We start from the raw sequence: 114,513 nt of genomic DNA on the forward strand, positions 1-114,513 counted from the left end.
CGGCCGTCTTCACCAGGGCCGCTGGCGATCGGGTTGCCGTTGGAGAGCAGCACCGGGTAGCTGTGCTGCTCAGCGATGACCGTGGTGGTGAACCTGCTCATCACATCCGGGCGGTCAAGGTAGTAAGTGATCTTGCGAAAGCCCTCGGCTTCGCACTGGGTGCAGAACATACCGCCGGATTTGTACAGGCCTTCCAGCGCGGTGTTGGTTTCCGGGTGGATGCGCACGCTGGTGTCGACGGTGAACGTTTCACGGGTCGGCTGCAGGGTCAAGTGGCTGTCCGTCAGCTGATAGTCGGCCTCGGTCAGTTCCTTGTCACCCAGATTGACGCTCAACAGCTCCAGTTGCTGGCCATCCAGCACCAGCGGCGGCAGGCCGGCGCCACGCTCGGGGTTGCGGCGCATCACCAGCTGCGCGTGGACCAGACTGTGGTCCTCGAACAACTCGAAGGTCAGGTGCGTCTCGTCGATCAGGTAGTCCGGCGCCTGATAGTCCTTCAGGTAAATCATCTTCGGTTGTTCGGTGCGCATGGTGAGCATCCTTCTACTGATGCACGGCGAGCTGGTAGGCCGTGTACTTGCGAATATTGATAACGCCGGTGTCGAAGATCAGGTATTGGCCTTTGATCCCCAACAGCGTGCCTTCGGCAATCGGGTTCTTGTCCAGGTTGAAGCTGACGATCTTGGCCGGGTACTGCTCGACCGGATAGCGAATTTCGATCGGTTCGACGTCGGCAATGGTTTGGATGGCCTGCAGGCCAAAGCGTTCCTGCAAACCCAGCAGGCCCTCGGCGCAGGTGGCGAATAGATCGTCACGCACTTGCTTGAGGTTCACGCTGGCGGCGTCGCCCTTGAGCAATGCCCGCCAATTGGTCTTATCGGCCACCTGACTGCGAAACAAGTCTTCGACAAAACCGGACTGCTGGCGCGTGGCCACGCGCATGATCGGTAACGCTTGGCTGGCGCCCTGATCCAGCCAACGCGTCGGCAACTGGGTGGCGCGAGTGATGCCGACCTTGATCCCGGAGGAATTGGCCAGGTACACCACGTGGTCGGTCATGCAGAACTGCTCGCCCCAGCCCGGATCGCGGCAGGTGCCGGCGTCGTAATGGCAGCGCTCGGGGCTCATGATGCACAGGTCGCATTGGGCCAGTTTGGTCATGCACGGGTAGCAATAGCCCTGGCTGAAACTGGTCTTGGTCCTGCGTCCGCAATGGCTGCAATGAATGGCACCGAGGTATTCCAGGCGCACGTGGGTGCCGATCAACGGGTTGACCGGCACCTCGGTATCGCCCAGGCGAAACGCATATTGAACGGTCGGTTCACCGAGTTTCGCCGACATTTTACTGACTGCACCGCGCCCAATTTCAATCAATGGATCGCGTCCGACTTGAACAGGATGTTCGGCACGGTGGTGGACTTCGACTGGCATTCCTGCGGCCCCATGTAACCGGTGCGCTGGTCTTCCGGCAGGTTCTGGATTTCCCAGGCGATCATCGCCTGCAACGACAGCTCGCGCTGCTCGGCGGTGAGCTTGCGGCCGTCGGACCACTTGCCGATCTCCACGGCGAGCTTGAGGCTCTGGTAGATGTCCGGGGTGATGTTTTCGATCATTTCAGCAAAAGAGGACATGAAGGCTCTTCCTTTAATTAAGAGGCGTTTTACGGCGGCTGTAGAGCCCGCCCAGCAAGCCGGTAAAGCAGCCGACCACAAGCCCGCCCACATGGGCCGCGTTGGCGATTTCACCGAAGCCGATCATCGATACCAGCCCCGACAGGCACAGCACCAGCCATATCAGCATCATCGCCAGCACCCCACGGGGCAGACGATAGGTCGGGTTGGGCGACAACAGCTGATAGATCCAGCAATGCCCCAGCAGGCCATACAACACGCCGGACAACCCGCCAAACAGGCCGGGCCCGCCGTAGGCGTATTGCGCGTAGTTGGAGACCAGGCTGAATAACAGGGTCAGGCCGAGCAGGTTGATACTGCCCTGGCGCGCTTCGATGCGCCGACCGAGTTCCCAGTACCACATGCCGTTCATGGCCAGGTGCAGGATGCCGAAGTGCAGCAGCATCGGCGTGACCAGCCGCCACCACTGCCCCGACGCCAGGCTGTCGGCGAGCGGGGTGAACTGGATATATTCGCCCAGCACCCGAAATGGCAGGAAGCTCAGCCAGCTCATCGCCTGCAGGTTGTCGCCCAGCAGGGTCAACGCCCCCACCACCAGGCTGGCCAGCAGCACCAGCGCGGTCACCGGACTGCGTCGCACTTGCTGGGCAAAGCCAGGGCGCGCCACGGGCGCCTGCTCCGGAATGTCCAATTGCCGGTCCGGGTCGCCCGCCGGGAAACGTTGATACAACACGCGCACATCGTCGCTGATGCTTTCCGGCACCCACAAGACCTGCTCGCCGGCCTCTTCGCTGACGCGATGGGGCACCTGCATGCGTTGCAGCAGCTTGACGAAACCGCCGAGGTCGACGCTCAGGGGCAAGCGCAATACCGCCACGCTGCTCATTTCATCACCTGCGGCCGCTCAACATCGACCCATACGAACTTGCTCGGATCCAGGCGTGTTTCCTGGTCCAGTCGATAGGCCACCAACTTGCCGTACAGCACTGCGCTGTAGTCCAGGCAGGCCAGGTTGGGGCGAATCGGCGCCGGCTTGCCGCTGCGCCAGTAGTGGCCGACAAACAGCAACGGCTCGTCGACGCCATAGCGCAGCAGGGAATTTTTTTCATGGGGCGACAACGGCGTGCGCGCCACCGGCTCGGGCAGCGCGTCGGGCTGGAACACGATGTCGCCGTAGGTCTTGGGATCGTCTTCCCAGAACTTGGTGCGAAAGAACGAACGCGTCAGGCCGTCGCCGCCGGTCAGCGTCAGACCGCCGGGCAGGCGCATATCGGTGCCGCGCAGCAGGCGGTCGAAGGCATTGCAGGCAAAGCTGCCGGGGACGGCGGCGGCCTGCAGGAAGTGCGGATCGATGCAGCCATCCGGGAACGTGGCACGCAAAGGTTCGATGAAACTCTGATCCCAGCAGGCATGCACCACGCGAAAACGCCCGGCATCGACGAACAACGGCATGTCGTAGAACCAGCCCAGGAAGTCCTGCCAGTCGGCCGGATGCTGCTCGAACTGGGTCAGGGTTTCCTGGATCAGCCGCGCGTGCCGTGGGGTGTGCTCGCGCACGAACTGCTTGCCGCTGCCCGGCGGCGCCGGCGTGGTCCAGCCCAGGGCGTTGAACTCGTGGTTGCCCATGATGCACAGCGCCTGGCCGGCCTCGGCCATGTCGTGGACGATATGCAACGCTTCGCGGATGCGTGGGCCACGGTCGATGATATCGCCGAGGAACACCGCCATGCGCGACGGATGTCGCCAGGTGCCGGCCTGCTTGTGGTACCCCAACTGGTCGAGCAAGTGCTCAAGGGTATGAGCGCATCCGTGCACGTCTCCAATCAGGTCGTAGCTACGCGCGGGATCGAGCATCAGTCGCCTCCACCCCCCAAGCGGCTGCCCCAGCCCAACTTGGTGCGGCACACTTCGTAGTAGTTGTGATCCAGCGGGTGGATCAGGCGCAACTTCTGTGCCTTTTTGCTCACGGTGATGGTGTCACCGGGGGCGCAGGTGAAATGGTTCTGCCCGTCGCAGGAGACTTGCGGGTAGATCTGCATGTCTTTGGACACCACGATTTTCAGCTCACTGTTGCCATCGACCACAATCGGTCGGCTGGACAACATATGGGGATACATCGGCACGATCACAATGGCATCGAGCTTGGGGTGCATGATCGGGCCGCCGGCGGACAGTGCATAGGCAGTGGAGCCGGTGGGCGTGGCGACAATCAGGCCATCGGCCTTCTGGCTGCACACGAACTGACCATCGATATACAGCTCGAACTCGATCATGCGCGTGGATTTACCAGGATGCAGCACCACATCATTCAGCGCGTCGCCCTGGCCGATGGCTTCCCCGTGGCGACGCACTTCGGCTTGCAGCAGGAAGCGGTTTTCCACCAGGTAGTGGCCGTCGAGTACCTTGGCCACTTCGACTTCCAGCTCATCGGGGCGGATATCGGTGAGAAACCCCAGGCTGCCCCGGTTGATCCCCAGCACCGGCACGTTATGCCGCGCCAGCGCACGGGCCGCGCCGAGCAGGCTACCGTCGCCGCCGACCACGATCACCATGTCACAGACTTCGCCGAGCATCTTGCGTGACGAAGTCTGCAGGCCGTGGCCGGGAAGGATTTCGGCGATGGTGTCTTCGAGGATCACATGCAGGTGGCGCTCGAGCAGAAACTTCTTAAGCCGGCGGACGGTGTCCAGCACCTGGGTACTGCCCAGGCGACCGATAATGCCGATATTGCGAAATTGCTCCATGGGGCTCCTGCGGGCGTTGGGGTGTGGCAAAAAAGAAACGATTATGGGCGAAAGGTCGCGCCAGGCAAAATCCTTTGTCGCCACGGAGCCTTGATGACAACGGTTCTCAGCCCCCTTCAACGCAGTGAAAAGGCTATGCTCGGACCATGACTGTGTTCCCCGATCTGCTCAACCTGCCCCGCCTGCTGCGCCACCCCGAGGTGCGCGACCTGGCGTGGGTGATCCTCGCCCCGCCGATGCTGGCGCGCGCGCCCTGGCCGCAGCGCCACCCGCTGGCGGGCAGTGACTGGGTGCAAGCGCCGGATCGGCTCGAACACTGGCTGCACAGCCTCGACCAGGACAGCGGCGCCCTGCGGCACTGGTTGAGCCTGTCACGCACCCGACGCCTGGGGCTGTACTACGAGCGTTTGTGGCAATTCGCCGTGCAGCATGCGCCGGGCGTGGAACTGCTGGCCGCCAACCTGCCGATCCGCCGCGCCGGGCATACCCTCGGCGAGCTGGACATGCTGCTGCGCGACCGCGACGGCGTGCATCACTTGGAACTGGCGATCAAACTCTACCTCGGCCCGCAGGATGGCAACGGCCAGGACAGTGCGCAGTGGCTGGGCCCCGGCTGTCACGACCGGCTGGACCGCAAACTGGCGCACCTGGCCCAGCACCAACTGCCGATTTCGGCACGCCCGGAAAGCCGTGAAGCCTTGGCGGCGCTGGGTATTCAGGCGTTCGATGCGCATTTGTGGCTGGGCGGGTATTTGCTCTATCCCTGGCCCGGCCTGGCCGAACCACCGGCTGGCGCTCACCCTCAGCACCTGCGCGGGCGTTGGTTGCATCAGCGCGATTGGCGGGATTTTGTCGCGGTCAGCGCGCCCGGACGCTGGCAACCCCTGCCCCGCCATGCTTGGCTGGCGCCGGCGCACTACCCGGCGGACGAGGTGTGGAGCGAGGAACAGATGCAGGCCTGGCTGGCCGACCTTGATCCGATGGCGCCCGCGCAGCTGCTGGTGCGCATGGTGCAGAACGGTGAAGGTTGGGAGGAAGCCGAGCGCTTGTTTCTGGTGGCGGACCTTTGGCCGAATGTGCCGGGGGCTGGTTGATGGAGGGGGTGGTGTAGGTGAGTGCCTCATCGGGGGCAAGCCCCCTCCCACATTTGACCGAGTACACCCTTTGGAATGCTGTCGAGTGTGGGAGGGGGCTCGCCCCCGATAGCGGCGACACCGGCACTACAACTTATCGATATGCCGATAATCCAACTGCAACCCAGCCGCCAACTCCCGGGCCCGCCCCAGCCTGATCGGCCCGCGCTCGATATCCACCAGCAACCCCGCACACGCCAATAACGGCAACCCGCCGATGTCCTTGAGCCGCCCATCCGTAATCACCAACACACGCTGCTGCTCAGCCGGATACTGCTTGCGTCGCGCCATCAACCAATGCTGCGCCTCGGTCAGCGCCGCCAGCAACGGCGTTCCACCGCCGGCGCCCAACTGATCCAGCCAGCCGGTCAGGCCTTTCGCAGCTTTCAACCCCTGAACCTGCCATTTCGGCACCTGACCACTGGCGGTCAACAACGCCATGCGCGCGCGTTGCCGGTAGGCGTCGTCAAACAGCTGGGCGAGCAAGCCCTTCGCGTCGGTTAACGCACGATGCCGCCGGGTAGACGCCGACGCATCGACAATCACCAGCCACAACTCATGGGCCGAACGGCTGCGCAGATGGTAGCGCAGGTCTTCACGGGAATGCGGCCGGCCGCCGAGTAAGGTTCCGGGCCAGTTGATTGCGCCCTGCCGCGCGCTGCGCGCCTTACCCTGCCTGCCGTTGTCCAGTCGCCCTGCCTTGGGGCGGGCATCCGTCCCCGCGTCAGGTCGGGGACGGATGCCTAGGGCTTTTTTGGCCAGGCGGGCACGTCTCGGCGAGCGCCGGTGGGCAGCGCCGGTGCGGGCATATCGCCCCACTGACCTTGGGCGGGCGAGGTGTCCGAGGGTGTCGGCGACTGCCCCTGATTAGGCGGGCTGGTCGGTGCGGACGGCGCCTGGCGACGGTGGCGCAAGGCAAATTCCGCGACGGCTTCGATATCTTCCTCGGCGATCTCATCCGCGCCCCGCCACGCTGCGTGCGCCCGGGCGCCGCGCAGCCAGACCAGGTCAGCGCGCAAGCCGTCGACCCCCGCGACAAAGCAGCGCTCGGCAATCTGCGCCAGGGCGCGGTCATCCAGCGCGATACTGTCCAGCCGCGCGCGCGCCTGAGTGCAGCGCTCGCGCAACGCCGTCTGCTGTTCGGCCCACTCGGCGCAGAAGACGGCGGGGTCGTTGTCGAAATCCAGACGGCGCCGGATGATCTGCCCGCGCTCGGCAGGCAGGGTCTGCCCGCTCAACGCCACATTGAAGCCGAAGCGATCCAGCAGTTGAGGGCGCAACTCGCCCTCCTCCGGGTTCATGGTGCCGATCAGCACGAACCGCGCCGAATGGCGGTGGGAAATGCCGTCGCGCTCAATCACGTTGGTGCCGCTGGCGGCCACGTCCAGCAGCAGGTCAACCAAGTGATCGGGTAGCAAGTTGACTTCATCGACATACAGCACGCCGCCATCGGCCTTGGCCAGCACGCCCGGGGAAAACTGCGCACGGCCCTCGCCCAGCGCGGCGTCCAGGTCCAGGGTGCCCACCAGGCGCTCCTCGGTGGCCCCCAGCGGCAATGTCACGAATTGACCGCTGGCCAGCAGATCGGCCAGGCCACGGGCCAGGGTGGACTTGGCCATGCCTCGCGGGCCTTCGATCAGTACGCCGCCTATCCTGGGGTCGATGGCCGCCAGGCACAGCGCCAGTTTCAGGTCATCGGCGCCGACCACGGCGGACAGTGGAAAATGGGGAATATCGGTCATTGGCTGTCTTCTTCTATATCCAGCAACAGGTTTTCCAACGCTTCACGGTAGGCACCCGGCGCCTGCCACAGACCGCGCTGCTGGGCTTCGAGCATGCGCTCGGTCATGTCGCGCAATGCGGCGGGGTTGTGCTGCTGCACGAACGCCCGGGTGTCGGGGTCGAGCAGGTAGGCATCGGCGAGCAAGGCGTATTGATGATCGTCGATCAGCGCGGTGGTGGCGTCGAAGGCGAACAGGTTCTCCACGGTGGCCGCCATCTCGAACGCGCCTTTATAGCCGTGGCGCTTCACCCCATCGATCCACTTGGGGTTGGCGGCGCGGGCGCGGATCACCCGGTTCAGCTCTTCCTTCAGGGTGCGGATCTTCGGCAGGTCCGGCTGGCTGTGGTCGCCATGGTAGCTGGCGGCTTTGTCGCCGCTCAGGGTTTCCACGGCGGCGAGCATGCCGCCCTGGAATTGGTAATAGTCATTGGAGTCGAGCAGGTCGTGTTCGCGATTGTCCTGGTTTTGCAGCACTGCCTGCACCTGGCTCAGGCGCTGGGCAAACTGCTCACGGGCCACGGTGCCCTCGTCGGACCCGCCATACGCGTAGCCACCCCAGTTCAGGTAGACCTCGGCAAGGTCCGCGCGGCTTTGCCACAGGCGCCCGTCGATCGCGCCCTGCACACCGGCGCCGTAGGCCCCAGGCTTGGCGCCGAAGATCCGCCAGCCGGCCTGTTTCGCTGCCGCTTCGGCGTCCAGCCCGGATTGGCGCAACGCCTCGCGCTCGCTGCGCACCTTGGCGGCGAGTGGGTTCAGATCGTCCGGTTCGTCCAGGGCCGCAACGGCCTGCACCGCCGCGTCGAACAGGCGGATCAGGTTGGCGAAGGCATCGCGGAAGAACCCCGACACGCGCAAGGTCACGTCGACGCGCGGGCGGTCGAGCAGGCTGATCGGCAGGATCTCGAAGTCGTCCACCCGCTGGCTGCCGGTGGCCCAGACCGGCCGCACGCCCATCAGCGCCATGGCCTGGGCGATATCGTCACCGCCGGTGCGCATGGTCGCGGTGCCCCACACCGACAGACCGAGTTGGCGCAGGTGGTCGCCGTGATCCTGCAAATGCCGCTCCAGAATCAGGTTGGCCGACTGGAAGCCGATGCGCCAGGCCGTGGTGGTGGGCAAATTGCGCACGTCCACGCTGAAGAAATTGCGCCCGGTGGGCAACACATCCAGGCGCCCGCGACTCGGCGCGCCGCTGGGCCCGGCCGGCACGAAACGGCCGCTCAGCGCATCCAGCAAGCCGCGCATTTCCGCCGGGCCGCAGGCGTCCAGGCGTGGCGCGACGATGCTGCGCAAGTGCTCGATCACCGCGTTCACCTCTTCCCAGCCCGGTGCCTGCAGTACCTCCAGGGGCCCTTGCAGAGCCTGTTCGATCAGCCGCGCCGCATACAGCTCCAGGCGCTCGCGGGTATCGCCAGCGGTGCGCCACGGCTGCGCATCAATGCCTTGCAACAGCTCGGGACGCCGACCGGTCCACGGTTCGGCCAGGGCGCAGTCCAGTGGGTCGAAGCCCAGCGCGAATGCCTTGGCCAGTACGCGCAGCAGGCTCGATTGCGCGCCACGGCCAGCGCCGCGCGGGATGCGCAGCAAGGCCAGTAAGGTATCGATGCGCAGACGGCCCTGGGGCGATTCGCCAAAGATGTGCAAGCCGTCGCGGATCTGCGACTCCTTGAGGTCGCACAGGTAAGTGTCCAGGCGCGGCAGCCAAATCGCGGCATCGGCGTCGCCATCCAATTGCAGTTCCTGGTCGATGCGGGTTTCGCGCACCAGCTTGAGAATGTCTTTCTGCAACTCGCGGGCGCGGCGCGGGTCGAGCAGTTGCGCGTCGTAATACTCGTCCGCCAGCAGCTCCAGGTCGCGCAGCGGGCCGTAGGTTTCGGCGCGGGTCAGCGGTGGCATCAGGTGGTCGATGATCACCGCCTGGGTACGACGCTTGGCCTGGGCGCCCTCGCCCGGATCGTTGACGATAAACGGGTAGATGTTCGGCAGCGGGCCGAGCAGTGCATCCGGCCAGCAGTGTTCCGAAAGCCCCACACCCTTGCCCGGCAGCCACTCCAGGTTGCCGTGCTTACCGACATGGATCACGCCGTGGGCACCATAGGTGTGGCGCAACCAGAAATAGAACGCCAGGTAGCCATGGGGCGGCACCAGGTCCGGGTCGTGGTACACAGCGCTTGCGTCCACCTGGTAACCGCGCGCCGGCTGGATGCCGACAAAGGTCAGGCCCAGGCGCAGGCCCGCGATCATCAGGCGGCCATCGCGGCACATCGGGTCTTGCTGCGGCGCACCCCAGCGCTGCAACACGGCCTGGCGGTTGGCCTCGGGCAGGCGCAGGAACATCGCCTGGTACTCGTCCAGGCCCAGGCTCTGATGGCAAGGGCGCAGGTCCAGGCTGTCGAGGTCATTGGTGACGCCGCCGAGCAGCTCGTGAATCAGCGCGGTGCCGCTGTCGGGAAGCGCATCCGGCAGCGGATAGCCCTCGGCGTGCAGCGCCCGCAGGATATTCAGCGCCGCCGCCGGGGTGTCCAGCCCGACGCCGTTGCCGATGCGACCGTCGCGGGTCGGGTAGTTGGCCAGCACCAGGGCGATGCGTTTGTCCGCATTCGGCACCCGCGCCAGTTCGACCCAGCGCCGTGCCAGTTCGGCGACGAAATCCATGCGCTCGGGCGCGGCGCGGTAGCACACCACGTCGGACTGGCTGCGCTCGCTGCGCCAGGCCAGATCCTTGAAGCTGATCGGCCGGCTGATGATGCGCCCGTCCAGTTCCGGCAAGGCAATGTGCATGGCCAGGTCCCGCGGGCCCAGGCCTTGCTCGCTGGCCTCCCAGCCGGGCTGGTTGTCCTGGGCGCAGATGGCCTGGATCACTGGGATATTGCGGCGAAACGGGCGCAGATGCGGCGCTTCCGGGCTGGATTGGGCGAAACCGGTGGTATTGAGGATCACCGCCGCGCCGACTTCATCCAGCAAGTCCTCGACCACCGCCAGGCAGCCCGGCTCTTTCAAACTCGCCACCGCCATTGGCAACGGGTTCAGCCCCGCCGCCTGCAGGCGCTGGCAGAACACATCGATAAAGCCGGTATTGGCCGCCTGCAAATGCGAGCGATAGAACAGCACCGCCGCCACCGGCCACTCGGCGCGCCAATCCGCTTGCCAATCGCTCAACCGCGGGCTGGCGTGGCGCGGGTGATAAATCGCCGTGCGCGGCAAGGTGTGCGGCTCGGCCCAGGCATAGTCGCGGCCCAGGTAAGCACTGGCCAGGCAGCGATAGAAATCCAGCGCATTGCCCAACCCACCCTGGCGCAGGAACTGCCACAAGCGGTCGCGCTGTTCGGCGTTAACCGTGCTCAGGCCGCTGAGTTCCGGGTCCGGGCGATCATCCCCCGGCACCAGGATCAACCTCACGCCGCGCTCGGCCAGCTCCACCAGGCGCTCGACGCCGTAGCGCCAATAACCGATACCGCCGTGCAGCGAAATCAGAATCACCTTGGCGTGGCGCAGCACCTCGTCGACATACAGGTCCACCGAGGCATGGTTCTGCACCTGCATGGGGTTGGCCAGGCGCAGGCTCGGGTAATCGTCGGGCAGCTGCCGGGCCGCTTCGGCCAGCAGCGCCAGGCTGGAATCGCCGCTGCACAGGACCACCAGCTCGGCGGGCGTTTGGCCAAGGTCGGCGATATTGTCGTCCGCGACGAAACCACCGGGCTGAGTCCTGAGCAGGTGCATGGGTTAAACGCTGAGCGCGGCGCGCAGGTGCGCTTCAAGGCCCGCCGCGTCCAGGTCCTGACCGATCAGCACCAGGCGCGTGATGCGCGGTTCGTCGGCTGTCCAGGCGCGATCGAAATGCTTGTCGAAACGCGTACCCACGCCTTGGATCAACAGGCGCATCGGTTTGTTGGGAATGGCGGCAAAGCCTTTGACGCGCAGGATGCCGTGTTGCACCACCAGTTGCGTCAAGGCATCGAGCAGCAGCGCTTCGTCGGCCTGGGGCAGATCGATGGAGATGGAGTCGAACGCGTCGTGATCATGATCGTCTTCACCGTCGTGGTGGTGATCGTGATGGCTGTGACGGGCGTCGATGTGTTCCTCGGAGCCTGCGCCCAGACCGATCAGCACCTCCAAAGGCAGGCGACCGCTGCTGGCTTCGACAATCTTCACCGCCGGCGGCAGTTCTTCGGCGACTTCCAGGCGCACACGGGCCAGGTCATCGGGACTGATCAGGTCACATTTATTGAGGATCACCAGGTCGGCGCTGGCCAGTTGGTCGGCGAACAGTTCGTGCAGCGGCGATTCGTGGTCCAGGTTCGGGTCGAGCTTGCGCTGGGCGTCGACCTGATCCGGGAACGCGGCAAAAGTGCCGGCGGCCACGGCCGGGCTGTCGACCACGGTGATGACCGCATCCACCGTGCAGGCGCTGCGGATTTCCGGCCACTGGAAGGCTTGTACCAGGGGTTTTGGCAGGGCCAGGCCCGAGGTTTCGATCAGGATATGGTCGAGGTCGCCGCGACGGGCAACCAGTTCGCGCATCACCGGGAAGAATTCTTCCTGCACCGTGCAGCACAGGCAGCCGTTGGCCAGCTCGTACACGCGGCCGTTGGCTTCTTCTTCGGTGCAACCGATGGAGCACTGTTTGAGGATCTCGCCGTCGATGCCCAGCTCGCCGAACTCGTTGACGATCACCGCAATGCGACGGCCCTGGGCGTTCTCGAGCATATGGCGCAGCAAGGTCGTTTTGCCCGAGCCGAGAAAGCCGGTAACGATGGTGACGGGGAGTTTGGCCAGTGTTTTCATCGGATGCCCTTGGGGGCGGGCAGACGGGACGATGGCCCTGCGCAGGCGCGCAGCAGCAGATTTCGTCACCGGATCACCCCGCCCGGTTGAATTGAAAATCGGTGCCGAGGCAGGTCTCCTGGCTGGGGGCGTGCAGGTCTTGCGACCGGCGCCGACTGCGCCTTCCCGCCTGATGGCAGTGGCATGGCAGTCAACTGAACCCTTCACAGTTGCGGGGGCAGCCGCGGCTTTGACCGCGTTCCCTTCTTAGCTTCGGCCTGGGCCGAAGAACCTCGAGGGTGCAAGGCTACAGGGGCTGGTCGCATTTGACTACCGTCCGCCACCCATGCTCTCCTACACATCTTGTTTCGGGTGCCCTTCACAGGGTGAAACGGGAAACCGGTGATTCGCCAGGTTGATGCCTGCGTGAAAAGTCCGGTGCTGCCCCCGCAACGGTAAGCGAGCGAAGCGTCACGGCCACTGTGCTTGAGCATGGGAAGGCGACGCTTTAAGGGTTCCTGGCAGAGCCCCCTCGCAAGCCCGGAGACCGGCCCGAAAAAATCAGATAACAAACCCGCGGTGGGCGGGCGCTGTTTAAACCTTGCGAGCCCGGCTCGCGGGGTTTTCATGCGCACGTCTCCACCCCAGACACTTGAAAGGGACGCGCCATGTCGATCATCAGCAGCACCTCGCCCGCCGTCAGCGGCACCACTACCCTGAGCCAACGCCTGACCGCCGCCATCGGTGCGTCGATCCTTGGTGCATGCCTGGTGTATTTCGCCGGTTTCTCGCACATCGAGGCGGTGCACAACGCCGCCCACGATACCCGCCACAGCGCCGCGTTCCCGTGCCACTGAGGCCTGCCGAGATGATCAAGCGTATTGCGCAAACCGCGGGGTTCACCGGCCTGCTGGCCGCCTTGCTGCTGACCCTGCTGCAAAGCTTCTGGGTGGCACCGCTGATTTTGCAGGCCGAGACTTTCGAGCAGGCACCGGCAGCCCATGAACACGCCGCCGGCACCGCCGCGCACACCCACGACGCCGAAGCCTGGGAGCCGGAAGACGGCTGGCAGCGCGTGCTGTCGACCACCGCCGGCAACTTGGTGGTGGCCGTCGGTTTTGCCTTGATGCTGGCCGGTCTCTACACCCTGCGGGCCCCGACGCGCACCGCCCAGGGCCTGCTGTGGGGCCTGGCCGGTTACGCAACCTTCGTGCTGGCGCCGACCCTGGGCCTGCCGCCGGAACTGCCGGGCACCGCAGCGGCTGACCTGGCGCTGCGCCAGACCTGGTGGATCGGCACCGCCGCGTCCACCGCGGTCGGCATCGCCTTGCTGGTGTTCGGTCGCAATGTGCTGCTCAAAGTCCTGGGCGTGGCGATCCTGGCGGTGCCCCATGTGATTGGCGCGCCACAGCCGGCCGTGCATTCGATGCTGGCGCCGCAGGCGCTGGAAGCGCAGTTCAAGATCGCCTCGCAGCTGACCAACATGGTGTTCTGGCTGGCCCTGGGCCTGATCAGCGCGTGGTGGTTCCGTCGCCATGGCGACAGTCATTACGCGGCATGACCCTCGTCGCCGGCCTGGGCTGCCAGCGAGGTTGCGAGGTGCACACTCTGTTGGCGTTGCTGGATGCGGCATTGGTCGAAGCAGGCGTCGAGCGCCGCCAGCTCGCTGCACTGGCGAGTATCGATCTGAAACAGGCCGAACCAGGGCTGCTGGCGTTGGCCGCAGCCTTGAACCTGCCCTTGTTGGACTTTAACGCCCGACATCTGGCGGCGTATGAAGGGCGCCTGAGCCACAAATCTATTGTGGCTTTTGCCCATACCGGCTGTTACGGCATTGCCGAAAGCGCCGCGCTGGCGGCGGCCGAACAGATCAGCGGCGCCCCTGCCAGGCTGCTGATCACCCGCCGCAAAAATGCCCACGCCACCGTGGCATTGGCCTGCACGGGTTAAAAACCCGATAATCGCACTCCCCGATCATGAGTAATCTTCATGCTCGCCCGTTTTTTCACAGGAACGCTCCATGACCGTCTACTTTATCGGCGCCGGCCCCGGCGATCCGGAATTGATCACCGTCAAGGGCCAGCGATTGATCCGCAGTTGCCCGGTGATCATCTATGCCGGCTCGCTGGTGCCGGCCGCGGTGCTGGAGGGGCATCAGGCCTCACAGGTGGTCAACAGCGCTGAGCTGCACTTGGAACAGATCGTCGAACTGATCAAGACCGCCCACGCCAAAGGCTTCGATGTGGCGCGGGTACATTCCGGCGACCCCAGCCTGTATGGGGCAATTGGCGAGCAGATTCGCTGCTTGCGTGAGCTGGGCATCCCGTTCCAGATCGTCCCCGGTGTCACCGCCGTTGCCGCTTGCGCGGCCTTGCTGGAAGCCGAACTGACCCTGCCGGATATCGCCCAGAGCGTGATTCTGACGCGCTATGCCGACAAGACCCGCATGCCTGCCGGCGAGGAGTTCGCCAGCCTGGCGCAACATGGCACCACCATGGCGATTCATCTGGGGGTCAACCATCTGGAAAAGATCGTCGCCGAACTGCTGCCGCATTACGGCGCGGATTGCCCGATCGCCGTGGTGCATCGCGCGACCTGGCCGGATCAGGATTGGGCGGTGGGCACGCTGGGGGATATCACCGAGAAAGTCGCCGCCAAAGGTTTTCGGCGCACGGCGTTGATTGTGGTGGGCCGGGTGCTGGCCAGTGGCAGTTTCAGTGAATCCTCGTTGTATCGGGCGGGGCATGCGCACCTTTATCGACCTTGATAAATAACTTTATCAATTTGATATAAGCTTTTGATTTAATTTATTTTTATAGGGGTTTATCAGTGGGCGGCCGGGTTGCTGATCCGGCGCTATCGGGGGCAAGCCCCCTCCCACAGTTGACCGCGTTCACTGGACGCTGTGAGGTTGCTTCATGTGGGAGGGGGCTCGCCCCCGATAAGGACCTTCAGTAAACGAATATCGACGCTGACTCACCAGAATCCCAGGCAAACCTTCGCACTACCTGATCCAACTTATGAGATATATAGCGTAACCACCTGAATTTAAACCATAAAAAAACGGCGCTCACGGGGCGCCGTTTTTTTGTTTGCAGTGAACACCTTACTCAGTAGTAGGCGTTTTCTTTCTGCGTGTGGTCAGTCACGTCACGTACGCCCTTGAGCTCCGGAATGCGCTCAAGCAAGGTGCGCTCGATGCCTTCCTTCAAGGTCACGTCGGCCTGGCCGCAGCCCTGGCAGCCGCCGCCGAACTTCAACACGGCGATGCCATCCTCGACTACGTCGATCAGGCTGACCTGGCCGCCGTGGCTCGCCAGCCCTGGGTTGATTTCGGTTTGCAGGTAATAGTTGATGCGCTCGTTGACCGGGCTGTCGGCGTTGACGTTCGGCACCTTGGCGTTCGGCGCCTTGATGGTCAGCTGGCCGCCCATACGGTCGGTGGCGTAATCAACCACTGCATCGTCGAGAAACGCTTCGCTGAAGCTATCGATATACGCAGTGAAGCTTTTGAGCCCCAGGGCGGTGTCTTCAGGTTTCTCTTCGCCAGGCTTGCAGTAGGCAATGCAGGTCTCGGCGTATTGGGTGCCGGGCTGGGTGATAAAGACGCGGATGCCGATACCCGGGGTGTTCTGCTTGGACAGCAGGTCGGCCAGATAATCGTGGGCGGCGTCGGTAATGGTTATGGCAGTCATGGAAACTCCTCACAGGCTTGCCGGCAGTTTACGCCAAATCATTACAGAGTTACAAAGTCCTAGTGTTTTTGTCGGAAAAGCCCAACCGCACACGTCAGAGGTTTTGATAACGGTTCATGTCCAACACGCCCTCTTCCAATGGACTGGTCTCGTGCAGGTAGCGCGACAGGTCGTGGAAGTACTTCCAGAACTGCGGATGGCTGCGGCGCACGCCCCAGCGATCGACAATTTTCTCGAAGCTTTCGGCATCCTGGGCCTGCTCCATGCGGGAGACGAACTCCGGCACCTCCCCGGCGGGGAGATTGAATATGAAGTTCGGGTAGCTGCTCAGCACCCCAGGGTAGACCGTCAGCGTGTCCAGCCCTGGTTGATAGCGATACGCCTCGCCCAACAGGAACGCCACGTTACTGTGCGCACGGTTGCGCAACAGGCTGTAGACCTCACGTTTGCCGCCCGGTGTTTCGACGCGCAGCATCGTGGCTTCGGGCAATTGATTGATCACCTTGAGCCCTGCCGCCGGGCGTGAGGCGAGACGGCTGAGGGCCTGATCGACGTCCTGCAGCGCCGGGTCGATGCCTTCACGCGAGCAATAGGCACCGGTACACCGGTTGATCGGGTCGGGGCTGGCGTTCAAGTCACCGTAGCGGGCGAGCAGTTGTTGGGCGAAATCGCGCTTCGGATCTTTTTTATCCAGGTGCAGGCCGGTGGGTGTGTCGTCGTCGATCGCTTCGTAGTCCAGCCACAGCTTGAGCTTGCCGCTGTTCTGGTACCAATCGTCGAGGTAGTCCTCACGGGCGTCGGCCGGCATCAGACGCAGGAAGTTCTGCTCGGCGCCATTGCGGATCAGGTCGAAGTACAGACGGGTCTGGGCCTGGTGCGATACGTTGCCGAATACATCGAAATTGACTACCAGCTGGTAATAGGTGCGCTCCAGCAGCGGGTAATCGAACAGCCACATTGTCTGCGGCACCTCTCCAATCAGGCCTTTATTGACCGAGGCACTGTCGAAGTGACGAAAGATGCTCAACAACGCATTGTCATTGCCGGCCCACAGGGTCGACCAGCTGGGCGCCGGCAGGTCTGCGTAGCTGTCGCGGCGCAGCGCTTCGTATTGATTGCGCTTGTCGCGGTACTTGAGCCACAGGCTGAGCACACTGCCGACGTCATCGTTCTGCCCCGGCATGGCCAGCAACGGCGTGGCCTGGCCGCGATAACGTGCATCGGTGACGTACAGGTCATGGTCCGGGTCCTGGAACAACGCCCAGAAGTTGTCGCGGATCACGTCCGTGGCGATCTGCCCACGGCATACCGGCCCGCGAATAAACGTGCGCACGAAGTACTCGGCGTTATCCAGCATGAACTGGTAACGCGCCTTGGCCGGGATCGCCTCGAACGTTTCGAACGGGTTGGCGCGGCGACCGGGTCCGTAGCCCGGCATCGCACTGACTTGCCAATCGCTGCCGTAAAACAGCGCTTTGATTCGCGCCATTTTGGCTGCGCTGAGTGGGTAAGTGATGTGGGTCTTGTGCACGATCACGCCCTGCACCGGCCAGAGACGGTAGTAGATCCGCGTGCCCGGATCATCGTTGGGGCGACGGGTGTTGATCAGGTCAATCGGCTGGCCGCTGGGGGTACGCGAGCGCACCCATTGGAAAAAGTGCCTCGGCTCGCCACCGTCGAAATACAAATGGGCAATAAACAGGTGCTCGAACAACCAGCGCGCCACCAGGCTCTCGCGAGCGCCTGGGGCGTTAAGCAGGTTTTCCCATTGCAACACCTGCGCGGCTTCGCTGGCGCTTGGCGCCACGCCTTGCTCATCGATGCTGGCCCCGGACGCCAGCCAGCGTTGCAGTGTCTGGTATTGCGCGTCGGTCAGCCCGGTGACCGCCAGCGGCATGCCTTCGTTGGGATGCGCGCCGGCATAGGCGTCGAACTCCCCCGGCAAGGGGCACATGTTTTCGCGATTGAGGCCCAGCACTATGTCGTCCGGCAGTTTGCCGTTGGGCGTCAGCGGACTACGGCGATGACCCAGTTCCAGCATGCGCGCCATCAAGGCAGCCTGGCTGCCCTGGGCATCCAGTACCGAGCTGAACCCCTCGCGTTGCCAGGCGGCTTTACCGAAGGCGTCGTAGAACAGACGCGTCGGTTTGGTTGCCTGGCTGCGTTCGCCATCGTAGACCGGTACTTTGCTCGCACCCCGTGCCGCGCCTTCGCCGCTGCCCAGGTTCAACTGGCAGGCGGAGTCGTAACACGCATGGCAGGCCACGCACTTCTCGGTGAAAATCGGCTGGATATCGCGGGTGTAGGAGATCGCCGGTACGGGACCCTGCGCCTGGACAGTGCTGGCGAGCAAGGCCAGCACGGCCCCGACGAGTAAACGAAGTGACATGGATCGGTCCCGAATCAAGGGGTGCGCAGAAAAATTGGCGGTGATTCTACCGGGCCATGCAGCGGGGCAACATGAACGATATTCATGCAAATCCAGGCATGCTCAAAATCGGCACAGGTTTGCTATGATCCCTACCCTCCGTAATGCCTGACCAGAGTAGTCCCATGTCCGATCGTAGCGCGCGTCTGCAAGCCCTTCACCACGCCCTCAAGGAACGCATCCTGATCCTCGACGGCGGCATGGGCACGATGATTCAGAGCTATAAACTGGAAGAACACGACTACCGGGGCAAACGCTTTGCCGACTGGCCCAGCGACGTCAAGGGCAACAACGACCTGCTGGTGATCACCCGTCCGGACGTGATCGGCGGGATCGAAAAGGCTTATCTGGATGCCGGTGCCGACATCCTCGAAACCAACACCTTCAACGCCACGCGCATTTCCATGGCCGACTACGGCATGGAAGAACTGGCCTATGAACTGAACGTCGAAGGCGCGCGCCTGGCACGCAGGATTGCCGACGCCAAGACCGCCGAAAACCCGGCCAAGCCGCGTTTCGTCGCCGGCGTACTCGGCCCCACCAGCCGCACGTGCTCGCTGTCGCCCGACGTCAATAACCCCGGCTATCGCAACGTGACCTTCGATGAACTGGTGGAAAACTACACCGAGGCCACCAAGGGCCTGATCGAAGGCGGCGCCGACCTGATCCTGATCGAAACCATTTTCGACACCCTCAACGCCAAAGCCGCGATCTTCGCCGTGCAAGGCGTGTTCGAGGAGCTGAACCTTGAGCTGCCGATCATGATCTCCGGCACCATCACCGACGCCTCCGGCCGCACCCTGTCGGGGCAGACGACCGAAGCGTTCTGGAACTCGGTGGCCCATGCCAAGCCGATTTCCGTGGGCCTGAACTGCGCCCTTGGCGCCAGCGAACTGCGCCCGTACCTGGAAGAGCTGTCCAACAAGGCCAATACCCATGTGTCGGCGCACCCCAACGCCGGCCTGCCTAACGAATTCGGCGAATACGACGAGTTGCCCGCACAAACCGCCAAGGTCATCGAAGAATTCGCCCAGAGCGGCTTTCTCAATATCGTCGGCGGTTGCTGCGGCACCACGCCGGGGCATATCGAGGCCATCGCCAAGGCCGTGGCCGGTTACGCGCCGCGCGTGATCCCGGACATTCCCAAGGCCTGCCGCCTGTCCGGGCTGGAGCCGTTCACCATCGACCGCAGCTCGTTGTTCGTCAACGTCGGCGAACGCACCAACATCACCGGTTCCGCCAAGTTCGCCCGGCTGATCCGCGAGGACAACTACACCGAAGCCCTGGAAGTCGCCCTGCAGCAGGTGGAAGCCGGCGCCCAGGTGATCGACATCAACATGGACGAGGGCATGCTCGATTCGAAGAAGGCCATGGTGACCTTCCTCAATCTGATTGCCGGCGAGCCGGACATCTCCCGCGTACCGATCATGATCGACTCCTCCAAGTGGGAGGTGATCGAGGCCGGGCTCAAGTGCATCCAGGGCAAGGGCATCGTCAACTCCATCAGCATGAAGGAAGGCGTCGAGCAGTTCATTCACCACGCCAGGCTGTGCAAACGCTACGGCGCGGCGGTGGTGGTAATGGCGTTCGACGAAGCCGGCCAGGCCGACACCGAAGCGCGCAAGAAAGAAATCTGCAAACGCTCCTATGACATTCTGGTCAATGAAGTGGGTTTTCCGCCGGAAGACATCATCTTCGACCCGAACATCTTCGCGGTCGCCACCGGCATCGAGGAACACAACAACTACGCGGTCGACTTTATTAATGCCTGCGCATATATCCGCGATGAGCTGCCCTACGCGCTGACATCCGGCGGCGTGTCCAACGTATCGTTCTCGTTCCGTGGCAACAACCCGGTGCGCGAAGCGATCCATTCGGTGTTCCTGCTGCACGCGATCCGTGCGGGGCTGACCATGGGTATCGTCAACGCCGGCCAGTTGGAGATCTACGACCAGATCCCGGCCGAGCTGCGTGATGCCGTGGAAGACGTGGTGCTCAACCGCACGCCGGAGGGCACCGACGCCCTGCTCGCCATCGCCGACAAGTTCAAGGGCGACGGCAGCGTCAAGGAAGCCGAAACCGAAGAGTGGCGCGGCTGGGACGTCAACAAGCGTCTGGAGCATGCGCTGGTCAAGGGCATCACCACCCATATCGTCGAAGACACCGAGGAGTCGCGACAGTCATTCGCGCGCCCGATCGAAGTGATCGAAGGCCCGCTGATGTCGGGGATGAACATCGTTGGCGACCTGTTCGGCGCCGGCAAAATGTTCCTGCCCCAGGTGGTGAAATCCGCCCGCGTGATGAAACAGGCCGTGGCCCACTTGATCCCGTTCATCGAGCTGGAAAAAGGCGACAAGCCGGAAGCCAAAGGCAAGATCCTGATGGCTACGGTGAAGGGCGATGTGCACGATATCGGCAAGAACATCGTGGGCGTGGTGCTGGGGTGCAACGGTTATGACATCGTCGACCTCGGCGTGATGGTACCGGCGGAGAAAATCCTGCAGGTGGCCAAGGAGCAGAAATGCGACATCATCGGGCTGTCCGGCCTGATCACGCCGTCCCTGGACGAGATGGTGCACGTGGCGCGCGAGATGCAGCGCCAGGACTTCCACCTGCCGCTGATGATTGGTGGCGCCACCACCTCCAAGGCGCATACGGCGGTGAAGATCGAGCCCAAATACAGCAACGACGCGGTGATCTACGTGACCGACGCCTCGCGCGCAGTGGGCGTGGCCACGCAACTGCTGTCCAAGGAATTGAAAGCCGGCTTTGTCGAGAAGACTCGCCAGGACTACATCGAAGTGCGCGAACGCACTTCCAACCGCAGCGCGCGCACCGAGCGCCTGAGCTACGCGGCGGCCATCGCCAAGAAGCCGCAGTTCGACTGGGCCGGCTACACCCCGGTAACGCCGACCTTCACCGGCGCCAAGGTGCTGGACAATATCGACCTGAAGGTGCTGGCCGAATACATCGACTGGACGCCGTTCTTTATTTCCTGGGACCTGGCCGGCAAATTCCCGCGCATTCTCACCGATGAAGTGGTGGGCGAAGCGGCGACCGCGCTGTACGCCGATGCCCAGGCCATGCTCAACAAGCTGATCGACGAAAAACTCATCAGCGCTCGTGCAGTGTTCGGTTTCTGGCCAGCCAACCAGGTCGACGAGGATGACCTGGAAGTCTACGGCGACGATGGCCAGACGCTTGCCAAGCTGCATCACCTGCGCCAGCAAATCATCAAGACCGATGGCAAGCCGAACTTCTCCCTGGCCGACTTCGTCGCGCCCAAGAGCAGTGGCGTCACCGACTACATCGGCGGTTTTATCACCACTGCCGGCATCGGCGCCGAAGAAGTGGCCAAGGCGTACCAGGACGCGGGCGACGACTACAACTCGATCATGGTCAAGGCCCTGGCCGACCGCCTGGCCGAAGCGTGCGCCGAATGGCTGCACCAGCAGGTGCGCAAGGAACATTGGGGTTACGCCAAGGACGAACAGCTGGATAACGAAGCGCTGATCAAGGAGCAGTACAGCGGCATCCGCCCTGCCCCCGGCTACCCGGCGTGCCCGGATCACACCGAGAAGGCGCAACTGTTCCAACTGCTCGACCCCCAAGCCCGCGAAATGCAGGCCGGGCGCAGCGGCGTGTTCCTTACCGAGCACTACGCCATGTTCCCGGCGGCGGCGGTCAGCGGCTGGTACTTCGCCCACCCACAGGCGCAATACTTTGCCGTGGGCAAGATCGACAAGGATCAGGTCACCCGCTACGCCGCGCGCAAAGGCCAGGACCTGGCCGTGACCGAACGCTGGCTGGCGCCGAACCTGGGCTACGACAACTGATCCCTGGGCGTCGCGCCGGCACGTGACGGATTGTCTATGCTGTCCCTCATACACCGAGTGTGGAGGGACCTATGGACGAGCACAAACCGCCGACCTTCTGGCAGATGCTGCACAGCGTGGTGGCCGCCGCCTTCGGCGTGCAAAGCGGCAAGAATCGAGCCCGTGACTTCACCCACGGCAAGCCCAGCCATTTTGTGGTCCTGGGCATCCTGTTTACGCTGGTGTTTGCACTGACCCTGTTCGGCATCGTCAAGCTGGTGCTGCACGTGGCCGGAGTTTAACGCAGCAACGCGTCCACTCGGCTGCCGATCCGCTCGACACCGGCCTGTTACTGATGGCTGACCCAGAAAACGGCGGTGCCCACGACCAGGATAATCAGGAACAGAATGGCCCATGCATCCACGGTACTGTCGGGTTTACGGGCTTTTGTAGGATTGCTCATCGCATCGCCTCTTGTCGGTTTTATAGGTGATCGCACTAAGACTCGATGACAGTAAAGTCGATGATTGCCCGCATGACAAATAAGGGTATCGAGAGAATCCTTCGCATTAGACATTTTGGTTATTTGCATATACTCAAACATCACTTTTGCGCATAAACGCAAACTGGTATCGTGCGCCGGCTCCGTTGGGAGTGCGCGGCCGTGCGCGCAGATTTGCCGAGAACAGGACCTATATGTACGTATACGACGAATACGATCAGCGCATCATCGAGGACCGCGTCAAGCAGTTCCGTGATCAGACCCGACGCTATCTGGCAGGTGAACTGAGCGAAGAAGAGTTCCGCCCTCTGCGCCTGCAAAATGGCCTGTATGTTCAGCGCTTTGCGCCGATGCTGCGCGTGGCCGTGCCTTACGGCCAGCTGACGTCGCGCCAGACACGCATGATGGCCAGGATTGCCCGCGACTACGACAAAGGCTATGCCCACATCAGCACCCGTCAGAACGTGCAGTTCAACTGGCCGGCGCTTGAAGATGTGCCGGACATTCTGGCTGAACTGGCCACCGTGCAGATGCACGCGATCCAGACCAGCGGCAACTGCCTGCGCAACGTCACCACCGACCAATTCGCCGGGGTAGCCGCCGATGAGCTGATCGACCCGCGCCCCTGGTGTGAAATCATTCGCCAGTGGACCACCTTTCACCCCGAATTCGCCTACCTGCCGCGCAAGTTCAAGATCGCCGTCAATGGCTCGACCTCGGACCGCGCCGCTATCGAAGTTCACGATATCGGCCTGGAGCCGGTGTACAACGTCGCTGGCGAGCTGGGCTTCCGTGTCCTGGTCGGTGGCGGCCTGGGCCGTACCCCGGTGGTCGGCGCGTTTATCAACGAGTTCCTGCCGTGGCGGGATCTGTTGAGCTACCTCGACGCTATCCTGCGGGTCTACAACCGCTACGGCCGTCGCGACAACAAGTACAAAGCCCGGATCAAGATCCTGGTCAAGGCGCTGACCCCTGAGGTGTTCGCCCAGAAGGTCGAGGCCGAGATGGAACACCTGCGCGGTGGCCAGACCACCCTGACCGACGCCGAAGTGCACCGCGTCGCCAAGCATTTCGTCGACCCCGAGTACAAGGCCCTGAGCAATCAGGACGCCGAACTCGCCGCCCTCGACCAACAACACCCAGGCTTCGCCCGTTGGCGTACGCGCAACACCCTGGCGCACAAGAAGCCGGGGTATGTGGCCGTGACCCTGTCGCTCAAGCCCACCGGCGTCGCCCCGGGCGACATCACCGATAAACAGCTGGACGCGGTTGCCGACCTGGCCGAGCGCTACAGCTTCGGCCAGCTGCGCACGTCCCACGAACAGAACATCATCCTGGCGGACGTGGAGCAGAGCCAACTGTTCACCCTGTGGGGAGAGCTGCGCGAGAACGGTTTCGCCACGCCGAACATCGGCCTGTTGACCGACATCATCTGCTGCCCGGGCGGCGACTTCTGCTCCCTGGCCAACGCCAAGTCGATCCCGATCGCCGAATCGATCCAGCGCCGTTTCGACGACCTGGACTACCTGTTCGACATCGGTGAGCTGGACCTGAACATCTCCGGGTGCATGAACGCCTGCGGTCACCACCACGTCGGCCACATCGGCATTCTGGGCGTGGACAAAAAAGGCGAAGAATTCTACCAAGTGTCCCTGGGTGGCAGCGCCAGCCGCGATGCGAGCCTGGGCAAGATCCTCGGCCCGTCCTTCGCCCAGGAAGCCATGCCTGACGTGATCGGTAAACTGATCGATGTGTACATCGAACAGCGCACCGAAGATGAGCGCTTCATCGACACCTACCAGCGCATCGGCATCGACCTGTTCAAGGAGCGCGTCTATGCAGCGAATCATTAAGAACAACGAAGTCGTCGACGAAACCTGGCACCTGCTGCCCAAGGACGCGAGCTTCGACGGCATTTCCAACTGCGACGACCTGATCGTGCCGCTGGCGCTGTGGCGCGAACACGGGCATGCCCTCAAGGCCCGCGACGGCGGCCTGGGGGTGTGGCTGGACGCCGATGAAGAAGCCGAAGAGATCGGCGCGGACGTGGAGCACTTCCAGGTCATCGCCCTGAATTTCCCGGCCTTCACCGACGGGCGCAACTACTCCAACGCCCGACTGCTGCGTGATCGCTACGGTTACAAGGGCGAACTGCGGGCGATCGGCGACGTATTGCGCGACCAGTTGTTCTACCTGCACCGCTGCGGCTTCGATGCCTTCGCCTTGCGCGCCGACAAAGACCCGTACGAAGCGCTGGAAAGCCTGAAGGATTTCTCGGTGACCTACCAGGCCGCCACTGACGAGCCGCTTCCGCTGTTCCGTCGCCGCTGAGTTGGCGCACATGAAAAAGCCCTGGCATGCCAGGGCTTTTTTATCGGTTGAGTTTGATCGACGCCAGCACCTGCTTCTGCCCCATCGAGCACGGCACGCCTTCCGGCTGTGCCCGTACCGCCTCGATCACGCCCAGCAACTGCGCTTTGCTGTGCGCCAAATGCGCCTGCATTTCTTCGATCTGCTGCACCTTGCGCTGCAGCGCCTCAATCAACTCCTCGCGCTTGTACTCCCCCGGCGCCGGCATGAGCGCCTTGAGTTCCTGCAAGGTAAACCCCGCCTGTTGCGCGCTCTGTATCAACTGCAAGGTCTGCAACGCTTCCGGTGCATAGCGCCGATAGCCATTGGCCTGACGCCCCACCTGGCTGATCAGTCCTTCGGCCTCGTAAAAACGAATGCGCGAGGCGGCCAGTCCACTCTGTTTTGCCAGCTCTCCGATATTCATTGCGATACCTGCTTGACATTAAAGTTAACTTTAAGCTTAGCCTGAGGCCTCCCCCGCTCAGGAGTCAACCCATGTCACCGTTCGAACCCTTGCAACTGCCCAATGGCCAGATCATCGCCAACCGCATTGCCAAAGCCGCGATGGAAGAAAACATGGCCGACCTCAACCAAGCGCCCTCCCACGCACTCAAGCAACTGTACAAGGCCTGGGCTGACGGCGAGCCGGGCCTGTTGCTGACCGGCAACGTAATGATCGACCGCCGCGCCATGACCGGCCCCGGCGGCGTCGCGCTGGAAAACGAAGAGCACCTGGACAGCTTCCGCGAATGGGCCGAGGTGGCACGGGCCAAAGGTGTGCATTTCTGGGTTCAACTCAGCCATCCAGGCCGCCAGACCATGGCCAACCTCGGCCAGCAAGCCCTGGCGCCGTCGGCCATCGCGCTGGACCTGGGCAGTTTCTCAAAGATGTTCGCCACCCCTCGGGCCATGACCGAGGACGATATCCAGGACGTGATCCAACGCTTCGCCACCAGCGCGCGCCTGGCCGAAAAGGCCGGGTTCAGCGGCGTACAGATCCACGGCGCGCATGGCTACTTGATCAGCCAGTTTCTCTCGCCACTGAGCAACCACCGCACCGACCGCTGGGGTGGCTCCCTGGAAAACCGCGCACGCCTGCTGCTGGAAGTGATCCACGCCGTGCGCGCCAGTGTCAGCCCGTCGTTCTGCGTGGCAGTCAAGCTCAACTCGGCGGACTTCCAGCGCGGCGGCTTCGATGCGGCGGACGCACGCGCCGTGGTCGAGATGCTCAACCCGCTGCCCATCGATCTGCTCGAATTGTCCGGCGGCAGCTATGAAGCACCCGCCATGCAGGGCGACGCGCGGGACGGGCGGACCCTGGCGCGCGAAGCGTACTTTCTGGAATTTGCCAAGGAGCTGGCAAGCATCGCCACCATGCCGTTGATGGTGACGGGCGGTATTCGTCGCCTGCCCATCGTGCAGCAAGTGCTGGACAGCGGCATCGCCATGGCCGGCATCGCCACCGCGCTGACCCTGGAACCGCAATTGCTCAAGCACTGGCGCGAAGGCCGCGACCCCAACCCGCAACTCAAACCGATCCAATGGCGGCGCAAGCCGCTTGCCGCCCTCGCCACCCTGGCCGTGGTACGCGACCAGATGCGCCGCCTGAGCCGTGGTCGCCTGCCCAGGCCCAAGGTTGCGCCGTGCATGGCGCTGGTGCGCGATCAGTGGTTTATCGCTCGGCGTACCCGCCAGTACCGCGCCAGCATGACGCAATCTTCACATTAAAGGCGGAGCATTCGCCGTGATCGAACTGTCCCCTATTGATCAGCAGCTTTTAACCTCACTGACGATTGGAGTTCTTCATGGCGAAAATCAACCTGGCCCAGCAATTGGCGAGCACCCTGGAACAGGCGGGCATCAAGCGCATCTGGGGTTTGACCGGTGACAGCCTCAACGGGCTGACCGACGCGCTGCGCAGCATGGACAGCATTGAGTGGATGCATGTGCGCCACGAAGAAGTGGCCGCCTTCGCCGCCGGTGCCGAAGCGGCCGCCACCGGTGAGCTGACCGTGTGCGCCGGCAGTTGCGGGCCGGGCAACCTGCACTTGATCAATGGCTTGTTCGACTGCCATCGCAACCATGTGCCGGTACTGGCAATTGCCGCGCAGATTCCGTCGTCCGAGATCGGCCTGAATTACTTCCAGGAAACCCATCCCCAGGAGTTGTTCAAGGAATGCAGCCACTTTATCGAACTGGTCAGCAACCCTGCGCAAATGCCCCAGGTGCTGCACCGCGCCATGCGCTCGGCGATTCTCAATCGCGGCGTGGCCGTGGTGGTGATTCCGGGTGATGTGTCGCTGCTGGAAGTCGAAGACAAGCTTAAACCCTGGCCCGCCCTGCACGCGCCGCGCACCTTACCGGCGGAGCAGGACCTGCAACGCTTGGTCGAGATCCTGCAAAGCAGCCAGAAAGTCACCCTGCTGTGCGGCAGCGGCTGCGCCGGTGCCCATAACCAAGTCGTCGCCCTGGCCGACACCCTCGGCGCGCCGGTGGTGCACGCGTTGCGCGGCAAAGAGCATGTGGAGTGGGACAATCCGTTCGACGTGGGCATGACGGGCCTGATCGGCTTCAGCTCCGGTTACCACGCCATGCTCGACTGCGACACGCTGATCATGCTCGGCACCGACTTCCCGTATCGCCAGTTCTACCCCACCGACGCCACAATCATCCAGATCGACCGCGACCCCCAGGCACTCGGCCGACGCGCCACCCTTGACCTGGGCATCGCCGCCGACGTCAGTGAAACCCTGGACGCTCTGCTGCCGCGCCTGACCCGCAAGACCGACCGCAGCTTTCTCGATACGTCGCTCAAGCACTATGAAAAAGCCCGCCAGGGCCTGGACGACCTCGCGCAGCCGTCGAAAGCCAATCGGCCGATTCACCCGCAGTACGTCGCACGCCTGCTCAGCGAGCTGGCGGACGAGGATGCGATCTTCACCGCCGATGTCGGTTCGCCCACCGTGTGGGGCGCGCGCTACTTGAAGATGAATGGCAAGCGCCGCCTGATCGGCTCGTTCAACCATGGCTCCATGGCCAATGCGATGCCGCAGGCGATCGGCGCACAGGCAGCGTTCCCTGGGCGCCAGGTGATCTCGATGTCCGGCGACGGTGGCTTTGCCATGCTGATGGGGGATTTCATCTCACTGGCGCAATTGAACCTGCCGGTCAAAGTCATCGTGTTCGATAACGCGTCGCTGGGGTTTGTCGCCATGGAGATGAAGGCGGCCGGTTACCTGGAGGCCGGGACCGAACTGAAAAACCCGGATTTCGCCGCCATGTCCAATGCCATGGGCATTCTCGGCATTCGCGTGGAGCAATCCGAAGACCTGGAGCCGGCCTTGCGCCGCGCCCTGGCCCATGATGGCCCGGTGCTGGTGGATGTGGTCACCGCGACCCAGGAACTGGTGATGCCGCCAAGCATCAAGCTGGAGCAGGCCAAAGGGTTCAGCCTGTACATGCTCAAGGCGGTGATGAGTGGCCGTGGCGATGAGGTGATCGAGTTGGCGAGGACTAACTGGTTGCGCTGATCCAATACTGTGGGAGAGGGCTTACCCCTCCCACATTGGATAACGAGTACCGATTCAGGCGCTCTGTTTTTCCACCCATTTGGCGTAGGCATCAATGAATGCCTGCAAAAACGGCCTGGTTTTCTCCGACACCTTCCCCGCCTCATCGAACACACTGCCCGCGCCGCCCAGATAGGCTTCCGGCTGCTGCATGCACCATACATCAAGGAATACCAGGGACTGGCGCAGGTGGTGGTTGGCGCCGAAGCCGCCAATCGCACCCGGCGACACGCTGATGATCGCCCCCGGCTTGGCGCTCCAGGCACTTTTGCCATAAGGGCGCGAGCCAACGTCAATCGCGTTTTTCAATGGGGCCGGTACGGAACGGTTGTATTCCGGGGTCACGAACAGCACCGCGTCGGATGAACTCACCTGCTGACGGAAAGTGCTGTAGGCTGCCGGCGGTGATGCACCGTCGATGTCCTCGTTGTAGAGCGGCAGATCGCCGATTTCCACGATGTTCAACTTCAGGTTGGCGGGGGCCAGGTCGGCCAGTGCCAGCGCGACTTTGCGGTTGATGGAGTCTTTTCTCAAGCTGCCCACCAGGACGGCGATCGTGTAGACCTTGCTCATTGAAGTTTCCCGACGTTGGACTAAGGAAGTTGTAGTTATAAAGTCTTCGCCGCCTGTTCACCAGCAGCATCTGAAGTTGCCCACGGGTTTGCCTTGCGCCTTCCCGCGTAGGAAACGTCTCAAAACGCCCTACGAATAGTATTTTTTTTCGGTAGGCAAACTACCCCGCTCAATGACGGTCTACACAACCGAAAATCGAGTGTTTATCTCCAGAGGTTCTAAACAGATGGCAGCAGTACTTGTCGGACAATTCCATGCCAGAGACGCAGAAGGACGCGTGTATTCGGTGCATGAATTCCAGGAATCCACCCCGGCGCACGGCGACCTGGCTGGCTCGGCCCCTACCACCACCTACAAGCTGGCCATTGGCGATCGTGTAGAAAAACTGGAAGGCGATGAATTCAAACTGATCCAGTCGGGAACGATTCTGGTCCGCGAGTCGCAGTCCACGCCCGCCTCCTGATATCTCGCCCGTTTCTGCCTGCTCAGTCCCGGCCATTGATGGCGTTGACTGGGCTGGGCGATCAGGGCCGGCGAATCTCCGTCACTTCGGCGCCCGCCTCCCCTTCGACCTGCTTAAGGGTCACCATCAGCCGCCCTCGCTCCCCTTCGACCGTGTACGTCGAACGCTTGTAGCCCGGCGCGCCATTGGCCGGATACGCCTGTATCTGCCGCACCAAGGCAATGCCCAGCACCGCCCCCACCTGTTCGCCCACCTGCTCCTGGTCCCGAATGAAGGTTTCAAGGGCGAGGTTTTCCGGCAGGGTTTCGTCGTGGTTATTGAAGAGATAGGCAGCCACGCACCCCACGGTAACCAACACCAGGAGCTGCTTGGCCGTTATCCCGAAAAAGCGCGAGGGAATTGGCATGTGAGACCCGACCTGTTTTTGTTGTAAGTGCCGTGGGCGGCTTTGGTCATCGATGTTCAGACGCGCCATTCTAGTGGGGCCATGGCCGAACGCCATAGGTGTGAGCGACCCGCGCAGTCTTTTTTGCGCATCGAGGTCGGTGCCATTGAAACCCCACCGCGCTGCACATAGACTCCGGCGATGCGTTTACGTCATATCGAAGTGATTCAGGCCATTTTGCAGACCGGACACCTCGGCACGGCCGCCGAGTGGTTGCAACTTCCCGTGGGCGACGTGGACGCGACGCTCAAGGATGCCGAGCAGCAACTGGGCTTCATGCTGTTCGCCAGTGTGCGCGGGCGTCTGCAGGCCACGCGCGAAACCCTGGAGCTGCAGGCGCAGATCGCGCCTGTCTACGAAGCACTCGAACCGCTGCAACGCCTGGCCGGCCGCCTCAAACATCACCATGCCCCGACACTGCGCGCGCTGTGCACCCCGCCTCTGGCCAACCACCTGCTGCCGCAGAGCATCGCCCTGCTGCGCCGTCGCTTTCAAGACACGCCGTGCAACCTGTCAAGCCAGCCGACCCGCGACATTGTCAGAAGCCTGCTGTTGCACGAAGCCGACGTAGGCCTGAGCCTGCACGACCCGGAACACCCGCAGATTCTCAGTACCGTGCTGGCCCAAGGCAAGCTGCAGCTGCTGGCGCCCCATGGCTGGCTCAAGCCGAAGCAGAAATACATCGCCCTGCAAGACCTGGCCGGCCAGTCCATGATCGGCCTGGAGGGTCATGACCCGCTGAGCCGCCTGCTGGATGCCAAGCTGCAGGCGTTACGCCCGTTACCGGTGGTGCAGACACGGGTGCAGACCTACCAGATGATGCGCAGCATGGTCGAGGCGGGAGAAGGGCTGGCGATTGTCGACCCGTTCACCGCCCTTGGCGTGCGCGAGTCCGGCCTGGACGCGTGCCCGGTGTCGCCGCCGATGCCCGTCATCCTTTACTCGCTGACCCTGAAAGACGCCGCACCCTCGCCGGCATTGAACGCTTTGCTGGAAATCATCACCCACAAAGCCCAGGCACTGCTGAGCGGTACGCCCGCAGCGTAATCCCCCGCCCGCCACCGCTGTTTTCGACACACCCCCTGACAGTCAGGCGGGAACCTGATCCCCGGCTTTTCGCACACAGTCGTTGACCTCGCCGCGCTTGCTTGCAGGCGACATTCGACTACCCAGGGACGGTTTCTCGTGAACGCCATTCAACCTGCCACTCTCCCTCTTTCTCAATTGGCCCTGCCCCACCCTGAGCATCGTCCAGGCCCCCGTCCGCAAGCGCTCGGGAGTGCGACGGACACGTCGCCTGCTGACGAACTGGACAATCCGGCCGCGCTGAAAAAAGCCTTTGCCGAACGCTGCAACTGGCAGGCACTGGCGACGGTGCTGCGCGGGCTGTTGAAGGAAGCCGTCGACACCGGCCAGGGAGATCGACACCGCGATGTCGAGCAGTTGCTGAGCGGCCGTACCCTGTCGGTGTGTGAAGACTCGGATTACTACCAACAACACCCTCTGCCCCCCGCCCGCAGCGTCGTCGACCTTCGCACCTACCTCAACGGCAGCGGTTTACCCGTCCCGACCCGCATGGACGACCTGCTCGCGCTGTATCAGCTCGCGACCCGACACGCGCAGACCCATCCCCTGGGCAACTTCAGCGGCGCGCTGTCATGGCCGTTGCCCCTGAACACGCACGATCGGCAAACCATCATCGACCTGCTCGATGAACCCGGCTCAACCCTGCCCGGATTGCCATTGGCCGCGCGCAATAAAGGGGTGCTGGGTTATCTGCTGGCAGACAGCGACCTGGCGAACATTGACTTGAAGAAAACCAGCAACGCAACCGAGGCGCTGCTGGGCTCGGCGAGGGCGCAGGCGCTGGGCAAGGTCATTCAATCCAGGTTGGGTGGCATTGCGACGCCTGCCAGCGTCAACGATTACCTGCTGGCGGCCATCCAACTGAGCCTGGACCCCGAATCCCTCGGCACCCCGGCGCGCAACAGCGTCGCCGGTTTTGACCTTGGGCAACGCCAGCATTGGGGCAAACCCGCCGTCGAGGTGATCGAACGCTTGAGCCGGCACCTGGTGGTGCACGGGCGCACGACGGCGGCAGCGGCCGACCTGGCGGCCCGCGTATTGCTGGCCCGCGTCGCCCCACAGCACCTGGTCAAGGACATCCCGCCGAGCGTGACTTACGGCAGTATCCCCTGGACCCAACTGACAATCGCGGCGGCCAGGCTGGAAGCGCAGTCGCCAGGGCGCGTGCTCACGATGAGTTACAGCGAAGTGCTGGCCGCCGCCGAGTCCGTCGATGTCGATGCGGCGCTCATCCAACGCATTCAACGCGACGCGCTGAATGATTGGGCGGCGGTCAACGGCCTGTTGAATACCGACCCGCCGCCCACGGACGCGCAAATCCGACAACGCTTTATCACCAGGCAGGAGCATCTGCAGGCCACGGCCATCGCCCTTGCAACGCCTGTTCCAGAGCGCGAAGCGATGGCGCTGGAGCTGCTCAGGGCGCAGTTTCCCGGGGTCGCCGACAGCGTTTTCAAGGCCCAAAGCCTCGTCAAGGCCAGCTTGCGCGAAGGCCGGCCAGCTCGCTTCCCCGGCGAGCACTCGATGCTGGACATCGTGATGCAGGGCGACACGGTCGTGCACGACAAGGCAGAACACTGGGTCACCAACGACCCGCGGATTCCCATCCAGGCGTTCTGCGACAAGTCCGCCAGCGGCAAGCTGACCGTAGCCGATGCGTTCACCGAGCGTTACAGGCAGGCCATCGCCACCCTGGAACAAGGCCACGCGGGCCTGACCCGATACCTGATCTCGACACTGCCGCCGCAGGATCGACAAAACCTCGAGTACGGCGCACTCGAGTTCTTTCATACCCACGAATACAAGATAGGCCTGGACTTCTCGACCAAGACCCTGAGCAAACGAGGGCATACCCTCGATGTAAAAACCACGCGCAATGGCCAGGTCAATGTGTATCGCATTGACACGCGCGCCGGCACGATTACCCAACATAATTACCTGGCGACAAGGTACTCGCCGCCCTACGCCGGGCTGGAAACCAGACACGCCAGCACTTTGTATAAAACCGTGGCCTTCAAGCCGTTCGAGGATGAACACACCGAACACGCCAGAGAGGCGATCGCCGCTTCGGACACGCCACAGGTATTTGACTCGGCGCGCACCGACTACATCGCCAAGGTGTTCGCACGTTCCCTGGACCTGCATAACGACGACCTGCTCCACCATGCCAGAGGCATGAACTCCTACGACCTGAGCGCCGCCGGCGATGACGCCGTCGGCGAATTCCTACTTAACCTGATCCCACTCAGGTCGGCCACGGTCAATTTCATGCACGGCCATGTTGCCGATGGCCTGCTTGACCTTGGCCTGGATGCGATCGGCCTGGTCACCCTGGGAATCGGCAAGGCCGGCCAAGCGGGCAAGGCGTTTGCCAAAGGTGTGACAAGCGTGGCCGGCGCGACAAAAGCGGCGCGCTTCCTGGGCACGGTCGCGGCCGAGGCGCTCAACCCGTTGAGTGGCACGGGCGACCTGCTCAGGCGTACGGGGGCGCTGGTGCGCAGCGGCGCCAGCGTCGGACGGCAGGCTATCCATGCACTCAGGGGTGCCAGCGGCAGCTACGACATGCTCAAGGCGGCCGGCACGCAGCATGGCCTGGCGGCCGTAGGCAGCTACCGGGCGGGCGATCTGCACCTGGGAGGCGCAGCGGTGTTCCGCAAGGGTCAGTGGCATGCCTACGACGCAGTCAAGGGGTTGCCCTATGGCGCGCCGCTGGAGCGCTTTCAACCCGCTGTCGCGGCGACTGGCGCAGACGTCAGAGTCCTTCAATCGCCGTCACTGTTGGACTACGAGGTCAGGGTCGAGCCCGCGGGGCTGCGGGTCAAGGGCCTGCAGGCCAACGTCTACGCCGGCCCCGGCAATAAAGAGTACGTAAAAATCGACGGCAGGCTCTATCAATCCAGGCTCGAGGACGGCCAGCGCGTGATCCTGCATCCCACCGCAGGCAGCGCCTCGATTGCCGTCCGGGATTTGGGCGGCGCGGGCTGGGAACCCTCGGTCACCGCCCAGCGCCTACTCGGCGGGCAGCCGGACACGTTGCCCAAATGGAAGCTTGACCAGAACACCTAAATCGTCCCGATAGACGACATAAAAATACGCACCAATTCTGCCAATCCGTACACCCTCAACTACAACGGCATCAATCATATCGTCAGCTTCGACGGCCAGGTCGGCGCCTGGCGCGGAGGCGTCGATACGGACGGCAAAACACCCTTGTATTTCTGGCGAAGCGCAAAGAACAAGTGGCAACTGGGAACGCTCGCCAAAATGAAACAGGCCAGGCAGCTGGATGCCCATAGTTTCAGGTTTATCGACGCGCCGTCGCCGGCGGTATTGGAGGCGCCGAAAAACGTCAGAGCCATTCCCCGACAGATCCACTATTTCTGGGCCGGTGGCGATATACCTGCGGCAATGGTGAGCAACATGGCCAAAAACGCCGAGAAGATGCCTGGCTTCAGCAGCCTTGTGCACGTCGATGCCGACACCCCGGCGCAGTTTCAGGCGATCAAGCGCCGGTTGGCTGCGGATGCGCCGGGGCTCACCGTGGTAAACCTGCAGGAAGAGGGCTTTTTTCAATCTCTGCAAAACACCGACATGTATGCGTATTTCCGTCGCGGCCAAGGCAAGAACCTCGCCGCCGCGTCCGACGTAGCGCGCTATCCGATGATGAATACCTACGGTGGAATCTACCTGGACACCGATGACCTGATCCAGGGTGCGGTGGGCCTACCGGGCCTGACTGCCGGAGACTCGGACGTGATGGTCAGCCGGCCGGTGACCCATAAGCTGAGCCACTACCGACCGTTCTTCAATACCAGCAACTTCGCCACCCAAGCGGACAACCCGGTCATCGCTGAAATGATCGCCGAGATGAATCGCCGCTTTACCCTGAACAAAACCTACTTCGAGACCAGCCGCCCGACCACCACCCGGAACGCCAGCGGTACCGTCGACTACACCCCGGAGTTTCTGGCATATGAAGGCAGGATTTTTGAAACTGTCGGCCCCACGCTGTTTGACGACGTACTGAAGTCCCGACGTCCCGACATTTATGACATTGGTTTCGATGGCGTGAACAAGGAGACCCAGCAGATCAATGGCCGGCTTCAACCGGGCAAGGTGTTCGACCTGGAAAACCACATCCTTGAGTACTACGCGAGCAAAGGCATCAGCGCGCCTGAAGGGCTTCCACAGCGCATACAAGCGGCCAGGCAACACTACCTGACGTTCCGTGAGCAGCTGCAGATCAAGGTCGGTGGAGCGCATTCATGGATCGATTCGTGACTGCTCCGGGGCTTGAAGACGAGAGCGGGCTCAGCTCGCGTCCCGTTCGGTCTTGAACAACCGGTACCAGAAAATCGCCACTTCGCGGGTCTGCGGATCGATGCCGCGATAGCGCAGGTGGTCGATTCCACCCATGACATAACCGCAGCGTTCATACAGGCGGCAGGCGCCGAGGTTGTTGTTCTGGGTTTCGAGCATCATGCCTGGCAGGCTTTTCTTGCGGCTCCAGAACTGCGCGACATCCAGCAGCGCCTTGGCCACCCCGTGTCGACGCGCATGCAAGGCCACCGCCAGCTCGTCGACATGGGCAAAGCCGTTCCAATTGGTGCTCACTACAATGTGCCCTACCGGCTCGTCGTCCAGATAGGCCATGAAAATTGCACTGTCGGGAGCATCGCGGAAACTGGCGAACTCTTCCGGGTCGATGCCGTAGCACTTGCGATACGGCAGGATGCGCTCCACCGACCATTGGTCCACGCGTTTGCCCATCTCCGGTATGCCGTAGGCGCTGACCTCGAAACTGAAGTCATTGCCCCACACATACGCATCAAAACCTGCGTCGGCGACCCGCACACTGAGCCCTGGGTACTTCGGGTTCATTACAGCTTGCATAACCATCCTTAACCCTTGATGCAATCGACGGTGTAACAACGACCACTGCCGTCGTCTTCGTGTTGTAACCCGTGAACATCCGCGACAAAACCTGGGAAGCTGCTATCGAATGTTCGAGCAAAAGCCAGGTAGTCGATGATAGAACGCGTCGACTCGGTGAAACGCTCGCCCGGCATGATCAACGGAATGCCCGGCGGATAAGGCACCAGCATCACGGCTGCAACGCGCCCTGGCAAGGCATCGATGGAAACGGCCTCGACTTCGCCCCGTACCAATTGGTCGTAGGCGTCGGCCGGTTTCATGGCGATTTCCGGCAACACCGTGTACATGCGCTTGAGGTGCCTGGCCGTGGCGTTGCTGCGGTAGCAACTGTGCAGTTGATTGCAGAGGTCGCGCAACCCCAGGCCCTGATAACGCACCGGCCCCTGGGCAAATACCGAGGGCAGGCAACTGGCCAGGCTGACATTGGCGTCGTAGTTGCGCTTGAACTCCAAAAGCTCGGTGAGCAAGGTACTCCATTTGCCTTTGGTGATGCCCATGGAAAACAGCACAAGAAAGGAATACAGCCCGGTCTTCTCCACCACCAGCCCACGCTCCCAAAGGAACTTGCTGACCACCGCGGCGGGAATCCCGCAGTCGCTCAACGCACCACCGGCCGAGAGGCCGGGCATGACCAGGGTGACTTTGATCGGGTCAAGCAGTACGTAGTCTTCGGCCACGTCGCCAAACCCATGCCAGTCATCCTGCGGGTGCAGCAGCCAATCCGCCGTGGCAACACGGTCGATGCCGGCCACCGACGGCGGCTGCCAGATGGAAAACCACCAGTCTTCTGCAGGCAGATGCTGGCGCAGGTTGGCCAGGGCGCGACGAAAGCTCAGGGCTTCGTCGAACATTTCCTGCAGCAGCGAGCGACCGGCAGGGCCTTCCATCATGGCCGAGGCGACGTCCAGCGAGGCGATAATGCTGTATTGCGGCGAGGTGGAGATATGCATCATGAACGCTTCATTGAAACGGTCACGGTCCAGTTGCCGGGCACCACCGTCCTGCACGTGGATCATCGATGCCTGGCTGAACGCCGCCAGCAGCTTGTGGGTTGAATGGGTACTGAACACCAGGGGGCTGTCTTTGGTGCGAGAGGTGCCCATGCCATAACGCCCGGCGAAAAACTCGTGAAACGCCGCATAGGCGTACCAGGCTTCGTCAAAATGCAGCACCTCGACGCTGCTGCCCAGTTGTTGTTTGATCAGCTCAGCGTTGTAGCACAGGCCGTCGTAGGTGGAATTGGTGACCACCGCCAGCTTCACCTTGGCGGGTCTGCCACGGGTCAACGGGCTGGCATCGATCTTGGCGCGGATCGACTCGGGGCTGAACTCGCTGAGTGGAATCGGGCCGATGATCCCCAGCTCATTGCGTTCCGGGCACAGGTACAACGGGATGGCGCCGGTCATGATGATCGAATGCAACACTGACTTGTGGCAGTTGCGATCCACCAGGACCAGGTCATCGCGACCGACCATGGAATGCCAGACGATCTTGTTGGCGGTGGAGGTGCCGCTGATCACAAAAAAGGTATGGTCGGCGCCAAAATTGCGCGCGGCGCGGGCCTCGGCTTCGGCCAGCGGGCCGGTATGGTCGAGCAGCGAGCCCAGTTCGGGTACCGAGACCGACAGGTCCGAGCGCAGGGTGTTTTCCCCGAAAAATTGATGGAACGCTTGCCCGACCGGGCTTTTACGATAAGCCACGCCGCCGCCATGACCAGGGGTGTGCCAGGAATAGTTGGAATCGGCGGTGTGTTGTACCAGGGCCTTGAAGAACGGCGGCAACAGGCCATCCAGGTACGTGCGCGCCGCGCGGGCCACCTGGCGGGCCAGGAACGGCACGGTGTCTTCGAACAGGTAAAGAATGCCGCGCAGTTGGTTGAGTTCGCTCATGGCATCGGCCGGGGCGTTCTCCAGGGTGACCTGCTCGCCCAGGGCGAAGATCGGCAGGTTCGGCGCGCGCAGCCGTGCCAGGCGGATCAGTTCCACCATATTTTGCAGCAGGTGAGTGTTTTCTCCGGCACCCTCGGCGGCGATCAGCATGCACGCCAGGCCGTGATGGGTAGACGCCACCAGCCGGCCTTCGGCGTAGTCCACGGCGGAGAAAATACTGAAGCCCTCCTGTTCCAACTCCTGGGCGATTCCCCTGACCCGGTCACCGGCAACGGTGTCGGCCTTGATGTCGCGGTGCACGATAAGGATGGGGAACTTCAGGTCTTTGTACATGAGGGCTTGTAGTCCTGAGGGCTATGCACTCAAGGGTAGAAGCTGGGAGCGGATGTGGCGAATGAAGATTTTGGCGGCCAGGGCGATCAACAGTGGAAGGGAGCGAGCCCCTCCCGCATTACTGTTGGGTCAGCTGGGTCCACAACGCGGGCGCACCCGCCGACTTGGCAATCGCTTCCAGCCGTGCCGCATGCTCGGCCAGGTCCTGCTCGCTGGCGCGGATAATGGTCGTGGGTCTGCGGTCGGCCGGCAGGCGGCGGATTTCCGAAGCGCGATTGCCCGAGCCTTCGGCCGAGCCGGCGCCATCGGACGCATTACCGGCCAGGGACAGGCTGGTCTGCCCGCCGGTCATGGTCAGGTAAACGTCGGCGAGAATCTCGGAGTCAAGCAAGGCACCGTGGAGTTCACGGCCGGAGTTGTCGACGCCATAGCGTTTGCACAAGGCATCGAGGCTGTTGCGCTGGCCCGGGTGACGCTCGCGCGCCATCATCAGGGTGTCGAGGATCGAGCAGTGCCTGGAGATATCAGCGCGGTCGGTCTGCCCCATCAGGGCGAATTCGTTGTTGATGAAGCCGACGTCGAACGCCGCGTTGTGGATGATCAGTTGGGCGCCGTTGATGAACTCGAAGAACTCATCGGCCACTTCGGCGAAACGCGGCTTGCCCTTGAGAAATTCGTCGGTAATACCGTGAACGGCAATTGCGCCTTCATCGCTGTCACGGTCCGGTTGCAGGTACACGTGGAAGTGACGGCCGGTGAGGCGGCGACCCATGAGTTCGACGCAGCCGATTTCAATGATCCGGTGACCATCGGTCACCGGCATGCCGGTGGTTTCGGTATCGAGTACAACGGATCGGATGGCCATCAGGGTTCAGCTCTCAACGGTGTGGTGTAGTTCAAAGCGCGCGATCTTAACACGTCGCCCGGCATCAGCCCTGCTTGTAGCCGCGCACTTCGTCGACGCCACGGTTGGCCAATTGATCGGCGCGTTCGTTGCCAGGGTGGCCGATGTGACCGCGCACCCACTTCCAAGTGATGTCATGGCGATTGCATTGCTCATCGAGCAATTGCCACAGGTCGGCGTTTTTAACCGGTTCCTTGGCCGCCGTTTTCCAGCCGCGCTTCTTCCAGTTGACCATCCACTCGTTGATGCCCTTCATCACGTATTGCGAGTCGGTCACCAGCAGTACGTTGCAACGGCGCTTGAGCTCTTCCAGGCCGCGTATTGCGCCCATCAGCTCCATGCGATTGTTGGTGGTGTTGGCTTCGCCGCCCCACAATTCCTTCTCGACGCCCTTGCACACCAGCAAGGCGCCCCAGCCGCCAGGCCCCGGGTTGCCTTTGCAGGCGCCATCGGTGAAGAGTTCTACGCTATCGGTCATCGGTTGCTCGGTCTGAAATCAAAAGAAGTTTTACGCTTGGCTTTGCTTGCGGTTGACCTTGGCCATCGGCATCGGCACCAGCTTGCCGATGGGTTCGCGGCGCGCCTGGCGTACCGGTCGCAACCCGACGGCGATCTTGCGCGCCACCAATAGATAGAAGCCGCCGCCCGACAGTTGCCAGGCACCCGCCCTGCGCTCCCAACCCGCCAGGCGCGTCTGCCACTTGGCCGAGGCAAGCGGCGGACGATAGCACCCGAAGCGGCGTTTCTCCAGCGCAAAGCCCAGCAGGTTCAGCCAGTCCCCCACTCGCGACGGCGCGATGCAGCGCGCCTGGCGCAGGCCGTCGTGGGCGAATACATGGCGCAGGCCCCAACTGCTCCAGGGGTTGATCCCGACAATCAGCAAATGGCCACCCGGGCGCACGCTGCTGGCCGCTTCACGCAGCAGACCATGGGGCGACAGGCAGAAATCCAGGCCGTGCTGCAGCACCACCACATCGGCAGCGTGCTCGCTCAACGGCCACGCCTGCTCCTCGCACACGATCTCCACCCCGGGCAACGGTGCGCCCAGGCGCACATTGCACTGCACTTGCGGCGCGGCGGGCGGCGTCTGGGCCGACGGCCCGTAATGCACCAGGTAACCACCGAAGAACCGGCCCAGCTCGTCTTCGAGCATGCGCCGCTCTTCGTCCAGCAGAAATTGCCCGATCGGCCCGGACAACCATTCGCGGGCCGCACCGATCAAGGCCAGCCACTCGGGATCGGCCTGGGCGAACGCTTTATCAGTCATTGCATTCTCCAACTCGCCTGGACGTTCTAAGATGCACCAATGTGTTCAGCTTGGCGAATCGAAGAATGATACAGATCAGTGCCCTGCCCGCCTTCACCGATAACTACATCTGGTTGTTACAAGACCCGGATACCCAGCGTTGCGCCGTGGTCGATCCCGGCGATGCCGCGCCGGTGCTGGCTTGGCTCAGGCAAAACCCGGAATGGAGCCTCAGCGACATTCTCATCACGCATCACCACCACGACCATGTCGGCGGTGTCGAGCAGTTGAAAAGTGCAACGAACGCCAAGGTCTACGGGCCGGCGGACGAAACCATCCCAGGCCGGGACGTCGCCCTCAAGGACAATACCCGCATCACCGCGCTGGGCCTGGATTTCGATGTATACACCTTACCCGGCCACACGCTCGGCCATATCGCCTACTACCATCGGGGTATGCTGTTCTGCGGCGATACCCTGTTTGCCGCCGGCTGCGGCCGCCTGTTCGAAGGCACGCCCGAGCAGATGCACGCCTCGCTGCAACGCCTGGCCGCCCTGCCCGATGACACGCAGGTGTATTGCACCCACGAATACACCCAAAGCAATCTCACATTCGCCCAGGCGGTAGAGCCGCACAACGCCGACATTGCCGAACGGGTGGAAGAGGTCCGCCAACGGCGCGCCCGCGGCGAGATGACGCTGCCGTCCAACCTGGCCCTGGAAAAGCGCACCAATCCGTTTCTGCGCACCGCTGAAACATCCGTTAAACAAAAAGCGGACGAACGGAACGGACGCGACAACCGCTCTGGGGCCGAGGTATTTGCCAGCCTGAGGGCATGGAAAGATAAGTTCTAAGTCGATGCAATCTGATACGCAATTTCTGAATGGTTGACCGCAACCCAAGTGCTTTCTAGAATCGCCCGACATTTTTGCCCGGAACTTACTTCCAGCCAATGTCGTCATCTATTCGTAAATCCAACCATTCAGACGCATTGACCCGCCTGGCTCAAGCTGTGGCGGTGGCTGTGTCCGCCACATTGGCGGGCTGCCAATCGACGAATTACGCCGCACAATCCACCGTGCAACCCAAACCCAACCTTGCCGCCAAGATCAAGCAAAAACCGATCTGGCTCTCCGAGAAACCCAGCCCCGAAGTGCCCCAGGACGTGTGGGAACGCATGCGCCGGGGCTTTCAATTGCAGGAAGGCCTGGGCGTCAACCCGCGCATCGAGCAACAGCGCCTGTGGTTCGCCAGCAACCCCTCCTTTCTCGAAAACGCCGGCGAACGCGGCAGCCTCTACATTCATTACATCGTCGAACGTCTTGAAGAACGCAACATGCCGCTGGAGCTGGCGCTGCTGCCGGTGATCGAAAGTGCCTACAACCCGATGGCCTACTCGCGCAGCGATGCGGTCGGCCTGTGGCAGTTCATCCCCTCCACCGGGCGCTACTTCAACCTGCGCCAGACCCGCGCCTACGATGGACGCCGGGACATCACCGCCTCCACCACCGCTGCCCTGGACTACCTGACCCGCCTGCACGACATGTTCAACGGCGACTGGCTGCTGGCCCTGGCCGCCTACAACGCCGGCGAAGGCACCGTCAGCCGGGCCATCGAGCGCAACGAGAAGCTCGGCCTGCCTACGGACTACTGGAACCTGCCCCTGCCCCAGGAAACCAAGGACTACGTGCCCAAGTTCCTGGCACTGTCCCAAGTGGTACTGGCGCCCGAGGCGTATGGCGTCAACCTGAACCCGATTGCCAACACACCGTATTTCGAAGTGGTGGAAGTCAAGCAGAGCATGGACCTGTCCCGGGTCGCCGCCCTGGCTGAAATCGACGAAGACGAACTGTTCCAGCTCAACCCGGCACTCAAGCAACGCACCACCCTCGACGGCCCGCAGCATCTGTTGGTGCCAAGTTCCAAGGCACAACTGCTCACCAGCACCCTGTCGACGATGAAGCCTGAAGAATTGCTGGCGATGCGCCCGAAAAAGCAGGTATTCGACGAAGTTGAAACCGCACGTGTGGCCGGGCGTACCCGCAGCTACAAGGTCCGCAGCGGCGACAACCTGACGCTGATCGCCAAGGCCAACAAGGTCGACGTGCATGACCTGCAGCGCTGGAACCAGCTCAACGGTCAGGCGCTCAAAGTCGGCCAGACCCTGGTGATGCAGGACACGCGCAAGGTGGTGGCCAAGGCCGACAGCAAAAAGCCGGTGCAGTACAAGGTCAAGAAAGGCGACTCTCTGTACATCGTCGCCAAGCGCTTCAACGTCGAGATGCAACATCTCAAGCGCTGGAACCCACGCACCGGCCAGGCGCTGAAGCCAGGCCAGATGCTGGTCGTTTCCGGGCCCCGCTAACGCCTGAAGAACGCCGCAGAACCCATGTGGGAGGGGGCTTGCCCCCGATGGCAGTGTGCCAGTCACCGGATTCACTGGCTGACACACCAACATCGGGGGCAAGCCCCCTCCCACATTGCTCTCCAGTGTTTGCGACTGTCTTTTTCCAACCGGAACAAGCTGTTACTGTACCGATCATAAAGCCCAAGCCGCCTGGATCGGATCTCTGACTTGAAGCGTCCCCTCCTTCTACTAATAAGTCTGGCCTTGAGCTTTGCTGCCAACGCGACGATTACCGAAAGCCACGGTTACGCGCAGTTCGGCACGCTCAAGTACCCGGCCAAATTCACCCACTTCGACTGGGTAAACCCTGCGGCGCCCAAAGGCGGCACCCTGCGGGTGATGGGGTTTGGCACCTTCGATACGCTCAATCCCTACACGTTCAAGGGCTCAAGCCCGGTTTCCACGCCCAATTTCTCGCAATACGGTATCAATGAGCTCAACGAGCCGTTGATGGTCGGCACCGGCCAATACGCGCCGTCCGGCGATGAACCCACCTCCAGCTATGGCCTGATTGCGCAATCGGTGGAGTACAGCGAGGACCGCAGCTGGGTGGTGTTCAATCTGCGCCCGGAAGCACGTTTCCATGACGGCAAGCCGATCACCGCCGATGACGTGGCGTTTTCCTATCGCACCCTGCTCACCGAGGGCCATCCGCAATACCGCACTAATCTGCAGGAAGTTGCGCGGGTGGATGTGCTCAACCCTCACCGAATCCGCTTTGTGTTCAAGCGCGCGGGCAACCCGCTGCTGATCCTGCGCCTGGGCGAGCTGCCGGTGTTGCCGCAGCATTACTGGAAGAACCGCGACTTCAAGGCCACCACCTTCGAACCCCCGCTGGGCAGCGGACCGTACCGTATCAGCAAGGTTACGCCGGGCCGGCAACTGGTGTTCGAACGGGTCAAGGATTACTGGGGCAAGGACCTGCCGGTTAACCGGGGCTTCTACAACTATGACAAGGTCGACGTGGAGTTCTACCGCGACAGCGATGTCGCCTTCGAAGCGTTCAAGGCCGGCGAGTTCGACATCTATATCGAGCACCAGGCCAAGAACTGGTCCAATGGCTACACCTTCCCGGCGGTCAACCGCGGCGATGTGATCAAGGCGCAGATCGCCCACCAGATCCCGACCCAGAGCCAGGGTCTGTTCATGAACACACGACGCCCGACCTTCAGCCAGGTCAAGGTACGTGAAGCCCTGGGGATGATGTTCGACTTCGAGTGGACCAACCGCACCCTGTTCAGCGGCGCCTACAAACGCACCTTGAGCTACTACCCCAACAGCGAGTTCGCAGCGACTGGCGTGCCGGTGGGTCATGAATGGCTGATGCTCTCGCCCTACCGCGAACAGTTGCCAGCCAGTCTGTTTACTCAGCCCTTCAGCCTGCCCCAGACCGACGGGCGCGGCATCCCCCGCGAGACCTTGCGGCGTGCCCTGGCGTTGCTGGGCGAGGCCGGCTGGAAACTGTCCGGCCAACGCCTGCTCAACAAGGAGGGGCAGCCGCTGCGTTTCGAGATTCTGCTGGTCAACCCGAACCTGGAACGGATTCTGCAACCTTATATCGAGAACCTGATCAGCATCGGCGTCGATGCGCACCTGCGTACCGTCGACCGCGCCCAGTATAAGCAGCGCCTGGATCAGTTCGACTTCGACATGATCCTCATCACCCTCAACCAGACCTTGAGCCCCGGCCTGGAACAGTGGCAGTACTTCCACTCCAGCCAGGCCGCGATCAAGGGCAGCAAGAACTACGCCGGCATCGCCAACCCTGTGGTCGACCACCTGCTGGAACAACTGCTGGCGGCGCAGACCCGCGACGAACAATTGGCCGCCGGCCGCGCCCTGGACCGGGTGCTGCTGTGGCAGCACTACAGCATTCCCAACTGGTACCTCAACTATCATCGCCTGGCCTACCGCAACCGGTTCGCCTTTGTCACCACGCCGCCCTACAGCCTGGGCCTGAGCGCGTGGTGGCTGAAAGCTTCGGAGAAAGCCCAATGATGTACTTGCGTACTGCACTCGCCAGCCTGTTGCTGTGCACCGCAGCCCATGCCGCGCCGCAACATGCGCTGACTCTGTACAACGAGCCGCCAAAATACCCGGCGGACTTCAAGCACACCGATTACGTCAACCCCGACGCCCCCAAGGGCGGCACGTTCCGCGAATCGAGCCTGTCCGGTTTTGACAGTTTCAACCCGTTTATCAGCAAAGGCGTGCCCGCCGACAATATCGGGCTGATCTACGACACCCTGGCTACCCAGAGCCTGGACGAGCCCTTCACTGAGTACGGCCTGGTGGCCGGCAAAATCGAAAAGGCCCCGGACAACAGCTGGGTGCGCTTCTACCTGCGCCCCGAGGCACGTTTCCACGACGGCCACCCCATGCGCGCCGACGACGTGGTGTTCAGTTTCCAGACCTTGATCAAGGACGGCACCCCGCTCTACCGCACTTACTATGCCGATGTCGACGAAGTGATCGCCGAGGACCCGCTGCGGGTACTGTTCAAGTTCAAGCGCACCAATAACCGCGAACTGCCACTGATCCTCGGCCAGTTGCCGGTATTGCCCAAGCACTGGTGGGCCACGCGGGACTTCAACAAAGGCAACCTGGAGTTCCCCCTCGGCAGCGGCCCCTACAAAGTGGCGGAGGTCAACGCCGGACGCTCGGTACGCTATGAGCGCGTCAAGGACTACTGGGGTAAAGACCTGCCGATCAACAAAGGCCTGTACAACTTCGACCAACGCGTCACCGACTATTACCGCGATGCGACGGTGGCCCTGGAGGCGCTCAAGGCCGGGCAATTCGACTATTGGTCGGAGTTCAGCGCGAAGAACTGGGCCAACGCCTACAACGTGCCCGCCGTGGCGCAAGGCCGCCTGATCAAGGAAGAAATCCCCAACGGCAACCCCACCGGCATGCAGGGCTTCGTGTTCAACACGCGCAAGCCGATGTTCCAGGATGTGCGAGTGCGCAAGGCCATCAGCCTGCTGCTGGACTTTGAATGGAGCAACAAGCAGCTGTTCAACGGCGCCTACACGCGCACCCGCAGCTATTTCGAAAACTCCGACATGGCTGCCACCGGCCTGCCCGGCCCCGACGAATTGAAAATTCTCGAACCGCTGCGCGATAAAATCCCGCCGCAGGTGTTTACCGAAGCGTTCGAACCGGCCAGAACCGACGGCAGCGGGATGATTCGCGCCCAGCAGCGCGAGGCCTACCAACTCTTGCAGGAGGCCGGCTGGAAAATCGTCGACGACAAGATGGTCGACACCACCGGCAAACCGGTGACCATCGAATTCCTGTTGGCCCAGACCGAGTTCGAACGCATCCTGCTGCCGTTCAAGCGCAACCTGGCCGACCTGGGTATCGACCTGGTGATTCGCCGAGTGGACGTGTCGCAGTTCGTCACCCGCCTGCGTTCGCGGGACTTCGACATGCTGGTGGGCAGTTTTCCGCAATCCTCGTCGCCAGGTAACGAGCAGCGCGAGTTCTGGAAATCCACCAGTGCCGACAAGCCGGGCAGCCGCAATTACATGGGCCTCAAAGACCCGGCGGTCGACGAATTGGTGGAGGCGCTGATCGATTCCGACTCCCGCGACAGCCTGATCGCTCACGCCAGGGCACTGGACCGAGTGCTGCAATTTGGCTACTACGTGATTCCAAACTGGCACATCAAGACGTTCCGCGTGGCCTATTGGAACCACCTCGGTCATCCCAAAGTGTCGCCGCTGTACGATGTTGGCGTGTCCACCTGGTGGAGCAAGCCCAACGTACCCCCCGCCGTGCCATCGGCCCCCCAGACGAACGCCGAAGCGGCGAGCGGAGGCAATTGAATGCTGGCCTATATCATTCGCCGCCTGTTGTTGATTATCCCGACGCTGTTCGGGATCCTGCTGATCAACTTCGTCATCATCCAGGCCGCCCCCGGAGGCCCGGTGGAGCAGATGATCGCCAAGCTCGAAGGCTTTGAGGGCGCCACCAGCCGGATCGCCGGCGGCGGCGCCGAGGTTGCGGTAGCCGGCTCCAGTTACCGTGGCGCCCAGGGTCTGGACCCGGCGCTGATCAAGGAAATCGAGAAGATGTACGGTTTCGACAAGTCGGCGCCGGAACGCTTGTGGATCATGATCAAGAACTACGCGCGCCTGGATTTCGGCGACAGCTTCTTCCGGGACGCCAAGGTCATCGACCTGATCAAGGAAAAAATGCCGGTGTCCATCTCCCTCGGGCTATGGAGCACGCTGATCATGTACCTGGTATCGATCCCACTGGGGATCGCCAAGGCCACGCGGCACGGCAGCCATTTCGACGTGTGGACCAGCTCGGCGATCATCGTCGGCTATGCGATCCCGGCGTTCCTGTTTGCGATCCTGCTGATCGTGGTGTTCGCCGGCGGCAGCTATTTCGACTGGTTCCCGCTGCGTGGCCTTACCTCCAACAACTTCGACGAGTTGAGCTGGGGCGGCAAGATCCTCGATTATTTCTGGCACCTTGCATTGCCGATCACGGCGCTGGTGATCGGTAACTTTGCCACCATGACCCTGCTCACCAAAAACAGCTTTCTCGACGAGATCAACAAGCAGTACGTGATCACCGCCAAGGCCAAGGGCCTGACCAACCACCGCGTGCTGTATGGCCATGTGTTTCGTAACGCGATGCTGCTGGTGATCGCCGGTTTCCCCTCGGCGTTCATCGGGATTTTCTTCACCGGCTCGTTGCTGGTGGAAGTGATTTTCTCCCTGGACGGCCTGGGCCTGATGAGTTTCGAAGCGGCGATCAACCGCGATTACCCGGTGGTATTCGGCACGCTGTTTATTTTCACCCTGCTGGGGCTGATCGTGAAACTGATCGGTGACCTCACCTACACCCTGGTCGATCCGCGCATCGACTTTGCCAGCCGGGAGCATTGAGATGAACCTGTCCCCCCTCAATCGCCGCCGGTTCGAGCGGTTCAAGGCCAACAAGCGTGGCTGGTGGTCGCTGTGGCTGTTCCTGACGCTGTTCGTGCTCAGCCTGGGCGCGGAGCTGATCGCCAACGACAAACCGCTGGCGGTGCACTACGACGGCGGCTGGTATTTCCCCGCGCTCAAGCGCTACCCCGAGACCACGTTCGGCGGCGAATTCCCGCTGGAGGCCAACTACAAGAGCCCGTATATCCAGGAACTGCTCAAGGCCAAGGACGCCTGGACCCTGTGGGCGCCGATTCCGTTCAGCTACCAGAGCATCAACTACGATCTCAAGGTGCCTGCTCCCGCGCCGCCGTCGTCGGTCAACCTGCTGGGCACCGATGACCAGGGCCGCGACGTGCTGGCGCGGGTCATCTACGGCTTTCGGGTGTCGGTGCTGTTTGCCCTCACCTTGACCGTGCTCAGCTCGATTATCGGCGTGATCGCAGGGGCGTTGCAGGGTTTCTACGGCGGCTGGGTCGATCTGGCCGGGCAGCGCTTCCTGGAGATCTGGTCCGGGTTGCCGGTGCTGTACCTGCTGATCATCCTCGCCAGTTTCGTGCAACCCAACTTCTGGTGGTTGCTGGGGATCATGCTGCTGTTTTCGTGGATGAGCCTGGTGGACGTGGTGCGCGCCGAGTTCCTGCGCGGGCGCAATCTGGAATACGTGCGCGCGGCAAGGGCGCTTGGCATGCAGAACGGCGCGATCATGTTCCGCCACATCCTGCCCAATGCCATGGTTTCGACCATGACCTTTATGCCGTTCATTCTTACCGGCGCTATCGGCACCCTCACCGCCCTGGACTTCCTTGGCTTTGGCCTGCCCGCCGGCTCACCGTCGCTGGGCGAATTGGTGGCCCAGGGCAAATCCAACCTGCAGGCGCCGTGGCTGGGCATGAGCGCCTTTGCCGTGCTGGCGATCATGTTGAGTCTGCTGGTGTTTATCGGCGAGTCCGCTCGCGATGCCTTCGACCCGAGGAAATGAGATGAATCAGGACAATCTGATCGAAATCCGCGACCTCAGCGTCGAGTTTGTCACCGGCGAACATCATCACCGCGTGGTGAACAACGTCAGTTTCGATATCAGGCGCGGGGAAACCCTGGCTCTCGTGGGCGAAAGCGGATCGGGCAAATCGGTGACGGCCCACTCGATCCTGCGCCTGCTGCCCTACCCGTTGGCGCGGCATCCGTCCGGCACCATCGAGTACGCCGGGCAGGACCTGCTGACGCTCAAGGAAAAAACCCTGCGGCATATTCGCGGTAACCGCATCGCGATGATCTTTCAGGAACCGATGACCTCGTTGAATCCGCTGCACTCCATTGAGAAGCAGATCAACGAAGTGCTCGGCCTGCACAAGGGGCTCACCGGCAAGGTCGCCACCCGGCGCACCCTGGAACTCTTGGAACTGGTGGGCATCCCAGAGCCGCACAAACGCCTCAAGGCCCTGCCCCATGAGCTTTCGGGGGGCCAGCGCCAGCGGGTGATGATCGCCATGGCGTTGGCCAACGAGCCGGAGCTGTTGATCGCCGACGAACCGACCACCGCCCTGGACGTCACCGTACAGCTGAAGATTCTGGAACTGCTCAAGGAGCTGCAGGCACGGCTGGGCATGGCGTTGTTATTGATCAGCCATGACCTGAACCTGGTGCGGCGGATTGCCCATCGAGTGTGCGTGATGCAACAGGGCTGCATCGTTGAGCAGGCCGACTGCGAGACCTTGTTTCAGACGCCGCAGCACCCTTACACCCAGGAACTGTTGGCGGCCGAGCCCAGCGGCGGCCCGGCCGATAATGCGGTCGGGCCGCCGGTGCTGGAGGTCGATGACCTGAAAGTCTGGTTTCCGATCAAGAAGGGCTTTTTGCGCAACACCGTCGATTACGTCAAGGCGGTGGACGGCATCAATTTCAGCCTGCCCCAGGGCCAGACCCTGGGTATCGTCGGCGAAAGCGGCTCGGGCAAATCCACCCTGGGCCTGGCGATATTGCGTTTGATCGCCAGCAAGGGCGGCATTCGTTTCGAGGGCCAGCAACTCGACGCCCTCAGCCAGCAGCAGGTGCGACCGCTGCGCCGGGAAATGCAGGTGGTGTTTCAGGACCCGTTCGGCAGCCTGAGCCCGCGCATGTGCGTCAGCGAGATCGTCGGCGAAGGCTTGCGCATCCACAAGATGGGCACCCCGGCCGAACAGGAAACCGCGATTATCGCCGCGCTCAAGGAAGTCGGACTGGACCCTGAGTCCCGCCATCGTTACCCACACGAATTCTCCGGTGGCCAGCGCCAGCGCATCGCCATCGCCCGCGCCCTGGTGCTCAAGCCGCGCCTGATCCTGCTGGACGAACCGACCTCGGCGCTGGATCGCACCGTGCAACGGCAAGTGGTGGAATTGCTGCGCAACCTGCAGGCCAAGTACAACCTCACCTACCTGTTCATCAGCCACGACCTCGCGGTGGTGAAAGCGCTGAGCCATCAGTTGATGGTGGTCAAGCAGGGGCAAGTGGTGGAACAGGGCGACGCGCAGGCCATTTTTGCCGCTCCGCAGCATGCCTATACCCGGCAATTGCTGGAAGCCGCGTTCCTGGTCCCGGCCTGACGGAATGCGGTCCACTGTTTTCGATGTGCGCCCGCAGGAGTACTGCTTATGACAGCTGCAACCGCTCCATTTTTCTGGCGAGACCCCGCACTGGCGTTCATCGAGGCTCGTGCCATTGCCGACGGGCGCAAAGTCACCTACGCGCGGCACGCCCACGAGCATTTTTCCATCGGCGCGATCACCGCCGGGCGCAGCTATTACCATTACGGCGCCGAGACCTTTGAGATCAGCGCCGGCACCGTGGTGTTAATGAACCCAGGCGATGTGCACGCCTGCAATCCTATCGCCAACGAGCCGTGGTCCTACCGGATGCTGTACATCGACACGCCCTGGCTCACCGACCTGCAATACCAATTGGGTTTCAGCACCGACCAGGGTTATCGGCCGTTCAATACGCCTTATACCCGCGACCCGCTGCTGTATCGTGGCCTGCTGGCGCTGTACCGCACCCTAGTGGATGAACAGGCCGAACACCTGCAAAAGCAGAGTGCGCTGGTGAGCTACTTCAGCGATGTGCAGCAACGCCTGAACCCGTCGCCGACGCCGATGCGCGAGGTCAACCACAAGCTGGAGCGTGCGGCCGAGTACATTCGCGCGCACTGCACCCAGGCGTTGAAACTGGAAGACATCTGCCTGGCGGCGCAGCTGTCGCCGTCGTACCTGATCCGCGCATTCAAGCAGTATTACGGGCTGACGCCTCACGCGTTCCTGGTCAACCAACGTATCCAGTTTGCGCGCAACCAACTGCGCCAGGGCGAGCTGATCGCCGACGTGGCGCTTGCCGCCGGCTTCGCCGACCAGGCCCACTTCCAGCGCGCCTTCAAACAACATTTCGCCGCCACGCCAGGCCAATACCGCGACCGGCTCATGCCATCAGCAAATAACCCACACTGGCCACCAGCAACGCGGCCATTGAACGGTTAAACACCCGCACGCCGCGGGGGTTGCCCAGGTAACGGCGCAGAAAAGTGCCGGCATAAGCCCAGCACGCCACCGACAGATAGCAGATCACCAGGTAAAGCGCGGCGAATATCCAGACCTGGGCCGCATCGCCGTCTGCTACGAACAAGCCCATGCCCGCCACACACGCCAGCCAGGCCTTGGGGTTGAGCCATTGCATGATCGCGCCATAGAGCATCGATGGCGCCGTCGCACTGCCCTGGGCATCCAGGCGCCCCTCGTCCACCGCCAGTTTCCAGGCCATGTACAGCAGGAACACTACGCCGCCCCACTGGATCAGCTGGGTCAGGACCGGCCAGCGCTGCAGCACTTCGTGCAGGCCCAGGCCGATCAGCACCAGCAGCAACGTGAACCCGACCGCGGCGCCGAACACGTGCTTCTGGCTGGCGACAAACCCGAACCGTGCGCCGGAACTGAGCGCCACCACATTGACCGGGCCAGGCGTGATGGAGGTGGCGAGCGCGAAGGCGGCCATGGAAATGATCAGGCTCATGGTGGTTCCCTTTTCATGAAGGTACATAAACAGGGCATCACGATAAAAGGTGCGCGCGCGGCAGTATTGAACAAAATCACCCTTGGCCCTGGCTTCAACCGTTGATCAACGAAACATGCGCGCCCACCCCGGCGCGCACGCCCTCGCCCACCGCCAATGCCACCGAACCGGCGGCCAGGGACAGGTCACCACAGGCGAACACCCCGGTCACGGAGGTCTGGCGGGTTTCACCGGTCAACAGATAAGGACCGGAGGGACCGTCGATACGTTCACACCCCAACTGCTCGGCCAATGGGCTGATCCGGGTGCGGGACTGGGTAAAGATGCCGTCCATCTGGATCACCCGACCGTCAACCAACTCAAGGTCCGCGTGTTCACCGCTGATGCGACTCACCCTCGTGGGTTCCACACGCACGCCACGGCGCTCCAACTGCGCCTGCTGCTCGGCATCGGGTGTGAACACCCCATTGGTAAACAGGGTGGTGGTGCCCCAATCCGGCAGCATCAACGCGTGGTGCATCGCCAGGGCAGACGTTGCCAATACGCCGATGCGGCCTTGGTCCAGCTCATAACCGTGACAGTACGGGCAATGGAACACCCGCTTGCCCCAACGCTGCGCCAGGCCGTCGATGGCGGGCAATTCGTCGACCACGCCGGTGGCGAGGATCACCCGCAGCGCGCTGAACTCGCCGTTCGACTGAGTGCGCAAGCGCAAACCGCCCGCGTGAGCGTCGGCCTGGATCACACTGTCCTGCACCCAGCTGACGGTCGGATACGCCATTAACTGGCTGCGGCCGGCATTGGCGATAACGTCGGGCGCCTGGCCGTCCTGCCCCAGAAAACCGTGAGAAGTGGCGGCAAATCGGTTGCGCCGCTGACCCGCATCAATCACCAGTACAGTGCGCCGCGCCCGCGCCAGTTGCAGGCCTGCGGACAAGCCGGCATAGCTGCCGCCAACGATAATGACGTCGTAGATCATGAGTATGGCCTCGTGTCAGATGCACTCGGGTATCCGGGCGCTTTCATGACACACCATAAGTTACATGAAAATAGAGCGTCAAGCATCTCGCAACTTTTCAGGTTACGAAGGATACTTTCGACCCATTCCACCTTGGGGCTGATCAATGAGAAACGACACGCGGCTATCGCGCATGCTGCATGTGCTGATCCACATGGGTCGCCACGACGAGCGCGCCACCTCGGAGACCATCGCACAGATGCTCGGCACCAATCCGGTGGTGGTGCGTCGCACGTTGGGGCTGCTCAAGGACAAGGGCTATGTGCGTTCGGAGAAGGGCCATCAGGGCGGCTGGACCCTGGGCAGGCCTTTAAATGAGATCACCTTGCTGGACATTCATAACGCCCTCGGCACGCCGTCGATATTTGCCATCGGGCTGTCTACCGACCACCCTGAATGCCTGGTGGAACAAGCGGTGAACGCGGCACTGACGGATGCCTTCGAACAGGCCCAGGCGCTGCTGCTGCAGCGCCTGGGCCAGGTGAGCCTGGCGCAATTGGCCGAAGACTTCGATGAGCGCTTTCGTGTGGCGATGCAGCCCTAACGCTGCGCAGGGATGCGAATCTCGCCCTGGCGGCATTGGGTCTTGACGCTACGGGGGCAACCGGCAAAAGCCAGGTCCTTGGTCAGGCATACCCGCACTTCCGACAGCACCTTGCCTTTGCAGATCACTGCCAGCCCATGGTCCCCCATGCGTGGGTTGCTCTGGCGGAACAGCGTCTCGATCTCGCGGGCCGACAGCGATGCCGGCGTGTGGAACGGCTGAAGTTGCTCGGGAATGGACACCACGCCCAGGGCCGTGTCGGTTTTTTCCAGATACGCCAGTGGTTCAAGGCCGCTGCAGGTGCCGTGCCGGGCCCATTCATGCTTGAGCAGCGCCGCCGTGGGGAACAGCGCGGCGCCCTTGGGCAGGGCTTCACGGCTCAGTGGTTGTTGCGGTGCACAGGAGGCCGGCCAACCGCCCCGGGCAAATTGCGGCCACAGGCCGTGCAGCACGAAGCCATAGCCCTTGCCGGAGCACTGTTCGTTGTCAGGGTGCGTGAGGCAAAACGTCGGCGACCACGACAACGACAGCACATAGAAATCAAATTGCCCCGGCGTCCCTGGGTCACGCGGCGCCGCCAAGGCGCCGGTGGTCAGCGCCAGCCACATCACCATCCAGTATTTCATGCGTGTATTCCTTTGGAAAAAACCGGTGTACCGCAGTTAGCCAGGATGATTGGGGTTACGTTGCAACACCTTGTCCAGAATCCGATCGGTCTTCAGCGCCTCGATGGCCAAGGACGGATGCTCGGCTTCGCCGCGAATATGCGCGTTCATGGCCAGCACGTGATGCCATTGGATATGCGCATGGCACGGCACCTCCAGCACTTGATCGCACTCCCCTTGCAGGCGCAGCGGCTGGTCTTCGAACACCGAAAACTGAATGCGCCCGCGGCTGCCGATGAGCTCGACGCTGTCTTCGCGACGGTCGGCGACAAAGTTCCAGCAGCCCATGCCCAGCGCGCCCGAACTGAAGGTCCAGCAGGCCGTCACTGCATCTTCGGCCGCGTAGCGCCCGGCCTGGCGCGCAGTGAAGCCCGACACTTCGACGATGTCCCCGGCCAGGTACTGAAATAAATCGAAGCCATGGCTGGCCAGGTCGGCGAAGTAGCCACCGCCGGCAATCGCCGGATCGGTACGCCAGTTGGCGGCACTGCCATCCTCGACGCCCGGCGGTTTGCACAGGGTCCAGGTCAAGTGGCGCAGTTCCCCAATGCGCCCCTCGCGCAGCCACTCGCGCACTTGCTGGAAACGCGGCAGCGAACGCCGGTAGTAGGAGACGAACAGGTGCAGGCCGGCACGCTCGAACGTGCGCTGCATCAGCGCACTCTGTTCGGCGTTCAGCGCCATGGGCTTTTCGACGCAGCAATGCTTGCCGGCCGCGGCCACCATCAGGCTGTATTCGAGATGGCTGTCGGGCGGTGTGGCGATGTACACCGCGTCCACTTCAGGGTCGTCGATCAGTGCCTGGGCGTCGGTATAGAAACGGGCGATGCCGTGGCGTGCCGCATAATCGCGCACCGCCTCCTCGCGACGCCCCATCACCGCCACCAGGGCCGAACCTGGCGCTTTATAGAATGCGGGTCCACTCTTTACTTCAGTGACACTGCCACAGCCGATCATGCCCCAGCGTACGGTACTCATCTGTTTACCTCGTGCTTTTGGATCAATCGGGCAGTATCCACATACCCGCGGCCACGCGCCATAACCACTTAGCATGACAATTGCATTACACTTTTGTGACAGTCATCACCTGAAGGGCATAGACGATGAAAATCAGGGCTACGGTCATTTGCGAACATGAGGGGCATATCCTCTTTGTGCGCAAGGCCCGATCGAAATGGGCGTTGCCCGGTGGCAAGGTCGAACGCGACGAACGTCCAGTGGGCGCGGCTGCACGTGAGCTGGAAGAAGAAACCGGATTGAGCGTGGACGGTTTGCTGTACCTGCAGGAACTCAAGGCCCGCGACACCGTGCATCACGTGTTCGAAGCCTCCGTGGTGAACATCGAAGAGGCCCGTCCACGCAATGAGATCGTCGATTGCCATTGGCATGCCTATACCGCCATGGATCAGCTGGACACCACCGACGCCACTCGCCACATCGTCAAATCCTTTGTGCGCCGCCTGTAAATCAGAGCTGGGTCAGCGTGGTTGACTGGGTACAGCGCGCGGAGTTTGCCGAAGATCAAGTTTGACGCCAAGGTTAAATCCCAGGCAAAAAAAATCCCAAGTAGCTGATGGAAACTTGGGATTTAAAAATGCATAAACCGTGGGAGGTGAACGCGAGGCTATTTTAACCGCAGTAAAAAGCTGTAACAAGATTACCGGAGTCCTTTCGTCGGAATAAAAGCGCTGTAAGTCCTTCAATAACCACATCTTTTTTAGGGCATCAGGACATTCAGATGCCACTTTTTGGTGCAACTAACAGTATTAGCCCTTAAATAACCAAGGGTTATTACTTATAACTGCGGCGTACTTTTCTGCGATTGTTCGCTTAATTGCTCACATGTATCGCGCACATCCAGGCTGCCGTTCGCAGTCACACTGGCGACCCGCGCCACTTGCTGGCACAGCGCCAGACGCTCGGCAGCCATCGCTCGCTCGCGATCAGCCTGGGCATTGATATGCATGAAATAGGCGCCAAGCATCAGTGCAATGCCGACCACGGCGGCTATGAGGTAGCGCAGGCTGTTTGATGAAGGGTGATGTGGCTGCTGCATGACCGCTGGCGCCCTGCTCAATTGGCAATTACGGGCGCAATTGTATGCAAATGCAAACACAGGGTTTGTGGGGGATTTGTAAACCCGCGCGCGCAGCGCCGCTCGGTTACTTGCGCGCCACCTTATAACGCACACAGTCCTGATAAAAACTCTGGCGAATGGCCTCAGGTTTGAGCCGTGACCGGCTGTCATACGTCTGTTCGGTAATCCCCATGGCCATCATGCGCATCCAGGACTTGCTGAACTTGATGGTCTGGATCTTCTGCCGGGCGGCATACAACGACACACCCGACAGCTTCAACTCTTGAGCCCTGGCGGCCGTGCCCGCACCCCAGCTGCACATGTACTTGTCCCCTTCGCGCAACTCCCGCGCCTGCACCGCAGCCGCACCGCCCGCCAGGGAGCAAGCGATCAGCATGATTCCAACATTGCGCATTTGCATCCCCGCCTAACCACCTGAAAATAAACGCGATTCTGGCGAGGATTTTGTTACAAAGGGGCCATTAAAATGCCTTATTGCGTTATGCGGTCACGGCCTCAATTCACATCGAATTACAAGGGAGCAAGCGCTCTGATCACGGCCTCAGCGCCGTCCCAGCGCTGTAAAGACGTCTGTGTGCTTCACACCCACGCCACCACCAGCAACCCTACCCCCAGCGCCAGGCACAGCGGCGAGTAAAGGTATGTATCCCATCGAGCAAACGTCGATCCACTGACTTTCTTGAAAAAACCCACCAGTTCCGAATCGCCAATCGCCCTGGCAAACATCAGTACGGCAATGACACTGATACCCCATTGCAGCGCACGGTGGGAAACCGGGGGAAAGTACAGGCCGGCGCGCAGGCAGACGAGCAAGGCAATCGCCACCAACCCCATTGCGACCAGAAAGGTGCCCAGGGCCGAAGGCTTGAATGCCGGGCGCGGACCGCTGGCGAATTCGCCGGGCAGCTGAGGGATGGCGGCGAGGCTGCCAAGCTTGCCGCCGGCGGCCCAATACAAATGCACCACGCTGATACCGGTGAATATGCCGACGATCCACCGTGCAATCACAAAGCTCATGACGGGCTCTCCATGAAAAGATGCGCAAGAGAATAGCCGCCCTGGCTTTTTTTGCCGGTATTTCGTCGCACAGCAACCCGTTGCCTACTTCAGGCTGGCCTCGACCTTCTGCGCCACATCCTCGGTCAGCCAGGCTTTCCATACCTCGGGATGGTCCTTGAGAAACGCCTGGGCAACCTCCCTTGGCGGGGTGTGATTTTCGCTCATGGTCGCCAAGGCTTTGTTCAGCGGCTCAATGGGAAATTCGACCTTCTGAAAAAAACCGGCGATCTGCGGGTGGTCTTTCTGGAACGGCGTCGACACGCCGATACTCAACTTCGACGCCAGCGAGCGGGTCGGTTTCGGATTGGGGTTATCCGCATCCGTCAGCGTCTTCCAGGCCTCGGCATCGAACGGTGGTTCTTCCAGCTGAATCAGTTTGTAGCGCCCCATCAAGGGCGTCGGCGACCAGTAGTAGAACAGCACTGGCTTGCCGCGGCGGATCGATGAAGCAATTTCCGCATCCAGCGCCGCGCCCGAGCCGCTGCGGAAGTTCACATAGCTGTCGTCCAGGCCATAAGCTTTGAGTTTCTGCTTGTTGACCACTTCCGAGGTCCAGCCGATGGGGCTGTTGAGAAAGCGCCCCTTGCCGGGCGATTCCGGGTCTTTGAACACGTCTTTGTAGCGCGCCAGGTCATTGACGCTCTTGAGGTCCGGCGCCAGCGGCTTGATGCCTTTGGAGGGGTCGCCCTTGACCACGTACTCCGGCACCCACCAGCCTTCGGTCGCGCCCTTGACGGTATCGCCCAGCCCCGCCACCTTGCCTTCGGCCTCGGCTTTGACCCACACGGGGCTGCGGCCGGCCCACTCTTCGCCGATCACCTGGATGTCATTCTTCGCCAGTGCGGTTTCCAGGGTAATGGTCGTGCCTGGCAGGGTGTCGGTGGGCAAGTCGTAGCCCTTCTCGACGATAAACCGCAGCACTTCGGTAATCAGGCTGCCGCTTTCCCAATTCAGGTCGGCAAAATGCACCGGGGCCTGCGCGGCGCAAACCGGCAAGGAGGCCATCGACAGACTCAGGCTCGTCAGTGACGCCGCCAACAGGGTTCTCAAACCTTTCATGCCTTACCTCGCGTTGCTGCAGCCATAGCGGATGGCTTTGCTGCGAACGCGCGAAGCCCCTGAATAGTTAAGTCAACTCAACTGTAGTAGAGGTTCCGAAAGACACCGCAAGGGGGTGTTATAAATGCGTTACTCACTGGCCTTGAACGTCACCAGCTCACCCTTGCGCCACTTGGCGGCCTTGGCGGTCACGGCCTTGAGGGTCTTGGTCAGGCCTTCCTGCAATTGTTCATGGGCGGCGAACACCAGCATGACGCTATGGCCTTCCTTGAATAGGATGCCCTCGCCTTCGGCCGAAGAAACAAAGGCGTAATCGCCCAGGCCATATACCGTTAACTTGATATCGCGAAACTTCAATTCAAACTTGCCACCTTCACGACTGGGCAATACAGCCGCTCGAAAATGGTCGCCTACCTTAAGTTCCAGATGCTGCTTGTCATCCACCACCATCGCCGTTTCAGTATCGATTTCGGCGATGTAGATACCTTCAGGCGTCTGCTCGGTGACGTAAACAAAACGGGACTGGAACTGTTTGACCAACTTTGCGCGTAAATCACCCAGCACGAACAGTGCGTGCATATCCAGATTACTGACTGCCAAGGAAAAGCCCCCACATCAAAAAAAGTGCTGTCCGCAAAAACGGGCAGCACACAAAACGGCCGTAACGGCTCGATGACACAACCTATTCGTTGAAAACCCGAAGAAACATCCTGCCGCGCCGTCGGTGCAGGCGCACATCGATCGACCTGATGCCAGGTCAACGGCGTTCACAGGAAATCACAGGTTCAGTGACCGGAGAATACCGGTCGCGCCTCTTCAGAGAAAAACCCGATGGAAAACGTCGTTTTCCGACACTCAACACTTAACAAAATACCTCGGCATGGAACCGAGTGTCGACCGACAACAACAATCATACTAAAGCAGCCACATAGGGCCAAACCACTCTGCAACGCTGCCGTTCAATTCATAAGACTGATCGAAAGGAGCTGACCATGCAACGCAGTCATGACCCCGCTACGTCTTTCAATACGCGTTCAGCATGTACCGACGCGCGCCAATATTACTGTGTGCAGAGCCTGAATGGGTACTCCAATTCCGTTCTTTACCAAGTGGTGCCGGCCGGAAGAGATTTCTTTCATATCATGGAAGTCACCAGTGGCCGGATTCGAGGCTTTCGCAGCGGCCACGGCAAGGCCTGCGAACTGGCCAAGCAACTGGAAGCCATGCTGTATGACGGGATCGTTTCGTCACCTGGCTGACTTTACCGCGCCGTTGCCCTCCAACTACTGCCATACTGGCCCGTCCATTGAAGTTTGCCCCCCTGTGCGGGTCAGGTTTCATCAGTGCAGTTGAATACCTCGAAGGGAAGGCTATACGTGACGGAATTTGATATCGGCGAATTTTTTATTCGCGGCGAAGCCAGGGAAGTAGACGGGGAATTTCAAGCAGTGATCGTGATGCGCGCCAAACCACCTTCAAGTGCGATGAGCACCCACCAGGTAGAAAAAGACCGCTGGTTCAAGACCGAGGAAGCGGCCGCCCATGCTGCCAGAGAGTCGGCCCAGGCCCTCAAGACCGCCGTGGATGCAGGCGCGCTGACCTCCTGACAAACTAATTCGAACTCTGCATTGCCAGAAGTCTCCCATGCATAACGCCCCTCAGCCCGCATGGAGATATTCGATGGACACCACGACCCCAACCCTGGAAACCCTGTTCGATCAACTCGGCCTGGACTCGTCCCAGGAAGCGATCGAGCAGTTCACCGCCGCTCACCGTCTGCCGGACGACGTGAAATTGATCGATGCGCCGTTCTGGAGCGAGCAACAAGCGAGCTTTCTCAAGGAGCAATTACACGTCGACGCCGAATGGGCGCCGGCGGTGGATGACCTGAACGCTCTGTTGCATGAGCCCGCCAAGGCGTGATGCGAGCGACAGTCGCGTCTAACCTCAGCGCTTGGCACTTTCCGGTTTATAACCCAGGCGCAAACCGCCCCAATGCCGGCCGTTGACCATGATCGGTACCGACAGATCATGCATCAGCTCGCCGGTATCGCGGGTGTAGGTCTGCAGTAACACCGCCTGCTGATGACTGCCGCAGCGAATCCCCGTGCGGTCGTCGAATTTGCGCTTGGTGCGGTTCTGTACCGCATCCACTTGCGCATCCCCGGTCAACGGCTGGGAAAACGCCGCGTTATGGGTGGGCACATAGCCCTGCGGCGTGCAGGCAATGGCAAACACCAACCCTTCGTGACGCGGCAACAGTGCCTCCTGGATCGGTGGCAGCACTTTGTCGGTATAGCCGTCGAAGCGGGTGTGGTACTTGCTCGGGCTGGTGTTGGGAATCGGGGTGTAAGTACGGTCGAACAGGTCATCCAGGCTGATACGGTTCTGCTGCACGTCCGCTTCGAACTGCGCGCCTATGCGGCTCGCGCCTTCACGCGCCAGGTCATAGACCCGCTGGTGATAATCATCAAGCCCCACCGCCGCGAGACGTTCGCTGATGATTTCGGCCTGCCCCTCCATCTGCACGGCGGCTTCGGCCAACTGGCGGGTCTGCGCATCGCTGACGCTTAAATCGCTGCGCATCTGTTCGACGGCATGGAACAGGCTGTCAAGCTGGGCCTGGTTGGTGTCGGTGCCCTGGGCGATCTGGTTGACCTGGCCTTCCACATCCGCCGCCAGGCTGGCAATGTTGTCCAATTGTTCGCCCGCGTGTTCCACCTGCTCGACACCGGTGTGCAGATCTGCCGACAATTGGCGGATCTGCTCCACCACCTGGGCCGTGCGCTGCTGGATATCCGCCACCATCACCCCGACCTCATCGGTGGCCGTGGCTGTACGCCCGGCCAGGCCGCGCACTTCGTCGGCCACCACCGCAAACCCGCGCCCATGTTCACCGGCCCGCGCCGCCTCGATGGCGGCATTGAGCGCCAACAGGTTGGTCTGGCTGGCGATGGACTGGATCACCAGGGTCACCCGTTGGATTTCCTCACTGCGCTGGCTCAAGGCTTCGATCAGCTCGCGGCTGGCATTGGCGCGCTGGCTGAGCTGACGCATGCGGGTGATCGATTGCACCAGCACTTCCCGGCCTTCGGTACTGCGTTGATGGGCCTGGCTGGCGGCGCCCAGGGCCTGTCGGCTGAGTTGGGACGTGACCTGCTCGGTGCTGATCATGACTTCAGCATTGCCGACAATCTGCTTGGCCGCCGTCAATTGGGATTGCAGGCGCGCCGCCAGTTGCTTGACCGAATAGGCCACGCCGGCCGCGGACAGCGCGTTATGGCTGGTGGTATAGGACAGGTCGCGGGTGAGTTCGCCAATCGCATCGGCGTTAGAGGCAGCGACAGTGTCCGGCGCGCGCGCCTTCAAACGGGGCAGCCAGACCACCAGCAGCGCCAGCGTCAGGCACAGGTAGATCGGCAGATTGGCGAACGCCAGGCCCAGCAGCACCAGCACCAGAGCGGTGCTCTGCAACAGCGGCGCCAACCAGCCGGGCAAGCGGCGCGCCACCGCGTGTGGCGGCACTGCTGCGCCCATCAGAGATCCGTCCCCAGCCATTTCGTCACCCCACTGTTTGTCTTTATTGTCACGGCATTAAACGCCACTATCGGGCCATTATCCATGGGCCTTTAGTGGGGTGCCGTGCAGTAGATCAATAGTAGACGGGGTGTAGCGGGTCTTCCTCCAGGGAACCGTAGGAACGGTTCCCCGGCTTCACCGCATCAGGCTTGGCGCTGATGCTTGTCGATCTGCTCGTGGCGCTCTTGCGCTTCGATGCAGTACTTGGTGGTCGGGCTGATCAGCAGGCGCTTGAGGCCGATAGGCTCGCCGCTGTCATCGCACCAGCCGAAGGAATCTTCCTTGATGCGTTCCAGGGCACGCTCAAGCTGCGGCAGCATGCGCTGGTCGCGGTCGATGGCGTTGACCAGCCAGGTGCGCTCTTCTTCCACGGAAGCAGCGTCGGCCGGGTCAGCCGGGGTGTCCAGGCTTTCAATGGCGATACGGTTCTGTTCAATGCGCTCGTGGTGTTCCACTTTCATGTCTTGCAGCAACTTCTCGAAAAAAGCGTGCTGTTCGGCATTCATGTAGTCATCCGCCGGCATGGCCAGCAACTTTTCCTTTGTCATTGATTTCTCTATAAAAAATACGTGCATTAAGGCGAATAAGGGAGCGTTCCGGCCGACCTGTGCAGGTCTCGGAAGGGCGCCGTCCATTCCAAGCGCCACCCGGCACTCAATTTACGAGGGGCGGCAGTCTAAGGCCGACTTGAGGGCGCAGCAACTGAAAAGACAGGCATTTTTACCGATATAACCCCCAAAGACACCAGGACGGGCTTGGCGAATGGTTATCGGAGTGCGTTTATAGCAGGAAAGTTCGTAGAGCAGCTATAAGCCGCAAGCTGCAAGCGACAAGCTGTAGAGCCAATCGGACTTGCAGCTTGCAGCTTGTGCCTTGTGCCTTGTGCCTTACAGCTCAGCGTTTAAGCTTGCGCTTATTGCGATATTGATCGATCACCACCGCCACCACGATGATCAGGCCCTTGATGATGTCCTGGATATACGCATCCACCCCCACAAACGTAAACCCGCTGGCCATCACGCCCAGGATCAGTGCGCCAATCACCGTGCCGGTAATGCGCCCTACCCCGCCCGCCAGGCTGGTGCCGCCGATCACGGCGGCGGCAATCGCATCCAGCTCGTAAGACATGCCCATGCCGGCCTGGCCTGTCGCCGCGCGCGCCGACGCCACCACACCCGCCAGGCCCGCCAGCAGACCGGCGATGCTGTAGACAATGATCAGGTGGCGCTTGACGTTGATCCCCGACGTACGCGCCGCCTGCATATTGCCGCCGATGGCGTAGGTGTACTTGCCGTATTTGGTGTAGCGCAGGGCGATGTGGAAGATGACCGCCACCACCAGAAAGATGATCACCGGCATCGCGCCGTGGCCGATCGCGGTGTAGGAATCGGACAGCATGCTCACCGGCTGCCCTTCGGTGTAATAACGCGCCAGGCCACGTGCCGAAACCATCATGCCCAGTGTGGCGATAAACGGCGGAATACCGGTGACGGCGATGATACTGCCGTTGATCGCCCCCGCCAGCAGCCCTACTCCCAGGCCCATGGCTACCGGGATCCACACCGGCAGGTCGGTCAGGCTGGGAAACACCGCCCGCGAGAAGTCCGAGGTCTGCGCCAGGCTGGCGGCAATCATCGCCGACAATGCCAGCACCGAGCCCGAGGACAAGTCGATCCCCGTGGTAATAATCACCTGGGTCACGCCGATGGCCAGCAGACCGATGATCGACACCTGCAGGATCATCAACACCAGGCGCTGGGAGTTCATCAGGAAGCTCTGGTCACGCACGATCCAGCCGAACACCTCAAACACCAGGCCGATGCCAATCAGCACCAGGAAGATGCTCAGCTCGGTGGGTATTCGCCGCCGGTGATTGACCGGGGCCATGGCAGGCTTGTTGTCTGTTATTGCGTTCATAACCCTTCACCTTCTTATTCTTGGGCGCGGGCCAGACACCGGCCCGTGCAGCTGTTTGTCAGTGGACCGCGGTCATACCGGAGGCCAGCTGCATGACTTTTTCCTGGGTCGCCTCACTGCGGTCGAGGGTGCCCATGAGTTCGCCTTCGTGCATCACCATCACCCGGTCGCTCATGCCCAGCACTTCGGGCAATTCCGAAGAAATCATGATCACCGCCATGCCTTCGCTGGCAAGGAAAGCAATCAACCGGTAGATCTCGGCCTTGGCACCGACGTCGATGCCCCGTGTCGGCTCGTCGAGGATCAGCAGGCGTGGGTTGGTCATCAGCCAGCGCGCCAGCAACGCCTTCTGCTGGTTGCCGCCGGACAACGTATCGATGCACTGCTCCAGCGACGGCGTTTTCACCCGCAGCTTCCTGCACATGTCTTCGCACAGCGCACGCAGGGCTTTTTGCTGGATAAAACCGTTACCTGAATAGTGCGGCAGCACGGCCATCTCCATGTTTTCCAATACCGACAGACAGGGGAACAGCCCACTGAGCTTGCGATCCTCGGTCAGCAGCGCGAAGCCTTTGTCGATGGCCATGTGCGGGTCGCTGATGCGCACCGGCTCGCCATCGAGGGTGATCCGGCCGCCGTCCGCCGGGGTAATGCCGAACAGGGTTTCGGCCACATTGGTACGGCCCGAGCCCATCAGCCCGGCGATCCCGAGGATCTCGCCGGCGTGCAGGTCGAACGACACCCCCTTGAACACCCCGTCCAGGCGCAGGTCGCGCACCGACATCAGCCGCTCGCCGATCGGGGTTTCGCGCACCGGGAACAGTTGGCTCAGTTCGCGGCCCACCATCATCGAAATCAGGCTGTCGCTGTCCATGCTGTCAGCGCGCTGCAGGCCGATGTAGCGGCCGTCGCGAAATACCGCCACCTCGTCGGCGATGGCGAACACTTCGTTCATTTTATGCGTGATGTAGACGATGCCTTTGCCTTGTGACTTGAGGTCGGCAATGATCGAAAACAGGTGGGCCACTTCCTTCTCGGTAATGGCCGATGTCGGTTCATCCATGATCAGGATGTCGGAGTCATAGGACACCGCCTTGGCAATCTCGACCATCTGTCGCTCGGCGATGCTCAGGTTGCCTACCTGCTCCTCAGGGTCCAGGTTGATACGCAGGCGCGCCAGCAACTCGGCGGTGCAGCGGTGCATTTCACGGTGATTGACCATATGCAGGCCGTTGAGCTGCTCGCGGCCGATCCAGATGTTCTCGGCGATGGTCATGTGCGGCATCAGGTTGAGTTCCTGATGGATCATCGCGATCCCGGCTTTCTGGGCGGCCAGAGGCGTGTCGAACACGATCGGCTTGCCGCGCAGGCGAATTTCGCCGCTGTCGGGCTGGTAGATTCCGGCGATGATTTTCATCAGCGTCGATTTGCCCGCTCCGTTCTCGCCCATCAGCGCCAACACGGAGCCAGGGCGCACGCGCAGCTGCACATCATCCAGGGCCACGACACCGGGGAAGCCTTTGCTGATGTTGACGATTTCCAGCAGGTAGGGCTCCTCCAGCGTAAGCGGCTGGATACCCGGGTGCTGCGGGACGGTGGCTTGAGCGAGCATAGGCAGGTACTCCATCGGCGGAGCGGGCATAACCGCCCCGCCGGCTTATTATTGTGGTGTCAGGGCTACTTGAAGTCTTTGACGTTATCCGGGGTGATCAGCTTGAACGGGATGACAATGTTCTGCTCGATCGTCTCGTTCCTGGCCAGCTTGCGCGCCGCTTCCACTGAACCGACAGCCTGGCCCTTGGCGTCCTGGAACACCGACACGGCCATTTCGCCCTTGGTAATCGCATTCAAACCGTCCGGCGTGCCGTCGACGCCCGCGATCAATACACTGCCCTTTTCCTTGCCGGCCGACTTGAGCGCCATGGCTGCGCCGATTGCCATCTCATCGTTATTGGCCAGTACCGCCTGGAAATCGCGACCTTGGGTCAGCCAGTTGTTCACCAGATCCATGCCGGTCTGGCGCAGCCACGTCCCCGTCTGCTCCTGCTCGATTTCGATGCCTGGGTATTTAGCCAGAATCTCTTTCACGCCCTTTGTGCGGTTTTGAGTGGAGTTGTTCGCCAGGTCGCCCAACAGAATGACAATCTTGCCCTTGCCGCCCAGTTTGTCGGCGATGTACTGCATTTGCAGCTTGCCGGCTTCTTCATCGTCGGAAGTCACGGCAGCGACGCCTTTGGGCAAGTCTTTCTGGTCGGGGCGACGGTTGACGTAGACCAAGGGAATTCCGGCCTCAATGGCGGCCTTGCTGATTCGCGCCGTGGAGGCGGTATCCACCGGGTTCACGATGATCGCATCAACTTTCTGGCCGATAAAATTCTCGACCTGGCTCAGTTGCTTGACCACATCGGCACGGGCGTCTTCGAACTGCAGTTGTACGCCATCTCCCTTGGGGTAGGACTTGGCTTGTTGGTCCATGTACTTGCGCACATTGGTCAGGTAGTTGTCATCGAATGAGGACATGCTCACGCCAATCTTCAGATCGGCGGCCATGGCAACACTACTCAGCAACAAGGACAACGCCAGCGCGGTAAAACGGATCGGGGTCTTCATGAACGGTCTGTCTCCACTTTCTTGTTGGTTTTGTTTGGACGTTCTCAGAGCGTGGCGGGCAATCGCACGATCGGCGCGCCGGGGATGCAGCACACCAGCGCGTCGTTGTTTTCGACGCACAGCACATTAAGGAAGGAGAAGTAGAACGGCCGGGCGCGTGGCGCAGAGAGGGGGCGTAAAACTCGCAGTACAGCGTTGAAGATTTTCATCTGACGGTACCTGGTTGTTTTTGATCTTGTTTTTGTTGAGCCGTGCGGATCGAGCCCGCGACGTACTTTTTGCAACCTGGAAAAGACTTTATTGGAAAATAATTTCCATATCAACCTGTTTTAGAATTTTATTCTATTTTTGTTGAAACCACTTGCTGGCGCTCGGCGCTCAGGCGTGCAGCGTCCAATATGCGGGTGGTTTCCAGCGCGTCATAAACGTCCACGGGCAGCGGCCCTTGCCCTTGTACCGCCGCTTGAAACTGGCGATAGAACTGAGTCCAACAGCCTTTTTCCGATGGCACGCGCTCACGTTCCGGCCCTTGCTCGAACCAGCCCCAGCGCCGGTGTTCCTCGGCGCCCCAATGCTCGCCTTCGGTTTTCGGCGTTTTGCCGGCCATCAGCGCTTCTTCCTGACCGTCCAGCCCCTCGACGGTGTAGCAACCCAACGTGCCGCTCACCCGAAACCGCGGCGCCGGGCTGTTCTGCAGGGCGTTGCCCCACAGATGGGAAATCACGCCGTTGGCGTGAGTCAGGGAAACGAAGAAGCCATGATCGACCGTAGGATGCTCGGTGCTGTAGTGCAGTTGCGCAAATACTCGGTCCACCGCACCGAATAGTTGCAGGGCCTGGTCCACCAGGTGGCTACCGAGGTCACGCAGCCAGCCGCCTCCACTGGCATTGCCCAGCGCCTGCGGGCTGTAGCGTTCCACACGGGATTCAAACCGGGTGATGCGGCCCAGGGCGCCGGCGTCGATCAGTTTGCGCAGGGTCAGATAGTCCGAGTCCCAGCGTCGGTTCTGGTAGACGCTGAGCAACGTGCCCTGGCGTTCAGCCGCCGTAATCAACGCCTGGGCCTGTTCGGCGTTGGCCGCAAAGGGTTTGTCGCTGACCACCGCCACCCCGTGTTCGATGGCTTCCAGCACCAGTGCCGGGCGACCTTTCAGCGTGGTGGAAATCACCAGCGCATCGACACCGGCTTCGACGATCTGGCCGATGCTGTCAAAGGCCTTCACCCCTGGAAGATCCATGCTCAATTGCTGGCGGCGTTCGGCCGAACGGGTCACCACGCCGACAAACGTGGCACCCGGCAGGGTGGCAATCAGCGGCGCATGAAAGAAGCGCCCTCCATGGCCATAGCCGACTAGTCCGATTCGCATATCGACACTCCTTACTTGAAGTGAAAACCCAATCCATTTTTTTCAGCGTGCCTCCAGAAGTTCAGCCGTAGAAGCGTGGGCGTTCCGGCAGGCTGACCTTGACGATCTGCCCACTGCCCTGCGCCTCGATGCACGCATCCGCCGCCACCGCGGCGGCAAAGCCATCCCACGCCGACGGCCCGCCCACCTTGCCGGCGCGCACGCTATCGATGAACGCTTGCAACTCCACGTCATAGGCGCCGATAAAGCGATCCTTCCAATCCATCAGGATCGCATTCGACAGCTTGGCCTCACTGCGCAGCTGCACCTGGGACGGCTCCGGCAATTTGGCGATACCGGTCTCCCCCACCACTTCGCACTGGATGTCGTAGCCGTACTGGCAGTTCACGAACACTTCCACGTCGATACGCGTGCCCTTGGCGGTTTCCAGCAGCACGATCTGCGGGTCACGCAGGTGAGCCAGGGCCTTGCTGGTCTTGCGTGGAAACACCACCTGCACCGACACGTAGTCGTCGTCGAGCAACCAGCGCAGTACATCCAGCTCGTGGATCAAGGTGTCGGTGATCGCCATGTCGGTCTTGTAGTTTTCACCCACCCTGGGATTGCGGTGTGCACAGTGCAGCATCAGGGGTTCGCCGATCCGGCCGCTGTCGATCACGGCTTTAAGGGCGCGATAGCCCTCATCGTACGGGCGCATAAAGCCCACCTGCACCAGGCGCTTGCCATGGGCCACTTCGGCTTCGACGATCTTGCGGCAGCCTTCGGCGGTCACCGCCAGCGGCTTTTCGCAGAACACCGGTTTGCCGGCGGCAATCGCCGCGAGCACGAATTCTTCGTGACTCGGCCCCCAGGAGGTCACCAGGATCGCTTCAACCTCGGCCGAGTTGATCAGCGCATGGCCGTCGGGGTACACCTCGGCGGCCAACTGCAAGTCGGCAACTACCTTGGCGGCCTGGTCCAGATTGATGTCGGTCACCGCCACCACCTGGCTATTGAGCAAGGTCTGGCTGCAACGACGGATATGGTCGCGGCCGATGGCGCCGGTCCCGATAACACCTAGCTTCAAAGACATACACACACTCCTCTTGTTATTAGTACTGCCGGGCCTTGGCCAGGTGCTCGTTGAGTTTCTTCGCTGCCGCGTTCGTGCGTTCGCTGGTGGACACCTGCGCCACTCCCACCCGCCACCAGGACAGGTAGCCGTGAACCATGGTCTTGGGCAGTACCTTGATATCGATCAGGGTCGAGACGGCTTGCGTGCGCGCATCGGCCAGGGCCGCTTCAAGCTGCTCCACAGTGCTGACCTTGTAGGTCTTGCAGCCATAGGCCGCCGCGCTCATGGCGAAATCCACCGGTACCAGGCTGCCGTCAAGCTTGCCGCTCTCGGGGTTGCGGTAGCGGAACTCGGTGCCGAAGCTGTCCATGCCGTTGCCGATCTGCAGGTTGTTGATGCAACCGAAGGCCATGTTGTCCAGCAACACCACGTTGATCTTGCGCCGCTCCTGAATCGAGGTGGCCAGCTCGGAATGCAGCATCATGTAGGAGCCATCGCCGACCAATGCGTAGACCTCCTTGCTCGGCTCGGCGAGCTTCACTCCGAGGGCGGCGTTGATCTCATAGCCCATGCATGAGTAGCCGTATTCAACGTGGTAGGTATTCACGCCCTTGCTGCGCCAGGCGCGCTGCAGATCGCCAGGCAGGCTGCCGGCGGCGGCGACGATGATCGCGTCGTCGGCCAGGCTTGCATTGAGCACGCCGAGCACACGGCTCTGGGTCAGGCACGAGCCGGTCAGCTCGATAAATTCGCGCAGTACGGCGCGGTCCAGACGGTCATCGACCTCGGGCACAAAGCCATCGCCGTGGTACTCCACCTGATGCACGCGCTCGACTTCGGCGTCCAGTTGCGCCTTGGCGGCGGCAATCTGTTCGCCCCAACCTGCGCGGTAGTCACCGAGGGCATCGGCCAGCGCCTCGAGGGCGACCTTGGCGTCGGCCACGACTTGCACGCCGTCGAGTTTCAACGCATCGCAGGGGCTGATATTCAGGTTCAGAAATTGCACCTCGGCATGCTTGAACAGCGATTTGGACGAGGTGGTGAAGTCAGTGTAGCGGGTGCCGATACCGATGATCAGGTCCGCTTCAGGCGCCAGCAGGTTGGCCGCCAGGCAACCGGTTTCGCCGATGCCACCGACGTTAAGCCGGTGCCCGGACACGATTGCGCTCTTGCCCGCCTGGGTCTCGGCGAAGGGAATGTCGAAGCGCTCGGCAAAGGCTTGCAGCGCGGCATTCGCGCCGGCGTACTTGACCCCGCCGCCGCAGATGATCAGCGGTTTGCGCTTGCCCCGCATAACCTCCAACGCATCGCCGAGCATCGCGGCGGTGGCCGGACGGCGGTCGATACGGTGCACGCGCTTTTGCAGGAAGTAGTCGGGATAATCCCAGGCCTCGGCCTGCACATCCTGGGGCAGCGCCAGGGTCACCGCGCCGGTTTCGGCGGGGTCGGTGAGCACGCGCATGGCATGAATTGCCGCCGTCATCAATTGCTCGGGGCGGTTGATGCGATCCCAGTACTTGCTCACGGAGCGGAACGCATCGTTGGTGCTGATGCTCAGGTCGTGGAACTGCTCGATCTGTTGCAGCACCGGGTCGGGCTGGCGACTGGCGTACACATCGCCCGGCAACAGCAGCAACGGAATACGGTTGGCCGTGGCAGTCGCTGCAGCGGTGAGCATGTTCGCCGCGCCGGGCCCGACCGATGCGGTGCACGCGTAGATTTTGCGGCGCAGGTGCTGCTTGGCAAAACCGATGGCGGCATGGGCCATGCCCTGCTCGTTACGGCCCTGATGCACCACCAAATCACCGCTGTCCTGCTCCAGCGCCTGCCCCAGGCCGAGCACATTGCCGTGGCCGAAAATCGTGAACACGCCGGCGACGAACTTGCTCTGCACGCCGTCGACTTCGATGTACTGGTTGTCCAAAAACTTCACCAGGGCCTGGGCCATGGTCAATCTTGTTGTGGTCATGTTCGCACCTTGTAGGAATGCAAATCCGTCGGTATCCAATGTGGCACGCGCTCGCTCGCGCCAACCCGTCTAAAGATCCAGCAGCCAGCTGTGCTGCGGGTCGTTATGGAAATGCCAGGCGCGCTTGGGGCCCGCCATTACGTTCAGGTAATACGACTCGTAGCCATAGGGCACGCTGACCGGGTGATACCCCTTGGGCACCACCACCAGGTCGCTGTGTTCCACGGCCATGGCCTGGTCGATGCTGCGATCGTCGGTGTACACCCGCTGGAACACAAAGCCTTGGGGCGGGTTGATCTGGTGGTAATAGGTTTCTTCCAGGAAGCTCTGGTGCGGCAGGTCGTCGGTGTCGTGCTTGTGCGGCGGGTAGCTCGATGAATGCCCCGACGGCGTGCGCACTTCCACCACCAGCAGCGAATGGGCCGGTGCGCTGTCGGGCAGGATGTCGCACACATAACGGGTGTTGGCGCCTTTGCCGCGCACGCTGCGCTTGCAGTCTTCGGGACGGATCAGGCGCGGTTCATAGCCTGGCGCGCCGGGTGCGGCGCACACGGCAATCTGCACGTCGGTCAAGGCCGTGACCTGGGCGTCGGTGCCCGGTGGAAGGTACGCGGCGAACGGCGATTTTTCCTCAAACACCGACTGGCGATCACCGAGGTTCTGCCAGTTGAAGCCTTCGCCTTCGATAGTGACTCGGCCACTGAGCAGCACCAGGCACAGCTCTTTATCAGCGGCACTGACCGGCAGGGTTTCGCCCAGGCTCAGGCGGTAGGCCGAGAAGCCTACGTACTCCAACCGCCCTGCTTCCAGGGCAACCATGGTGTGTCCGCGTTTGCTGCTTTTGACCAACAAGCTCATCACTCAAGTCCTCTCGTCGAGCAGCGCACGCAAGGTGTCGTAGCCCTTTTTCGCATAGATATAGCTTGGCGCCACGGCTGGGTCCTGCTCGGCCTCAACCACCAGCCAGCCCTCATATTTCGCGGCCATCAATGCATCCAGCAACTCGGCAAAATCGATATCGCCGTCACCGGGCACGGTGAACGTGCCGTTGACGATGCAGTCGGGGAAGCTCCACATCTGGTTGCGCGCCAGCTGCACCACCGGCTTGCGCACATCTTTGAAATGCACATGGCAAATCCGCGCGATGTGTTTGCGCAGCACTTCGATAGGTTCGCCACCGCCCATATAGCAGTGGCCGGAGTCGAACAGCAGACCGACCTCCGGGCCGGTGCGCTGCATCAGTTGATCGATGTCTTCAGGGGATTCGACATAAGCGCCCATATGGTGGTGGTACGCCAGGCGCACGCCCTGGGACAGGGTGAAGCGCGCCAGCTCGGTAAGTTTGTCGGCGTACTCCTGCCAGGCCTGCTCGCTGTGGAATCGCGGGCGTTCGATCAGACGAATGCGCGAGCCCTGGATCGAATCGGCCACCTCGCCGTACACCAGCACCTTGGCGCCGTTTTGTTTGAGCAACTCGACATGGCCGGCGATGGCCTCGATTTCCTCGGCCACCGAGCGCCGGGCCAGGCGGCTGGAATACCAGCCCGACACCAGCGCCAGGTCATAGGGCCGAAGCACATCGCCGACGCCTTTGGCGTCCTTGGGGAACTTGCCGTTGAGTTCGAAGCCTTCGTAGCCGATGTCCTTGCCTTCGCTCAGCGCGGTGCTCAGCGGCGTTTCACCGCCCAGGGCCGGCAGATCGTCGTTGCTCCAGGAGATCGGGTTGATGCCAATTCGGATTGCGGGCATGGCTGCACCTTTATTATTTTCGGGTATCACTGAGTTCTGCTTTTTGTGGGAGGGAGCTGGCCCCTCCCACATTGGAATTGCAGCGCACATTCAAAGCTGTGGTCAGGTTCGCGCGCTGCGCCAGGCGTTGATCAGTTGTTCGAAGGTCGCCTGCACTTGCTGAATCAGAGTCTCATCATCGATCTCCCCCGCCATCCACAACCGGCTCGGTTCCTGGAAGATCGTGCGGCCCACTGCAAATCCTCGGCACGTCGTGCTCTGACTGGCCTGCTGGAACCCGCTGGCCAAACATTCCGCCGAGGCATTCAAGCCCAGCAGCACCACGCCACGGCAGTACGGGTCGCGCGCCTGGATCAGCTCGTCGAGCTTCTTCCAGTCTTCGGCCGACTGTGCCTCGATCTTCCACCACGCCGGGTAGATGCCCAGGTTGTACAGGCGCTTAAGGCTACGGTAGAGCACATCCGGGTAGGTCGATGGGTGTTCCTTGGGCGGGATGACTTCCAGCAGCAGCTCGTGGCCGCTGACCAGGGACGCGTCGTACACCGCCTTGAGTTGGGCTTCCTGCTCCAGGCGCAGCATGGGTTCATCGTCGGGATGGTATTGCACCAGGCACTTGATGATCTGCTCCTGGGGCCAGGCGATCAGGTTGCTGCCGATGGACCGTCCATGCTCGAAGGTCAGCGGCCGCGAGTTCTGCACTTCCACCGGGCGCGCGATCCACCAGCCGCGCCCGCTGGCCGCATTGAGTGCGTCCTGGCCGAAGCGCTGGTCGGCGAGCAGGCCCACATCGGCCTCCACGCCTTGCTCGGCGAGCTTGCGTTCCACGCGCTCGACGGCCTGGATAAACAACTGCTTGATGTCGCTGATGCGCGCCGGGGCCTGGCCGCCGCGCTGGGCCAGGTCCACCAACTGCCAGCGGTGATCGAAGGCGAAGATAAACAATTGCTTCCATGCCTTACGCGGCACGGTCACGCGGTGCAGGCGTTGCAGGGTCTCGTCCTGATCGGGCCGGGTGATCGGCACCGGGCTGCTGAACAGGTAATCCAACTCGGCAGGCGTGGGCATGGCCGGCGCACAGGCATGGCGCGACACCACCAGACCGCCGCAGGCATTGGCCAACTGACTGCAACGCTCGTCGCTGGCGTCATTCAGCCAACCGCTGAGAAAGCCCGACATAAAAGCATCGCCGGCCCCCAGTACGTTGAGCACTTCTACCCGTACGCCGGGGTAGATCGCACCGTCTTCCAAGCGTGCCGGGATCGCGCCGTGGATCACCGTGCACCCTTGCGGGCCGAGCTTGACCACCAGCGTCGCCGGCGTCAGCCCGCGCACCGTGCGCAGGGCCGTGAGCAAATCCGCACTGCCGCCGGCGATCAAAAACTCTTCTTCGGTGCCGACGATCAGGTCGAAGCGGGGCAGGATGCTTTGCACGTGCTGGCTCACCTTCTGGTCGGCGACAAACCGGGTTTCGCCATCGGCCTTGCCCGCCAGCCCCCACAGCACCGGCCGGTAGTCGATGTCGAGTACGCGCTGGACGTTATGTTTGGCCGCATAGTCCAAGGCCTGGATGCTGGCCTTGTACACGCCGTCGGTGGAGAAATGCGTGCCGGTGATCAACAGCGCCTTGCTGGAAGCGATAAACGCTTCGCTGATGTCTTCGGCGCGCAGGGCCATGTCGGCACAGTTCTCGCGGTAGAACACCAGCGGGAAGGTTTCGCGGTCCTTGAGGCCGAGCAGCACCAGCGCGGTGAGGCGTTCCGGGTCGACCTTGATCGCACTGACGTCACAGCCCTCACGGGCCAGGGACTCCACCAGAAAACGCCCCATATGGTCGTCGCCCACGCGGCTGAGCATTGCCGACTTGAGCCCCAGCCGCGCGGTGCCGAAAGCGATATTGGCGGAGGACCCGCCGAGGTACTTGGCGAAGCTGGACACGTCCTCAAGCCGAGCACCGACTTGCTGTGCATAGAGGTCGACGCCCAGGCGCCCGAGGCAAATCAGATCCAATTGACGCCCACTGGCAAAACGAGTCTGGCCCATGCTGGCTCCTATTATTTTTATCAGCCTGCGTTGTGCCGCCGTGGCGACGGCAAACGCTCTTGGTGGAGCAGACTAGAACGTTCGGCGGCACCAATCAATATTTATTCCATAATTATTTTTAGTGGAATATTTTTTCCAATAAGCCGGCATAATGGCACGCCAGCCGCCGTGCATCGTTTCAGCCAGCCTCGCCGGCCGTGATGCCGGGGTATTTTTTTGCGCCTACCCTGTAGACTGGCGCCACCCATCAGCGCACCAGACGAACACGCCAGAAGGATTGCCCATGTCCCGCACCGATCCCGAGACCACCCTGGAAGACACGATCGCCAGCCCTCCGATCAATGCCGAACGCCTGCTGCAGCTGATTACCGACGAATACGAAAGCCTGCCGCGCCAACTCAAACGCATCGCCAGCTACATGAGCCAGCAGAGCGACCGCATCATGGTCGACCGCATCAGCGACATCGCCCGCGAATGCGAAGTGCACCCCTCGGCCATCGTGCGTTTTTCCCAGCGTTTCGGGTTCAGCGGGTTCAGTGAGATGCAGGCGCTGTTCCGCGAGGCGTACACCCACAAGACCACCCCGGTGCAGAACTACCAGCAGCGCATCCGCAGCATGATCGCGAACAAATCGCAGAAGGCCAGTGGCGGCGACCTGGCACGTGAGTGCGTCAACGCCACCCTCTCCGGCATCGAGCGCCTGGGGCTGGAGCTCGATGACGCCATGTTCGAAAAAGCCGTGGACCTGGTGGTCAATGCCGACAACATCTACGTGGTCGGCGTGCGCCGCTCCTTTGCCGTGGCCGACTACCTGGTCTACAACCTGCAGCACACCAACAAGCGCATCCACCTGATCTCCGGCCTGGGCGGCAGCTACCGCGAGCAGATGCGCAGCGTGCGCGCCAATGACCTGGTGATCGCCATCAGCTTTACGCCCTACGGCAAAGAGACCCAGCACTGCCTGCGCATCGCCCAGCACCATCAGGCCAAGACCCTGATCATCACCGACAGCAACCTGTCGCCCCTGGCTAAGCGGGCCAACGCGGTGCTGCTGGTGAACGAGGGGTCTTCGTTTGCGTTCCGCTCATTGAGCGCCACGCTGTGCCTGTGCCAGGCATTGTTTATTGCGGTGGCGTATCGCCTGGAATTGAAAGTGGATGAGATTCACGAGCAGGTCGGGTTCGAGGATTGACCCCACGACCTGTCACTGCTCACTGAAACAACGCCGCCAGTGCCCGGCCGTGGTAACGGATCTGCGCCAAGGTCAGCGCGGTGTAGCCAATGATCACCGCCGGCGGCAACCTCGCCTCATGGCAGAACGCGCCCAGCGGCTGCAACGTCAGCCCGGCAGATGCCGCCCGGGCACAGAAGTCCGCTTCTTTAACCCCTGCCGGCAGCCATAGCACAAAATGCAGCCCCGCCTGCTGGCCACTGACGACGGCATGCCCGCCGAGGCATTCGAGCAGCGCATCGCGACGAGCCAGATACGCCTGGCGTGAAGCGCGTAAATGACGCACAAACGCCCCGCTGCCAAGTAACTCCACCAAGCCCAATTGATCACTGGCGCCGACCGAATGCCCGGTGAGGTGCAGGGTGCGCAGCAACGCCCGGCGCAGCGTCTTGGGCACCACCATAAAGCCCACTCGCAGACCGGGAAACAGGTTCTTGTTGAAGCTGCCGCAGTAGATCACCCGGTCATCGGCGTCCAGGGCTTTCAGGGCGGCCAGCGGCGCGCTCTGGTAGTTATATTCGCTGTCGTAGTCATCCTCCACCACCCATGCCTGCGCGCGTGCGGCCCAGTCCAGCAAAGCCAGGCGGCGCGATACCGACAGGGTCATGCCCAGCGGTGCCTGGTGCGCCGGGGTCACGTAGACCAGGCGGGCCGCATCGGGGAGCCGGGAGGTGTCGAGCCCGTCCGCGCCGACCGGCACCGCCTGCACCTGAGCGCCGCACAGTTCGAACAAGCGTCGTGCCGGTGGGTAGCCAGGGTCTTCGACACAGGCCGTGTCGCCGGGCTTGAGCAGGGTGCGCGCAATCAAATCGAGGGCATGCCGAATGCCGGTGGTAACAACCACTTCATCCGCCTCGCACTGCAGGCCGCGATATCGGCGCAGGTAGTCGGCGATCCGGGCGCGCAGTTCCGGCACGCCCGCCGGATGGGATGCCTCCAGCGCGCCCGGCCCTGCCGCGAGCAGCCCACGGGACAGGCAGCGGGCCCAGGTCTTGAGGTCGAACAGACCGGCGTCCGGGCGCCGTGCGACAAAAGGCACATGGCTTTGCACACCCGCGTACGGGCGGTCCGCCTCGACCGGGCGACGCGGCGTCTGGCGTGCGTTCGGCGCCGCGATAAAGTGTTCGGGGATGACCGCGCAGACGCGCGTGCCGGAGCCCGCAATGCGTTGCACATACCCCTCTTCCTGCAAGCGCTCGTAAGCCGTTTCCAACGTGCCGCGCGACACCCGCCAACGCTCGGCCAGGCTGCGCGTGGACGGCAAACGGCTGCCTCCCGGCAATTGCCGGTTGAGAATCGCGCCGCGCAATGCCTCGTACGCGCCCTGCTGTTTGCCCGCATCCAGCGTGTCGGGGCGCGGCAGGTCAAGGGCGGATGCAGTTTTACCTCGGCTCATAGTGGTCCATTCGTTTTCGGCATAAGTGGCTCACAGGATTAAACCACAAAGCCGCTAGAGTGCCGGCTCCACTTCTTGCCAAGAGCTTGCCCATGACTCAACGCGCCCTTTCCCTGGGATCCTGGCTGGTGCTGCTGACCGTATTGATCGGACTGCCGCGCGTCGCACTGGACATGCACCTGCCGGCACTGCCGGCCATGGCCGACTACTTCCAGGCCAGCGACAGTCAGCTGCAATTGACCCTCACGCTGTATACCCTCGGCTCGGCGATTTCGCTGCTGATCAGCGGCCCGCTGACTGACCGCTTCGGCCGTCGCCCGGTGTTACTGGCGGGACTGGCGCTGTATGGGCTGGCCACCTTGGCCTGCGCCTTGGCCGACAGCCTCGGCGTGCTGATTATCGCGCGACTGTTCCAGGCCCTGGGCGGCTGCTGCACCACGGTGATCGGGCGGGTGATCGTGCGCGATCACTTCGAGCGCGACGAACAGGCACGCCTGCTGGGATTAATCTCCATGGCGATGGCGGTATCGCCCATGGCCGCGCCGGTCTTGGGCAGCCTGTTGCTGCCATTGATTGGATGGCGGGGCCTGTTCCTGCTGTTGGGCGCGATTGGCGTGGTGTTGTATGGGGTGGTCCATCGGCGCCTGCCGGAAACCCGCCCGACGCAAGTGGCGGCGACAGCGCCGGGCAATCTGTTGCACCTGTATGGGCGGTTGCTGGGCGACCGCTACTTCCTGCGCTACGCGCTGGCCATCGGCTGCGTATACAGCACCTATTTTCCCTTTATCAGTGAGTCATCGGCGCTGCTGCAACGGGGCTTTGGCTTGTCCGCCACGGCTTATGCGCTGGTGTTCGCGGCAACCATCAGCGGCTATATGCTGGGGGCGAATCTGTTTCGTCGGCTGGTGCTGCGCTTTGAAGCGGATCGATTGATCAGCGCAGCCATCGCACTGAACGTGGTCGGCAGCCTTCTGCTCGCTGCGGGCACGGCCGCCTGGGTGCAGCAATGGCTGGCGATCGTACTGCCGATGGTGGTGATCATGGTGTCGGTGGGGATGGTGATTCCGGCGTGCCAGTTGTCGGTGTTGCAACCTTATGGCGCAATTGCCGGCACGGCCTCGGGGCTGTTCTTCTTCATCCAGATGTTCCTCACTGCGGTGAGCAGTTGGGTCACCGGTGTGTTATCGGACGGCACATCGCAGCCGTTGCTGATCATGACGGGTGTGGCCAGCACCTTGCTGGTAGCGACCTGGCTGACGCTCCACCCAAAGCAAAGTGGGAGGGCGACGCGCCCTCCCACGAGGTTCCGAGCAGTACTCGGGTTTAGTGCATGAAGATCGCGATCAGAATGATGACCGGGATAGGCACGCCGAGGAACCACAGCAGTAATGAGCGCATTGTTTTCTCCTTGAATTAACGGACGTAATGTTCGGTTTCGACATACACCACGGCATCCCGACGACGACCGCCGAAGGTCGCAGCGAAGCTGGCAAAGAAGGCGCCGATCAGCAGCGCGACAAACATCCACAGCGCGGTCCAGGCAGCGACTTTGGCGGCGGTGTCAGCGGCTTGCTTGGCTTTGAGCTTGGCGTCTTCGACGGCTTTACGGGCATCGCCGTAAACCTTGTCGATGCGCGCTTCGGCGTCGGCCTGGCTGAGGTTGGTGCGCTGGCTGATCAACTGGGCCAGGTAGGTACGGTCTTCAGCAGCCAGTTGACCGTCATTGCTCAGGGTGCGGGCAAAAATGCGCGCAACCACGGCATGGGCGGCGTCATCGCTGACTGCGGCTGGGCGGTCATCGCGGAACAGGCTGTCGACGTAATAACCGAAGTCATCACCCTTGACGCTCTGTGCTGTGCTGCCGGCGGCTTGCACCGCACCCGAGGCGACACTGGCGCTGGCCTGCACGCCGCCACCGACCACACTGCTGACCGAACTGACCACCAGGGTCGCGGTGATCAACGTGGCCACGGCCCAGGCGAGGAAGCCATGGGCGGTGTCGCGGAAATACACTTCATCGCCATGCATATTGGCCCACTTCACGCGCAGACGGCCGGCAATGTAACCGCCCAAGCCGGCGGCGACGATCTGGGTAAATGCCAGCCAGACAATCGTGGATATACCCAGCCCTTTGGCGCTCACACCACTGTTGGCCCACGGCGACACGGCCGAAAAGCCCAGGCCAAAGCCCAGCAGCACCAGGATCAGCGAGAGTGCGGCCGCCGCAGCGGCCCCGGCAAAAATCGCCCCCCAGGAAACCCCGGAGCGCGCGCTCGATTCTTGCAGCGTGGTTGAAGGTGTGATCATTGTTGTTTTGCTCCCGGCAGGAAAAATAGTGTTACAAGTCTCAAAAGGGACAGTGCAGGCAGCGTGCCAGTCGGCATAAAAATAAAAATCCTTTATTTTCAATATGTTAGATAAGTTGAACTTCCTAAGACCATGCAACTTGCAAGAACCTGGCAATCAGAGCGGGCGTATTGCATTCCAATATGGGAGGGGGGTGTCGGATTTGCCTCCATGAAGTTTTATTTAGGAAGCGTTCAGCCAATTGTTGGCAAAATGCACCTCTTCTAGTGTGAATCGCTCGCCAGGTATGCCTATGACCCGCATTTTGACCATCGAGGATGACGCCGTAACGGCCCGCGAGATTGTCGCCGAGCTGAGTAGCCATGGACTGGAGGTTGATTGGGTGGACAACGGCCGCGAAGGCCTGGTCCGCGCCGTGAGTGGTGATTACGACCTGATCACCCTGGACCGCATGCTGCCGGAACTGGATGGCCTGGCCATCGTCACCACCCTGCGCACCATTGGAGTATCGACGCCGATCCTGATGATCAGCGCCCTCTCCGACGTCGATGAACGCGTGCGCGGCCTGCGCGCCGGTGGCGATGACTACCTGACCAAGCCGTTCGCTTCCGATGAAATGGCCGCACGTGTAGAAGTGCTGCTGCGCCGCAAAAGTACGGTCAAGGAATTCGAGACCGCCTTGCGCGTGGCCGACCTGGAGTTGAACCTGATCAGCCGCGAAGCCACTCGCGCCGATCAGCCGCTCACCCTGCTGCCCACCGAATACAAACTGCTGGAATTTTTGATGCGCAACACCGGGCAGATCCTGTCGCGGATGATGATCTTCGAGGAAGTCTGGGGCTATCACTTCGACCCCGGCACCAACCTGATCGATGTGCACATCGGACGCCTGCGCAAGAAAATCGACCCACCGGGCCTCACACCGCTGATCCGCACGGTACGAGGTTCCGGTTATGTCATTGCTGAACCCCTCTAAGGGCTGGCGCTCATCCAGCAGCCGCCTGCTGGCACTGTACAGCTCGCTGTTCGTGGCCTGGAGCTGCATCCTGATGGGGGTGCTGTACTTCGAAGTGTCGGGTTACCTGGGGGATTTGTCGCGCCACTCGCTGTTGCAGCGCCAGCACCTCTTTCAACGTTTCGACGGTGAGGAACTGGTGGAGGCGCTGACCACCAGCATGACCTTCGATATGAAGGGCGTTGACGCCTACGGCCTGTTCGACGAACAGTTCCGCCCGTTGAACGGACCGATCCGCGCAATTCCGCCGGACCTGCCTCTGGACGGCAAGATCCACGCCCTGACCAATTGCGTGGACTCCGACGATCCCAAATTGCCCAAGGACAGCTGCGATGCCGTCGCCACCCACACCGGCGATGGCCGCTGGCTGGTACTGGTGCGCGCCAACGGTTCGCTGTTCGGCGTGACGCGAATCATCTGGCATGCGCTGCTCTGGGCACTCTCGCTGACTATCATTCCCGGTGTCGCGGGCTGGCATTTGCTGCGCCGTCGTCCGCTGCGACGCATTCGCGGGATCCAGGCCAGCGCCGAAGCTATCGTCGCCGGCGACCTCACCCATCGCCTGCCGCTGTCCAACCGACGCGACGAATTGGACATGCTCGCGGCCATCGTCAACGCCATGCTCGACCGCATCGAAAAGTTGATGAACGAGGTCAAGGGCGTGTGCGACAACATTGCCCATGATCTGCGCACCCCACTGACGCGCCTGCGCGCGCAGTTGTATCGCATCCGGCAGGAGGCCGAGCAGGACTCGGGCTACGCGGTAAAACTGGATGACGCGATTGCCGAAACCGACACCCTGATGGCGCGTTTTCGCGGGCTGTTGCGTATTTCGGAACTGGAAGACCACCAGCGCCGTTCAGGCTTCCTGGTGATGGACCCGCTGCCGCTGCTGAGGGAATTGCACGATTTCTATCTGCCGCTGGCCGAGGAAGGCGAACTGCAACTGGTGCTCGACATGCCACCCTCCCTGCCGTGGATCACCGGCGACCGCGCGCTGCTGTTTGAAGCCGTGGCGAACTTATTGAGCAATTCGATCAAGTTCACCCCGCCGGGCGGCGAAGTCATTTTGCGCGGGCTCAACGACGCGGGCAGCACCCGTATCGAAGTGCACGACTCGGGGCCAGGCATACCGGCGGCCGAGCGTGCCGCTGTGTTCCAGCGTTTTTACCGCGTGGACGAAAGCGACCAGCCCGGTGGGTTCGGGCTGGGGTTGTCGATTGTCGCGGCGATCATCAACCTGCATGGCTTCAAGCTGGAGGTAGGCAGCAGCGCCCGGGGCGGCGCGCGGCTGATCCTGGAGTGTCGCCAGCAACTGATGCCCGAATGAGCGAGTGGGGCCTGCTGCGACTCAGGCCTTGAAGTTGGCGCGCAGCGCTTCGACCCCACCCTTGTAGACACCGGCGAACAGCTCCTCCACCGCCTCGTCCGTGGTGCCCGCCGCCGGTGTGAACACGCCCGACCACGTCACCTTCGTCGACGCGTCAGTCAAGGCTTCCACCTGCAACGTCGCCAGGTAAGCGCTCACCGGAAACGGCGATTGCTCGATGGTGTAGCTGTAGGCACGCGAAACGTTATCGAACGTCTGCAACCGCTCGACGATCACGCCACCGTCGGCGGTTGTCAGATGGCGCAGGCGGCCACCTTCGCCGGGCTCGCTCTTGGCAATCAGCGGCAACCAGTCCGGCAGGCTGTTGAAGCCGCCGACCAATTGCCAGACCTGATCTGCCGATACCGGGATTTCTATTACTGCGGATGCGGTTGGCACGGTCAATCTCCAGAAGTCATGGAAAACGTCGCCCAGACTGCCACGCCTGGCGCGTCATTGCATCCCTTCTGAATGCTGGGATAGGGGGTGACTGACGCCTCGCAATCGGGGGCAAGCTCCTTCCCACACAGTCAGTACTGTGGGAGGGGGCTTGCCCCCGATTGCAGTGGGTCAGGCCCCACGGATCTCAGCTCAATGGCGCTTGAGGAACGCCAGCATCAACGGGTTAACCTGCTCCGCCGCCTCCAACTGCACCATATGCCCCTGCCCCGGCAGGATTTCCACCTGGGCCTCCAAGCCTTGGGCATGGTTGGCCGGGATAATGGCGTCGTCGCTGCCCCAGATCACCAGGCTCGGCTGTCGACCGACAACATGGCGCACATCCACCTTCTGCCGTCCGCCCTCGAACAGCGCCCCATTGAGCTGGCGCAACGCCTGATCCACGCCCTCCAACCGTTTGAACTTGAGCATGTCCTCCAGCATCTGCCGCGTCACCAGCGCCGGATCGCTAAACAACTGCACCAGCTGCGGCTTGAGGGCGTTGCGATTGTTAGCGTCGGCAAACCCTTGCAGATAATCGCCATTGATATCGGCACCCAGGCCGGCGCTGGCGATCAGGGTCAGCGAGACCACGCGCGCGGGCGCCTGCTCGGCAACGGTCAGGGCCACCAGCCCGCCCATGGAATGGCCGGCCAGGTGCACGCGCTCCACGTGCAGATGATCGAGCAGGCCCAGTACCGCCTGTGCCAACTCCGAGGCGTCGCCGCTGCGCAGCGTCTTGCCCGACTCGCCATGCCCCGGCAGGTCGAGCGCGATCACACGGCGGTCGGCGGCCAGGGCCGGTTGGTTGAACAGCCAGTTGTTCAAGTCGCCGCCAAAGCCATGCACCAGCACCAGCGGCGTGCCGCCTTCGCCGAGGTCCAGGTAACGCAGCAAGCGCCCGCCCACCTCGACTTTCTGCGCACTCGGCCCCGCCGTTTCGGCCTCGGCGGCACTGGACACGAACCCGGCCTGGAAGCGTTCGATTACCGCGTCGATCTCGGCGTCGCTGGCCTCACCTTCCACCACAATCCCCAGCAAGGCGCCGACCGGCAGGGTTTCATCGCTCTGCGCCAGCACTCGGCGCAACACGCCACTGAACGGCGCCTCGACGCTGCTGGAAATTTTGTCGGTCTCCACATCCAGCACTTCTTCGCCCTTCTCCACCCGCTCGCCCGGCTGCTTGAGCCAGGTGTCGATACGGCCCTCAGTCATCGATAGCCCCCACTTGGGCATGGTCAAGGTATGGATCATGCGGCGTTCCTCTTGTCGGCGATCTTCAGCACGGCGGCTTCGATCCTGGCGGCGTCGGGGATGTACAGGTCTTCCAGCGCATCGGAAAACGGCACCGGCGTATGGGGCGCGGTGACCATTTCGATGGGCGCGCGCAGTGCGGCGAATGCGCGCTGCGCCACCAGGGCGCTGATGTCGGTGGCAATCGAGCAGCGCGGGTTGGACTCATCGATCACCACCAGGCGCCCGGTTTTCTCCACGCTTTCCAGGATGCTGTCCTCATCCAGTGGGCTGGTGGTGCGCAGGTCCAATACTTCGCAGTCGATGCCTTGGCGTGCCAGGTTGGCGGCGGCGTCGAGGGCGATATGCACCATGCGCCCGTAAGTTACCAGGGTCACGTCGCGGCCTTCGCGCACAAAGTTGGCCTCGCCGAACGGCACGGTATACAGCTCTTCGGGCACGTCGCCTTGCAGGCTGTAGAGCATTTTGTGTTCGAGGAAGATCACCGGGTCGTTATCGCGGATCGCCTGGATCAGCATGCCCTTGGCATCATAGGGCGTGGCCGGGCACACCACTTTCAGGCCGGGAATGTGGGTCCACATCGAGGTGAGCATCTGCGAGTGCTGGGCGGCGGCGCGCAGGCCGGCGCCGTACATGGCGCGGATCACCAGCGGTGTGGTGGTCTTGCCACCGAACATATAGCGAAACTTGGCAGCCTGGTTGAGCAACTGGTCAAGGCAACAGCCGATAAAGTCGACGAACATCAGTTCGCACACCGGGCGCATGCCCCGGGTGGCGGCGCCCACGGCCATGCCCACGTAGCCGACCTCGGACAACGGCGCATCCAGCACGCGCTCGGGGAACTCCGGGTACAGGCCTTTGGTGACGCCGAGCACGCCGCCCCAGGCGTCCTGTTCGCCGGGCGACCCGGTGCCGCCGGACACATCCTGGCCGATGATGAACACGCTCTGGTCGCGGCGCATCTCCTGGGCCAGGGCTTCGTTGATTGCCTGCTGATAGCTGATTTTGCGAGCCATGAAATTCTCTCCGGGTCTTGTTGTTATTAGCGGTAGGCGACGTAGACATCGCTGAGCAGATCGGCCGCCTGGGGCTTGGGGTCGGACTTGGCCAGGCGCACGGCATCTTCGATCAACTGTGCGACCTCGCCGTCGATACGCTCGAATTGCGCGGCGTCCAACCAGCCTTCGGCCTGGCAACGCTGGCGGAACAGCACCAGGCAATCCTGGGTTTCGCGCAGGTTCTTCACTTCATCCACACCGCGATAGGTTTGGGCATCGCCTTCGAAGTGGCCGTAGAAACGGCTCAACTTGACCTCCACCAGCGTCGGCCCTTCGCCGTTGCGTGCACGCTCTACCGCCACGCCCAGCGCCGCGTGCACGGCGAAAAAATCGTTGCCATCGACGATCACCCCCGGCATGCCAAATCCCACGGCGCGCTCGGCGATGTCCTTGCACGCCACCGACCAGCCGGAACCGGTGGCTTCGGCATAGCCGTTGTTTTCGGCGACGAACAGACAGGGCAATTTCATGATCGAGGCCAGGTTCATCGCCTCGAACACCGCGCCCTCGTTGGAGCCGCCATCGCCAAAAAATGCCACGGCCACGCCCTGGCTGCCCTTGAGCCTGGCGGCCAACGCCGCACCGGCCGCCAACGGTGCGCCGGCACCGACGATGCCATTGGCGCCGAGCATGCCTTTCTCCTGATCGGCGATGTGCATGGAGCCGCCCTTACCGCCGCAGACGCCGGTTTTCTTGCCGTAGATCTCGGCCATCATGCCGAACACATCCACCCCCTTGGCGATGCAATGACCGTGGCCACGGTGGTTGGAGGCGATGCAATCGTCATCGTTAAGATGGGCCATGACCCCGGCGGCACTGGCTTCCTGGCCGGCGTACAAATGCACGAAGCCGGGAATCTCGCCGGTGGCGAATTCCACATGCAGGCGTTCTTCGAAATCACGGATGGTGCGCATCACGGTGTAGGCATGCAGCAATTGATCAGTGGACAGGTGGGTGGACATCTTGTTGTTCTCCAGGTTGTCTCGACACACAAAAGGCTGGCGTCGACCAGCTACAGGCCACTCAGCACAGCCTGTGCCATAACCGCCAGGAACCTGGCAAAGCGTTGATCCAGAGCAGCGCCGCCCCTTTGTACGTGCGCACTCAATACACCCGGACTGAGACGTTGCAGCGCAGCTTGCCGATGGCGTCTCAAGGCAAATGAGACGCTGCGTCTCAGCGTCGGCAGTTGGTCAGCCCGCCCTTGTCCACCCGCGCGCGCAGGCGCTTAATGGCGGGCATAACAACAAAGCTCGAGAACCGGAGGCCCTATGCTCGCCGCGAACTCCAGGGAGCACGTCGACTGCGTCAGTCGCGTGGTCCGCAATGCCGATCGCCTGCCCCAGGCACCGGTGCCCGCATTGATTTTCGATTCCTGGCGCCGCTCCATGGAACAACACCACCTGGACCCAGGCTCCCTGCAGGGCCCCCGTATCCTCAGCGAACCCTTGCTCAAGGAATGCCGCGAACGCGCCGAGCTGTTCATGCGCATCGCCAGCGAAGAAGTCGGGCAACTGCACCATCGCGTGCGTCATGCCGATTACTGCGTGATGCTTACCGACGCCCAGGGCCAGACCCTCGACCACCGCGTAGACAGCAGCATTCGCAGCGACTGTCGCAAGGCCGGTCTGTACCTGGGCACCTGCTGGTCGGAAGCCGAAGAAGGCACCTGCGGCGTGGCCACAGTATTGACCAGCAAGGCAGCGGTGACCGTGCACAAACGCGATCACTTTCGCGCAGCGTTCATCGGCCTGACCTGCTCCGCCGCGCCGATCTTCGATCCGCAGGGCAATCTGCTGGGGGTGATGGACGCCTCGGCGCTCAAGTCGCCGGATGACCGGCGCAGCCAGCACCTGGTGCGCCAGATGGTGGCCCAGAGCGCCCAGGCCATCGAGAATGCGTTCTTCATGCACAGCGCCCGCCAGCATTGGGTGCTGCAGGCGCACAGCACACCGGGCTATGTGGACAGCCAGCCCGACCTGCTGCTGGCCTGGGACCAGGACGGGTGCCTGCAGGCCCTCAACAGCAAGGCACGCCAGGCCCTGCGTCGACGCTTCGGCCAGGTGCCGGCGCATATCGGTGAAGTATTCGACCTGGATGCCTTGCGTGCGGTGACCGACCAGCGTGCCCAACAGTTGCACTGGCTGGGCGAACCCGGCGCGCTGCATGTGCGGGTCAACACGCCCCAACGTTGTTCGCGCACGCGCGCGGCGCCGAGCCATCAGGTCGACCCCCGTGTGGAAGAACACCTGCGCCTGGCCGTACGGGTCAAGGACCGCAACCTGCCGGTGCTGGTGCAAGGCGAAACCGGTGCCGGCAAGGAAGTCTTCGCGCGCCAGTTGCATGAACGCAGTGCGCGCCGCCAGGGCCCATTCGTGGCGGTGAACTGCGCGGCGATCCCGGAGAACCTGATTGAAAGCGAGCTGTTCGGCTATGTGGCAGGGGCGTTTACCGGTGCCTCCAGCAAAGGCATGCCCGGCCTGTTGGTGCAGGCCGACGGCGGCACGCTGTTCCTCGATGAGATCGGCGACATGCCGCTGGCGTTGCAGACCCGCCTGTTGCGGGTCATTGCCGAGGGTGAAGTGGCGCCCCTGGGCGCGGCCAGAACCCGCACGGTGGATATCCAGGTGATCTGCGCCAGCCACCGCGACCTGGCGGCGCTGGTGAGCGAGGGGCGCTTTCGCGAAGACTTGTACTTTCGCCTCGGCTGCGCCCGGGTCAGCCTGCCGCCGTTGCGCGATCGCACCGACAAACTGGCCCTGATCCACCGCCTGCTGGAGCAGGAATCACAGCGCGGCACGGTCGCACTGGGCATCAGCCAGGCGGCGCTTGAAGTGCTGTTGAGCCATGGCTGGCCCGGCAATGTGAGGCAACTGCGGCATGTGCTGGCGTATGCCTGCGCGGTGTGCGACGGCCAAACCCTGCAACTGGCGGATCTGCCGGTGGAAGTGCGCGGCGAACAGGTCGCGGCGCCGACCGAACAGAGCGCCAGCCCGGAACGGCAAGTGGTACTGGATGCGCTGATCCGGCATCGCTGGAAACCAACACCGACCGCCCAGGCGCTGGGCATTTCCAGAGCCACCCTGTACCGCCGAGTCAACCAACTGGGCATCGATATGCCCGGCAAGGCTTCCCTGACACAGTGAGGTCGCTTATAGCGGCGTGTCAGTGACACACATGTTGCCTGAGCGAAAGCTATCGGGGGCAAGCCCCCTCCCACAGTGGGACCTCGCTGTCGCAGGTAATGTGGGAGGGGGCTTGCCCCCGATGGCGGTGGGTCAGCGAAAAAAATACTAACTGAACCACCACCAACGCACGCTTTGCGAGATCAGCGGTAGACCAACCCACCATCGATCAGGGGCGCCTGCCCGGTCATGTAGTCCGCATCCGGACCGGCCAGGAACGCTACCAGCCCCGCCACGTCTTCCGGTGTTTCGGCGCGGCCCAGAGCGATGCCGTCCACGTATTGCTTGTAGGTCGCGCCCACCTCGGCCCCAGTGATCTCAGCCATGCGCTTGTCGATCTCCACCCACATATCGGTGCCCACGACGCCCGGGCAGTAGGCATTGACGGTGATCCCCGCGCTGGCCAGCTCCTTGGCCGCCGCCTGGGTCAGCGCACGCACGGCGAACTTGGTGGCCGAGTACACGCCCAGCAGCGCAAACCCTTCATGGCCGGCGATGGAGCAGGCGTTGATAATCTTGCCCTTGCACCCCAGCGCCTTGAACTTCTTGCCGGCGGCCTGGATGCCCCACAACACGCCCTGCACATTGATACCCAAGGTGCGTTCGACCTGTTCCGGGGTCACCTCCAGCAGTGCATCGATCTGCGCCACCCCGGCGTTGTTGACGATGATGTCGAAGCCGCCCAGGGTCTGGTGCGCATGCTCCACCGCCGCCACAACCTGTTCGCGCTTGGACACATCGGCGATAAACACCGACGCCTTGCGTCCGATGGCCGTGATTTCGGTGGCCACGGCGGCGAGTTTGGCACCATTGATGTCCACCAGGGCGATATCGGCGCCCTCCTGAGCCAGGCGCAAGGCAATGGCCCGGCCGATGCCCTGCCCGGCGCCGGTGACCAGCGCAACTTTTCCAGCGATACCCATGACGATCTCCTGCACGAATGAGAGAAGCCTTGTCTATCGCAGCTACACCAGGCGGCTGTCGAGGCCATAAGGCTGCGGCGAGTGAGCTGAGACGGGACGTCTCGCTTGTAAAACCGCGCCGTAATGCCTAGCTTATGCGCCCCCTGCCCCGCGCTCTAAGGCCCAGCCCATGGTTTTGCGTTTTCGCCCCGTCGTCACTTCACGTGTTGCCCTCGGCCTGCTGCTCAGCGGCGGCATCGGCAACAGCCTGGCGGCCGCGCTGGAACTGCCGGCGCTGCAGGTACAGGGCGAAGATACGTCCGGCTATCGCGCCGAAACCGCCTCGGTCGGCGGCTTCCATGAAACACCGCTGCTCGACACCGCGGCCTCGGTCAGCGTGTTCAACGCCGCGCTGATCAAGGACCAGCAAGCGCGCCTGCTCAGTGAAGTGCTGCGCAACGATGCGTCGGTGGGCGACAGCTATGCGCCCATCGGCTACTACGAAAACTTCGTGGTGCGCGGTTTTTCGCTGAACGCGGCCAGCAGCTACAAGATCAATGGGCGCACCATCACCGGCGAACAGAACGTCGCCCTGGAAAACAAGCAGCAGGTGGAAGTGCTCAAGGGCCTGGCGGGCTTGCAGAGCGGTATTTCCGAACCCAGCGGCGCGATCAACTATGTCACCAAGCGCCCGGAAGAGGTGCGCTCGGTGACCGTGTCCACCGACGATCGCGGCAGCGGTTACCTGGCCACCGATGTCGGTGGCTGGTTCGGCAGCGAGCAGCAGTTCGGCCTGAGGGCCAACGTCGCTCATGAAGACCTGCATTCCTACGTGGAACACGCCAACGGCCAGCGCGATTTCCTGTCCCTGGCGTTCGACTGGAACATCAGCCCCGACGCCGTGCTGCAACTGGACGCCGAATACCAGAACAAACAACAGCGCTCGGTGCCGGGTTATCAGTTGCTGGGCGGCAGCGCAGTGCCCCATGGGGCCTCGCCGAAGAAACTGCTGGGGCACCAGAGCGGCGCCAAACCGGTGGACATCGATTCGCTGAACCTCAACGGCACGTTCGACTATCGCTTCAACGATCAATGGACAGCCCAGATCAGCGCCGCGCGCAGCAAAGTGGTGATCGATGACTACAGCTCATTTGCCTGGGGTTGCTATTACATCGGCAGCTGCAATGCCAACACCTTCAGCCCCGAAGGCGACTACGACATCTACGACTACCGCAGCCCCGACGACACGCGCCGCGACGACGAGGTGCAGGTCGCCATGACCGGCCGGTTCGACACCGCGGGCCTGGGCCACGAATTGACCTTCGGCACCAGCGCGTTTCGTCGAGTGATCGACCAGCGCAAACCCGTCAACGAGTGGATCGGCAGCGGCAACATCCACCGGGACGCCGCCACCTTCGCGCCGACCGACGTGCCGCTCAACGACAGCCATCGCACCCTCGACAGCCGCCAGTACGGCCTGTTCGTCACGGATCGCCTGCGCTTCAACGAGCAGTGGCAAACGGTCCTCGGCGGGCGTGAAGTGCGCCTCGATGAACAGGCGTTCGACAGCGACGGCAACCCGTCCCGCCACACGCAGCAATACGTGTTTCTACCCCAGGCGGCGCTGATCTATAAGCCGGTGGACAGCGTTTCGCTATACACCCGCTACGGCAAAGGCTTGTCTCTGGGAGGCACCGCGCCATGGTTCGCGACCAATGCCAGTGAGACCCTGGCACCGACCACCTCGCGACAGATCGAGGCCGGCGTCAAATACGACTGGCGCCGCATCAGCTTCGCCGCCGCGCTGTTCCAGACCCGACAGGGCTACCAATACGCCCGACCCGACGGCGCCGGCAGCTTCACCTATGTGCAGCAGGGCGAGCAGAAAAACACCGGGCTGGAAGTGTCGGCCAATGGCTGGGCCACCGACCGTTTGCAGATCGCCACCAGCGTGGCGGCGATTCGTGCACGGGTGAGCGGCAGCGGCACGGCGGCCTATGAAGGGCACCAGGCGATCAACGTGCCCAAGCTGCGCGCCAGCCTATACGCCGACTATGCGCTGCCGTGGGTCAATGGCCTGGCGGTGCTGGGTGGCGTGCAATACAGCGCCAAGAAGTACGCCAACCGCAGCGGCAATGTGCAGGTGGGCGATTACGCGGTGGTCAACGTCGGCAGCCGCTACACCACCCACCTCGACGGCTACGAAACCGTATTGCGCCTGAGCGTCGACAACCTGTTCGACAAACGTTACTGGCGCGATGCCGGCGAGTACCTGGGCGACGACTACCTGTTCCAGGGCGCACCACTGACGGCGCGCCTGAGCGCAACGGTCAATTTCTAAGGCATTACTTGGGCATTTTGCGAAAACCCACGGCAAGGCGGTTCCAACTGTTGATGGTAGCAATGGCCAGGCTCAAATCGACCTGTTCCTGGGCGCTGAATTCGGCCGCCAGCGCGGTGTAGTCCGCATCCGGCGCGTGCGTCTGGCTGAGCAGGGTCAGGCTTTCGGCCCAGGCCAGTGCGGCGCGCTCACGCGGCGTGAAGAACGGCGTCTCGCGCCAGGCCGACAGCGTGTACAGACGCCGCTCGGTCTCACCGCCCTTGCGGGCGTCGGCGGTGTGCATGTCCAGGCAGAAAGCACAGCCGTTGATCTGCGAGACCCGCAGGCGAATCAGTTCCAGCAGCGGCAGTTCGATGGAGAGTCTGCCGACGGCGGTCTCCAGGGCGAGCATGGCCTTCATGGCATCGGGGGACGCGGTGTAGAAATCGGTACGGGTTTGCATGGGGTTCTTCCGAGGATGGGTTGGCGCTCAGGTTAGTCAGGACGTGTGAGCCGTGGAATAGCCAATTCCGGGGAAGAACGGGAGGCCAATGGCCGGGCACCGAAGCCATCAAGGGCCAGCCCTTCCCGCGAGGCTGACGGCTAAACCAGCTCGCGCCGCAAAAACGGTGCCGTCCGACTCTTCTTGTTCTTGGCCACCGTGTGCGGTGTGCCACTGGCCACCACCTGCCCACCCAGGTCCCCTGCGCCCGGCCCGATATCGATCACCCAGTCACTCTGCGCCACCACGCGCATTTCGTGCTCCACCACGATCACCGTATGCCCGGCATCCACCAGTTGGTTGAGCTGGCTGAGCAGGCGATCGACATCCCGTGGATGCAATCCGGTGGTGGGCTCGTCCAGCACATACAACGTGGCACCGCGAGCATTGCGTTGCAGTTCGGTGGCCAGTTTGATGCGCTGCGCTTCGCCACCGGACAGTTCGGTGGCCGGTTGGCCCAGGCGCAGGTAACCCAAACCGATATCCCGCAGCACCTGCAACGAGCGCAGCACACCCGGTTGGTCGGCAAACACCTCCACCGCCTGGTCCACCGTCAGCCCCAGTACCTGAGCGATGTTCAGGCCTTGCCATTTGACCGCCAGGGTCTGGGGGTTGTAGCGCGCGCCATGGCAGGTCGGGCACGGTGCGTAAACGCTCGGCATAAACAGCAATTCGACGCTGACAAAGCCTTCGCCCTCGCAGTTCGGGCAGCGGCCCTTGGCGACGTTGAAGGAGAACTGCCCGGCATCGTAACCGCGCTTCTTCGCCGCCGGCGTGGCGGCAAACAGTTTGCGCACGTTGTCGAACAGCCCGGTGTAGGTCGCCAGGTTGGAGCGCGGCGTGCGGCCGATGGGCTTCTGATCCACCTGCACCAGGCGGCGGATATGTTCCAGCCCGGCGCCGATACGCCCGCCGCTGGTTTGCGGCGCGTCGTCTTCCAGGCTCGGTTCTTCATCGGCTTCCACCACGCGCCCCAGACCGCTGCCCACCAGTTCCAGCAATGCCTGGCTGACCAGGCTGGACTTGCCCGAACCGGACACGCCGGTAACGGCGGTAAAACAGCCCAACGGGAAATCGACGTTCAGGTCCTTGAGGTTATTGCGCGTTACGCCCTCCAGCGCCAGCCAGGCGCTGGGCTCACGACGCGCGGCGGCGGCCGGGCGCGGTGCGGCAAACAGGTACTCACGGGTCTGCGACGCCTGCACCTCGGCCAGGCCGGCGGGCGGGCCGCTGTACAGCACTTGCCCGCCCTGCTCGCCGGCAGCCGGGCCGACATCGATCAGCCAGTCGGCGCGGCGCATGGTTTCCAGGTCATGCTCGACCACAAACAATGAATTGCCCGCCGCCTTCAAACGCTCCAATGCGGTAAACAGCGCTTCTCCATCCGCCGGATGCAGCCCGGCCGAAGGCTCGTCCAGCACATAGATCACGCCGAACAATTGCGAGCCCAGTTGAGTGGCCAGGCGCAAACGCTGCAATTCGCCGGACGACAAGCTCGGCGTGCTGCGCTCCAGGGACAGGTAGCCCAGGCCCAGCTCGATCAGCGTGCCGACGCGCTCAAGCAAATCCTCAGCGATACGCTGGGCCGCCAGGCGTTTTTCCACCGACAATTTCATACGGTCCTGCCCCGCCGCCACCGGCCGCAGCAAGTCGGCCAATTGGCTCAACGACAGCTGCGACAACTCACCGATGTCCACCCCGGCGAACTTCACCGACAACGCCGCGCGGGTCAGGCGTTTGCCCTCGCACAGCGGGCAAGGGCTGCCCTGCATAAACTGCGAGACACGCTTTTTCATCAGCGCGCTCTGAGTGTGGCTGAAGGTGTGCAGGATATAGCGCCGCGCGCCGCTGAACGTACCTTGATAGCTGGGCTCCAGCTTGCGCTTGAGCGCCTCGCGGGTCTGCTCAGGGGTGAAGCCGGCGTACACCGGCACGGTGGGCGTTTCCTCGGTGAAGAGAATCCAGTCGCGCTGCTTTTTCGGCAGGTCGCGCCAAGGAATATCCACGTCGTACCCCAGGGTCACCAGGATGTCCCGCAGGTTCTGGCCCTGCCATGCCAGCGGCCAGGACGCCACCGCGCGCTGCCGGATGCTCAACGACGGATCGGGCACCATCAGCGCCTCGGTCACCTCATACACGCGACCCAGGCCATGGCATTGCGGGCATGCGCCCTGGGGCAGGTTCGGCGAAAAATCCTCGGCATACAGCATGGCCTGCCCCGCCGGGTACTGACCGGCGCGGGAGTACAGCATGCGAATCAGGCTCGACAGGGTGGTCACACTGCCCACCGACGAGCGCGCACTTGGCGTGCCGCGTTGCTGTTGCAGGGCCACGGCCGGCGGCAGGCCTTCGATGCTGTCCACATCCGGCACGCCGACCTGATCGATCAGGCGCCGCGCATACGGCGCCACCGATTCGAAATAGCGACGCTGAGCCTCGGCATACACGGTGGAAAACGCCAGGGACGACTTGCCCGAGCCGGACACGCCGGTGAACACCACCAGGGCATCGCGCGGAATGTCCACATCGACGTTGCGCAGGTTGTGTTCACGGGCGCCGCGCACGCGCACAAAGCCGGCGCGCGGGGACGTGGTCGGCGGGAGGTTGCGTTGTGAGGTCATGGTCAACCTTATCGAGCGGTGAGCACGCTGCGCACCCGTTGCGTCAGGGCTTCGGGGCTGTAGGGCTTGCTCAGTAGATGAATGTCGGGAGTCAGCAGATGGTTGCTGGAGAGAATGTCGCGGGTGTGGCCGGAGGTGAACAACACCGGCACCGGCGGGCTCTGTTCGCGGGCCCACTCGGCCAGGTCGGTGCTTTTGACCCGGCCCGGCATCACCACATCGGTAAAAATCAGCTCCGGCTGCAGGCCCGCTTGCAGCTTGCGCATGGCCTGGTCGCCGTCTTCGGCGGTGAGCACGGTGTAGCCCGATTGTTCGAGCACTTCCACCACGGTCAAGCGCACGCCTTCGTTGTCCTCGACGACCAGAATCGTTTCCTGCCCATATTCGGTGACGAGCGGCTGGGCCGGCACTTCGGCGCATTCCTCGCCCAGGCTGCGCGGAAAATACAACTGCACCACGGTGCCCTTGCCCTCTTCGCTGCACACGTCCACGTGACCGCCGCTCTGGCGCACAAAGCCGAACACCATGCTCAAGCCCAGGCCCGTGCCGTGACCGTCGCGCTTGGTGGTGAAGAAAGGCTCGAACACTTTGGCCTGAATCGCCGGCGACATACCTACCCCGGTATCGGCTACGGACAGACGCACGTATTCACCGGGATTCACGCTTTTGCCCACGCAATCGTCGGGATTGAGGATGATATTTTCGCCGCTGATGCGAATCACGCCCTCGCCTTTCATCGCGTCCCGGGCGTTGATCGCCAGGTTGAGCAAGGCGTTTTCCAGCTGATGGCGGTCGACATGGATGCACCAGGGGTCGCGGGGCAGTTGTACGTCGATATGAATGGTTTCACCGAGGGCGCGCTGCAGCAGCTCGCCCAGGGTTTCGTAGATGCGCAGCGGGTTGTACACCGCCGGCGACAGCGGCTGGCGCCGGGCAAACGCGAGCAATTGCGCCGACAGCTTGGCACCACGGTCCACTGCGGCAATCGCGGCGCTGACACGGCGTTGCACATGTACATTGTCCGGTTCATGGCGGGCCAGCAAATGCAGGTTGCCGGAGATCACTTGCAGCAGGTTATTGAAGTCGTGGGCCACGCCGCCGGTGAGGCCGCCAATGGCCTCCAGTTTCTGCGATTGACGCAACTGGTCCTCGGCGGCGGATCGCGCCTGCACTTCAGCGGCCACCCGTTGCTCCAGGTTGTGCGTGAGCTCCTGGCGCACCTGTTCGGATTTGACCAGCTCAGTGGTTTCCACCACGATCGCCAGCACCCCGGCCGGTTGCTGGTTATCGCCGGCCACGGGGCTGTAATACAAGTCCAGCCACACGGTCTCCGGCTGGCCGTTGCGCAACAGCACCAGGTCTTTGTTGTTGAACGACAAGGTGCCGCCGGCCAGGCAGGTGTCCACCACATGGCGGTTGAAATCCGCCACTTCCGGCCAGCCCAGCTCAACCGGCGTGCCCAACAGATAAGGGTGACGGCCACCGGCAAAGGCCGAGTAACTGTCGTTGTAGATCATGTACCCCGCCCGCCCCCACAGCATTACCATCGGCACGGGGGACGCCAGCATCATTTGCACGGTGCAGGCCAGGCTGGTGGACCATCGATCGATCGGCCCAAGGTCGGTGGTTGACCAGTCAAATGCGCGAATACGCTGGGCCATTTCACCGGCCCAACCTTCACAGCCGTGTGGGTTGGATAAAAATTGCATCGTTCGGCTCTGCGCAGAGAAAGGACGGTCGCAACGGTTGGAGCGCGCCAGGGGCGGATCGTTTCATTTGCATACGTTAGGGGCAATTCGCCGCACACGCTACTTGGCTCAGTGAAAATCCCGGCTGCGTACATCCATGCCATCGAGCAGGGCGGACAGATCGGTCAGCCGCCCGGCGATCAGATGCCGCACCTCGCCCACCGCTTCCCAGCGCCCATCGACCTTGAGCAGGCGCGATCCCACCAGGGCCAGGCGCTGGCGTTCGGCGAGGTCGCGCCAGACCACCACGTTCAGGTTGCCGAATTCATCCTCCAGGGTCACGAATGTCACCCCGCTGGCGGTGCCGGGCCGTTGCCGCCCGGTGACCAGCCCGGCGACGCTGACGTTGCGCCCATGCTCCACGGCCATCAGCTCGCGGGAGCTGCGGCAGCGACGCTGGCGCAGCTCGGCGCGCAGCAACGCCAGCGGATGCGGGCCGAGGGTGGTGCCGAGGGTGGCGTAGTCGGCGTGCAGGTCTTCGCTGACCGTGGGCGCCGGCAATGCCACCGCGGCTTCGTCAGGGCTGGGCAGGCCGGCAAACAGCCCCAGTTGTTTATGCACCCCCGCCACCTCCCAGCGTGCGCGGTGGCGATTGCCGGCCAGGGCGCGCAGGGCACCGGCATCGGCGAGCAACGCCTGGGCACGCGAGTCCAGCTCGGCACGCCGGTCCAGGTCGGCGATATCGCTGAATGGCTGCTGCCGGCGCGCCGCTACGATGCGTCGGGCATCCTCTTCGCGAAACCCCGAGATCAAGCGCAGGCCCATGCGAATCGCCGGTTGCGCGCCGTCGATGGGCTCCAGGCTGCAATCCCAGTCGCTGGCCTGCACATCCACCGGGCGGACCTGCAAGCGGTGACGCCGCGCATCCTGCAGGATCTGGTCCGGGCTGTAGAACCCCATGGGCCAACTGTTGATCAGCGCGCAGGCAAACGCCGCCGGTTCATGGCATTTGAGCCAGCAACTGGCATAGGTCAGCAAGGCGAAACTGGCCGCGTGGGATTCCGGGAAACCGTAGCTGCCGAAGCCCTTGATCTGCTCGAAAATCTGCGCGGCGAAGGCCTCGGTGTAGCCGTTTTTGAGCATCCCATCGCGCAACCGCTCGCGGTGCGGTTCAAGACCACCGTGGCGTTTCCAGGCGGCCATGGAGCGGCGCAGCTGGTCAGCCTCGCCGGGGCTGTAGTCGGCGGCCACCATGGCGATCTGCATCACCTGCTCCTGGAACAGCGGGATGCCCAGGGTGCGTTCCAACACGGTTTTCAATTGCGGGGATGGATAAGTCGTCGGTTCTTCATTGTTACGCCGCCGCAGGTACGGATGCACCATGCCGCCCTGAATCGGCCCGGGCCGCACAATGGCGACCTCGATCACCAGGTCATAAAAGGCCTTGGGCCGGAGCCGTGGCAGCATGGCCATCTGCGCCCGCGATTCGATCTGGAACACGCCAATGGTGTCGGCCTTGCTGATCATGGCGTAGGTGGCCGGGTCATCCTTGGGGATGCCAGCCAGCGACAGGTCGCGACCGCGATGCTGGCGCAGCAAATCGAAGCAGCGACGGATCGCGCTGAGCATACCCAGGGCAAGAATATCGACCTTGAGCAGGCCCACCGCGTCGAGGTCGTCCTTGTCCCACTGGATGATGGTGCGCTCGGCCATGGCGGCGTTTTCCACCGGCACCAGGGTGTCCAGCGGGTATTCGGAAATCACGAAACCGCCGGGATGCTGGGACAGGTGCCGAGGGAAGCCGATCAGTTGCTGGGTGAGGGTCAACACGCGATGCAGGATCGGCGTGTGCGGGTCGAAGCCTGCTTCACGCAGGCGCTCCAGGGGCGGCGCATCGTCACTCCAGCGCCCGCAGCAATCGGCCAGGGCGTTGATCTGGTCCGGCGGCAGCCCCAGGGCCTTGGCAACGTCACGTACCGCGCCGGCGGCGTGATACGTGCTGACCACCGCCGTCAATGCCGCGCGGTGGCGGCCGTAGCGCTGGAACACGTACTGCAGCACTTCTTCGCGGCGTTCGTGTTCGAAGTCCACGTCGATATCCGGCGGTTCATTGCGTTCCTTGGACAGAAAGCGCTCGAACAGCAGGCTGGTCAGGCTCGGGTCGATCTCGGTGATGCCCAGGGCAAAACACACCGCCGAATTGGCCGCCGAACCGCGCCCCTGGCACAGGATCGAACGGCTGCGGGCGAAGCGCACGATGTCATGTACCGTGAGGAAATAGCTTTCGTAGCCCAGATCGCTGATCAGCTCCAGTTCGTGGTCGATCTGCTTTAACGTCTTGGCCTCGACGCCGTGGGGCCAGCGCCGCGCCATGCCTTCTTCGGTGACGGCCCGCAGCCAGGTTTTAGCGGTATACCCCTCGGGCACCAATTCACGCGGGTAGTGGTAGCGCAACTGGCCAAGGTCGAAGGTGCAGCGGCGCGCGATAGCCAGGCTTTCGTCGAGCAGCGCCTGCGGGTACAGCGCGCCGAGGGCATCCAGGCTGCGCAGGTGCCGCTCGCCATTGGGGTGCAGGCGCGTGCCGGCCTCGGCCACGCTGACGTGATGGCGGATGGCAGTCATGGTGTCTTGCAGCGCGCGGCGCCCACGCACATGCATATGCACATCGCCACAGGCTACCGCCGGTATTTGCAGGCTGGCGGCCAGGTTCAGGCGTTGCTGCAAGTGGCGCGCATCGTCCTGGCCGCAATGCAGATGCACCGCCAGCCACAGGCGCTCGGCGAACGTGCGGCGCAGCCATTGGATCGACGCCTGGGTGTCGTCGTCAGCCGCCACCCACAACGCCAGCAGGCCGGGCATCGGTTGATCGAAATCCTCTTGCAGCAGGCGATAACTGCCTTTTTCCACGCGGCGGCGCGCCACGGTGATCAGCCGGCACAGGTGCTGGTAGCCGCTGAGGTCTTGCACCAGCAGCACCAGTTTCGGGCCGTTTTCCAGGCGTACCTCGCTGCCGATAATCAGCGGCAAGTCCACCGCCTTGGCCGCCTGCCAGGCGCGCACGATGCCCGCCAGGCTGCACTCATCGGTGATTGCCAGCGCACTGTAGCCTTGGGCCTTGGCCCGCTCGAACAACTCCAGCGCGCTGGATGCACCGCGCTGGAAACTGAAATTGGACAGGCAATGCAGCTCGGCGTAGCTCATGCAAACCAGCCTTGCAGCCACAAGCCATCGCTCTGCCCCACGTTGCGAAAAGCCCAGCCGCGCTGGCCGGTGCGGGTCTGCACCAGGTAATAATCGCGGCGGATGTCGGCGCCGTCCCACCAACCGGACTCGATGCGCTCCGGGCCCATCAGGATATGCACGCCCTGCTCGGCCAGCGGGCTCGGTTGCGGCAGCAGCCAGCCGGGGCGCTGCACCTTGTTCAAGCCCTGGCAGGCACGCGGGTCGGCCGCCGCTTGCCAGGCACACTCCGGACGATGGTCGGCATGAAAGCGCAGGCCCTGCACGGCGTCATCCCCCAGGCGCGCGCGCAGGCGTTCACGCAATTGCTCCCAGGGCAGGGTTTGTTGCGGGCGCTCGTCGAACAGGTCCTGGCGTTGCGGCACAAATACCGGCAGGTCTTCGGCCAGCAGGCGAAGGCCGCGCACCGGTGCACTGACCTGCACTTGCTCCAGGCGCCCACGGGCCAATTCGAACAACATGCCCGGTTCGCGCTCGGCGCTGAGCAGGCCGACCTTGATCACGCTGTCGGCGGCCTGGGCGTGCTCCAGGTGCAGGTCGAAACGTTGCACGCCACTGTCGCGACCACAGAGGAAGGCGGACAAGTCGGCGGTCAAGCGTCGCAGCGGGAACAGCAGCGCCTGGTGGGAATGCACGTCGAAATTCAGTTCGATGCGCACATCGAACTGGTCCGGCGGCTGGTAAAAGTCCAGTGCCAACGGGCGCCTGCCGCTCAAGGCATCCAGGTGCTGAAGCAGCCCTGCCTCAAACCGACGCGCCAGGGTGTGCCGAGGCAACGCCTGCACGTGGGCCAGGGTGCGCAGGCCCATGCGCGACAATGCGGTGGCTGCCTGTGGCTCCAGGCCCGCGCGGTCGATGGGCACCGGGGCCAGGGCCTGCAGCAAGGCGGCGTCATCGGCCACGGCCAGGCCATCGTAGAGATTGGCCAGCACCCGCGCCGCCGCCGGGTTGGGCGCGGCGACGATGCGGTGGCGAAAGCCCAGCTCGGTCAACTCCTTGCGCAGGCGCGCTTCGAACAGCGGCCAGGGCCCGAACAGCCCCAGGCTCGATTCGATTTCAAACAGCAAGGCGCGGGGGTAATACACGCTGACCTGGGAACTGAAACGGTAGGCCCAGGCCGCCAGAAATTGCTGCCAACGCTCAATCTGTACGGGGTCGTATTCGGCGCTGGCAAAGGCTTTGACCAACGCATGGGCCGCCGTCAGGGACTGACCGGGCCGCAAGCCCAACGCACGCGCGGCGGCATTGACGGTTTGCAGCACGCGCCGCTGCGGCGTACCGGCGAGCAAGGCCAGGGGCGCATCCGGCTCGGGGTGCAGGCGCTGCACCCCGTCCAGCGCCAATTGCGGGAAGACAATACACACCCAGCGCATGGCAAGCTCAGTGCCCGGCCAACGCAATCGGCGCCGGATGGGCCAGCCCGCCGCGGCACTTGAGCACGCGCACCTGGGCGGGCCGGGCCTCGACGGCCAGGCGTAACGCGGCAGGCGATGGGTTGATGGCTTCGCCCAGGGCGCGCCAGGCAAAGGCCAGGGTCTGCCCGGTTTCGGCCGCCACCTGCAAACGGCGCAAGGCACGGTCATCGGCCTGATGCGGCCAGCACAACACGGCGCCGCAACTGCCGGAACGCAGGCACTGTTCCACGGCCCACAGCACGTCGCGTTCCTCGGCCTGCACCACTGAGAGCTGACGCACATCCACCCCGGCGTTCTGCCAGGCATGGGGATACGGCGTATAGGGCGGTGCCACCAGCACAATGCGCTCGCCTGCCGCCGATAAGCGCGCCAGGGTCGGCAGCACCAGTTGCAGTTCGCCCACGCCGTCCTTGGCCATCAGGATTTCACTCAAGGCCGACGCCGGCCAGCCGCCGCTGGGCAGCACCGCATCCAGCGCCGCCAGCCCAGTGGGGTGCAGGCTGGCCGGCGGCGCGGCGGGCCGGCCTTTCCAGACGCGGCCGCCATTGAACAGCGCGTCCAGGGCAACCACGGCGCCCATCAGCCTTGCCTCACCAGGCCGCAGAATACGCCTTCGATGGCCAGGTCCTGGTCGGGCCCCACCACGATGGGTTGGTATGCGGGGTTGCGCGGCAACAGACGCACGCTGTCAGCGTTGCGTTCGAACCGCTTGATGGTGACTTCGCCGTCCAGGCGCGCCACCACGATCTGCCCGTTCAAGGCCTCGGCACTGCGCCGCACGCCCACCAGGTCGCCGTCGAGAATGCCGTCTTCAATCATCGAGTCGCCCTGCACCCGCAGCAGGTAATCCGGGATCTTCGCGAAAGTGGCCGGGTCCAGCTGCAGGCGGCTGTGCACCTCGGCGTCGGCGCCGATCGGCAGGCCGGCGGCGACACGCCCAAGCACGGGCACATCCAGCCATTCGGGCCGCGCCGGCTGATTGAGCAGGCGAATGCCACGAGCCTGGTTGGGGTTGACCTCGATAAAGCCGGCGTCGGTCAGCGCCAGCACATGCTTGCGCGCCACACTGCGCGAGGCAAAACCGAACGCCTCGGCGATCTCGGCGAGGCTGGGGGGCTGGCCTTGCTGCGCGATACGGTCGCGGATAAAGGTCAGGATGGCGGTACGGCGGGGGGTCAGGTCTGTCATGGAGTACATTTGTACTCCTGTGGGAAATTTCTGACAATAGCCGTCAGTCGGGCGCATTCACCTGACGAAAAGTCGATCAGTCCGGTAAGGGAATTACCCGTAGTGGTCGCACAGACTTGTAGGAAAAACTCGAGTAGATCTCTTTGACACACGGCAACGTCTGCAGCACCTCGCGGGCAAATTCGCCAAACGACTCCAAGTCCCTGGCCACCACTTCCAGCAAAAAGTCATAGCGCCCCGACACGTTATGGCACGCCACGATCTCGGGAATTTCGAGCAACCGCTGTTCGAAAGCGCGGGCAATTTCCTGGGTGTGACTTTCCATCATGATGCTGACGAACGCCGTGACTCCATACCCCAGCGCCTTGGGCGACAGGATCGCCTGATAACCACTGATCACCCCGCTCTCCTCCAGGTTTCGCACCCGGCGCCAGCACGGCGAAGTGGTCAGGGACACGCGCTCGGCCAGTTCGGCCACGGTGAGCCGGGCGTTGCTTTGCAAAGCGTTTAACAGGGCTTTATCGGCGCGATCGAGTGGAATGGGCATAACTTGCCTCTGAACGTTATTTTTATCGGCATTTCATCCCCATAGACGGGATTTGGCAGCAAACTTTGCAAAGTTCGGCCGTGATTTTGAGCATAGCATTGTAGGAAACAAGGAGCGCCCGACATGCACAATAAACACAAGACATTCGGCTTTTCCACCCGTGCCATCCATCACGGTTATGACCCCAAGGACCACCATGGGGCACTGGTGCCACCGATCTATCTGTCGGCGACCTTTGCCTTTCCCACCGCCGAATACGGCGCGGCCTGTTTTGCCGGCGACGCCGACGGGCATTTCTATACGCGCATTTCCAACCCCACCCTGGCGTTACTCGAATCACGCATGGCCAGCCTGGAAAACGGTGAAGCAGCAGTGGCGTTCAGCTCGGGCATGGGCGCGATTGCCGCGACGTTCTGGACCCTGTTGCGGCCCGGCGATGAGGTGATCGTCAGCCACACCCTCTACGGCTGCACCTTCGCTCTGTTGCACCACGGCATCGGCGAGTTCGGCGTCAAGGTGCGCCATGTCGACCTCACCGATCTGGCCGCGCTGCAGGCCGCGATCAGCCCCGCCACGCGCATGATCTATTGCGAAACCCCGGCCAACCCCACCCTGCAACTGGTGGACATTGCCGCCGTGGCCGCCCTCGCCCACCAGCAACCGAATGTGACCGTGGTGGTCGACAACACCTACTGCACCCCTTACCTGCAACGCCCCCTCGAGCTCGGTGCCGATGTGGTGGTGCATTCGGCCACCAAGTACCTCAGCGGCCACGGCGATATCACCGCCGGCATCGCCGTGAGCAACCAGGCCCTGGCCCGGCGCATTCGCCTGCAAGGCCTCAAGGACCTGACCGGCGCCGTGATGTCGCCCCAGGACGCGGCGTTGCTGATGCGCGGCCTCAAGACCCTGGCCCTGCGCATGGACCGCCATTGCAGTAACGCCCAGGCGGTGGCCGAAGCCCTGCAGGCGCACCCGGCCGTGGCGCAGGTGGCTTACCCAGGGCTGGCCTCTTTCCCACAACACGCATTGGCCGCACGGCAGATGAGCCAGGCCGGCGGCATGATCGCCTTCGAACTCAAGGGCGGCATCGACAGTGGCCGCCGCTTCATGAACGCACTGCAACTATTCACCCGCGCGGTCAGCCTGGGCGATACCGAGTCGCTGGCCCAGCACCCGGCGAGCATGACCCATTCCACCTACACGCCGCAGGAACGCGCGCAGCACGGTATCAGCGAAGGGCTGGTGCGGTTGTCGGTCGGCCTTGAGGACGTCGCCGACCTGCTGGCGGATGTGCAGCAGGCGCTGGCCAAATGCACCCGCCTGGCATCGCGTTCCAAAGCGATGGCAATGCCTGCAATGAGATAACGCCGGGGGCGCCCGCAACCCTGTCGCGGCACCGGCCCGGTCGGCTTTTTGCGGATTGGATCCCCATCGCGCCGCCGGGCTGTACTAGCATAGGCCGCGACAGGAACGGCTATGCATGCTGCATCCCGTCGCTACAGGCCATTATCTGCATTCTTCATGGACGAAATGATGAACTCACAGCTGTTCCCACAGATAGGCAAAGTCATTGCCAGCACCGGCAGTCGCCATTTCCCACGCATGTTGCATGACCTGATCCTGACCCAATTGGCCGTGGACGCCACGCACATCACTCAATTGCGCTTGAGCGCCCAAGGCCACACGCGTCGCAGGATCAGCCCGGTATACACCGACTCGATCAGCGCCCTGGGACCGGAACAACCCGCCGCCCAACTGCACCTTACCCGGCGCAAGGATGATGTGCGCTACGTGCTGTCAATGTATCGCGCGCATCCGCGGGACACTTTCTCGGCACAGGAACTGAGCATGCTGCAGGACTTTTCCAGCCTGCTACTGCCGATGGTGGAAAAGCACATCACCGCGCTCCACCCCTGCCGCCCCGATAACGAGCCGAGGGTACCGGCGCATCAAGGCATCGAAACCCTGCGCCGGTGCATCGAAGAACGCCTGGTGGAATCGGGCCTGACCTTGTCCCGGCGCGAGCTGGAAGTATGCGTAGGCCTGTTGGCCGGGCGCACCGCACCGGAACTGGCCGAACAACTGGCGTTGAAGGTCAACACCATCGAAAGCTACCTCAAACGCGCATCGACCAAACTGGGCATCAGCGGGCGGCATTCACTGTTGCGGTGGATGTACTCGACACAGGGGACAGCCAGTTCTTAATGGGCAGCGAGCCGTTGCAGCCGGTCACACTTCGCGCGTGCGGACCTTCAAATGCCGCGCATACCAGGGGCGCCTCGGCACCCGTTTGAACAAGCCTTTCAACACCTCTTCATCCGCGCCGAACGTGATGCGCAGCGCCAGTTTCATGGTTTCCGGGTCCATCTCCATCGATTTGCCCATCTGCAGCCCCGGCGTGGTGCTGCAACCATGGGTGTCCGGGCCGAGCCAGGGGTCGCCGACCTCGACCCAGCGCCCCTGGGCGAACCAGGCGATGCCGTTGACGTCCAATCGGCTGACTTCGCCGGGGTGGAAGCGCTCGTGGGCGCGGTACCAGTCTTCGATGCGGTCGTCGATCCAGCCATGGAAGTGCCAGAACACGGGATTGACGTGGGAAGAAAACGGGTCGCCGAGGAAGTCATTTTCCGCGGCGTACCAGCGTGGCGCGAAGTCCGCCGGGTCGCGGGCGAACGGTACCGGCGCGCCGTTGGACGGGTCGCGTGGTACCGAAGCCCAGCGCATGTGCAGCCAGTCGTGCAGGCCCAACTCCATTTCGGAACCCAGTTGCCCCAGGGTCAGTCTGGCCAGGTAGCGCGGGTCGCGGTATTGGGATTCCCACACCTGGAAATTGCTGTGGTAGGTCTCGGCGGCCTTGATGTCGCTGACCCACTGGGTGTAGTCGCCGTCATCCGGAGCCGACCAGGTCGGTGGCAGTGCGAAACCGTCATGGTTGTCGAAATAACGCACAAAGCCCAGGCGGTCGCGTTCCAGAGGCGGTTGCGGGGCGGGGAATTGCGGCCATGAAGGCAAGTCCTGCAGGGAACGCGCCTTGGCCAGCATGTGTCGGTGCATAAAAAAGAAGTCGATACCCGAGCCGTTGCGGTCTTTGTGGTCACCGCGCGCGTCGCGCTCCTGACCGCGCGGGCCGGGTTGCCAGCCGATGCCGCGCAGGGCGTCGCGTTTGTCTTCGGGGAGTTTGTGCCATTGGTCACGGGTGGCGTGCCATAACTGGTGGAACAGGCGATGTTCGGGGGCGATCAGCCAGGCCAGCAGGGTCGGATTCAGGCCAATGCGCTGGCGGGCTTCGGGAAATGTGTGCTTGTGGGCGATAAAACGGTTGTCGCGTTCGGTCATCGCCAATGGGCGATTCAGGTCGAGGATCTGCCCGCTGAGGGTGCTGCTGCCGGCGTTGGCGAAGTCGGCCCAGACTTCATCGAGGGTCATTTTGAATTCGTAGGCGGGCACGCCGTCGGCAGCGTCGCGATCGATCAGGCGCCAGTAGAGCAAGGCACCCTCACCCGTCACCAGGTCGCCGAGCACGCGGTAGCGCGGCTCGCCCTCGGCGCACAGGTTGGCGGCGGTGTCCAGGTAGCCGCGCAGGCCCCGGCCACGCGGGGCGATGTCCAGCAACAGTTGCAGGCCTTCCCGCGGCAGGCCCTTGAGCCCGGCGTCGCGACCGTCCAGGCGCAGGTCCCACACCCCGCGCAGGGTATTGGCCAACTGCTGCCCGGCGGTGTCGGCCAGGGTCACCGTGGCTTCACCGGGGGTGATGGGCACTGGATCTTCGCGCGTCAACTCGCGATGGGCATAGTAAGCCGCCGGCACCACGGCGCCCGTGAGCGCCAGGCCGGCGATGAAGCCACGTCGAGAGAGGGTCATTGTCTACCTTAGGAAACGCCTTTATCAGAGCTAGAACGTACGCAGCCCAAGGAAATTTAACGCACGCGGCCCCGGCCTAAATTTCACCGCCCACGGCTCGTTCCTCCCTGATAGCGAAGGCCTCAACTGACTGAGATGGCAATGACAAAACCACGTTCGAACAAGGCGCTGTACATCGGCCTGCCCCTGGCGCTGGCCATCGGTGCCGGGGCTGGCTGGCTGGCCTGGGATCATTGGTTCAAGGGCAACGCCGGTTACCCGCTGGCGGTGATCAAGCAGGCCAACGAGCTGCAGGACCGCGTGCTGTCGTTCGACAGCCATATCACCGTGCCCATCGATTTCGGCACCGCCGGCAACGAGGCGGACAAGGATGGCGGCGGCCAGTTCGACCTGGCCAAGGCGGCGCGCGGCCGCTTGTCCGGCGCGGCGCTGACGATATTTGGCTGGCCGGAAATCTGGAACGGTCCCAACGCGCCGCACAAGCCAACCGAGGGGTTTATCGAGGCCGCCCGACACGAACAGGAAGTGCGCTACAAGATCATCAGCGGCATGGTGCGCGACTTCCCCAACCAGGTCGCGATCGCCTACACCCCGGCTGACTTTCGGCGCCTGCACGGCGAGGGCAAGTTCGCGATTTTCATCAGCATGCTCAACGCCTACCCCCTGGGCAACGACCTGAACCAGCTGGACCTGTGGGCAGCGCGCGGCATGCGCATGTTCGGTTTCAGTTACGTGGGCAATAACGCCTGGTCGGATTCGTCGCGCCCGCTGCCGTTTTTCAATGACTCGGTGGACGCGCTGGACGGCCTCTCGGACATCGGCAAGCAAGCCGTGCGGCGCCTCAATGACCTGGGGGTGATCATCGATGTGTCGCAGATGTCGACCAAGGCCCTGGAGCAAGTGGCACAGCTGAGCCGCACACCGATGGTGGCCTCGCACTCGGCTCCGCGAGCGGCGGTCGATATTCCGCGCAACCTCAGCGACAAGGAACTGCAACTGATCAAGCAGAGCGGCGGCGTGGTGCAGATCGTCGGTTTCTCGGCTTACCTGCGCCCACTCAGCCAGCCGACCCAGGACAAGCTCAACCAACTGCGCGCGCGCTTCGACCTGCCGCCCCTGCCCAACCTGGCCATGGCGCTGATGCCGGGCGACGCGATCATTGCCGCCTGGCCCGAACAGAAGTTCGGCGAATACGCCAGTGCGCTGTACGCCATCCTCGATGAAGAGCCGAAGGCCAGCCTCAAGGACCTGGGCGATGCCATCGACTACACCGTGCGCAAGATCGGTATCGACCACGTCGGGCTGTCGTCGGACTTCAATGACGGTGGCGGCATCGATGGCTGGAACAACGTCGGCGAGATCCGCAACGTCACCGCCGAGTTGATCCAGCGCGGCTACTCCGAAGCGGATATCGCCAAGCTGTGGGGCGGCAACTTCCTGCGGGTGTGGGACCAGGTACAACAAGCCGCCAAGCCAATGGCCCAACGTTAATCAGCCACGAAGTAAGTCCATGACCGACCGTCGTACGTTTCTCAAACAGGCTGGGGTGTTTGCCGCCAGCCTGCCGCTGGGTGCCGCCCTTCTGCCCCAGGCCGTGGCCAGCCCCCCGGCGGACAACCCATGGACGGGTTTCAAGCAACTGTTCAACCAGGACCCGGACTACCTGCACTTTTCCAATTTTCTGGTGGCGTCGCACCCAAGGCCGGTGCGCGAGGCCATCGAACGCTACCGTGCCCAGATCGACCGCAACCCGGGCCTTGCCATGGACTGGGACCTGCAGGAAACCTGGAAACGCGAACGCCAGGTGCGCGAATGGGCCGGGCGCTACCTCAAGGCCACGCCGCCGCAGATCGCCCTGACCGGCAGCACCTCCGAAGGCCTGGCGATGATTTACGGCGGCCTCCAGGTGCGCGCCGACCAGGAGATCCTGACCACGGTCCACGAGCACTACGCAACCCAGAACGTGCTGGATTTTCGCGCGCGCCAGCAAGGCACCCAGGTGCGGCGGATCAGCCTGTTCGAGAACCCCAGCCAGGTCTCAGTCGATGAAATCCTGGGCAATATCCAGCGAGCCATCCGCCGCCATACCCGCGTGCTGGGCATGACCTGGGTGCAGTCCGGCAGCGGCGTGAAGCTGCCGATCGGCGAGATCGGCACGCTGGTGGCCGACGTCAACCGCCACCGCGACGAGCGTGACCGCATCCTGTATGTAGTGGACGGCGTGCACGGTCTGGGCGTGGAAAACCTCGACTTCCCGGACATGCACTGCGACTTTCTCATCGCCGGCACCCATAAATGGATGTTCGGCCCGCGCGGCACCGGCCTGGTCTGCGCCCGCGACCCCGAGAACAAATACGTCACGCCCATGGTGCCGACGTTTTCCGAAGACAAAGACTTCGCCACCATCATGACCCCTGGCGGCTTCCACGCCTTCGAACATCGCTGGGCGGCGGACGAGGCGTTCAAGCTGCACCTGCAACTGGGCAAGGCGCCGGTGCAGGCGCGCATCCATGCGCTCAACAGCGAACTCAAGGAGCAGTTGCAGGCTCATCCGCGCATCGAACTGGTCACGCCGCGCCGCGAGGAGCTGTCGGCGGGCTTCACGTTTTTCCGGCTCCGGGGCCAGGACTGCGAGGCCGTGGCGGCACACATGATGCGCCAGCGCGTGGTCATCGATGCGGTGGACCGCGATGTCGGCCCGGTGATCCGTACCGCCCCCGGCCTGCTCAATTCCAGCGAAGAGATCCAACGTTTCATGACCCTGCTCACCGCACGGGCGTGATGCCTATTTTTACTTTTTGAACCCGAGGCCCCCTATGCGTGCATCCCGATTCAACCCCTTGACCGCCCTGGCCCTGGCCGCCGCGTGCGGCGCCTGCCTGCCGGGCCTGGCCCACGCCGCCGCACCACCCGCCGGCAAAGTGTTCAAGGACTGCAAGGATTGCCCGGAAATGGTGGTGCTGCCCGCCGGCACTTTCACCATGGGCACGCCGGAGGATGAAGTCGGCCGCGAGCCGGACGAAGGGCCGATGCATGAAGTGACCTTTGCCAAGCCGTTCGCCATGAGCCGCTTCCAGATCACCGCCGGCGAATGGGACAGCTATATCCGCCAGACCGGCGTCAAAATCGCCGACGGCGACACCCGCCCCGGCCGCGAATGCATCGCCAGTAAACCGCGCTACCCCCAGGGCCCACGTCAGCCGGCGGTGTGCATGGACATGGACGATATAAAAAACTACGTGGCCTGGCTGTCGAAAAAGACCGGCCAGCAGTACCACATGGTCAGCGAGGCCCAGCGCGAGTACGCGGCCCGCGCCGGCACCACCGGGCCCTTCCCCTTCCCGTTCGATGCGGGCAAGGGCTACAGCATCGCCGAACACGCCAACACCTACGGTCCGGCGGACGGTTACAGCTACTCCTCGCCGGTGGGCAGCTACCCGCCGAACGCGTTTGGCCTGTACGACATGCACGGCAACGTCTACGAGCGCGTGGCCGATTGCGAACACTCCAATTACGTCGGCGCACCTACCGACGGCAGCGCGTGGATGGAGCCGAACTGCGAGGCTTACCAGATCCGTGGCAATGACTGGGGCGAAGCACCGGTGTTCTCGCGCTCGGGCAACCGCAACAACATCTACCCGCAGACGCGCGGGGACTGGATTGGCTTCAGGGTCGTGCGCGACCTCTGATTGTGTTGTGGTGAGCAGGGCAAGCCTGCTCACTACCAATAAACATCATGGTCTAGCTTTGCTTGGCCAGGCGCTCCAGCCCTTCATGCAAGGCCGGGAACAGGCTGTTGTTGAAGTTGTTCCAGCGCAGCTCAAGGATGGTGTCGTCCGGTGAGATCTCGGTCTTGAGTACGTCGTGGAACACTTCGCCGGAGTCGATGCCGTTGTCCACGTAGTGGAACGACGCACCGGTCAGATACAACGGTTCACACGGCTGCGTCTCCCGGGTTGCCCAATCCACCACGGCTTGTCCACGGGCACCGTACAAGGCATTCCAGGTGGCGTAGGCACCCCGGCGCTCATAGGGCGATTCGATACGGGTAATACCGGGGTGAATGTTCATGATCCGCCGCGCAAACGGCGCGCCCGGCCGCACCAGTTCATCGAGAATCACCAACAGGCCGTCAAGCACCACGATATCCGCCTTCAATTCCACCAGGGTGTCATGCAGGCGACGTTCGAAGTCCTGCTTACCGGCGATGTGCTCGGCACTGCCCCTTGGCAGGCGGCGATAGGTGGACGGCACGCTCAGCAGCAGGTCGTTGACCCGATTGCCCTGCACCCGCAGGTCGGTCGGGTACAGCCACTGGCGACCGGGTTGGCAGGCAAAGCCATAGTCGGCCATCAATTGCTGGTCGCGCGGGTTGTGCTCGTCATCGTCATACACCACGCCCACCAGGTTGTAGGCCTCGCCCAGCGGCGTGTCGTTGAGCGAACCCACCAGAAACTCCAGCACCGATTTCATATAGCGCTCGTGGTCCTTGTAGGCCACCAGCTGCCCGGCCTTGTCGGCGGCGGCATTTCTCAGGGACCACACATACACCAGGTTTTTCTTCGTCATTGTTTCGCTCTCGCTGAAGGGTTCACGCACGACGCGGCTACGCGTGCGCCTACAGAACAAGAACGAACCAGCTTCCGGGCAATTTATCCGCCGTCGTCACCGCCGGGCGCGACGAGCTAAATCGTCGCGCCGGTGCTTCGTTTGTCATGGGTAAGGGTCTGTGTGCCCAGCCCTCTTTTCACTTTCCGGGAAGTACTTATGACCGACCCCAAGCGCGGCGCCTTCAACGGTCTGCTCGCATTGCTCAGGCCCTTTCGCACCCTCGTCACGATCTCCGTGGCCCTGGGCATGGCCGGCGGCCTGGCTATCACGTTGCTGCTGGCAACGATCAATAACGCCCTGCACTCGCCCCAAGGCATGACCCAAGGGGTGATCCTGACGTTTGCGGCGCTGTGCGTGCTGGCGCTGGTCAGTTCGATCATTTCCGACATCGGCACCAATTACGTCGGCCAACGCATCATCGCCGCACTGCGCAAGGACCTGGGCGAGAAAGTGCTGTCGGCGCCAATCGGTCAGATCGAGCGCTACCGCTCCCATCGGCTGATCCCGGTGCTGACCCACGATGTCGACACCATCAGCGATTTTTCCTTCGCCTTCACCCCGCTGGCCATTGCCGCTACCGTTACCCTGGGCTGCCTGGGCTATCTGGCCTACCTGTCGGTGCCGATGTTCCTGATGATGGTAGTCGCGGTGGTGATTGGCAGCGCGGTGCAGTTCATCGCCGGCGGCAAGGGCATTCAGGGCTTCGACCTGGCCCGTAGCCACGAAGACGACCTGCAGCGTTACTACAACGCCATTGCCTCCGGCGCCAAGGAACTGCGCATGCACCGTCCACGGCGGTTTCGCATGAACACCCACCGAATCAAGGAAACCGCAGACCTTATCAGTGATATCCAGGTGCGCTCGGTGAACATCTACATCCTCGCCAAGACCTTCGGCTCGATGCTGTTCTTTGTGGTCATCGGCCTGGCGCTGACGATGCAGGCCTACCATCCGAACCCTGACCCGACCGTAATCACCGGTTTCGTCCTTGTGCTGCTGTATATGAAAGGCCCGCTGGAACATCTGCTGGGTTACCTGCCGGTGGTCGGCAAGGCCAAGATTGCCTTTGGCCGAATCAGCGAATTGTCAGAGCGTTTCTCCTCGCCCGAACCTCACCTGCTGATGGATGACAGCGAAGCGCCGCAACCGCTGGTCAACCGCCTCGAACTGCGCGGCGTAACCTACAGCCCACCGGCGGTGGAAGGCAGCGAGCCGTTCCACCTGGGGCCAATCGACCTGAGCATCGCCCAGGGCGATATCGTGTTCATCGTCGGCGAAAACGGCAGCGGCAAGACCACCCTGATCAAACTGCTGCTGGGCCTCTACCCGCCCCAGTCAGGGGAAATCCTGCTCAACGGCAAGAGCGTGACCGACCCCGAGCGCGACGACTACCGCCAGCTGTTTACTACGGTCTTCGCCGATTACTACCTGTTCGATGATTTGGTGCAGGGCAGCGCCGCGCAATCGCTGGACAGCGCCGCCAAGTACCTGGAACGCCTGGAAATCGCGCACAAGGTCAGCGTCAAGGACGGCGTATTCAGCACCACCGACCTTTCCACCGGGCAACGCAAGCGGCTGGCGCTGGTCAACGCCTGGCTGGAAGAACGCCCGGTGCTGGTGTTCGACGAATGGGCCGCCGACCAGGACCCGGCCTTCCGCCGCATCTTCTATACCGAACTGCTGCCGGACCTCAAACGCTTGGGCAAGACGATCATCGTGATCAGCCACGACGACCGCTATTTCGACATCGCCGACCAATTGGTGCGCCTGCGCGCCGGCCAGGTGGTGCACGAGATGGCGCCGGCGTGAATTTTGTTTTTCCGGTTTCCGCGGGTAGGAACGTCTCACTAGTGGTAATGAGAACCAGCCTCAATAAATACTTATAATTTGCCCACTTAACATTCCAGAAGAGAAGACATCCATGCCAGCACGACTCGGTCTCAGCCCACTGAGCAAAGCGCTCTCCATGCGTCGGGCCCTGAACATCAACCTCCTGCCGAGCGCCCTGGCCCTGGCAGTGTCGCTGCCGGTCGCCGGCTATGTGCAGGCACAAGAGATCGAGTTGGATATTCCCGCGCAGTCGCTGGGGAGCGCGCTGCAGACCTTCGGTCGCCAGGCCAACGTGCAGGTGCTCTATAGCCCGGGCGATGTGCAAGGCAAGACCAGTACGCCAGTCAAGGGCAAGCTGGACCCGCAACAAGCGATCAATACCCTGCTCGCCGGCACCTCGACCACCCACAGCCTCAACGGCAACTCCCTGACCGTGACCGCCGCCGGCGCCACCACCGGGCTGGAGCTGAGCCCGACCCAGGTGACCGGTAACGTGCTGGGTAACATCACCGAAGAGTCCGGCTCCTACACGCCCGGCACCATCGCCACCGCCACCCGGCTGACCCTGACGCCGCGGGAAACGCCGCAGTCGATCACGGTGATCACCCGTCAGCACATTGAGGACTTCGGTCTCAATAACGTCGATGACGTGATGCGTCACACACCCGGCATCACCGTGTCGGCCTATGACTCGGACCGAACCAACTACTATTCCCGCGGTTTTTCGGTCAACAGCTTCCAGTACGACGGTATTCCCTCCACGGTGCGCAACGTCGGTTATTCGGCGGGCAATACCCTGAGCGACATGGCGATCTACGACCGTGTCGAGGTTCTCAAGGGCGCTACCGGGCTGCTCAACGGCGCCGGCTCCCTCGGCGCGACCATCAACCTGATCCGCAAGAAACCGACCTCGGAGTTCAAGGGTCACCTGCAACTGGGCGCCGGTTCCTGGGACAACTACCGCAGCGAAGTGGACGTGAGCGGCCCGCTGACCGACAGCGGCAACGTGCGGGGCCGGGCGGTCGCGGCGTACCAGGACAAGAACTCCTTCATGGACCACTACTCGCGCAAGACCGAGACCTACTACGGCATCACTGAATTCGACCTGTCTCCCGACACCATGCTGACCGTCGGTTTCGACTACCAGGACAATACGCCCAAAGGCTCCAGCTGGTCCGGTTCGTTCCCGTTGGTCAACTCCAACGGCAGCATCAACAAGATGCCCCGTTCCTACAACAACGGCACCACCTGGAGTTCGTGGGAACAGAACACTCGTACAGCTTTTGCCATGCTCGAACATGATCTGGGAGACGGCTGGGTAACCAAATTCCAGCTGGACCACAAGATCAACAGTTACCATGCCGACCTCGCCTCCATTCAGTTCGTGCAGCCGGCAGCCGACGGCACCGCCGAGATCAATGGACAGAAATACACCGGCGAGACCAAGAGCACCTCCGCCGACCTCTACGCCACCGGCCCCTTCAGCCTGTTTGGCCGCGAACATGAACTGGTCGTGGGCGGCTCGATCGGCACCTCGCGCTGGCAAGGCAAAGGGTACTGGTCGCCGGAGTGGCCACAAGGCAACAAAGTCGATTTCTATAACTGGAATGGCCATATCGCCAAGCCGATCTACGGCCCGGTGCAACAGTACATCGATGACACTATCCGCCAGTCCGGCACCTATATGACCGCCCGCTTCAACGTGATGGACGACCTGAACGTGATCCTCGGTGGGCGCGTGGCCAACTACCATGTGACCGGCAACAACCCTTCCTACAAGGAAAGCGGCCGTTTCGTGCCTTACGCTGGGGTTATCTACGACCTCAATGACAATTTCTCGGTGTACACCAGCTATACCGATATCTTCCAGCCACAGGAAAGCACCTACAAGGATCGCAACCAGAGGCTGCTGGAACCTGACGAAGGGCAAAACTACGAGTTGGGCCTCAAGGGCGATTTCTTCGACGGCCGCTTGAACACCAGCATCGCCTACTTCGAGGTGCATGAAGACAACCGCGCCATCCCGGACGACGCCTATAACAACCAGACGCCGTCACCGCAGAATTACGCATTCAAAAGCTCCAAGGCCGTCACCAAGGGTTATGAGGCGGAGATCTCCGGTGAGCT

General features: G+C 62.6%; 98 protein-coding genes and 2 riboswitches (2 of these 100 cut by a window edge). Of the genes, 40 read left to right on the forward strand and 58 right to left on the reverse strand.

What is annotated here, in order from left to right; translation table 11 throughout:
• The 6 genes in view from pepN to OSC50_RS13550 are tightly spaced (at most 13 nt apart) and all read right to left on the reverse strand, a layout consistent with a single transcriptional unit that may run on beyond the window.
• Window positions 1–530, reverse strand: partial view of an aminopeptidase N gene (gene pepN, locus OSC50_RS13525; RefSeq protein WP_266249018.1) — the 5' end (the start) only. The gene continues 2,128 nt to the left of window position 1, outside the view; the window shows 530 of its 2,658 coding nt (coding positions 1–530); it begins with the start codon at window positions 528–530; its stop codon lies off the left edge, out of view.
• A 13-nt stretch (window positions 531–543) separates the two neighbouring features.
• Window positions 544–1,374, reverse strand: a complete 831-nt coding sequence (locus OSC50_RS13530) for a DUF2797 domain-containing protein (RefSeq protein ID WP_181077353.1) — start codon at window positions 1,372–1,374, stop codon at window positions 544–546.
• Window positions 1,371–1,631: a YeaC family protein gene (locus tag OSC50_RS13535; RefSeq protein WP_034097057.1), complete on the reverse strand. Its 261-nt coding sequence runs from the start codon at window positions 1,629–1,631 to the stop codon at window positions 1,371–1,373. Before OSC50_RS13535 ends, OSC50_RS13530 begins: the two co-directional genes overlap by 4 nt.
• A gap of 13 nt (window positions 1,632–1,644) precedes the next feature.
• Entirely contained in the window at window positions 1,645–2,517 is an 873-nt protein-coding gene (locus OSC50_RS13540) for a rhomboid family intramembrane serine protease (RefSeq protein ID WP_181077231.1), read from the reverse strand.
• On the reverse strand, window positions 2,514–3,488 hold the full coding sequence (locus tag OSC50_RS13545; protein ID WP_409567511.1) for a metallophosphoesterase: 975 nt from the start codon (window positions 3,486–3,488) through the stop codon (window positions 2,514–2,516). The genes OSC50_RS13540 and OSC50_RS13545 overlap by 4 nt, the downstream gene beginning before the upstream one ends.
• Window positions 3,485–4,375, reverse strand: a complete 891-nt coding sequence (locus tag OSC50_RS13550) for an NAD(+) kinase (protein WP_003217892.1) — start codon at window positions 4,373–4,375, stop codon at window positions 3,485–3,487. The genes OSC50_RS13545 and OSC50_RS13550 overlap by 4 nt, the downstream gene beginning before the upstream one ends.
• A 146-nt stretch (window positions 4,376–4,521) precedes the next feature.
• Between OSC50_RS13550 and OSC50_RS13555 the strand changes: the two genes are divergently transcribed.
• Window positions 4,522–5,469, forward strand: a complete 948-nt coding sequence (locus OSC50_RS13555; protein WP_266249015.1) for a DUF1853 family protein — start codon at window positions 4,522–4,524, stop codon at window positions 5,467–5,469.
• Between the two features lie 126 nt (window positions 5,470–5,595).
• Here OSC50_RS13555 and OSC50_RS13560 read toward each other — a convergent pair whose 3' ends face one another.
• From OSC50_RS13560 to cobW, 4 genes are read right to left on the reverse strand one after another with little or no spacing between them, the layout of a single operon-like run.
• Entirely contained in the window at window positions 5,596–6,198 is a 603-nt protein-coding gene (locus tag OSC50_RS13560) for a vWA domain-containing protein (RefSeq protein ID WP_219855185.1), read from the reverse strand.
• Between the two features lie 53 nt (window positions 6,199–6,251).
• On the reverse strand, window positions 6,252–7,250 hold the full coding sequence (locus tag OSC50_RS13565) for a magnesium chelatase ATPase subunit I (RefSeq protein ID WP_266249014.1): 999 nt from the start codon (window positions 7,248–7,250) through the stop codon (window positions 6,252–6,254).
• Entirely contained in the window at window positions 7,247–11,011 is a 3,765-nt protein-coding gene (gene cobN, locus OSC50_RS13570) for a cobaltochelatase subunit CobN (protein ID WP_266249012.1), read from the reverse strand. Before cobN ends, OSC50_RS13565 begins: the two co-directional genes overlap by 4 nt.
• 3 nt (window positions 11,012–11,014) lie before the next feature.
• Window positions 11,015–12,076: a cobalamin biosynthesis protein CobW gene (cobW, locus tag OSC50_RS13575; RefSeq protein ID WP_286670851.1), complete on the reverse strand. Its 1,062-nt coding sequence runs from the start codon at window positions 12,074–12,076 to the stop codon at window positions 11,015–11,017.
• A 91-nt stretch (window positions 12,077–12,167) separates the two neighbouring features.
• A riboswitch (cobalamin riboswitch) is annotated at window positions 12,168–12,366 on the reverse strand.
• A gap of 42 nt (window positions 12,367–12,408) precedes the next feature.
• Window positions 12,409–12,625, forward strand: a riboswitch (cobalamin riboswitch).
• A 98-nt stretch (window positions 12,626–12,723) separates the two neighbouring features.
• Between cobW and OSC50_RS13580 the strand changes: the two genes are divergently transcribed.
• From OSC50_RS13580 to cobM, 4 genes are all read left to right on the forward strand, one after another.
• Window positions 12,724–12,912 (forward strand): CbtB domain-containing protein, encoded by a 189-nt coding sequence (locus OSC50_RS13580; protein WP_181077224.1) that lies wholly within the window; start codon window positions 12,724–12,726, stop codon window positions 12,910–12,912.
• Window positions 12,913–12,923: 11 nt separating this feature from the next.
• Complete coding sequence (locus OSC50_RS13585; RefSeq protein WP_266249011.1) at window positions 12,924–13,616, forward strand: CbtA family protein; 693 nt, start codon at window positions 12,924–12,926, stop codon at window positions 13,614–13,616.
• Complete coding sequence (locus tag OSC50_RS13590; RefSeq protein WP_253506950.1) at window positions 13,613–14,005, forward strand: cobalamin biosynthesis protein; 393 nt, start codon at window positions 13,613–13,615, stop codon at window positions 14,003–14,005. The genes OSC50_RS13585 and OSC50_RS13590 overlap by 4 nt, the downstream gene beginning before the upstream one ends.
• 70 nt (window positions 14,006–14,075) lie before the next feature.
• Window positions 14,076–14,822: a precorrin-4 C(11)-methyltransferase gene (gene cobM / locus OSC50_RS13595; protein WP_266249009.1), complete on the forward strand. Its 747-nt coding sequence runs from the start codon at window positions 14,076–14,078 to the stop codon at window positions 14,820–14,822.
• Between the two features lie 343 nt (window positions 14,823–15,165).
• Here the strand turns inward: cobM and nfuA are convergent, their stop codons facing one another.
• Both nfuA and OSC50_RS13605 read right to left on the reverse strand, forming a co-directional pair.
• Entirely contained in the window at window positions 15,166–15,750 is a 585-nt protein-coding gene (gene nfuA / locus OSC50_RS13600) for a Fe-S biogenesis protein NfuA (protein WP_034097045.1), read from the reverse strand.
• Between the two features lie 94 nt (window positions 15,751–15,844).
• Entirely contained in the window at window positions 15,845–18,139 is a 2,295-nt protein-coding gene (locus OSC50_RS13605) for a fatty acid cis/trans isomerase (protein WP_266249007.1), read from the reverse strand.
• A 164-nt stretch (window positions 18,140–18,303) separates the two neighbouring features.
• Between OSC50_RS13605 and metH the strand changes: the two genes are divergently transcribed.
• From metH to OSC50_RS13625, 4 genes are all read left to right on the forward strand, one after another.
• Entirely contained in the window at window positions 18,304–22,014 is a 3,711-nt protein-coding gene (gene metH, locus OSC50_RS13610) for a methionine synthase (RefSeq protein WP_266249005.1), read from the forward strand.
• 71 nt (window positions 22,015–22,085) lie between these two features.
• Window positions 22,086–22,295 carry a DUF2970 domain-containing protein gene (locus tag OSC50_RS13615; RefSeq protein ID WP_219855180.1) on the forward strand — a complete coding sequence of 70 codons (210 nt, stop codon included), beginning with the start codon at window positions 22,086–22,088 and terminating at the stop codon, window positions 22,293–22,295.
• A gap of 394 nt (window positions 22,296–22,689) precedes the next feature.
• Complete coding sequence (locus tag OSC50_RS13620; protein ID WP_253506941.1) at window positions 22,690–24,348, forward strand: nitrite/sulfite reductase; 1,659 nt, start codon at window positions 22,690–22,692, stop codon at window positions 24,346–24,348.
• On the forward strand, window positions 24,332–24,826 hold the full coding sequence (locus OSC50_RS13625) for a DUF934 domain-containing protein (RefSeq protein ID WP_103734335.1): 495 nt from the start codon (window positions 24,332–24,334) through the stop codon (window positions 24,824–24,826). The genes OSC50_RS13620 and OSC50_RS13625 overlap by 17 nt, the downstream gene beginning before the upstream one ends.
• Window positions 24,827–24,866: 40 nt before the next feature.
• Here OSC50_RS13625 and OSC50_RS13630 read toward each other — a convergent pair whose 3' ends face one another.
• Window positions 24,867–25,271: a MerR family transcriptional regulator gene (locus OSC50_RS13630; protein ID WP_266249001.1), complete on the reverse strand. Its 405-nt coding sequence runs from the start codon at window positions 25,269–25,271 to the stop codon at window positions 24,867–24,869.
• A 71-nt stretch (window positions 25,272–25,342) separates the two neighbouring features.
• Here OSC50_RS13630 and OSC50_RS13635 point away from each other — a divergent pair, with 71 nt between their 5' ends.
• Together OSC50_RS13635 and poxB are read left to right on the forward strand one after the other, a co-directional pair.
• Window positions 25,343–26,575, forward strand: a complete 1,233-nt coding sequence (locus tag OSC50_RS13635; RefSeq protein WP_181077206.1) for an NADH:flavin oxidoreductase/NADH oxidase family protein — start codon at window positions 25,343–25,345, stop codon at window positions 26,573–26,575.
• Between the two features lie 77 nt (window positions 26,576–26,652).
• On the forward strand, window positions 26,653–28,377 hold the full coding sequence (gene poxB, locus OSC50_RS13640; RefSeq protein WP_266248999.1) for a ubiquinone-dependent pyruvate dehydrogenase: 1,725 nt from the start codon (window positions 26,653–26,655) through the stop codon (window positions 28,375–28,377).
• 54 nt (window positions 28,378–28,431) lie between these two features.
• Here poxB and OSC50_RS13645 read toward each other — a convergent pair whose 3' ends face one another.
• Window positions 28,432–28,989, reverse strand: coding sequence for an NADPH-dependent FMN reductase (locus tag OSC50_RS13645; protein ID WP_181077202.1), 558 nt, complete (start codon window positions 28,987–28,989; stop codon window positions 28,432–28,434).
• A gap of 226 nt (window positions 28,990–29,215) precedes the next feature.
• On the opposite strand from OSC50_RS13645, the gene OSC50_RS13650 reads away from it, so the two are divergent.
• Window positions 29,216–29,452 carry a hypothetical protein gene (locus OSC50_RS13650; RefSeq protein ID WP_181077200.1) on the forward strand — a complete coding sequence of 79 codons (237 nt, stop codon included), beginning with the start codon at window positions 29,216–29,218 and terminating at the stop codon, window positions 29,450–29,452.
• A 61-nt stretch (window positions 29,453–29,513) separates the two neighbouring features.
• On the opposite strand, the gene OSC50_RS13655 is transcribed toward OSC50_RS13650, so the two are convergent.
• A complete protein-coding gene (locus tag OSC50_RS13655) occupies window positions 29,514–29,858 on the reverse strand; it encodes a hypothetical protein (RefSeq protein WP_253506934.1) in 345 nt (114 codons plus the stop codon).
• Between the two features lie 180 nt (window positions 29,859–30,038).
• Between OSC50_RS13655 and OSC50_RS13660 the strand changes: the two genes are divergently transcribed.
• From OSC50_RS13660 to OSC50_RS13670, 3 genes are all read left to right on the forward strand, one after another.
• Window positions 30,039–30,944: a LysR substrate-binding domain-containing protein gene (locus tag OSC50_RS13660; protein WP_181077196.1), complete on the forward strand. Its 906-nt coding sequence runs from the start codon at window positions 30,039–30,041 to the stop codon at window positions 30,942–30,944.
• 138 nt (window positions 30,945–31,082) lie between these two features.
• Complete coding sequence (locus OSC50_RS13665; protein WP_266248996.1) at window positions 31,083–34,049, forward strand: hypothetical protein; 2,967 nt, start codon at window positions 31,083–31,085, stop codon at window positions 34,047–34,049.
• A 198-nt stretch (window positions 34,050–34,247) separates the two neighbouring features.
• On the forward strand, window positions 34,248–35,264 hold the full coding sequence (locus tag OSC50_RS13670) for a glycosyltransferase (protein WP_266248994.1): 1,017 nt from the start codon (window positions 34,248–34,250) through the stop codon (window positions 35,262–35,264).
• A gap of 30 nt (window positions 35,265–35,294) precedes the next feature.
• On the opposite strand, the gene OSC50_RS13675 is transcribed toward OSC50_RS13670, so the two are convergent.
• The 5 genes from OSC50_RS13675 to OSC50_RS13695 all read right to left on the reverse strand — a co-directional run bounded on the left by OSC50_RS13675 (window position 35,295) and on the right by OSC50_RS13695 (window position 40,311).
• Window positions 35,295–35,864 carry a GNAT family N-acetyltransferase gene (locus OSC50_RS13675; RefSeq protein ID WP_181077351.1) on the reverse strand — a complete coding sequence of 190 codons (570 nt, stop codon included), beginning with the start codon at window positions 35,862–35,864 and terminating at the stop codon, window positions 35,295–35,297.
• A 20-nt stretch (window positions 35,865–35,884) separates the two neighbouring features.
• On the reverse strand, window positions 35,885–38,140 hold the full coding sequence (locus tag OSC50_RS13680; protein ID WP_266248992.1) for an Orn/Lys/Arg family decarboxylase: 2,256 nt from the start codon (window positions 38,138–38,140) through the stop codon (window positions 35,885–35,887).
• Window positions 38,141–38,258: 118 nt separating this feature from the next.
• Window positions 38,259–38,999, reverse strand: coding sequence for a DNA polymerase III subunit epsilon (gene dnaQ / locus OSC50_RS13685; RefSeq protein WP_253511825.1), 741 nt, complete (start codon window positions 38,997–38,999; stop codon window positions 38,259–38,261).
• A gap of 70 nt (window positions 39,000–39,069) precedes the next feature.
• Complete coding sequence (gene rnhA, locus OSC50_RS13690) at window positions 39,070–39,522, reverse strand: ribonuclease HI (protein WP_034097030.1); 453 nt, start codon at window positions 39,520–39,522, stop codon at window positions 39,070–39,072.
• Window positions 39,523–39,552: 30 nt separating this feature from the next.
• Window positions 39,553–40,311: a class I SAM-dependent methyltransferase gene (locus OSC50_RS13695; RefSeq protein WP_266248990.1), complete on the reverse strand. Its 759-nt coding sequence runs from the start codon at window positions 40,309–40,311 to the stop codon at window positions 39,553–39,555.
• Between the two features lie 65 nt (window positions 40,312–40,376).
• On the opposite strand from OSC50_RS13695, the gene gloB reads away from it, so the two are divergent.
• The 8 genes from gloB (at window position 40,377) to OSC50_RS13735 (ending at window position 51,149) form a co-directional block, all read left to right on the forward strand.
• A complete protein-coding gene (gene gloB, locus OSC50_RS13700; RefSeq protein WP_266248988.1) occupies window positions 40,377–41,144 on the forward strand; it encodes a hydroxyacylglutathione hydrolase in 768 nt (255 codons plus the stop codon).
• A gap of 98 nt (window positions 41,145–41,242) precedes the next feature.
• On the forward strand, window positions 41,243–42,655 hold the full coding sequence (locus tag OSC50_RS13705) for a lytic transglycosylase domain-containing protein (protein WP_266248986.1): 1,413 nt from the start codon (window positions 41,243–41,245) through the stop codon (window positions 42,653–42,655).
• Window positions 42,656–42,865: 210 nt separating this feature from the next.
• A complete protein-coding gene (locus tag OSC50_RS13710) occupies window positions 42,866–44,695 on the forward strand; it encodes an extracellular solute-binding protein (RefSeq protein WP_181077184.1) in 1,830 nt (609 codons plus the stop codon).
• On the forward strand, window positions 44,692–46,527 hold the full coding sequence (locus OSC50_RS13715) for an extracellular solute-binding protein (protein ID WP_253506920.1): 1,836 nt from the start codon (window positions 44,692–44,694) through the stop codon (window positions 46,525–46,527). The genes OSC50_RS13710 and OSC50_RS13715 overlap by 4 nt, the downstream gene beginning before the upstream one ends.
• Window positions 46,528–47,601, forward strand: a complete 1,074-nt coding sequence (locus tag OSC50_RS13720; protein ID WP_181077181.1) for a microcin C ABC transporter permease YejB — start codon at window positions 46,528–46,530, stop codon at window positions 47,599–47,601.
• A 1-nt stretch (window position 47,602) separates the two neighbouring features.
• Window positions 47,603–48,622 carry an ABC transporter permease gene (locus OSC50_RS13725; protein ID WP_181077179.1) on the forward strand — a complete coding sequence of 340 codons (1,020 nt, stop codon included), beginning with the start codon at window positions 47,603–47,605 and terminating at the stop codon, window positions 48,620–48,622.
• Between the two features lies 1 nt (window position 48,623).
• On the forward strand, window positions 48,624–50,225 hold the full coding sequence (locus OSC50_RS13730; protein WP_266248983.1) for an ABC transporter ATP-binding protein: 1,602 nt from the start codon (window positions 48,624–48,626) through the stop codon (window positions 50,223–50,225).
• A gap of 48 nt (window positions 50,226–50,273) precedes the next feature.
• Entirely contained in the window at window positions 50,274–51,149 is an 876-nt protein-coding gene (locus tag OSC50_RS13735) for an AraC family transcriptional regulator (protein ID WP_253506914.1), read from the forward strand.
• Here the strand turns inward: OSC50_RS13735 and OSC50_RS13740 are convergent.
• Together OSC50_RS13740 and OSC50_RS13745 are read right to left on the reverse strand one after the other, a co-directional pair.
• Window positions 51,091–51,678 carry a LysE family translocator gene (locus tag OSC50_RS13740; protein WP_253506911.1) on the reverse strand — a complete coding sequence of 196 codons (588 nt, stop codon included), beginning with the start codon at window positions 51,676–51,678 and terminating at the stop codon, window positions 51,091–51,093. The two genes, OSC50_RS13735 and OSC50_RS13740, sit on opposite strands and share 59 nt — an antisense overlap.
• A gap of 94 nt (window positions 51,679–51,772) precedes the next feature.
• Window positions 51,773–52,657: an NAD(P)/FAD-dependent oxidoreductase gene (locus tag OSC50_RS13745; RefSeq protein WP_181077172.1), complete on the reverse strand. Its 885-nt coding sequence runs from the start codon at window positions 52,655–52,657 to the stop codon at window positions 51,773–51,775.
• Between the two features lie 145 nt (window positions 52,658–52,802).
• Here OSC50_RS13745 and OSC50_RS13750 point away from each other — a divergent pair, with 145 nt between their 5' ends.
• Window positions 52,803–53,240, forward strand: a complete 438-nt coding sequence (locus tag OSC50_RS13750) for an Rrf2 family transcriptional regulator (protein ID WP_253506906.1) — start codon at window positions 52,803–52,805, stop codon at window positions 53,238–53,240.
• On the opposite strand, the gene OSC50_RS13755 is transcribed toward OSC50_RS13750, so the two are convergent.
• Together OSC50_RS13755 and OSC50_RS13760 are read right to left on the reverse strand one after the other, a co-directional pair.
• Window positions 53,237–53,866: a ribonuclease T2 family protein gene (locus OSC50_RS13755; protein WP_266248979.1), complete on the reverse strand. Its 630-nt coding sequence runs from the start codon at window positions 53,864–53,866 to the stop codon at window positions 53,237–53,239. The genes OSC50_RS13750 and OSC50_RS13755 overlap by 4 nt on opposite strands.
• 36 nt (window positions 53,867–53,902) lie before the next feature.
• Window positions 53,903–54,883 carry a Gfo/Idh/MocA family protein gene (locus OSC50_RS13760; protein ID WP_266248977.1) on the reverse strand — a complete coding sequence of 327 codons (981 nt, stop codon included), beginning with the start codon at window positions 54,881–54,883 and terminating at the stop codon, window positions 53,903–53,905.
• 125 nt (window positions 54,884–55,008) lie between these two features.
• Between OSC50_RS13760 and OSC50_RS13765 the strand changes: the two genes are divergently transcribed.
• Complete coding sequence (locus OSC50_RS13765; protein ID WP_181077164.1) at window positions 55,009–55,371, forward strand: NUDIX hydrolase; 363 nt, start codon at window positions 55,009–55,011, stop codon at window positions 55,369–55,371.
• Between the two features lie 329 nt (window positions 55,372–55,700).
• On the opposite strand, the gene OSC50_RS13770 is transcribed toward OSC50_RS13765, so the two are convergent.
• The 5 genes from OSC50_RS13770 to OSC50_RS13790 form a co-directional block, all read right to left on the reverse strand.
• Window positions 55,701–55,961: a hypothetical protein gene (locus tag OSC50_RS13770; protein WP_253506898.1), complete on the reverse strand. Its 261-nt coding sequence runs from the start codon at window positions 55,959–55,961 to the stop codon at window positions 55,701–55,703.
• 106 nt (window positions 55,962–56,067) lie between these two features.
• Window positions 56,068–56,397: a hypothetical protein gene (locus OSC50_RS13775; protein WP_181077158.1), complete on the reverse strand. Its 330-nt coding sequence runs from the start codon at window positions 56,395–56,397 to the stop codon at window positions 56,068–56,070.
• A 185-nt stretch (window positions 56,398–56,582) separates the two neighbouring features.
• Entirely contained in the window at window positions 56,583–57,020 is a 438-nt protein-coding gene (locus tag OSC50_RS13780; protein ID WP_266248975.1) for a DUF3995 domain-containing protein, read from the reverse strand.
• A gap of 84 nt (window positions 57,021–57,104) precedes the next feature.
• On the reverse strand, window positions 57,105–58,121 hold the full coding sequence (locus tag OSC50_RS13785; RefSeq protein ID WP_266248974.1) for an ABC transporter substrate-binding protein: 1,017 nt from the start codon (window positions 58,119–58,121) through the stop codon (window positions 57,105–57,107).
• Between the two features lie 129 nt (window positions 58,122–58,250).
• Entirely contained in the window at window positions 58,251–58,700 is a 450-nt protein-coding gene (locus OSC50_RS13790) for a hypothetical protein (RefSeq protein ID WP_253511822.1), read from the reverse strand.
• A 797-nt stretch (window positions 58,701–59,497) separates the two neighbouring features.
• On the opposite strand from OSC50_RS13790, the gene OSC50_RS13795 reads away from it, so the two are divergent.
• The gene (locus OSC50_RS13795) at window positions 59,498–59,728 is read left to right on the forward strand and encodes a hypothetical protein (RefSeq protein WP_181077150.1); all 231 of its coding nucleotides are present in this window, start codon (window positions 59,498–59,500) and stop codon (window positions 59,726–59,728) included.
• Between the two features lie 73 nt (window positions 59,729–59,801).
• Complete coding sequence (locus tag OSC50_RS13800; protein ID WP_181077149.1) at window positions 59,802–60,044, forward strand: DUF2789 domain-containing protein; 243 nt, start codon at window positions 59,802–59,804, stop codon at window positions 60,042–60,044.
• 24 nt (window positions 60,045–60,068) lie between these two features.
• Here the strand turns inward: OSC50_RS13800 and OSC50_RS13805 are convergent, their stop codons facing one another.
• From OSC50_RS13805 to OSC50_RS13860, 12 genes are all read right to left on the reverse strand, one after another.
• On the reverse strand, window positions 60,069–61,679 hold the full coding sequence (locus OSC50_RS13805) for a methyl-accepting chemotaxis protein (RefSeq protein ID WP_434085306.1): 1,611 nt from the start codon (window positions 61,677–61,679) through the stop codon (window positions 60,069–60,071).
• Window positions 61,680–61,843: 164 nt separating this feature from the next.
• Window positions 61,844–62,248 (reverse strand): TraR/DksA family transcriptional regulator, encoded by a 405-nt coding sequence (locus OSC50_RS13810; protein WP_003191666.1) that lies wholly within the window; start codon window positions 62,246–62,248, stop codon window positions 61,844–61,846.
• 346 nt (window positions 62,249–62,594) lie between these two features.
• Complete coding sequence (locus OSC50_RS13815) at window positions 62,595–63,617, reverse strand: ABC transporter permease (protein ID WP_266248969.1); 1,023 nt, start codon at window positions 63,615–63,617, stop codon at window positions 62,595–62,597.
• Between the two features lie 58 nt (window positions 63,618–63,675).
• Window positions 63,676–65,229: a sugar ABC transporter ATP-binding protein gene (locus OSC50_RS13820; RefSeq protein ID WP_181077146.1), complete on the reverse strand. Its 1,554-nt coding sequence runs from the start codon at window positions 65,227–65,229 to the stop codon at window positions 63,676–63,678.
• A gap of 65 nt (window positions 65,230–65,294) precedes the next feature.
• A complete protein-coding gene (locus OSC50_RS13825; RefSeq protein WP_181077144.1) occupies window positions 65,295–66,227 on the reverse strand; it encodes a sugar ABC transporter substrate-binding protein in 933 nt (310 codons plus the stop codon).
• Between the two features lie 44 nt (window positions 66,228–66,271).
• Window positions 66,272–66,436 carry a hypothetical protein gene (locus OSC50_RS13830; protein ID WP_181077142.1) on the reverse strand — a complete coding sequence of 55 codons (165 nt, stop codon included), beginning with the start codon at window positions 66,434–66,436 and terminating at the stop codon, window positions 66,272–66,274.
• 128 nt (window positions 66,437–66,564) lie between these two features.
• Window positions 66,565–67,593, reverse strand: a complete 1,029-nt coding sequence (locus OSC50_RS13835; protein WP_181077141.1) for a Gfo/Idh/MocA family protein — start codon at window positions 67,591–67,593, stop codon at window positions 66,565–66,567.
• Window positions 67,594–67,654: 61 nt separating this feature from the next.
• Complete coding sequence (gene iolG / locus OSC50_RS13840; RefSeq protein ID WP_253506886.1) at window positions 67,655–68,665, reverse strand: bifunctional inositol 2-dehydrogenase/D-chiro-inositol 1-dehydrogenase; 1,011 nt, start codon at window positions 68,663–68,665, stop codon at window positions 67,655–67,657.
• A gap of 19 nt (window positions 68,666–68,684) precedes the next feature.
• Complete coding sequence (gene iolD, locus OSC50_RS13845) at window positions 68,685–70,616, reverse strand: 3D-(3,5/4)-trihydroxycyclohexane-1,2-dione acylhydrolase (decyclizing) (RefSeq protein ID WP_266248966.1); 1,932 nt, start codon at window positions 70,614–70,616, stop codon at window positions 68,685–68,687.
• Between the two features lie 69 nt (window positions 70,617–70,685).
• Window positions 70,686–71,474, reverse strand: a complete 789-nt coding sequence (gene iolB, locus OSC50_RS13850) for a 5-deoxy-glucuronate isomerase (RefSeq protein WP_266248964.1) — start codon at window positions 71,472–71,474, stop codon at window positions 70,686–70,688.
• Between the two features lie 3 nt (window positions 71,475–71,477).
• Window positions 71,478–72,365 carry a myo-inosose-2 dehydratase gene (gene iolE / locus OSC50_RS13855; RefSeq protein ID WP_181077132.1) on the reverse strand — a complete coding sequence of 296 codons (888 nt, stop codon included), beginning with the start codon at window positions 72,363–72,365 and terminating at the stop codon, window positions 71,478–71,480.
• 102 nt (window positions 72,366–72,467) lie between these two features.
• Entirely contained in the window at window positions 72,468–74,405 is a 1,938-nt protein-coding gene (locus OSC50_RS13860) for a bifunctional 5-dehydro-2-deoxygluconokinase/5-dehydro-2-deoxyphosphogluconate aldolase (RefSeq protein ID WP_253506880.1), read from the reverse strand.
• A gap of 283 nt (window positions 74,406–74,688) precedes the next feature.
• Between OSC50_RS13860 and OSC50_RS13865 the strand changes: the two genes are divergently transcribed.
• Window positions 74,689–75,597 carry a MurR/RpiR family transcriptional regulator gene (locus tag OSC50_RS13865; RefSeq protein ID WP_034096994.1) on the forward strand — a complete coding sequence of 303 codons (909 nt, stop codon included), beginning with the start codon at window positions 74,689–74,691 and terminating at the stop codon, window positions 75,595–75,597.
• Between the two features lie 19 nt (window positions 75,598–75,616).
• Here OSC50_RS13865 and pdxR read toward each other — a convergent pair whose 3' ends face one another.
• A complete protein-coding gene (pdxR, locus tag OSC50_RS13870) occupies window positions 75,617–77,032 on the reverse strand; it encodes a MocR-like pyridoxine biosynthesis transcription factor PdxR (protein ID WP_266248959.1) in 1,416 nt (471 codons plus the stop codon).
• Between the two features lie 92 nt (window positions 77,033–77,124).
• Here pdxR and OSC50_RS13875 point away from each other — a divergent pair, with 92 nt between their 5' ends.
• Window positions 77,125–78,366 (forward strand): multidrug effflux MFS transporter, encoded by a 1,242-nt coding sequence (locus OSC50_RS13875; protein ID WP_267165217.1) that lies wholly within the window; start codon window positions 77,125–77,127, stop codon window positions 78,364–78,366.
• A gap of 79 nt (window positions 78,367–78,445) precedes the next feature.
• Here the strand turns inward: OSC50_RS13875 and OSC50_RS13880 are convergent, their stop codons facing one another.
• A complete protein-coding gene (locus tag OSC50_RS13880) occupies window positions 78,446–79,339 on the reverse strand; it encodes a hypothetical protein (protein ID WP_181077125.1) in 894 nt (297 codons plus the stop codon).
• Between the two features lie 292 nt (window positions 79,340–79,631).
• Between OSC50_RS13880 and OSC50_RS13885 the strand changes: the two genes are divergently transcribed.
• Complete coding sequence (locus tag OSC50_RS13885) at window positions 79,632–80,315, forward strand: response regulator transcription factor (protein ID WP_181077123.1); 684 nt, start codon at window positions 79,632–79,634, stop codon at window positions 80,313–80,315.
• The gene (locus tag OSC50_RS13890) at window positions 80,293–81,684 is read left to right on the forward strand and encodes a sensor histidine kinase (RefSeq protein WP_181077122.1); all 1,392 of its coding nucleotides are present in this window, start codon (window positions 80,293–80,295) and stop codon (window positions 81,682–81,684) included. Before OSC50_RS13885 ends, OSC50_RS13890 begins: the two co-directional genes overlap by 23 nt.
• 21 nt (window positions 81,685–81,705) lie before the next feature.
• Here the strand turns inward: OSC50_RS13890 and OSC50_RS13895 are convergent, their stop codons facing one another.
• The 4 genes from OSC50_RS13895 to OSC50_RS13910 form a co-directional block, all read right to left on the reverse strand.
• Window positions 81,706–82,122 carry an SRPBCC family protein gene (locus OSC50_RS13895; protein WP_181077120.1) on the reverse strand — a complete coding sequence of 139 codons (417 nt, stop codon included), beginning with the start codon at window positions 82,120–82,122 and terminating at the stop codon, window positions 81,706–81,708.
• Between the two features lie 192 nt (window positions 82,123–82,314).
• The gene (locus tag OSC50_RS13900; RefSeq protein ID WP_266248954.1) at window positions 82,315–83,415 is read right to left on the reverse strand and encodes an acetoin dehydrogenase dihydrolipoyllysine-residue acetyltransferase subunit; all 1,101 of its coding nucleotides are present in this window, start codon (window positions 83,413–83,415) and stop codon (window positions 82,315–82,317) included.
• Window positions 83,412–84,431, reverse strand: a complete 1,020-nt coding sequence (locus OSC50_RS13905) for an alpha-ketoacid dehydrogenase subunit beta (protein WP_181077116.1) — start codon at window positions 84,429–84,431, stop codon at window positions 83,412–83,414. Before OSC50_RS13905 ends, OSC50_RS13900 begins: the two co-directional genes overlap by 4 nt.
• Window positions 84,432–84,457: 26 nt before the next feature.
• Window positions 84,458–85,435, reverse strand: coding sequence for a thiamine pyrophosphate-dependent dehydrogenase E1 component subunit alpha (locus tag OSC50_RS13910; protein WP_266248952.1), 978 nt, complete (start codon window positions 85,433–85,435; stop codon window positions 84,458–84,460).
• A 309-nt stretch (window positions 85,436–85,744) separates the two neighbouring features.
• Here OSC50_RS13910 and OSC50_RS13915 point away from each other — a divergent pair, with 309 nt between their 5' ends.
• Window positions 85,745–87,619: a sigma-54-dependent Fis family transcriptional regulator gene (locus tag OSC50_RS13915; protein ID WP_266248951.1), complete on the forward strand. Its 1,875-nt coding sequence runs from the start codon at window positions 85,745–85,747 to the stop codon at window positions 87,617–87,619.
• 182 nt (window positions 87,620–87,801) lie between these two features.
• Here OSC50_RS13915 and OSC50_RS13920 read toward each other — a convergent pair whose 3' ends face one another.
• A complete protein-coding gene (locus OSC50_RS13920; protein WP_253506860.1) occupies window positions 87,802–88,581 on the reverse strand; it encodes an acetoin reductase in 780 nt (259 codons plus the stop codon).
• Between the two features lie 169 nt (window positions 88,582–88,750).
• On the opposite strand from OSC50_RS13920, the gene OSC50_RS13925 reads away from it, so the two are divergent.
• On the forward strand, window positions 88,751–90,901 hold the full coding sequence (locus OSC50_RS13925; RefSeq protein WP_266248949.1) for a TonB-dependent siderophore receptor: 2,151 nt from the start codon (window positions 88,751–88,753) through the stop codon (window positions 90,899–90,901).
• 4 nt (window positions 90,902–90,905) lie between these two features.
• Here OSC50_RS13925 and OSC50_RS13930 read toward each other — a convergent pair whose 3' ends face one another.
• From OSC50_RS13930 to OSC50_RS13965, 8 genes are all read right to left on the reverse strand, one after another.
• A complete protein-coding gene (locus tag OSC50_RS13930) occupies window positions 90,906–91,343 on the reverse strand; it encodes a carboxymuconolactone decarboxylase family protein (protein WP_266248947.1) in 438 nt (145 codons plus the stop codon).
• A 140-nt stretch (window positions 91,344–91,483) separates the two neighbouring features.
• The gene (gene uvrA / locus OSC50_RS13935) at window positions 91,484–94,003 is read right to left on the reverse strand and encodes an excinuclease ABC subunit UvrA (protein WP_253506854.1); all 2,520 of its coding nucleotides are present in this window, start codon (window positions 94,001–94,003) and stop codon (window positions 91,484–91,486) included.
• 8 nt (window positions 94,004–94,011) lie between these two features.
• The gene (locus tag OSC50_RS13940) at window positions 94,012–95,712 is read right to left on the reverse strand and encodes an ATP-binding protein (protein ID WP_266248943.1); all 1,701 of its coding nucleotides are present in this window, start codon (window positions 95,710–95,712) and stop codon (window positions 94,012–94,014) included.
• Between the two features lie 108 nt (window positions 95,713–95,820).
• Window positions 95,821–98,913: an error-prone DNA polymerase gene (locus OSC50_RS13945; RefSeq protein ID WP_266248941.1), complete on the reverse strand. Its 3,093-nt coding sequence runs from the start codon at window positions 98,911–98,913 to the stop codon at window positions 95,821–95,823.
• Window positions 98,889–100,304 (reverse strand): Y-family DNA polymerase, encoded by a 1,416-nt coding sequence (locus tag OSC50_RS13950; RefSeq protein WP_181077098.1) that lies wholly within the window; start codon window positions 100,302–100,304, stop codon window positions 98,889–98,891. The genes OSC50_RS13945 and OSC50_RS13950 overlap by 25 nt, the downstream gene beginning before the upstream one ends.
• Before the next feature lie 7 nt (window positions 100,305–100,311).
• Window positions 100,312–100,926, reverse strand: a complete 615-nt coding sequence (gene imuA, locus OSC50_RS13955) for a translesion DNA synthesis-associated protein ImuA (protein ID WP_181077096.1) — start codon at window positions 100,924–100,926, stop codon at window positions 100,312–100,314.
• Window positions 100,926–101,543 (reverse strand): transcriptional repressor LexA, encoded by a 618-nt coding sequence (gene lexA, locus OSC50_RS13960; RefSeq protein ID WP_181077095.1) that lies wholly within the window; start codon window positions 101,541–101,543, stop codon window positions 100,926–100,928. Before lexA ends, imuA begins: the two co-directional genes overlap by 1 nt.
• Before the next feature lie 67 nt (window positions 101,544–101,610).
• Window positions 101,611–102,081: an Lrp/AsnC family transcriptional regulator gene (locus OSC50_RS13965; protein WP_181077093.1), complete on the reverse strand. Its 471-nt coding sequence runs from the start codon at window positions 102,079–102,081 to the stop codon at window positions 101,611–101,613.
• 123 nt (window positions 102,082–102,204) lie between these two features.
• Between OSC50_RS13965 and OSC50_RS13970 the strand changes: the two genes are divergently transcribed.
• Both OSC50_RS13970 and OSC50_RS13975 read left to right on the forward strand, forming a co-directional pair.
• The gene (locus OSC50_RS13970; protein ID WP_266248938.1) at window positions 102,205–103,449 is read left to right on the forward strand and encodes a methionine gamma-lyase; all 1,245 of its coding nucleotides are present in this window, start codon (window positions 102,205–102,207) and stop codon (window positions 103,447–103,449) included.
• A gap of 168 nt (window positions 103,450–103,617) precedes the next feature.
• Complete coding sequence (locus tag OSC50_RS13975) at window positions 103,618–104,289, forward strand: response regulator transcription factor (RefSeq protein ID WP_253506811.1); 672 nt, start codon at window positions 103,618–103,620, stop codon at window positions 104,287–104,289.
• A gap of 24 nt (window positions 104,290–104,313) precedes the next feature.
• On the opposite strand, the gene pvdP is transcribed toward OSC50_RS13975, so the two are convergent.
• Window positions 104,314–105,945 carry a pyoverdine maturation tyrosinase PvdP gene (gene pvdP / locus OSC50_RS13980; RefSeq protein WP_266248937.1) on the reverse strand — a complete coding sequence of 544 codons (1,632 nt, stop codon included), beginning with the start codon at window positions 105,943–105,945 and terminating at the stop codon, window positions 104,314–104,316.
• A gap of 141 nt (window positions 105,946–106,086) precedes the next feature.
• On the opposite strand from pvdP, the gene pvdM reads away from it, so the two are divergent.
• The 3 genes from pvdM to pvdO are packed head-to-tail and all read left to right on the forward strand — an operon-like array spanning window position 106,087 to window position 109,634.
• Complete coding sequence (gene pvdM, locus OSC50_RS13985; protein ID WP_181077086.1) at window positions 106,087–107,436, forward strand: pyoverdine-tailoring dipeptidase-like protein PvdM; 1,350 nt, start codon at window positions 106,087–106,089, stop codon at window positions 107,434–107,436.
• Between the two features lie 19 nt (window positions 107,437–107,455).
• Entirely contained in the window at window positions 107,456–108,727 is a 1,272-nt protein-coding gene (gene pvdN / locus OSC50_RS13990) for a pyoverdine-tailoring periplasmic protein PvdN (protein WP_266248935.1), read from the forward strand.
• 34 nt (window positions 108,728–108,761) lie between these two features.
• Window positions 108,762–109,634 carry a dihydropyoverdine dehydrogenase gene (gene pvdO, locus OSC50_RS13995; protein WP_253506804.1) on the forward strand — a complete coding sequence of 291 codons (873 nt, stop codon included), beginning with the start codon at window positions 108,762–108,764 and terminating at the stop codon, window positions 109,632–109,634.
• A gap of 52 nt (window positions 109,635–109,686) precedes the next feature.
• Here the strand turns inward: pvdO and OSC50_RS14000 are convergent, their stop codons facing one another.
• Window positions 109,687–110,514 carry a formyltransferase family protein gene (locus OSC50_RS14000; RefSeq protein ID WP_266248933.1) on the reverse strand — a complete coding sequence of 276 codons (828 nt, stop codon included), beginning with the start codon at window positions 110,512–110,514 and terminating at the stop codon, window positions 109,687–109,689.
• Between the two features lie 198 nt (window positions 110,515–110,712).
• On the opposite strand from OSC50_RS14000, the gene OSC50_RS14005 reads away from it, so the two are divergent.
• Window positions 110,713–112,365 carry a cyclic peptide export ABC transporter gene (locus OSC50_RS14005; protein WP_266248932.1) on the forward strand — a complete coding sequence of 551 codons (1,653 nt, stop codon included), beginning with the start codon at window positions 110,713–110,715 and terminating at the stop codon, window positions 112,363–112,365.
• A gap of 112 nt (window positions 112,366–112,477) precedes the next feature.
• A protein-coding gene (locus OSC50_RS14010) for a TonB-dependent siderophore receptor (RefSeq protein WP_181077077.1) crosses the window boundary here: on the forward strand, window positions 112,478–114,513 show its 5' portion. 406 nt of this gene lie beyond the right edge of the window; 2,036 of the gene's 2,442 nt are visible here — the first part of the coding sequence; the start codon lies at window positions 112,478–112,480; the stop codon falls past the right edge of the window.

The organism is Pseudomonas quebecensis, from assembly GCF_026410085.1.
Classification (GTDB): domain Bacteria; phylum Pseudomonadota; class Gammaproteobacteria; order Pseudomonadales; family Pseudomonadaceae; genus Aquipseudomonas; species Aquipseudomonas quebecensis.

What these genes read in the sequence shown, in the direction of transcription:
- OSC50_RS13535 (WP_034097057.1), bottom strand. Translation starts at nt 1,631, where the DNA reads ATGTCCTCTTTTGCTGAAATGATCGAAAACATCACCCCGGACATCTAC.
- OSC50_RS13540 (WP_181077231.1), bottom strand. Translation starts at nt 2,517, where the DNA reads ATGAGCAGCGTGGCGGTATTGCGCTTGCCCCTGAGCGTCGACCTCGGC.
- OSC50_RS13550 (WP_003217892.1), bottom strand. Translation starts at nt 4,375, where the DNA reads ATGGAGCAATTTCGCAATATCGGCATTATCGGTCGCCTGGGCAGTACC.
- OSC50_RS13555 (WP_266249015.1), top strand. Translation starts at nt 4,522, where the DNA reads ATGACTGTGTTCCCCGATCTGCTCAACCTGCCCCGCCTGCTGCGCCAC.
- OSC50_RS13565 (WP_266249014.1), bottom strand. Translation starts at nt 7,250, where the DNA reads ATGACCGATATTCCCCATTTTCCACTGTCCGCCGTGGTCGGCGCCGAT.
- cobN (WP_266249012.1), bottom strand. Translation starts at nt 11,011, where the DNA reads ATGCACCTGCTCAGGACTCAGCCCGGTGGTTTCGTCGCGGACGACAAT.
- cobW (WP_286670851.1), bottom strand. Translation starts at nt 12,076, where the DNA reads ATGAAAACACTGGCCAAACTCCCCGTCACCATCGTTACCGGCTTTCTC.
- OSC50_RS13580 (WP_181077224.1), top strand. Translation starts at nt 12,724, where the DNA reads ATGTCGATCATCAGCAGCACCTCGCCCGCCGTCAGCGGCACCACTACC.
- OSC50_RS13585 (WP_266249011.1), top strand. Translation starts at nt 12,924, where the DNA reads ATGATCAAGCGTATTGCGCAAACCGCGGGGTTCACCGGCCTGCTGGCC.
- OSC50_RS13590 (WP_253506950.1), top strand. Translation starts at nt 13,613, where the DNA reads ATGACCCTCGTCGCCGGCCTGGGCTGCCAGCGAGGTTGCGAGGTGCAC.
- cobM (WP_266249009.1), top strand. Translation starts at nt 14,076, where the DNA reads ATGACCGTCTACTTTATCGGCGCCGGCCCCGGCGATCCGGAATTGATC.
- nfuA (WP_034097045.1), bottom strand. Translation starts at nt 15,750, where the DNA reads ATGACTGCCATAACCATTACCGACGCCGCCCACGATTATCTGGCCGAC.
- OSC50_RS13605 (WP_266249007.1), bottom strand. Translation starts at nt 18,139, where the DNA reads ATGTCACTTCGTTTACTCGTCGGGGCCGTGCTGGCCTTGCTCGCCAGC.
- metH (WP_266249005.1), top strand. Translation starts at nt 18,304, where the DNA reads ATGTCCGATCGTAGCGCGCGTCTGCAAGCCCTTCACCACGCCCTCAAG.
- OSC50_RS13615 (WP_219855180.1), top strand. Translation starts at nt 22,086, where the DNA reads ATGGACGAGCACAAACCGCCGACCTTCTGGCAGATGCTGCACAGCGTG.
- OSC50_RS13620 (WP_253506941.1), top strand. Translation starts at nt 22,690, where the DNA reads ATGTACGTATACGACGAATACGATCAGCGCATCATCGAGGACCGCGTC.
- OSC50_RS13625 (WP_103734335.1), top strand. Translation starts at nt 24,332, where the DNA reads ATGCAGCGAATCATTAAGAACAACGAAGTCGTCGACGAAACCTGGCAC.
- OSC50_RS13630 (WP_266249001.1), bottom strand. Translation starts at nt 25,271, where the DNA reads ATGAATATCGGAGAGCTGGCAAAACAGAGTGGACTGGCCGCCTCGCGC.
- OSC50_RS13635 (WP_181077206.1), top strand. Translation starts at nt 25,343, where the DNA reads ATGTCACCGTTCGAACCCTTGCAACTGCCCAATGGCCAGATCATCGCC.
- poxB (WP_266248999.1), top strand. Translation starts at nt 26,653, where the DNA reads ATGGCGAAAATCAACCTGGCCCAGCAATTGGCGAGCACCCTGGAACAG.
- OSC50_RS13645 (WP_181077202.1), bottom strand. Translation starts at nt 28,989, where the DNA reads ATGAGCAAGGTCTACACGATCGCCGTCCTGGTGGGCAGCTTGAGAAAA.
- OSC50_RS13650 (WP_181077200.1), top strand. Translation starts at nt 29,216, where the DNA reads ATGGCAGCAGTACTTGTCGGACAATTCCATGCCAGAGACGCAGAAGGA.
- OSC50_RS13655 (WP_253506934.1), bottom strand. Translation starts at nt 29,858, where the DNA reads ATGCCAATTCCCTCGCGCTTTTTCGGGATAACGGCCAAGCAGCTCCTG.
- OSC50_RS13660 (WP_181077196.1), top strand. Translation starts at nt 30,039, where the DNA reads ATGCGTTTACGTCATATCGAAGTGATTCAGGCCATTTTGCAGACCGGA.
- OSC50_RS13670 (WP_266248994.1), top strand. Translation starts at nt 34,248, where the DNA reads ATGAAACAGGCCAGGCAGCTGGATGCCCATAGTTTCAGGTTTATCGAC.
- OSC50_RS13675 (WP_181077351.1), bottom strand. Translation starts at nt 35,864, where the DNA reads ATGAACCCGAAGTACCCAGGGCTCAGTGTGCGGGTCGCCGACGCAGGT.
- OSC50_RS13680 (WP_266248992.1), bottom strand. Translation starts at nt 38,140, where the DNA reads ATGTACAAAGACCTGAAGTTCCCCATCCTTATCGTGCACCGCGACATC.
- rnhA (WP_034097030.1), bottom strand. Translation starts at nt 39,522, where the DNA reads ATGACCGATAGCGTAGAACTCTTCACCGATGGCGCCTGCAAAGGCAAC.
- OSC50_RS13695 (WP_266248990.1), bottom strand. Translation starts at nt 40,311, where the DNA reads ATGACTGATAAAGCGTTCGCCCAGGCCGATCCCGAGTGGCTGGCCTTG.
- gloB (WP_266248988.1), top strand. Translation starts at nt 40,377, where the DNA reads ATGATACAGATCAGTGCCCTGCCCGCCTTCACCGATAACTACATCTGG.
- OSC50_RS13705 (WP_266248986.1), top strand. Translation starts at nt 41,243, where the DNA reads ATGTCGTCATCTATTCGTAAATCCAACCATTCAGACGCATTGACCCGC.
- OSC50_RS13715 (WP_253506920.1), top strand. Translation starts at nt 44,692, where the DNA reads ATGATGTACTTGCGTACTGCACTCGCCAGCCTGTTGCTGTGCACCGCA.
- OSC50_RS13720 (WP_181077181.1), top strand. Translation starts at nt 46,528, where the DNA reads ATGCTGGCCTATATCATTCGCCGCCTGTTGTTGATTATCCCGACGCTG.
- OSC50_RS13725 (WP_181077179.1), top strand. Translation starts at nt 47,603, where the DNA reads ATGAACCTGTCCCCCCTCAATCGCCGCCGGTTCGAGCGGTTCAAGGCC.
- OSC50_RS13730 (WP_266248983.1), top strand. Translation starts at nt 48,624, where the DNA reads ATGAATCAGGACAATCTGATCGAAATCCGCGACCTCAGCGTCGAGTTT.
- OSC50_RS13735 (WP_253506914.1), top strand. Translation starts at nt 50,274, where the DNA reads ATGACAGCTGCAACCGCTCCATTTTTCTGGCGAGACCCCGCACTGGCG.
- OSC50_RS13740 (WP_253506911.1), bottom strand. Translation starts at nt 51,678, where the DNA reads ATGAGCCTGATCATTTCCATGGCCGCCTTCGCGCTCGCCACCTCCATC.
- OSC50_RS13745 (WP_181077172.1), bottom strand. Translation starts at nt 52,657, where the DNA reads ATGATCTACGACGTCATTATCGTTGGCGGCAGCTATGCCGGCTTGTCC.
- OSC50_RS13750 (WP_253506906.1), top strand. Translation starts at nt 52,803, where the DNA reads ATGAGAAACGACACGCGGCTATCGCGCATGCTGCATGTGCTGATCCAC.
- OSC50_RS13755 (WP_266248979.1), bottom strand. Translation starts at nt 53,866, where the DNA reads ATGAAATACTGGATGGTGATGTGGCTGGCGCTGACCACCGGCGCCTTG.
- OSC50_RS13760 (WP_266248977.1), bottom strand. Translation starts at nt 54,883, where the DNA reads ATGAGTACCGTACGCTGGGGCATGATCGGCTGTGGCAGTGTCACTGAA.
- OSC50_RS13765 (WP_181077164.1), top strand. Translation starts at nt 55,009, where the DNA reads ATGAAAATCAGGGCTACGGTCATTTGCGAACATGAGGGGCATATCCTC.
- OSC50_RS13770 (WP_253506898.1), bottom strand. Translation starts at nt 55,961, where the DNA reads ATGCAGCAGCCACATCACCCTTCATCAAACAGCCTGCGCTACCTCATA.
- OSC50_RS13775 (WP_181077158.1), bottom strand. Translation starts at nt 56,397, where the DNA reads ATGCGCAATGTTGGAATCATGCTGATCGCTTGCTCCCTGGCGGGCGGT.
- OSC50_RS13780 (WP_266248975.1), bottom strand. Translation starts at nt 57,020, where the DNA reads ATGAGCTTTGTGATTGCACGGTGGATCGTCGGCATATTCACCGGTATC.
- OSC50_RS13785 (WP_266248974.1), bottom strand. Translation starts at nt 58,121, where the DNA reads ATGAAAGGTTTGAGAACCCTGTTGGCGGCGTCACTGACGAGCCTGAGT.
- OSC50_RS13790 (WP_253511822.1), bottom strand. Translation starts at nt 58,700, where the DNA reads ATGCACGCACTGTTCGTGCTGGGTGATTTACGCGCAAAGTTGGTCAAA.
- OSC50_RS13800 (WP_181077149.1), top strand. Translation starts at nt 59,802, where the DNA reads ATGGACACCACGACCCCAACCCTGGAAACCCTGTTCGATCAACTCGGC.
- OSC50_RS13805 (WP_434085306.1), bottom strand. Translation starts at nt 61,679, where the DNA reads ATGGCTGGGGACGGATCTCTGATGGGCGCAGCAGTGCCGCCACACGCG.
- OSC50_RS13810 (WP_003191666.1), bottom strand. Translation starts at nt 62,248, where the DNA reads ATGACAAAGGAAAAGTTGCTGGCCATGCCGGCGGATGACTACATGAAT.
- OSC50_RS13815 (WP_266248969.1), bottom strand. Translation starts at nt 63,617, where the DNA reads ATGAACGCAATAACAGACAACAAGCCTGCCATGGCCCCGGTCAATCAC.
- OSC50_RS13820 (WP_181077146.1), bottom strand. Translation starts at nt 65,229, where the DNA reads ATGCTCGCTCAAGCCACCGTCCCGCAGCACCCGGGTATCCAGCCGCTT.
- OSC50_RS13825 (WP_181077144.1), bottom strand. Translation starts at nt 66,227, where the DNA reads ATGAAGACCCCGATCCGTTTTACCGCGCTGGCGTTGTCCTTGTTGCTG.
- OSC50_RS13830 (WP_181077142.1), bottom strand. Translation starts at nt 66,436, where the DNA reads ATGAAAATCTTCAACGCTGTACTGCGAGTTTTACGCCCCCTCTCTGCG.
- OSC50_RS13835 (WP_181077141.1), bottom strand. Translation starts at nt 67,593, where the DNA reads ATGCGAATCGGACTAGTCGGCTATGGCCATGGAGGGCGCTTCTTTCAT.
- iolG (WP_253506886.1), bottom strand. Translation starts at nt 68,665, where the DNA reads ATGTCTTTGAAGCTAGGTGTTATCGGGACCGGCGCCATCGGCCGCGAC.
- iolD (WP_266248966.1), bottom strand. Translation starts at nt 70,616, where the DNA reads ATGACCACAACAAGATTGACCATGGCCCAGGCCCTGGTGAAGTTTTTG.
- iolB (WP_266248964.1), bottom strand. Translation starts at nt 71,474, where the DNA reads ATGAGCTTGTTGGTCAAAAGCAGCAAACGCGGACACACCATGGTTGCC.
- iolE (WP_181077132.1), bottom strand. Translation starts at nt 72,365, where the DNA reads ATGCCCGCAATCCGAATTGGCATCAACCCGATCTCCTGGAGCAACGAC.
- OSC50_RS13860 (WP_253506880.1), bottom strand. Translation starts at nt 74,405, where the DNA reads ATGGGCCAGACTCGTTTTGCCAGTGGGCGTCAATTGGATCTGATTTGC.
- OSC50_RS13865 (WP_034096994.1), top strand. Translation starts at nt 74,689, where the DNA reads ATGTCCCGCACCGATCCCGAGACCACCCTGGAAGACACGATCGCCAGC.
- pdxR (WP_266248959.1), bottom strand. Translation starts at nt 77,032, where the DNA reads ATGAGCCGAGGTAAAACTGCATCCGCCCTTGACCTGCCGCGCCCCGAC.
- OSC50_RS13875 (WP_267165217.1), top strand. Translation starts at nt 77,125, where the DNA reads ATGACTCAACGCGCCCTTTCCCTGGGATCCTGGCTGGTGCTGCTGACC.
- OSC50_RS13880 (WP_181077125.1), bottom strand. Translation starts at nt 79,339, where the DNA reads ATGATCACACCTTCAACCACGCTGCAAGAATCGAGCGCGCGCTCCGGG.
- OSC50_RS13885 (WP_181077123.1), top strand. Translation starts at nt 79,632, where the DNA reads ATGACCCGCATTTTGACCATCGAGGATGACGCCGTAACGGCCCGCGAG.
- OSC50_RS13890 (WP_181077122.1), top strand. Translation starts at nt 80,293, where the DNA reads ATGTCATTGCTGAACCCCTCTAAGGGCTGGCGCTCATCCAGCAGCCGC.
- OSC50_RS13900 (WP_266248954.1), bottom strand. Translation starts at nt 83,415, where the DNA reads ATGATCCATACCTTGACCATGCCCAAGTGGGGGCTATCGATGACTGAG.
- OSC50_RS13905 (WP_181077116.1), bottom strand. Translation starts at nt 84,431, where the DNA reads ATGGCTCGCAAAATCAGCTATCAGCAGGCAATCAACGAAGCCCTGGCC.
- OSC50_RS13910 (WP_266248952.1), bottom strand. Translation starts at nt 85,435, where the DNA reads ATGTCCACCCACCTGTCCACTGATCAATTGCTGCATGCCTACACCGTG.
- OSC50_RS13915 (WP_266248951.1), top strand. Translation starts at nt 85,745, where the DNA reads ATGCTCGCCGCGAACTCCAGGGAGCACGTCGACTGCGTCAGTCGCGTG.
- OSC50_RS13920 (WP_253506860.1), bottom strand. Translation starts at nt 88,581, where the DNA reads ATGGGTATCGCTGGAAAAGTTGCGCTGGTCACCGGCGCCGGGCAGGGC.
- OSC50_RS13925 (WP_266248949.1), top strand. Translation starts at nt 88,751, where the DNA reads ATGGTTTTGCGTTTTCGCCCCGTCGTCACTTCACGTGTTGCCCTCGGC.
- OSC50_RS13930 (WP_266248947.1), bottom strand. Translation starts at nt 91,343, where the DNA reads ATGCAAACCCGTACCGATTTCTACACCGCGTCCCCCGATGCCATGAAG.
- uvrA (WP_253506854.1), bottom strand. Translation starts at nt 94,003, where the DNA reads ATGACCTCACAACGCAACCTCCCGCCGACCACGTCCCCGCGCGCCGGC.
- OSC50_RS13940 (WP_266248943.1), bottom strand. Translation starts at nt 95,712, where the DNA reads ATGCAATTTTTATCCAACCCACACGGCTGTGAAGGTTGGGCCGGTGAA.
- OSC50_RS13950 (WP_181077098.1), bottom strand. Translation starts at nt 100,304, where the DNA reads ATGCGCTGGGTGTGTATTGTCTTCCCGCAATTGGCGCTGGACGGGGTG.
- imuA (WP_181077096.1), bottom strand. Translation starts at nt 100,926, where the DNA reads ATGGGCGCCGTGGTTGCCCTGGACGCGCTGTTCAATGGCGGCCGCGTC.
- lexA (WP_181077095.1), bottom strand. Translation starts at nt 101,543, where the DNA reads ATGTACTCCATGACAGACCTGACCCCCCGCCGTACCGCCATCCTGACC.
- OSC50_RS13965 (WP_181077093.1), bottom strand. Translation starts at nt 102,081, where the DNA reads ATGCCCATTCCACTCGATCGCGCCGATAAAGCCCTGTTAAACGCTTTG.
- OSC50_RS13970 (WP_266248938.1), top strand. Translation starts at nt 102,205, where the DNA reads ATGCACAATAAACACAAGACATTCGGCTTTTCCACCCGTGCCATCCAT.
- OSC50_RS13975 (WP_253506811.1), top strand. Translation starts at nt 103,618, where the DNA reads ATGAACTCACAGCTGTTCCCACAGATAGGCAAAGTCATTGCCAGCACC.
- pvdP (WP_266248937.1), bottom strand. Translation starts at nt 105,945, where the DNA reads ATGACCCTCTCTCGACGTGGCTTCATCGCCGGCCTGGCGCTCACGGGC.
- pvdM (WP_181077086.1), top strand. Translation starts at nt 106,087, where the DNA reads ATGACAAAACCACGTTCGAACAAGGCGCTGTACATCGGCCTGCCCCTG.
- pvdN (WP_266248935.1), top strand. Translation starts at nt 107,456, where the DNA reads ATGACCGACCGTCGTACGTTTCTCAAACAGGCTGGGGTGTTTGCCGCC.
- pvdO (WP_253506804.1), top strand. Translation starts at nt 108,762, where the DNA reads ATGCGTGCATCCCGATTCAACCCCTTGACCGCCCTGGCCCTGGCCGCC.
- OSC50_RS14000 (WP_266248933.1), bottom strand. Translation starts at nt 110,514, where the DNA reads ATGACGAAGAAAAACCTGGTGTATGTGTGGTCCCTGAGAAATGCCGCC.
- OSC50_RS14005 (WP_266248932.1), top strand. Translation starts at nt 110,713, where the DNA reads ATGACCGACCCCAAGCGCGGCGCCTTCAACGGTCTGCTCGCATTGCTC.